Below are 114768 nucleotides of genomic sequence, written 5' to 3' on the forward strand. Positions count from 1 at the left end.
CGCTTGTCCGTCATGGCGCCGAGCCTGGCACGCCCGTGCTGCGTGCTGCAAGATCCCCAGAGCCGAGCGACATCACCAACCGTGCCCCCACAGGTCGATGGCACTCTTGCTGGGCGCTCCTTGGGTGCGCCAGAACCAGACGTTCTGGGCGGACGCCGTAACCCTTACTCAGGAGCGTGGTCGCCGCACCGATCGACGGTTCAGCGCGGCTTGGCAAGACGGCACACCACTACCGGGCGTCGGCGTAGGACGTCTCAAGACCGCTAGTGCCGCGGCAAGAAACGTTGGCGTTGTAATCGTGTCGGTCTGACGCGTTGAGGGTTGCCTTGGCAGGGTTGTTGTCGGAGGTGGGCTGATGGCACGTCAGGCTGAGGTGTTCGTGCGGCCGCTGGAGCCGGAGGAGGCCGAGCGGCTGGTACGGATCACGCGTCGGACCAGGGATCGGGTGCGGCTTCGCCGGGCCGGGATCGTGTTCGCGTCGTTTCAGGGCCGTTCGGCGACAGAGGCGGCGGCGATGTTCGCCGCCACGGCGCAGTATGCGCGGGAGGTGATCCACGCGTTCAACCAGCAGGGGTTTGCGGCACTGGACCCAAAATGGAGCGGGGGCCGGCCAGTGCGGATCGGCCCCGCGGCGCGTGAACAGATCTGCCGGGTGGCCAAGAGCCCGCCGCAGAAGTTGGGGCTGCCGTTTACGACGTGGAGCCTGACCAAACTGGTGGAGTATCTGGCCAGGCAGCACACCATCAAGGTCAGCACCGAGACGGTGCGGCAGGTCCTGCGCAACGCCGGTGTCAGGTGGCAGGCGACTAAGACTTGGAAGGCCTCCAGGGATCCCGACTTCGTGGCCAAGAAGGACAAGATCCTCGCTCTGTATGACTCGCCGCCTGCCGACGGCAGGGTGATCTGTGTGGATGAGTTCGGGCCGCTGAACCTGCAGCCCAGACCCGGCCGCGGCTGGTTCCCCATCAGCGATCCAGCCCGGCTGCGGGCGACCTACCACCGCCTGGACGGCGTGCGGCACATGTTCGCCGCCCTCGACCTGGCCACCGGCAAGATGTTCTACCGGTTCCGCGACCACAAACGCTGGCCCCAGTTCCTGGACTTCCTCAAACAACTGCGCCACCGATTCGCCGGGAAGCTCTACCTGATCTGCGACAACTACGGCTCCCACGGCAAGGCCGAGGTCAGGGCCTGGTGCAAGGGCAACGACATGGAGTTGGTGTTCACCCCGTCCAACGGATCCTGGCTGAACTGGATCGAATGCCACTTCACCGCCCTGCGCTACTTCACCCTCGACAGCAGCGACTACCCCAACCACGCCACCCAAGAACACGCCATCGCCGGCTACATCCGCTGGCACAACCGACACGCCCAGCCGAAAAGCCACTTCGCCATCGGCTCCAAGATCCGACGACCCGATTACCTACCCAACGTTGCTTGACGCGGCACTAGTAGGGGCTTCGCCACGGCCCGGGGCGTGGTTAACCCGCCAATTGCGTGGTTAACGTGGTCATTCGGGGATGGTGAAGGGGCCGTCAACCACTCGGTAGCCGCCGTCGACGACTTCGGTGAACGGTGCCGGGCCGAGGCAGCGTGGCGTGGGCAGCGGCGACACGCCCCAGCTGAAGCCGAGCCGGTCGCCGCGCCCGCCGAGGTCCTCGACCGTCACGCCGACGCGCTGGCCGCGGAAGTCGGGTACGTCGGCCTCGGTCACGACGCCCGTCACCGTGGCTACGTGGCCGCCGGTCACCAGGCAGTCGACGTCGGCTTTCGCCTTGTAGACAACACCGTCGACCTCGTGGGTGAAGCGGAACGTGCCGCGGGCGTCGATCGTGTTGCCGTGCGCGTCGAACGAGAAGCGGATGTCGTCGTCGGGTGAGTAGCGGTAGAAGATGCGGCCCGCGCCGGTGAGGCTCGGCTCCGGCGGCGGCTGGTCCCGTGTCGCGGCTGCGGCCGAGCCGGCCGAAACCCCGAGTGCGATCGCGAGTGCGGCTGTCGCCGCGAGGATCCGTCGTTTGGAAGGCATGTGATCAGCCTGGATTCCATGCCTTCGGACGGACTCCCTCGCGACGGCGAAGCCGATCCCTCGAAGGAGGGGGATCAGCGCGCGGGTGCGTCTCCGGTCACCAGGAAGATCACGCGCTTGGCCATCGAGACCGTGTGGTCGGCGATCCGCTCGTAGTAGCGGCCGAGCAGGGCGATGTCGATCGCCGCCTCGACGCCGTGCGACCAGTCCGGCGAGAGCGTCTTGTGGAACAGCGAGCGGCGCAGCCGGTCCATCTCGTCGTCCTCGGTGACCAGGGCCTCGGCACGTTCGATGTCGGAGAGCTCCACGGTCTCGCCGATCGTGGCGACCATCCGCTCGGCGACCGCGCCCATCGAGGCGATCGTCGGCTTCATCTCGTCGGGGATCGCCTCGCCGGGATAGCGCAGCCGGGCGATCTTGGCGACATGCTGGGCGAGGTCACCCATTCGTTCCAGGTCGGCTACCATGCGTAGTGCGGCGACCAGCACGCGCAAGTCGCCGGCCACTGGCTGTTGCCTGGCCAGCTGGTCGAGGGCCTGCAGCTCGACGTGCTCCTGGAGCCGGTCGACCTCCGCGTCGGCGGCGATCACCTGCTCGGCGAGCCGGGCATCGGCGTTGAGCAGCGCCTCGGTCCCGTCGTGGACCGCGGACCGGACCAGCTTGGACATTTCAACAAGCGTGGAATTCAGCTGCTGAAGCTGCTCATGGAAGGCGTCTCGCATGCCGAGCACAGTACTTCCGTCAGGTTGCCGCCCGGGTGCTGACGCTGAACAAACGGTGAACTCAAACGGACATCCCCGTGTCAGGAGCCCCAGATGACCTGCTCAGGTGGATAGCCGCCCGTACGATCGGGGTCGTGGACGCGACACTCGCAGCCACGCTCGGAGGTCTGGCCGGCCTGGCGGTCGGTGCGATCGCGGCATTCGCGTTCCGGTTCAGTGAACGGACCCAGCGGCAGGTGCCCGAACATCCCGAGCCGGTCGTACCCCCCGACGTGGCCAAGGTTCTGGGGGTGCTGCGCTCTACCGCCATCGTGGTCGGACCTCACGACGAAGTGCTGCAAGCATCGGCGCCCGCGCGGGCCTATGGGCTCGTCCGCGGCGCCCGCGTGGTCATTCCCGAACTGCTCGACATGGTGCGCTACGTCCGCCGCGACGGTGAGATCCGGCAGTGCGACCTGGAGATCGCGCGCGACCAGATCGGCCGCGAACAGCTCTCCGTCGCCGCCCGGGTCGCACCGATCAGCAGCCGGCTGATTCTCGTGCTGGTCGAGGACCGCACCAAGGAACGCCGGCTGGACGCGATCCGCCGCGACTTCGTGGCCAACGTCTCCCACGAGCTCAAGACGCCGATCGGCGCGATGATCCTGCTGGCCGAGGCCGTGCAGCACGCCGCCGACGAGCCCGAGGCCGTCCAGCGGTTCTCGATGCGGATGCAGATCGAGGGCGAGCGGCTGTCCCGGCTCGTCCAGCAGATCATCGAGCTGTCCCGCGTCCAGGCCGACGACCTGTCGGAGGAGGCCGCTCCGGTCTCGCTCGGCGATGTGGTCGAGGGCGCGCTCGACCGGTCCCGCGTCGACGCGCAGAACAAGCAGATCGAGCTCGTCCGCGCCGGCGACACCGACGTGACGATCAACGGCAGTGAGCAGCAGTTGCTGATCGCGCTCGGCAACCTCGTCGAGAACGCCGTGGCCTACAGCTCCGAACACACCCGGGTGGTCGTCGACCTGCGCCGCAGGTACGAGCAGTCCGACTCCGGCGAGGACGAGTACGTCGAGATCGCGGTGAGCGACCAGGGCGTCGGCATCCCCGAGCAGGAGCTGGAGCGCGTGTTCGAGCGCTTCTACCGCATCGACCAGGCCCGCAGCCGCGAAACCGGCGGCACCGGGCTGGGCCTGTCGATCGTCAAGCACGTCGCCGCGAGCCACGGCGGAACGGTGGAGGTCTGGAGCGTCGAAGGCGAAGGGTCCACGTTCACCCTGCGGCTCCCGATCCGTACCGAGCCGCTGACGTTCCTGGATGGCGTCTCAGATGTCCCCGTGGTCGAGCAAGCGACCGCGGCGGTGCTACCCCGGCAAAAGGAGGCAACCCGGTGACCCGTGTTCTCGTTGTCGAGGACGAAGAGAGCTACAGCGACGCGCTCTCCTACGTCCTGCGTAAGGAGGGCTTCGAGGTCGCGCTGGCCGCCACGGGCCCGGCGGCACTTGACGAGTTCGACCGCGGCGGTGCCGACATCGTGCTGCTCGACCTGATGCTGCCGGGCCTGCCCGGCACCGAGGTCTGCCGCGAGCTCCGCCGTCGTTCGAACGTCCCCGTCATCATGGTGACCGCGAAGGACGGAGAGATCGACAAGGTGGTCGGGCTCGAGCTCGGCGCCGACGATTACGTCACGAAGCCGTTCAGCCCGCGCGAGCTGGTTGCCCGCATCCGCGCCGTCATGCGTCGCGGTCACGAGGTGGTCGAAGTGGCCGAAGCCGTCCTCGAAGGCGGCCCGGTCCGCATGGACGTCGAACGCCACGTGGTCTCCGTCGGCGGTGGCGATGTCCGGCTGCCGCTGAAGGAGTTCGAGCTGCTCGAGATGTTCCTGCGAAACGCGGGCCGGGTCCTGACCCGCGGCCAGCTGATCGACCGGGTCTGGGGCGCCGACTACGTGGGGGACACCAAGACGTTGGACGTCCACGTCAAGCGCCTGCGCGCGAAGATCGAGCCCGATCCGTCCAACCCGCGGCACCTGGTGACGGTGCGCGGCCTCGGCTACAAGTTCGAGGGCTGAGCTGCGTACGTGACGAAGTCCAGTGCAGCCGGAGTCGCGCCGGTGGAGCCCCCGTGGGCCGGCTGCGGCTACGACTGGCGGCCTGGCTGTGGCGGCAACAGGGTCGGAGCCGGGACCGTGGAGTAGGCGCCGTCCCTGGCGACGACGAAGACGGTGACGGGGACGGCGGCGGCCTTCTGGAACGTGAAGGTCAGGCGCACGGTCTTGCCGGCGCTCACCTGCTTGCCCTCGACGGTGACCGGGAGTGCCTTGCCGACCGTGGAGTCGGCGCCGAGGACGACCGAGCCGGTGTGGGCCGGCAGCGAGATCGGTGCCGAGCCGAGCGAGGCCCGGCCGCCGCCGCTGACCTGGATGCCGGTCAGGGCATCGGCGGAGCCGCCCTGGTTGAAGACCGTGCCGACCAGCGTGCCACGTCCCGCGGTGTCGGAGACGATGACGAGGTTACGGAGCTTGATCCCGCCGGTGTTGGCGTAAACGCCATCGGCGGCGGTGTACGGCACCTGTGTCTCGGCACCGTAGGTGGCCGCGCAGCCCGTGACCGCCGCGAGCGCCAGCGCGGCGGCGCAAACCGTGGCCCCAACCCGAATCTTGCCTGACGACGACCCCAGCACGACCTATCCTTCCTGCGGGCCGGCTCGCATGGGTCCGCGAAACCGCCCGTTGACCTGGCTTTGGGACTGGCCCGTGAGTGACCTGACCACCACCGTACGGCGCGGCCCTCCGCGTGCGGCCTACAGCGTATCGGCCCTGCTCGCAGGCCCTTTTGAGTGGTACGGATCGAGCCGCCCGAATGGCGGCATGCACAGCGAACCCGATCTTGTCAAGTCCAGATTCCCGGCCTGACCTGCGCAAACGCGATCCGGCTCCTTGGTGACACGTGTTATCCTTGTCACCAAGGAAGGGGTACCTGACATATGACTTTCAAGGTCGGCGAGACAGTGGTGTACCCCCATCATGGGGCGGCCGTCATCGAGGACATCGAGGTCCGCAAGATCAAGGGCGAGGACAAGACCTATCTGGTCCTGCGTATCGTCGCCCAGACCGATCTTGTGGTCCGGGTCCCTGCAGACAATGTAGACCTCGTTGGCGTCCGTGACGTGGTGGGTCAGGAGGGCCTGGAAAAGGTCTTCGAAGTTCTACGCGCGCCGCACACGGAGGAGCCGACCAACTGGTCGCGGCGCTACAAGGCAAACCTCGAGAAGCTCGCTTCCGGTGACGTGATCAAGGTCGCTGAAGTCGTACGCGACCTGTGGCGCCGCGAGCGCGACCGCGGTCTGTCCGCCGGCGAGAAGCGCATGCTGGCCAAGGCGCGGCAGATACTCGTTTCCGAGCTCGCGCTTGCCGAGAACACCAACGAAGACAAGGCGGAGGCGCTCCTCGACGAGGTGCTCGCTTCCTGACGTAACAGACACGAACCGGCCCGGATCCGACGGGTGGAGTGTCCTCGCGGAGAGCGCGAGCCACTCCGATCCGTCTGTCATACCGGGGGGCGACCCTCGGACCCCCGCGGCAATGGATTCCGGGGCCGGGTTCGTGTCTTTGTGTGCCTGGCCCTTCTGCCCCTCTCCACGCATCGGTCACTTTCTGCTGCCATGACAACTGCTGCGATCGTTCCCGCCGCCGGCCGCGGCGAGCGCCTGGGACGTGGCATCCCCAAGGCGTTGCGCCCGCTTGGTGGCGCACCCATGCTGGTTCACGCGATCCGGGCGCTCGCCTGGTCCCGTTCGGTCGACCACGTGGTCGTCGCCTTACCGGCCGACCAGACGGCGGAGGTCGAACGCCAGCTGGCCGACTACGAGTGGAGCATCGACGTCCGCGTCGTCGCCGGCGGCGACGATCGGCGGACCTCGGTCGCGGCTGCGCTGGCCGCGCTGCCGGCCGCCGCCGACGTCGTGATCGTCCACGATGCCGCCCGGCCGCTGGCGCCGCCGGAGCTGATCGACGCCGTGGCGTCCCGCATCCGGAACGGCGCGGTGGCCTGCATACCGGTGATCCCGCTGGCCGACACGGTCAAGCAGGTCACGACCGACACCGTGGTCCGGACGATCGACCGTACGGAGCTGCGGGCCGTGCAGACGCCGCAGGGCTTCCGCCGGTCGGCGCTGGAGCAGGCGCACGCGTGGGCCGACACCGCGCCGGCGCTGGAGCTCGCGGCGGTGACCGACGACGCCGGGCTGATCGAACGGCTCGGGCTGCCGGTGTGCGTCGTGCCGGGCGTGGAGGAAGCTTTCAAGGTGACCCGGCCACTCGATCTCGTCCTCGCCGAGGCTGTCCTCGCCCGCAGGCGGGCCGATGGCGCCCGCTGAGCAGGCCGGGCAGTCCACCGGGCTGCCGCGGGTCGGCATCGGCGTCGACGTGCATCCGTACGCCGAGGACCGGCCGATGTGGCTCGCCGGCCTGCACTGGCCGGACGAACCGGCCGGCCTCGCCGGCCACTCCGACGGCGACGCGGCCGCCCACGCCTGCTGCGACGCGCTGCTGTCGGCAGCTGGAATGGGCGACCTGGGCAGCCAGATCGGTACGGACGACCCGGCCTGGGCCGGCGCGGCAGGCCTGGACCTGCTGGCCGAGATGACCCGCCGGGTGACGGCCGAGGGCTGGCGGATCGGCAACGTCGCGGTGCAGGTGGTGGGCGCACGACCGAAGCTCGGCCCACGTCGTTCGGAGGCCGAGGCCGCGTTGAGTGCGGCCTGTGGCGCACCGGTCAGCGTCTCAGCCACGACGACCGACGGCCTGGGCTTCACCGGCCGCCGCGAGGGAGTCGCGGCGATCGCGACCGCCCTGCTCGTCCGCCGCTAGACGTAATTTCCCACCCTTCGACGACAACCCCGGCACGTGTGCACACGTCAGGGAGGTAGCTGTTCATCGATCAGGGAGGGGTGCTCTGTGCGAGCACGACAAGGGAGGGCAGGCCGGCTGACCGCAGCCGTCCTGGCCGCCGCCACGGGGGTTGCGATGGCCACCACGGCATCGGCCGCCGTACCACCGGAGAACGCCGCGAGAACCGCGGCTCCGGTATCGCCGGCGATCCGTCCGGCCGCGGAGACGATCACGCTGGTCACGGGCGACCGCGTGGAGCTCTCCGGCGGCGCGGCCAAGATCACGCCGGGCAGTGGGCGCCACGGCATCGCGTTCGCTGAGAGCCAGACCGGGAACGGGCACTACCAGGTGGTCCCGTCCGACGCGATGCCGTTGCTCGCGAAAGGCAAGCTGGATCCGCGGCTGTTCGACGTCACCGCGATGCTGAAGTCCGGCTACGGCGACGCCAAGCGCAAGGACCTGCCGCTGATCGTCACGGCGTCCAAGACAGCGGTCTCCGGCGCCCGCACCGTCCGCAAGCTTCCGAGCCTCGGCGCCCAGGCAGTGCGCACCACCAAGGCCACCGCCGCCACCGCGTTCTGGCCCCAGGTCAAGGCCGGCAAAGCCGGCAAGGTCTGGCTGGACGGCCGCGTCCGCGCGAGCCTCGACCAGAGCGTTCCGCAGATCGGCGCGCCGACCGCCTGGCAAGCGGGCTTCACCGGCAAGGGCGTCAAGGTCGCCGTCCTCGACACCGGCATCGACGCCACCCATCCCGACCTCGACGATGCGGTGCTCGAGGCCAAGGACTTCACCGAGACCAGCGGCCCCACCGACTTCGCCGGCCACGGCACACACGTCGCCTCGATCATCACCGGCAGCGGTGACCCCTACAAAGGCGTTGCCCCGGACGCGGGACTGCTCGTCGGGAAGGTGCTCGACGACGGCGGTTTCGGCTCCGACTCGCAGATCATCGCCGGCATGGAGTGGGCCGCCGCCGAGGGCTCCAAGGTCGTCAACCTCAGCCTCGGCGGCTGCGCGACCGACGGCACCGACCCGCTCTCGCAAGCGGTGAACGAGATCAGCGAGCAGAGCGGAACGCTGTTCGTCGTCGCGGCCGGCAACCACCCGAACAATCCGTACTGCTTCGACGACGAACGCGTCTCGGCGCCCGCGGCGGCCGACAGCGCGCTCGCCGTCGGCGCGGTCACCAAACAGGACGCGCTCACCGACTTCTCCAACGTCGGCCCGCGGCTCGGCGACGAGGCGATCAAGCCCGAGATCACCGCGCCAGGACAGGACATCGTCGCCGCCAAGGCCGCGGAAGGCTACATGGGCGACCCTGTGAGCGACGGGTACGTCAGGATGTCCGGCACGTCGATGGCCGCACCGCACGTCGCGGGCGCGGTCGCCATCCTCGCCCAGCAGCACCCGGACTGGAAGGCACCGCAGCTCCGCGAGGCCTTGATGGCCAGTGCCAAGGCCAACCCCGAGCTCGGTGTGTTCCAGCAGGGCGCCGGCCGGGTCGACGTCGCCAAGGCGATCCAGCAGCAGGTGCTCCCGCAGCCGGCGAGCCTCAGCTTCGGGCTCGCCGAGTGGCCGCACACCGACGACCAGGCGATCGCCAAGGTGCTGACCTACCGCAACACCGGTACAGCCCCGGTCACGCTCGACCTCGCCGTCACCGGCAACCCGGCAGCCGGGCTGTTCACGGTCCAGCCGGGCCGGCTCACGGTACCGGCCGGAGGCACCGCGCAGGCTACGGTCACGGCCGACACCAGGGTCAACGCACCCGACGGCCTGCAGAGCGCCTGGATCACCGCGACGAGCAACGGCCAGTCCGTCGCCAGCACACCGGCAGGCGTCGACAAGGAGGTCGAGTCGTACGACCTGACGGTCGACGCGATCGACCGCGCCGGCCAGCCCGCCGCGACGGAGATGTACCTCACCGTCCCCGGCACCCGTTCCGTACGCACCGCGCAGCTCACCGGCGAGCCCTTCCACGTCCGCCTTCCGAAGGGCCGCTACGACCTGACCAGCCCGATCTTCACCGAGGAACCGGACGAGCCCATCACCACGGCTCTGACACTCGCCGTCCGCCCGGATCTCGTCCTCGACAAGGACACGACCGTCACGCTGGACGCCAGGAAGGGCAAGCCGGTCCAGGCGAGCGTCGACAGCAAGGACGTCACGCCGGTTGGCCAGCAGGCCGCCTGGATCGACAACGGTTCGCTGCGGGCACGGATCCGTGGCGGAGACGACGGCAACGTGAGCGGTCGCCTGTTCGCCACACCGACCAGGCAGGTCACGGCCTACCCGTACACCTTCGGCTTCACCGCGGCTCTCGCCGGCGACAGCAGGGGCTACATCCTCCACGAGACGAAGGCCGGCCAGGTCCCCGATCCGCCGGTGTTCCGGGTCCGCGACAGCGACCTCGCGGAGGTCCGCACCTCGCTGCACGGCCAGGGCGTCGCGGCCCCACGGGTGGCGACGTTCCGCACGTCGACGATCGACGAGAGCAGCATCTTCGGGGTACCGCTCGGCTTCGACGTCTCGATGCCGAGCCAGCGCACCGACTTCTACTCCGCCGGTGTGCCGTGGGGCTCGGAGCTCGCGAGCGACCAGGGCTACGAGATCGACTACGACGGCGACCGCTTCGTCACCTACAAGCCCGGCCGGCAGTACGCCAAGCACTGGGGCGGCGCGGCGATCGGCCCGTTCGCCCGGCCGGTCTACGCCTACAACCGGCTGTGGGCCACTGTCGGGGAGTTCTCGTCGTCGGCGCCGCAGTCGTTCTTCACCAGCGAGGCCGACCCCGGCATCTCGGCGACCAACACGTTGCGGAAGAACGGCGTGGTGGTCGGCAGCAACGACGAGCCCGGCGGCGGAACGTTCGACGCCGTCCAGCCGGACGAGGCCGCGACGTACACGCTGACCACCCACGCGACCCGGGACGTCGACTGGTCGAGGCTCGCGACGGTGGTCGACGGCAGGTGGACGTTCAAGGGCCCGTTCACGGAGTTCGACCGCGCGTCGGTGCTCGGCCTGCGGATCGGCGGCGGCTTCGACCTGCTGAACCGCGCACCAGGCGGGCTGCCGTTCCCGCTGCGGGTCGACGTCGAGAACGCCAACGGCTCGAAGCCCGTGGTCACGGCGGTGAACGTCGCCGCGTCGTTCGACGACGGCCGGACCTGGAAGCGGCTGCAGGTCGAGTCGCGGGACGGTGGCGGCTACCGCGTCTTCGTGCCCAAGGCCCCGGCGGGCGCGCGGTACGTGTCGTTGCGCGCCGGCGCCACGGACGCGACCGGCGCCAAGGTCGAGCAGACCGTGGTCCGCGCGTACCAGCTGAAGTAGGCGACAAACACGAGAACAAACAGCCGTGGGGCAGGCGCGAACCAGCGCCTGCCCCACGGACACGTAAGGGATATGGACGGTCTGACGGATCGCGACCTGTGGGAACGAGCTGGCGCGGGGGAGTACGACGCGTTCGGTCAGTTGTTCGACCGGCACGCGCGCACGGTCTACAACTTCCTGTTCCGGCGCACTGCGTCGTGGAGCGATGCGGAGGACCTCACCTCGGCGGTCTTCTTGCACGCATGGCGACGACGGAGCGAGATCATCCTCGACCGTGACTCCGCGCTGCCGTGGCTGTTGAAAGTCGCCGACTACTGCGCCCGCAACCAGCGCCGGGCCCTACGGCGTTACCTGCATGCGCTGGAACGCCTGCAGATCTCGCGCGACGAGCACCCGGACCACGCCGACGCCGTTGCCGCCCGAATCGACGACGAACGCGCGATGGTGCACGTTCGTGCCGCGCTGAGACGCCTGCCCAAGCCCGAACGCGAGGTCGTCGAGCTGTGTGTCTGGGCCGGGCTCGACCAGCAAGCCCCTGCCGCGGCTCTGGGCATACCGATCGGCACCGTCAAGTCACGGATGACACGAGCGCGGCGGCGACTGCGCGGCGAGCTCGTCCCAACCCCTAGCGTGTGAAGGAGAGTCAGCCATGCCCACGTCGATCTCACCGCCCCCGGAACGCGAGCTGCCGCCCGGCCACCACGTGCGGCGGCGTCACCAACTGGTGACCTTCGCGCAATTCGACGGCAGGCCGTCGAGGCGACTGTTCTGGGTACCGATGGTCGCAGCCGCATCGGTGGTCGCCCTGGTCGCGACCGGCGCGGTCGCCTTGCAGGCATTGCGCCCGGACGGCGCGCCCAGGGCCTCCGGCAACAGCCATGCGACCACGAGGCCCACCACAGCGCCGAAGTCGAGCACTCGTGCCAAGTCCGAAAGGCCGAGGATCGCCCAACCAGCCATGCACTGGATCACGGGCCGAGCACTGCAGGACTTCTACGATGAATGCGTCCGGGTGAGCAATCAGCAGGCGAGCGAAGTCGTACCGTCTGTGTTCCCCCGCTTCGAACGGCCGTTGTTCGCGTTCAGCTGGGACTTTCCCGAGAGCTCCCAGCCCCCGGCCGTTGATGCGACGGCCTGGCTCGTCGCGGCAGATGGTGACGGAACCACCGACGACAAACGGGGGCTCTGCTGGCGCGACCGCTGGGGCCACACCGTTGCCGGAGGCCAGGTAGGTGGCACTGACGAGCCCAAGGGCGATCCGTACCTCTACCAGATCGTCGACGGCAGGCATCTCTTCATATCGCCGGTCGCGACCGTTACGTACCAGCCCAAAACCCCGGGCGGCGTCGAGACCTATGCCGTCGTGCGGGACGGCATGTGGTTCTATCCGGAGTACACCCCAACGTTCGCCAACGACGAGGATTTGCTGGCAGCCGGGCTGGACGGCGGGCTGATCCACCTACTCGGCGGCCGCTATCGCTATCGCGGCTACGACGCGAACGGCAAGCTCGTCTACGACTCCGAGAGGGATGGCCCGTTCGCCCGCGACTGCCACACCGATCCCACTGGCACCAAGGTCTTCCACACCGCGGGCAAGCCGGACGCTTCGCCGGAGACCTGCGAGCGTACTTACGAGTGGACGGCACCGTAGCCGGCACTCGACCCTGAGATCGGGTCATCCCTTCGACGACGCAGGATCAACCGGTTGACGGATACCGCGAACGGGTGGGTCGACCGTAGCTTCGACCGCATGAACGATCTGAGCAGACGCACGATGCTGACCGGGGCCGCGGTGCTTGGAAGCGCCGTCGGCCTCGGTACGGGTGGAACAGCAATGGCCGCACCGGCGGGAAGCTCCGCCGGTGCGGAGAGCGCGCCGATCGACCCGGTCAAGGTGACCCCCGACGACCCGAGGTACGCAGATCTCACACTTCGCGGGGGAAATCCGCAACTTCGCGGCAAGCCGGACTACTATCGGCTGGTCGGTACGACCGAACAGGTCGTGCAGGCGGTGCAAGAAGCCGTTCGTGCCAACCAGAAGATCGCGGTACGCAGCGGCGGCCACTGCTTCGAGGACTTCGTTGACAACGCCGCCGTCAAGGTGGTCATCGACATGTCCCAGTTGGCCGATATCTATTTCGACCGCGAGCGCAACGCTTTCGCGGTCGAGCCAGGTGCCCGGCTGATGGAGGTCTTCCAGAAGCTCTACCTCGGTTGGAATGTCACGATTCCGGGTGGCAACTGCGGTGGAGTCGGCGTCGGCGGGCACCTGTGCGGTGGTGGCTATGGCCCGCTGTCACGCCAGTACGGCTCGGTCGTCGACTATCTCGAAGCAGTCGAGGTCGTGGTCGTCGACAAGCGTGGCCGGGCCAGGGCCGTGGTCGCGACCCGGAACCCCAGCGACCCGCACCACGACTTGTGGTGGGCGCACACCGGCGGTGGCGGCGGCAACTTCGGCGTGGTGACGCGCTACTGGCTGCGCGCGCCCGGCGCCCGCGGATCCAACCCGTCGGCGCTGTTGCCGAAGCCACCGGCGAAAATCCTCAACGGGGTGGCGATCTGGTCGTGGAACGGCATGACCAAGGAATCGTTCAGCCGGCTGCTGCGCAACCATGGCAGCTGGTTCGAGCGCAACAGCGCGCCGGACTCGCCGTACGCCAAGTTGTGGAGCGTGCTCCTGCTGGGCAGCCCGCAGGTGGGCGCGGCTGACCCGGGTGGCTCTTTGCTGGTCACGGAGATCGACGCCACCGTGCCGAACGCCGCGAAGCTGCTCGCCGACTACCACGCAGCGATCGGCGAAGGGGTCGAGCCGAAGCCGACGATCGTTCCGTCGACCGAGCTGCCGTGGCTGCAGTCGGCGATTCAGCTGAACGGCGGGCAGGTGCCCGGCGAGTCTGAGACCGGCTCTTCCAAGGTCAAGGCGGCCTACCTGCGCAAGCGGTTCACCGACGAGCAGATCAGCCTGACCTACGACTACCTCGCCGGCGACAAGCGGGGTGACGCAGGCGGTGGCCTGTGGTTCGTCGCGTATGGCGGGAAGGTCAACACAGTTGCGCCGGACGCGACAGCCATGCCGCAGCGCGACTCCATCCTGAAGGCGATTTTCCTTACGGGCTGGGAGAATCCGGCCGATCAGCCGAAGCACATGAAGTGGATCCGGGAGTGGTACCGCGACACGTACGCCGAGACCGGCGGTGTGCCGGTGCCGGGCGACAACGTGGACGGCTCGTACATCAACTACCCCGACAAGGACCTCGCAGACCCGGAGTGGAACAAGTCCGGCGTACCGTGGAGCACCTTGTACTACAAGGACAACTATCCGCGGCTGCAGCGGGTGAAGGCGAAGTACGACCCCCGGGACGTGTTCAACCACGCGCTGTCGGTTCGCCCGGTGTAGGTCGGCTTACTCGACGGTGGAGGCGGGGGCTGCGTAGCTGTTGCAGGCTCCCGTCTCCGCTGCGTTGAAGCCGCGGGCGATCCATTCGCCTTGGGAACGGGAGGTCCCGTGTGTCCGTTCGGATCCCGAGGCGCCGTCGGAGTCGCCGAACGCACGGAAGGTGTAGAACTCGAACGCCGAGCGCTGGTTTCCGCTGACGGGGTAGCTGTCCTCGATCGAGCGGACGAAGACGCCGGCTCGGCGTCGTCCTCGCGGGCGGTGTCCTGATCGTGGGCGGCGACCTCGCGCCCGCCCGGACGATGAAGGGCAGCGCGCTGCTCGGCAAGCTGCACGCGTTCCGCCAGCGACTGGAGACCGGCGAGCTTCCCGGCGTCGTCGAAAACTTCGTCACCAGTCTGTCCGGAACGATATCCACAGCCCGCCGCCTGCGGATCTGACCGACGACCCTTCGCCTGTACTAAAGTGCCCGGCCGGGAGGTCGGAGACGTGTCTACTGGGCTGCGTGCGTTCATCGCCGTTGCGTTGCTCGCCGGATTTTACGTTCTGGCGTTGGGAAGTGTCGCCGCGTTATGTGCCGGCGGCATCGCCCTGGTGGTCGAGTTCGGCGGATTCGCCACGGTGAAGATCGCGATCGCGTTCATCGCGGTCGCGGGCGCCATCGTCGTCGGGTTGTTCAAGGCGCTGAAGCGCCCGAAGTTCGAGCCGTACGGCGTGCGGCTGAACGAGTCCGAACAGCCGCATCTCTGGGGCGTGGTCCGCGATCTCGCCAACCGTGTCGGCACCAAGCCGCCGGACGAGATCTGGCTGGTGCCGGAGGTCAACGCCGCCGTCGCCGAGGACACCCGCGTGCTGGGGCTGGTCGGCGGCCGCCGCTACATGCTGGTCGGCCTTCCGCTGCTGCTCGCGCTCACCACCGACCAGTTGCGTGCGGTGCTCGGCCACGAGCTCGGTCACTACTCGCACTCGCACACCAGGCTCGGCGCGATCAACTACCGCGGCCGGATGACGATCATCGCGACGATGGCTCAGCTCAGGCGCACCAACCCCGTGCGCTGGCTGTTCGCCGGCTACGCCCGGATCTACTTCCTCGTCGAGAGCGCGGTGAGCCGCCGGCAGGAGCTCGAGGCCGACCAGGCCGCCGGCGCGATCGCCGGCCGCCGCGCCGCCCAGACGGCGTTGCACGAGGTCGAGGTGCTGGCCGCGGCCTGGGGTTTCTACCTCAACAACTACGTGGGGCAAGGGCTCGACCACGACCTCGCACCGCGCCAGGTGTTCCCGGGTTTCTCGAAGTTCCTGTCCGGCCGGCAGCAGGAGCTGTCCGAGCTGCGCAAGCAGGAGCTTCCGGGCGAGAGCTCGCGCTGGGACAGCCACCCCGCGACACCGGAACGGATCGCGAAGCTGGCGTCCGCACCCGAGCACGGCGTCTACAACGACAACCGCCCGTCGTGGCAGGTGCTCGTTGACATCCAGGGCCTGGTGGCGTTCCTGGAACGCGAGTCGCTCGACTTCGGCGACCGGCAGGCGCTGGACTGGCCGGAGTACACCATGCGTTCGGTGCTGGCGTCGGAACAGGAGCTGGCCGACGCCATGTTCCGCGCGCTGTCGCGGATCACCGGCCGTACCCCTGAGAGCTTCGAAACCGTCCTGTCGGCCGGCGAGAACGGCCAGCTCGGCCGGCTCTGGGACGACCTCAACCGGGCGAACGCACCCGAAGGCGGGTTCGCCGCGATCGTCACCGTGGCCGCGATCCGCAGCGGCGTCGTCCGGGTCGAGCACCGCTGGGACGGCCCGGCCAGCTTGCTGACCAGGGACGGCGCGGAGTTCGACCCGTCCCAGATCCTCCAGCCTCTGACCGACGGCACCCCGGCCGGCGCCGCGAAGGTACGCGGCATCCTCCGCGACCACGGCATCGACCTGCGGCAGGCCACGCCGCAGCAGCTGCGCCAGGACGGCCGGCGTGCCGACGCGGTCGCGGCGATGGCCAACCTGAAGGTCAACGGCAACGACATGGACCTGATCCTCACCGACCAGGGCCTGGTGCTCGTACCCGCGCCGAAACGCTCGTCCGACCAGGGCGAGCAGCGCCTCGCCAACCTGCTCCAGCAGCGGACACCTGCGGAGCTGGCCTCCACACCAGGTAGCCTCTGGATCCCGTTCGAGGAGATCGTCTCCGCCGAGGTACGCAAGGAGGTGCCCGTGCAGGCGGTCCTGAACGTGCACGGCGGGCACACCTTCGAGCTGAAGGAAACCTGGTCCGGAGAACAGATCGGCAAGTCCCGCGACACCTTGCTCGAGGTGCTCGCCAAGTTCACCGATCGCGGCTGACCGTGACACTTGGAGCGAGGATCGGAGCCCGGGCGGCGATCTCCGTCACGCTGATCGCGGGTTTCTACGTTCTGATCGGCACGGTTCTCCTCGGGCTGGCTGTCTGCCTCGGCCTGTTGGTGGGGCTCGGTGGCTGGGCGATGCTCGGAGCGTTCGTGCTGTACGTCCTGCTGATCGGCGTGGCCGCCGGCCTGGGCAGGGGGCTGCAGGCACCGAAGTTCGAGCCGCACGGCACCCGGCTGCTCGAGGCCGACCAGCCCGAGCTCTGGGCGCTGGTCCGCGACCTGGCCGAGCGGGTCGACACCCGGCCGCCGGACGAGATCTGGCTGCTGCCCGAGGTCAACGCCGCGGTGTGGGAGCAGACCACCTGGCTCGGCCTGCGCGGTGGCCGGCGCCTGCTGCTGCTCGGCGTCCCGGTGTTGCTGGCGATGAGCGCCGAGCAGCTCTGCGCGGTGGTCGCGCACGAGCTCGGCCACTACTCGCATTCCCACACCCGGCTCGCCGCGATCAACCAGCGCGGCCGCGTCGCTGTGGCGGGCGCGTACGTGAAGCTGAAGCGGCTCAACCCGTTGCGCTGGCTGTTCGTCGCGTACGCCCGGCTCTACTTCCTCGTGGAGGCAGCGGTCAGCCGGCAGCAGGAGCTGGAGGCCGACCAGGCCGCGGCCCGGATCGCGGGCCGGGCGGCCGCCCAGTCGGCGCTGGTCGAGGTGGGCGTGCTCTCCAGTGCCTGGGAGCTCTACGTCGGCCGGTACGTGACCGCGGCCCTGCCGTTCGGGTTGGCGCCCGCCAGGGTCTTCCGTGGCTTCCCGGAGTTCCTGGACGCGTGCCGGAACGATCTGGCGGAGCTGCGAGAGCACGTCGGACACGCGGCCGGATCCCGCTGGGACAGCCATCCTCCCACCCGGGAACGCGTCGCGGCGCTGGCCGGCGCGCCGGAGATCGGCGTCCACAGCGACCCGCGGCCGGCCTGGCAGCTGCTGTCGGATCCGGACGCCCTTGTGGAGCAGGCCGAACGTGAGGCGTTCGACTTCGGCGACCGGCGGCTGCTGGACTGGCCGGAGTACGTCGCGGAAGGCGTCCGGGTCGAGGCCGAGCAGCGTGCGGACACGATGTACCGGGCGCTGTCCCGCGTGACCGGCCGCAAGCCGGAGCAGCTCGACACCGTGCTGGCGGCTTGCGAGCAAGGCGAGTTCGACGAGCTGTGGCAGCGCATGCAGGAGGCGCATGCGCCCGACGGCGGAGTGAGCGCGGCCGTCGTCACGGCCGCGCTCCGTAGTGGCGCGGCACGGATCGAGCACCGCTTCGACGGCGACCCGCGGCTGCTGCTCACCACCGACGGCACGGAACTCGACGTCGACGCCCTGCTCAAGCCGTTGCTGGACGGCGGTGGGCCTGCCGTCGCCGGTGTTCGCGCGGCGTTGCGGGCCGCCGGCGTCGACCTCGCGCAGGCGAAGACCCGCCAGTTGCGCGACGACGGTGCGTTCGCCGAGAACCTCGGCGCTCTGCCCGACGTGAAGCTGGACGGCGAGTGGAAGGACCTGGTCGTCACCACGGACGGGCTGGTGTTCCGGCCCGGGCCCGAGAACCGCAGCCAGGATGTGGGAAAGCGGCGGTTGACGCAGCTCCTGGCGGAGACCACCGCCCAGCAGCTGATCGCCGACCCGCGCAACCTCTGGATCCCGTACGACGAGATGGCGTCGGCGACCGTACGCCGGGAGATTCCCGTCCACGCCGAGATCCAGCTCTACGACGGTGCGGCCTACGAGATCAGGGAAGCCATCTACGGCAGCCCGGTGGGCAACGCCCGCGAGATCCTCATCCGGTTCCTGTCCGCGCTCGCCACGACCGGGAGCGGGTGAGCGGCGAGCGGGACGGGAAGCGGCGTTCAGCGGTCGTTCAGCGCAGCTGGTAGGACCGGATCACGGTCTGGTCCAGCCGGTTGTTCTCGGTGTCGAGGATGGTCAGGCGGAGCGAGACGAAGCCGGTTCCGGCGCCCAGCGCGGGATGCCGAGCGATGGCTCGCCAGGTGCTGCCGTCGTGGGTGACCGGCAACGCCTGCCAGGAATGCCCGTCGTCGTAGGACGCGGCCATCGTGATCGTCTTGATCTGTGGCGGAGTCACGTCGTCGCTGACGTTCCACCGCACCTGGCCTCGCAGCGGGAAGGTGCGCGCGGCCGGCGCGCGGTTGAGGTCGTCGAAGTCGCCGGTGATCCGGGCGGCCATCGTGGTGAACCATTCGCTGGGTCCGCCCAGCGGGCCGGCCTCGCTTTCCGGTGCGGGTCCCTGGCCCTGGAACGTCCAGGAGGTGTCGGTGTGGGTGCCGAGCTTGGACCACGCCACCGAACGATCGACGAGCTGCCGCAGTGTGTAGGTCGCCGGTCCGGACGGCATGACGAACTCCGGCTGGAAAATCTCCTCGGTGCTGCCGATCACCGTGCCGTCGCGGGTCAGCGTCACCTGACCGGTGTAGCCCGCGCGGTTGAACGTGCCGGAGAACGAGCTGCTGGCCGGTGCGATCGGCTCCGGCAGGAAGCCCATGGTGGCTCCGTCCCGGTTGGAGTAGAGCATCTGCGGCCCGAAGGCGGCCTTGCCGGCGTCGAGCCGGTAGGCCTGCCCGGCCCGGTAGGCCCCGTCCGCGGGCAGGTCAGGATCCTCGAAGTTCACGCCTGTGCCGTCGGTGTCAGCGAGGTTGACCTGCAGGCCCCAAACCAGGTCCGGCATCGCGGTGTAGTACTCCGTCCGCCGTTCCGGTACCCGCGGCTCCTGGATCACCTCGATCAGCGGGGCGCTGAGGTCACCTCGAGCCAGCCACGGCGTGTCCCAGCGAAACGCATCGGCCGGTACGCCCTGCGCGTGCAGGTGGGTGTCGACGACCGCCAGGTCCTTCGGGTCGGCGCGGAACGCCAGCTCGTCCGGGATCCGGCCCTGCTGGCGGAACACCAGGTGGTACGTCGCCGGCGGGCGGGCACCTTCGGCCGTTGCCGTTGCTGCTGCCGTGGCCGGCTCGGCGAGTGTCGCGTGGTAGCCGAACTCGTACGGCCGCGACGTCACCGGCTTGGTCGGCGTGGCGTACAGCGGGACCTGCTGGCCGGGCCCGTACTGGCCGGACCAGCCCTGGGTCAGCACCTGCTCTCCGAACGTCTCGACCAGGGCCACCCCGTCACCGGCAGGCACTGCCTTGGGCGCGCCGGCGCTCGCGGTCATCCGCTTGGCGGTCCGGGCGTCCAGCGTCAGCGCGAGAGCACCCTCGACGACCAGATCGGGGGTCGTCATCACGGTGGCGCTCTCCACCACGCCGTCGGCGCCGGCGGTCTCGACGACGGTGAGCAACTCGTACGTGCCCTTCGGCACGCGCATGACCAGCTCTCCGCCGGTCAGGTGGGCGGTGGTGAACTCGAACGTGTCGAGGTTGAGCAGCTGGACCGGCAGTGTGTTCTCGCTGATGTCCTTGCCGGTGCGGTCGAGGACCTTCACCGTGACGTCGTAGGACTCGGCCTCGGTGTGGACGGCGAGTGCCGTACGCGCGACCGCCGATCCGCCGGCGAGGGTGGCGGTCAGCGCTCCCGTCGTGTCACCGACGTCAGTCGCCGTCGCGTCGACTCGCAGCGTCGCGGCGGCCGTTCCGTTCGCCGGAACGGTGAGCTCGGCCGGCTCGACCGTCGCGCCCTCCAGTGAGGTGGTCAGGTTCAGCGTCACCGGAGCCGTGCCGTCGTTGTGGTACGACACCGTCCGGCTGAGTTCTCCGGTCTGTGGCCAGCGGTTGAACAGCGAGACGCTGCCCTGGTCCGGGTACACCGTGGTGCTGATCGCCCGGGTCAGGTCGACCCGGCCGGCGCCCTGCTCGAACGGCGAGAGCTCGGCGTTCGGCTTCGCGGAGCTCATCAGCGCCGGCTTCAGCCGCGCCGCGTTCCAGTCCGGATGCTGCTGCAACAGGATGGCGGCCGCGCCGGCGACGTGCGGTGTGGCCATCGACGTTCCGTCCAGCCGCGTGTAGTGATCGTCCACCGGATCGCCCAGGCTCGTACCACCGGCACGGGCCGCGGCGATGCCGACGCCGGGAGCGGTGAGGTCCGGCTTGATCGCGAAGTCCCCGGGCCGTGGGCCGGTGGAGGAGAAGCCGGCGAACTGGTCGGACTTGTCCACGGCACCGACGGCCAGCGCGGCGTCGGCGGTGCTGGGTGTGCCGAGGCGCTGCGGCCCCTCGTTGCCGGCGGCGATCACGAACAGTGCGCCGGTCTGCTCGGTGAGCCGGTCGACCGCCTGCTCGAGCGGATCGGTGCCGGGGGAGTCGGGGGCGCCGAGGCTGAGGTTGACGACCTTCGCGCCGGCGGCGGTCGCCCACTCCATGCCGGCGATGATGTCGGAGTCCGAGCCGTAGCCGTCGTCGCTCAGCACCTTGCCGGAAAGCAGCTTCGCGTCAGGCGCGACGCCCTTGTACCTGCCGCCGGAGGCCGTGCCGTCGCCGGTGACGATGGAGGCGACGTGCGTTCCGTGGCCTACCTTGTCGGCGGTGCCGGACGGGCTTCCGGTGAAGTCCTTCGCGTCGACGATCGCGTCGGCCAGGTCGGGGTGCGTCGCGTCGACGCCGGTGTCGAGGACCGCGACGGTGACGCCCTTGCCGGTGAACCCGGCCTGCCAGGCGTCCGGTGCGCCGATCTGCGGGACGCTCTGGTCGAGGCTCGCCCGGACCCGGCCGTCCAGCCAGACCTTGGAGACGCCGCCGGTCCGTACGGTCGTCCAGAACGTGCCGGCCACCGCCTTGCGGGCGCGGACCGCCTGGGCGCCGACGCTCGGCAGCCGGCGAACGACGCTGAGGCCCCCCGTCTGTTCGAGGCGCTTGCCGGCCGTGACGATCAGCGGCAGGTCCGCGCGGCGCGCGTCGTCGTACCCCTGCCGGATCAGGCCGGTGACGTCGAACAACCGCTCGTCGAGCCGGCCGCTCGCGATCAGCGGTCCGGCGTCGGAGGGGACGACCCGTACCGACGTGCTGGTCCGGCGCTCCTGGAACCCGATCCGGTCGCGGCCGGCTCCGGGCCGGACCTGGATGGCCGGCAGCCGGCCGGGCGTGGTCGTCACCGTCACGCGGTCGCCCGTGATCAACGTGACCGTGTGACGTTCGGCCTGCGTGGCTGCCCGTGCGGTCGGGCCGGGTCCACCCTGGTCAGCGGGCGGTGGTGCCGCCCCTGCCGTACTGGCGGCGGCGAGCAGGGCCGCGGCCGCGACGAGCACCCCGATCGGGCGTCGTCCTCGTGGTTTCCACACCGTTCGTCCTCCTCTGAGTGGTTGGATCTGCCGGGGAGGACGGAGCCGGCGACCGGTGCGCTGCAGGAATTTCGCGACGAGGATTCCTCGGCGCCATCGCGCGGTCGTTCTCGGTACGCTTAGTGAATGGTCCTGCGTCTGTACGACACGCACGCGCGTGCACTCCGTGACTTCGAGCCGCTCGAGCCCGGCAAGGTCACGATGTACGTCTGTGGTGCGACCGTGCAGAGCGCTCCCCACGTCGGACACGTCAGGTACGCCGTCGCGTTCGACGTGCTGAGCCGCTGGCTCACCCACCAGGGCTTCGAGGTCTCCTACGCCCGCAACGTCACCGACATCGACGACAAGGTGCTGGCCAAGTCGGCGGAGGCGGGTGTCTCGTGGTGGGCACACGCCTACCGCAACGAGCTCGCGTTCTCCGAGGCCTACGACCTGCTCGGCTGCGTCAAGCCGTCGATCGAGCCGCGGGCGACCGGCCACATGCCGGAGATCATCGCGATCATCCAGCGGTTGGTCGACGCCGGGCACGCCTACGCCAGCGGCGGCGACGTGCTGTTCGACGTGCGCTCGTTCCCCGACTACGGCGCGCTGTCCGGGCAGCGGATCGACGAGCTGGAGCCGGCGGGCGACACCGAGAACGTCTCGGCCAAGCGCGACCCGCGCGACTTCGCGCTGTGGAAGGGCGCGAAGCCCGGCGAGCCGACCTGGGAGTCGCCGTGGGGGCCTGGCCGTCCGGGCTGGCACATCGAGTGCTCGGCGATGTCGACGAAATACCTCGGCCGCACCTTCGACATCCACGGTGGCGGCATCGACCTGGTGTTCCCGCACCACGAGAACGAGCGGGCGCAGTCCCAGGCGGCGGGCGACGGGTTCGCGCGCTACTGGCTGCACAACGCCTGGGTCACCACGGCCGGTGAGAAGATGAGCAAGTCGCTCGGCAACGACCTGCGGGTGGCCGAGGTCGTCCGGCGCGGTGTGCGGCCGGTCGAGCTGCGCTACTACCTCGCCTCGCCCCACTACCGTTCGATGATCGAATACTCCGACGACTCGCTGCGCGAGGCTGCGGCCGCCTACCACCGGCTCGAGAGCTTTGCCGAGCGGGCGGTGGAGTTGCTGGGTGAAGAGGTCGCCGCGCCCCTGGCCGAGCGGCCGGCGGTGCCCGCGGAGTTCGCCGCGGCGATGGACGACGACCTCGGCACGCCGCAGGCGCTGGCCGTGGTGTTCTCCGCAGTCCGCGACGGCAACACCGCGTTGGCGGCGGACGACAAGGACACCGTACGCTCGCGGTTGGCGGAGGTCCGGGCGATGCTGTCGGTCCTCGGCCTCGACCCGCTCGACCCGGCCTGGCGGCGCAAGGCATCGTCCGACGACGCAGCGCTACGCGGTGTGGTCGACCAGTTGGTGCAGGCGATGCTCGCGCAGCGCGAGGAAGCCCGGGCCGGCAAGGACTGGGCGGCCGCCGACGCCGTACGCGACCGGCTGCGCGCGGCCGGGATCGAACTGACCGACACCGCCAGCGGTCCACGCTGGTCGCTGAAGAGCTAGCTCTTTGACTCGTCTTTTGGAGTTTCACTGTGCCCGGTAACAGCAACAGGCGCGGAGCCGTGCGTAAGCGCGCGGCCGGCAACCCGACGGCCGGATCCGGCGGCCGCGTCCGCCAGGGCCTGGAGGGAAAGGGCCCGACGCCGCGCGCCGAGGACCGGCCCAACCACAAGAAGTACAAGTTCGCCAAGAAGGCGGCGGCCGCCAAGGCGCGCCGGCCGCGCTCGTCCGGTGGTGGCGGGCAGGGCGGCCGCGACGGTGACAAGCCGGAGTGGATCGTCGGCCGTAACCCCGTGGTGGAGGCGATGCGCGCCGGCGTTCCGATGATGTCGGTCCACATGGCCGAACGCACCGAGCGCGACGACCGGCTGCGCGAGGTGATCCGGCGGGCCGGCGAGCTCAACATTCCGCTGCTGGAGGTCTCGCGCGGCGAGCTCGACCGCATCACGAGCGAGGCCGTGCACCAGGGGCTGGCGATCCAGGTGCCGGCGTACGGCTATGCCGACCCCGCTGACCTGCTCGATCGGGCGGCCAAGCTCGACCAGCCGCCGCTGCTGATGGCGCTCGACGGCGTGACCGACCCGCGCAACCTGGGGGCAGTCATTCGTTCGGCGGCCGCGTTCGGCGCACACGGCGTGGTCGTCCCCGAGCGCCGGTCGGCGTCGATGACGGCGGCGGCGTGGAAGGTCTCGGCCGGGGCAGCGCTCCGGGTGCCGGTGGCGCGCGCGACGAACCTCACGCGGACGCTCAAGACGTACCAGAAGGCGGGCCTGACGGTCGTCGGGCTGGCGGCCGATGGCGCGGGCGAGATCGCTGACCTGGGGCCGGACGTGCTGTCCGAGCCGCTGGTGCTGGTGCTGGGTTCGGAGGGCAAGGGCCTGGGCCGGCTGGTCGGCGAGACCTGTGACCACCTGGCCCGGATCCCGATGACCTCGGGGATCGAGTCGCTGAACGCCGGTGTGGCGGCGGGCATCGCGCTGTACGAGGCGGCTCGCCACCGCTGAACGCGTTGAACGCGCTGAACGCCTCGGTGACGCGCGGATGTCGGGTGGTTTGAGACGGCGCGACATCCGCGTGAAAAGTACTGCCGTATTCATCGGCTGCCGCATAATCGATGGCACGTACGGCAGAAGGGGCGCGAATGTCCATCCAACGGCTGCTTCCGAGCGACGACGCCTATGACCTGCTCGACCTGGTGCGGCAGATCGCCGGCGAGGAGCTGGCGCCCCGCGCGGCCGAGGGCGAGGCGGCGGGACAGTTTCCACGTGAGACGTTCCGGCTGCTCGGCAAGGCGGGCCTGCTGTCGCTGCCCTACTCCGAGGACTACGGCGGTGGTGGCCAGCCGTTCGAGGTCTACCTGCAGATGCTGGAGGAGCTCGCGTCCGCCTGGCTTGCCGTCGGGCTGGGGGTGTCGGTGCACGTGCTGACCTGCAACCCCGTTGCCTACTTCGGCACCGAGACACAGAAGGCGGAGCTGTTGCCGCGGCTGCTGGGCGGAGAGCTGCTCGGCGCCTACTGCCTGTCGGAGCCGCAGGCCGGCTCGGACGTCGCGGCGATGACGACGCGTGCGGTCTCCGCCGCTGGGGGCGACGGCGGCTATGTCGTCTCGGGTACGAAGGCCTGGGCCTCGCACGCCGGTCAGGCCGACTACTACACGCTGTTCGCGCGTACGTCCGACGACCGTACGCACGGCGTCAGCTGCTTCGTGGTCGACGCGGGCACCGCCGGCATCACGGTCGCGCCGCCGGAACACAAGATGGGGTTGACCGCCTCGCCGACCGCGATGGTCCACTGGGACGAGGCGCGGGTGCCCGCCGAGCGGCGGATCGGCGCCGAGGGCGACGGCATGCGGATCGCCTTGTCGGCTTTGGATTCCGGCCGGCTCGGCATCTCGGCGTGCGCGGTCGGCGTTGCGCAGGCGGCGCTTGACTACGCCGTGTCGTACGCCCGGGAGCGGAGGCAGTTCGGCCGGCGCATCCTTGATTTCCAGGGGCTTTCGTTCATGCTGGCCGACATGGCAGCGGCGGTGCAGTCGGCGCGCGCGACCTACCTCGACGCGGCCAGACGCCGTGATCGCGGCCTGCCGTTCTCGACGGAGGCCTCGATCGCCAAGCTGGTCTGCACCGACGCGGCGATGAAGGTCACGACCGACGCGGTGCAGGTGCTGGGCGGTTACGGCTACGTCCGCGACTACCCCGTGGAGCGCTACATGCGGGAGGCCAAGGTGCTGCAGATCTTCGAGGGCACCAACCAGATCCAGCGCGTGGTCATCGGCCGCGCCCTCGACCGCGAGAGCTGACGGGCGCCCCCTAGGCCGCCGCGTACCGCGCGTAGGTGATGCCGGACTGGAAGATCTGCCCCTCGACCAGCCGCAGCCGCGGCTGCTCGAAGCCGTCGGGAAACAGGCGGCGGCCGCGGCCGCGGCCTTGGACGACTGGGTAGACGAACAGCCGGTACTCCTCGACCAGTCCGGCGGCGATCAGCGTGTGGCACAGCGAGATGCTGCCCGTCACCACGATGTCGTGCCCGGGCTTCTCCTTCAGCGCGCGCACCTCGCTCACCGGGTCTCCGGACAGCACGGTGGAGTGCTGCCACGACGGATCGGTCATCGTCTGCGAGACGACGTACTTCTGCACCTGGTTGAGGTAGTCAGTGACGCCGGTCTGTCACATCCGTGCGGTCGCAGGTGTCACCGATGTGGAACAGAACCGAATCGGTGAGGAGCACCGCTGATGTCTATCGCGTACGTTGTCGTCACCCTGTTCGCCGCTGCCTTCGTGGGGTTCTCGGCGGTGTCCGTCTTCGCCCGCGCCACGTGGGTCGTGCAGCCGATCACGGAGTACGGCGTGCCGGAGTCGTGGTGGAACTGGCTGGGCGCGGCCAAGGCAGCCGGTGCCGCAGGGCTCGTGGTGGGCCTGTTCGTCCCGGCGATCGGCTTGCTGGCGGGCGGCTGCCTGGTGTTGTACTTCATCGGCGCCGTCGCCACGGTCGTACGCGCGCGGCGGCTGTCGCACGTCGGGTATCCGCTGCTGTACATGGCGCCAGTGGTCGCGGCGCTCGCGCTGGGCCTGAGCGGCTGAAGCGGCTGAAGCGCCGGCAGGCGCGGCGTGTCCCTCACCGGCGCCTCAGCCACCCCTATTCACGGGAGCCCGGTGTCAGCGGTTCACACGTCCTCGTACGCGTTCGCGTCCGGTGGTGGCAGCGTGACCTTCTCGTCCGGCCGGGTGCGCAGAACGTTGTCGATATAGGACTGCGTGGCCTCGAGCAACGGCACCTCGTGGCCTGCCGCCTCGGAACTGAACCAGCGGTGCTCGAGTACTTCGTGGAAGATCTCAGCCGGCTCGAGCTTGCCTCGCAGCTCCTCCGGCACCATCCGGACCACCGGCTCGAACGCGTTGGCCAGCCACTGGTGCGCGACGATCTCCTCGTCCTCGTTCTGCTGGTCGGTGGCGGCGCGGTAGGCGTCGAGGTCGTTGAGCAGGCGGCGAGCTTGGTTCTCCTCCACGTCGAGGCCGGTGAGCCGTAGCAGCCTTCGCGTGTGGTGTCCGGCGTCGACGACCTTCGGCTGGATGCGGATCTTCATACCGTCGAGATCTGTGGAGATGTCGAGCTCGGCGACGTCGAACCCGAGCTCGTTGAGCCGCCGGATCCGGGCCTCGATGCGGTACATCTCGCCGGTGTCGAACTCCTCCGCCTCGGTGAGCTCGACCCACAGGCGTTCGTACCGGTCGACGGTCATGTCGGCGAGCTCCATCAGCTCGGTGTCGTCCGGCATCATGCCGCCGGCCTGCAGGTCGAGCAGGCCGCCGAAGATGTTGGTGTGGGCCAGCTCGAGGTCGTAGGCCCGCTGGCCGTCGGACAGCTCGTTGTGCAGCTCACCCGTCTCGGCGTCGACGAGGTAGGCCGCGAACGCGCCGGCGTCCCGCCGAAACAGGGTGTTGGACAGCGAGCAGTCGCCCCAGAAGAAGCCCTCGAGGTGCAGCCGCACAAGCAGCACGGCGAGCGCGTCGACCAGCCGGACGACCGTCTCGGGGCGCAGGGTGTGGGAGAAGACCGCGCGGTAGGGCAGCGAGAACTGCAGGTGCGCGGTGATCAGGATCGGGTCGAGTGGCTCGTTCCCGGCGTCCCGCCGATCGAGGACCACACCAACCGGCTCGACACAGGGGATGTCGAGCCGGTTCAGGTCGCGGAGCAGGCCATGCTCACGCAGGACGTAGTGCTGGGGTGCCTCCTTGAGCGCGTAGACGCGGTCCTGAACCCGGACGAAACGGACGACGTGCCGTGAGATCCCGCGTGGCAGCGCGACGAACAGGTCCTCCGGCCAGTCCTCGAGCGGCAGCTGCCAGGGCAGCGCGAGGAGGCCGGGAACGGGAGGTACTGACACGAACCGAGGCACATGTGCAACCTATCCGGCCGAGCGCAAACATTTCGCAACCGGAAGGCATCCGGGTGAGCCGAGCCTGCCGACGTACAGCTCACCTCATCCAAGGAGCACGAACCATGCCTCCGTACTTCCGAACCGTTCGCCGCGCCACCGCGGCGGTCCTCGCGGTCGCGGCCGTCGCCGCGGCCGGCCAGGTGCTCACCGCCGGCGCGGCGCACGCCGTACCGCCGTCGCAGGTGACGATCGAGGGCGCCGGCACGATCATCCGGTTCATCGCCGAGCCCGCGACCACCAACAACGTCACGATCGCCGTCGATCCGGTCGACCCCACGGCGTACCGCCTCACCGACCCGGCCCACACCGTCTCCGCGCTGTTCCCGTGCACGGGCGTGACCGCGAACTCCGTCTCGTGCCCGGGTGCCGGCATCACCTATCTGCAGGTCTACCTCGGTGACCTCAACGACTCCGCCCGGAACACGACCAAGCTGCCCGCGACGCTGTCCGGCGAGGCCGGGAACGACCAGCTCTTCGGTGGCGTGGCCGACGAGAGCCTGAGCGGCGGCGCGGACAACGACCTGCTCGAGGGCGGCACCGGCGACGACGTCCTCAACGGCGGCACCGGCACCGACTGGGTCTACTACTCCACCCGGGCCACGACGGTCATGGTCACGCTGAACAACGTGCCCGGCGACGGCGAGGTCGCGATCGGCGAGAACGACAACGTGAGCTCGACGGTCGAGAACATCTACGGCGGCTCCGGCAACGATCACCTGGTCGGCAGCACCGCGGCGAACGTCATCAACGGCAACAGTGGCAGCGACCACATCTACGGCGGTGCGGGTGCCGACACGCTGAACGGTGCGGCCGGGGCCCGTGACATCGTCTACGGCGAGGCCGGCGCCGACACCATCGACGGCGGCGCCGATGCCGGTGACTCGGGCGACGGCGACTGGAACCAGGACGGCGTCGACGACGACGTGGCGATGGACAACTGCAGCGCGGCGACCGAGGTTCAGTACTCCTGCTGATCCAGGGCGCGAAGGACCCCTTGGATGTGCTCCTCGCCCATCCGGTGTCCGGTCTCCCGATGAATCGAAAGCGCCTGCCGGGCGTGCTCGACGCCGGCTTGCCTGTGGCCGGCGTCGAGCTCCGTCTCGGCATAGACGGTCAGCGCGAGCCCTTCCAGCAAACGGAAACCGACCTCGCGGGTGAGCTCGAGGGCTGCTTGAGCATGTGCGTACGCGTCGTCCAGCCGGCCCAGCAGGCGCGCGTCCTGGGCCAGGCCGATCAGCGAACTCGCTTGCTGGTAACGGTTTCCGACCTCGCGGGCCAGCCGCAGGGCGTACTCGCGATGGCGGATCGCGGTTGCGGGCCGGCCGCGTTGGTGCTCGACAATCGCGAGGACGTTGAGCAGGGTCGCCTCGATCCAGCGGCTGGGATAGCCCTCGAGGATGCCGAGACCTGTGCGTACGTCCGCCAAGGCCTGCTCTTGATGGCCGGAAGCGCAACGTACCTTGGCCAGACTGCCCAGCGCGGCGGCCTCGTTGACGTGCTCGCCGACGTCGCGGTAGAGCGCGATGGCCTGCTCGACCAGCGTTCGCGCCCGGCCGAACTGGCCGAGCTCGTAGAGCGTATCGGCCAGGAAACAAAGGGTTCTCGCCTCGCCGGCGCGGTAGTTCGCCGCGCGACGCAACGCCAGCGCTTGCTCGAAGTAGTGCACGGCCTGCGTGAGCCGGCCCGACTCGGCGAGCAGGGCGGCGAGGTTGCTGAGCGCGAAGCCCTGGCCCGCGACGCGGCCGGCCCGCTGCTCCAGGCCGAGCGCCTCGAGGTAGCAGGCGACCGCCTCGTCCAGCCGGCCGGCGGCGCGGTAGCCGTTGCCGAGGTTACCGAGCGCGGTCGCCTCGCCGGCGTGCCAGCCTGCCTGGTGCGCGAGGGCGCGGGCGCGGAGGTTGTGTTCGATCGCGACGGGCAGGTTGCCGAGGCCGCGGTGGTGCGCCTGCGCCAGGCTGAGATGCGCGGCGGCCTGCCCCATCGGATCGTTCCCGGCCTCGGCAGCGGCCAGGCCCCAGCCGGCCACGGCGAGCCAGTCGACCGTACGGCGGTTCAGCACGAAGTACGACCGGAGCGCGTCAGCCAACGTCCAGGCCGCGTCGTACGGTCCGTGCGCGGCAGCCGCCTCGACGGCCGCGAGCAGATTCGCGCGTTCTGCGTCCAGCCATCGCATGGCGTCGGGTGCCGCGGCGAGCTCGGCCGGCTCAGTTCCGCCGGTCTTCGTGGGGGCGGGCAGCCGGACCAGTTCGGGGTTGAGCAGCAGGCTGGCCGCGCGTGCCGAGGCGACGTACCAGTCGAACAGCCGCCGGAGCGCCCCTGCTCGCTCGGTGGCGGTGAGGTCGCCGTCGGCGCGTTCCCGGGCGTAGTGGCGGAGCAGGTCGTGGCTTGCGAAGCGGTCCGGCCCGCGCGGTTCGGCGAGGTGGGCCGTGACCAGCCGGTCCGCCAGGCGGTGTACGGCGGGGAGATCGAGCCCGGCCAGCGCGGCCGCGGTCTCCATGGTCCAGTCCGGTCCGGGCAGCAGGCCGAGCTGGCAGAAGAGCCGGCGCGCACCGAGTGGGAGCTTCTCGTACGACAGGTCTATCGCGACCCGGACGGCCGCCTCCTCGTCGCCCTCGACGGCGAGTTCGGCGAGCCGGCTCTCGGCGGCGAGCCGGGCCACGTAGCCCGCGATCCTTTGCCTCGGCGCGTCCAGGATGTTGGCGGCGGCGATCCGCAGCGCCAGCGGAAGGTACGCACACCGCTCCGCCAGCTCCTTCGCCGCGGCGGCCTCGCCCGTGACGCGGGCCGGTCCGAGGACGTCGGCCAGCAGCGCGAGGGCCTCGTCGGGTGCGAACACGTCGACGTTGACCCGCCGGGCGCCGTCCCTCGCGACCAGGCCGGAGAGGCGGTTCCGGCTCGTGACCACGACCAGGCAGCAGGCGCTACCCGGCAGCAGCGGCCGCACCTGGTCCGCGGCCTCGGCGTTGTCGAGCACGACCAGGATGCGGCGGTCGGACAGCCGCGACCGGTACAGCGCGGTCGCCTGCTCCAGGCCGACGGGGACATCCTCGACCGGAACGCCCAGCCCGGGCAGCAGTTGCGCGAGCGCCTCGATCGGCCGGAGCGCGGGCGTCGGGGCGTGTCCACGGAGGTTGACGTACAGCTGGCCGTCCGGGAAGTTCGGCCGCATCCGGTGTCCCCAGTGCACGGCGAGCGCGGTCTTTCCGATGCCCGCGCATCCCGTGATCAGCGCGATCGGCACGCCGCCGTCCGATTGCAGGAGCTCGCCGAGCTGCTTCAGCTGCCCGGCCCGGCCGGTGAAGCCGGCGATGTCGGCCGGCAGCTGAGCCGGCGCCGCGGCCACCGCGCCTGGCCCGGCGGTGAGGTCGAGCGCCGGATCGTTGCGGAGGATCGCCTCCTGCAGCCTGCGCAGCTCCGGACCAGGCTCGATGCCGAGATCGCCCACCAGCCGTGTACGCAAGCTCTGGAACGCTTCCAGCGCCTCGGCCTGCAGCCCGGACCGGTAACGCGCCAGCATCAGCAGCTCGACGGGCCGTTCCCGGAGTGGGTGCTGCTCGACCAGAGCGGTCAGTTCTCCCAGCAGCGCGCGGTGCCGTCCGCACCGGAGGTCGGCGTCCAGCCGCTCCTCGGTCGCCAGCAGCCGCAGGTCGGTCAGCTGCCGGCACAGCCGGTCGCGGACCGCGCTGCCGACGACATCGGCCAGCGCGTCCGAACGCCAGAGCGCGAGCGCGGACCGCAACAGCTCCGCGCGTTCGGCCGCGTCGGCCGTGGCACGCGCGCGTTCTACCAGGCGCTGGAACCGGTGCGCGTCGACGCGATCGGGGTCGGCGCGCAGGACGTAGCCGGGCGCCGCGGTCTCCAGGCCGACGTCGTACCGCCCGGCTCCCGCGGCCGTGAGCAGCCGGCGAAGCCTCGAGATGTGCGCGAAAACGACCCGCCGCGCAGCCGGTGGCGGTTCGTCGTCCCACAACAGCTCGACCAGCCGATCGACCGGAACCACCCGGCCCAGGTCGAGCAGCAGGACGGCGAGCAGCAAGCGGCGCTTGGGAGGTCCGATCTCGATCGACCGGCCGTCGACCCAGACAGCCACCGAACCGAGCAGCCCGAACCTCATCCGGCGTCTCCGACTCGCGCGCAACCAGAACGCAAACGGAGTCGACCAGTCTTCGACCACGACCTGGAGGGGGAGCCCATGCCCACATTCTTCGCGGCCGCGGCGGCTGGAGCTGCTGTTGTCGCAAGCCTGTTTCCACGCGCGTCCGTCGCGCCTGCCGGCACAGAGCCGTCGACGGTGTGGATCGAGGCGCACACGCTGTACTTCAACGCCGCCGAGCACACCGTCAACGACGTCTCGGTCGAGGCGTATCCCGGCCTGGCCGGATACGTCCTGATCAGGGACGACTCGGGTACACCGATCCGCTCGGCCGACCCGTGCGTCCTGCTGGCCCTCAACCTGGTGCGCTGCCCGTGGAACGGCGTCGACTTCATGACGACCGTCCTACGGGGCGAGGACGACCAGTTCAAGGGTGGCATCGGCAACGACAAGGTCTATGCGGGCCCCGGTGACGACAAGCTGCGCGGCGGCCTGGGCAACGACCTGCTCTACGGCCAAGCTGGCGACGACCTCGTGGACGGCGGCCTCGGCATCGACTGGGGCGACGGCGGCGACGATCTCGACACCTGCGTGGCCGAAGGCACGGCGAACTGCGAGTAGAGCTGGAGCCGGTGGCGGGACTCGAACCCGCGACCTACCGCTTACAAGGCGGTTGCGCTACCGATTGCGCCACACCGGCCGGAACACGAAAAGCCTAGCCGCCCCCACCCCCGTGCCCGAAACGAGTATCCGGGCCTGGGCTGCGCTCTTCCGCGCCCTTCCACCTCACACGCGCGCGGAGCCCGTGGAGTTGCGGACGACGAGCTCGGGCCGGAAGAGGTACTCCGTGTGCGGCGCCCCATGCCCGTGGATCTCGTCGATCAGGGCGCGGACGGCGGCCAGGCCCATCGCGTGCACGGGTTGGCGCACGGTCGTCAACGGTGGGTCGGTGAAGGCGATCAGCGGCGAGTCGTCGTACCCCACGACCGACACGTCGCCTGGCACCGAGAGTGACCGCTGGCGTACTGCCCGGATCGCGCCCAGGGCCATCAGGTCGGAGCCGCACAGGATGCCGGTCGCGCCCTGGTCCAGCAGGCGGGAGGTCGCCGCGTGGCCGCCTTCGACCGAGAACAGCGACTGCTCGACCAGCCCTGCGATGCCCGCGCCCGTGAGGTCACGCCGCGCCAGCACGCTCTCGAACGACGCGAGCTTGCGGCGTACCGGCGTGTAGCGGTCCGGTCCGCACGCGAACCCGATCCGCCGGTGCCCAAGGCTCACCAGATGCCGCACGGCCAGCTCGACGGCCACGGCGTCGTCCGACGAGACGAACGGCGCGTCCACGCTGTCGAGGAAGCCGTTCACGAACACGATCGGCAGCCGGCGGCCGGTCAGCTTCTGGTAGCGCGCCGGATCGTTGGTCAGGTCGGAGTGCAGCCCCGACACGAACACGATCCCCGACACGCCGCGATCGAGCAGCATCTCGACGTACTCGTCCTCGCCGACGCCGCCCGGCGTCTGGGTGCACAGCACCGGCGTGTAGCCGTGCTGGGCGCACGCCGTCTCGATGACCTGCGCGAACGCAGGAAAGATCGGGTTGTCGAGCTCGGGTACGACCAGACCGACCAGGCCCGCGCTGCGCTGGCGCAGCCGCACCGGCCGCTCGTACCCGAGCACGTCCAGCGCTGTCAGCACCGCCTGTACGGTCGCCTGGCTCACGCCCGGCCGGCCGTTGAGCACGCGCGACACAGTCGCCTCACTGACACCCGCCTGAGCGGCGATGTCGGCAAGCCGCGCCCTTTTCATCGTTCGTCCTCCGCCACGCGGTGTAGCCGCACGTCAAACACAGCGCAGCGTAGCCGCACCCTCGACCCTGCAGGCAAACTTTGCCAGTCTGCGGAAGGATTGTCTCCTGGGCTCGGCATTCGACGTCCGATCGGGGCCAACGAACGGCGATTACCGTGACACGGACCCGGTGGCATGCCACGATTGCGGTGCTCGAATGGTGGGCCCGAAGATCGGGCCCGGTCGCCCTGAACAGGGGCGAAGACCCTTTGCTCGGATCGTCCGGCACGTTCCTGCCGGTTGAGGGAGAAACTCGCATGGCAACAGTCAGCTACGACAAGGCAACCCGGACCTACCCCGGTTCGGACACCCCAGCCGTCGACAAGCTCGAACTCGAGATCTCGGACGGCGAGTTCATGGTCCTGGTCGGTCCTTCCGGTTGTGGTAAGTCCACCTCGCTCCGCATGCTCGCGGGCCTGGAAGAGATCAACGAAGGTGCCGTACGCATCGGCGACCGCGACGTCACGCACCTGCCGCCCAAGGACCGGGACATCGCGATGGTGTTCCAGAACTACGCGCTGTACCCCCACATGAGCGTCGCGGAGAACATGGGCTTCGCGCTGAAGATGCAGGGTGTGTCCAAGGACGAGCGACTGAAGAAGGTCAGGGAGGCCGCGGAGCTGCTCGGCCTGCAGGACTTCCTCGACCGCAAGCCGAAGGCGCTGTCCGGTGGTCAGCGTCAGCGTGTCGCGATGGGCCGCGCGATCGTCCGGGAGCCGAAGGTCTTCCTCATGGACGAGCCGCTGTCCAACCTCGACGCCAAGCTGCGGGTTTCGACCCGTACCCAAATCGCCGCTCTGCAGCGCCGGCTCGGCATCACCACGGTCTACGTCACGCACGACCAGACCGAGGCCATGACGATGGGCGACCGCGTGGCGGTGCTCAAGGACGGCCTGCTGCAGCAGACCGACACCCCGCTCAACCTCTACGACAAGCCCAACAACGTCTTCGTCGCCGGCTTCATCGGTTCCCCGGCGATGAACCTGCTCGAGGGTACTGTCACCGAAGGCGGCGCCGACGTGGGTGGCTACACCATCCCGCTCGAGGCTTCCATCCGTTCGAAGATCGGCGACGACAGGACCGTGACGGTCGGCATCCGCCCGGAGGCCTTCCGGATCGTCGGCAACGACGAGAACGGCCTGCCCGTCGAGGTCGCCGTGGTCGAGGAGCTCGGTGCTGACGCGTTCCTCTACGGCCTGCTCAACGGCGGCTCCGAGGCACAGACCGAGATCATCGCCCGCATCGACGCGCGCAAGCCGCCGGAGAAGGGCGTCAAGGTGAAGCTGGCCGCTGACGCCGAGCGCATCCACCTGTTCTCGACCTCCAACGGTGCGCGGCTGACCAAGTAGACACTGCGGCGCCGTTACACACGTGGCGGGCAACGACCGGGAGTCCTCGGTCGTTGCCCGCTTCGCAGGTGCGGGCCGAACCGCCGAGCTCATCAGCACGATCGACCCGGAGTTCCCGTGGTGGTTCCGGCTCCGTCTCGACGACACGCGACACGGTGCTGGTGGCGGGTGGGTGGAGCCGCTGCCGCCGCACCTTCGGCTGGCCGGCCCGCTGACCTGGGCGCCGGACGGCAGCGCGCTGGCCGTGCCCGCGTTCCGCGGCATCCGGCGCGGCATCATCCTGGTGGATCCGCAGACCTGTGGATGGCGCTGGGCCACCCCGGACGACGAGGCGTCCTACGTCGATCCGGTCCTGCAGCCGGGCAGCACCGAGGTCGCGGCGATCCGCCTCGGCCTGGACGGTACGCGGGCCCAGGTGCGGCTCTCACCCCAAGCCCCGGCGGTCCGCCGCGAAGGGGCCGCCTCCGGTAGTGCGGCGGAGTTCCGGCTGCTGAGCTGGCGCGTACCCGAAGGTGTACTGGAGGGCGTGCTCGCGTTGCCGCACGGCACCAGGTCCGAGCGGTTGCCGCTGGTCGTACTGCTGCATGGCGGTCCGGTCGGCGCGTTCCAGGCCGGTGACGCCGACCAGCTCGCGCAGTGGACCGTACGCGGATACGCGGCCTTTCAGCCGGAGTTCCGCGCCAGCGGCATCCTCGGTCCGGAGCCGATGCTGTGCACGTTCCAGGGCGTGGGCCTTCCAGGCGACGACCCCGAAGTGCACGATGTGCTCGCGGGTGTCGCCGCGGCGATGGCGACCGATCGAGTCGATCCGGGCCGGGTGTTCGCGATCGGGTACAGCTATGGCGGCTACCTGCTCAACCGCCTGCTGACCGGCCGCGCCGGCCACCCGTTCCGTGCGGCGGTCTGCTGGGAAGGCCTGGCGGACCTCCGGTTGCTGGACGGCGACTCGCTCCGGCTACAGAGCCGCTGGCGCGGCGGGCCGCCCGCCGAACGGCCGGAGGCGTGGGCCGCTGCTTCCCCGATCGAGCGGGCCGGCCGGGTCGGGGTGCCGCTGCTGCTCGCGTACGGCGAGCAGGGCAACGCCACGCCGCACGGTGAGGCATGGCACGCAGCCCTGCGAGCGCAGCAGGTGGAGTGCTCGCTCGTCGTCCATCCCGGCGAGGGCCACGTGTTCGGCGCGGACGCCGAACACGCTCTCGCCGACCGGGCGGTGGCGTGGTTCGCGGCTGCGGCATCCACAGCCGGTCGCTAGGTGTGCATAACCCTGTGCACGCACCCTGGGGTTGTGCGCAAGCCTGTGCACAACCCGTGGATGACCGCAGGCACGATTGCGCTGACCTGCTGACTCAGGTTCCACACGCTGTGGACAACCGCTGTCGACAGGGTGTGTACCGGTGGGTCAGCCGGCCCGGAGGATGTCGTCGCGGGCTTCGAACCAGCGCAGGGTGTCGCGGATGCCGTCTTCCAGTGAGTGCTCCGGCCGCCACGACAGGACGCTCTCGGCCTTTCCCGTCCGCGTGTAGGCACCCACCGCATCGCCCGGGCGTGGTGGCGCCTCCCGCGCCGGCAACGGCGCGCCGGTCACCGACTCGAACGCGGCCAGCAGCTCGCGGACGGTCGTGCCGGTGCCCGTGCCGAGGTTGAGGACGTCGTACGACCGCGCCCCCAGCACGTCGTCGAACCGCCGCAGGACTTCGATGTGGGCCTGCGCGAGGTCCCACACGTGGATGTAGTCGCGGATGCCGGACCCGTCGCGGGTCGGCCAGTCGACGCCGGTGATGGTGAACTCCTGGCCGGCTCGCAAGGCCTCGATCAGCTTGCCCAGCGCGTGGCTCGGCTGCCGCACCTGCAGTCCGGTACGCAGCTTCGGGTCGGCGCCGATCGGGTTGAAGTAGCGCAACGAGATCACCCGCGGCCCGCCGGCGGAGGTGAAGTCGCGCAGGGCGGACTCGTACATCGCCTTCGTGCGGGCGTACGGACTCAGCGGCGCGATCGGCGACTCCTCGTCGACGGAGAAGTCCTTGCCCGGGGAGTAGATCGACGCCGACGAACTGAAGATCAACCGCTCGCATCCGTTGCGTACCAGGTGCTCGTAGAACTCGACTCCCTTCGCGACGTTCTCGCGGTAGTAACGAACGGGATCGGCCACGGAGTCGGGTACGACGATCAGCGCGGCGCAGTGGATGACCGCGGCGATGTCGGGGTGCTCGCCGAAGATGGTGTCGATCAGCCGCCGGTCGGAGATGTCACCCGGATAGAACGTCCGCCCGACCGTGAACTCCGCTCGCCCGGTGACGAGGTTGTCGAGCAGGACGGGCGTGATGCCCGCATCGATGCATGCCGATGCGATCGTGCTTCCGATAAATCCGGCGCCGCCCGCGATCAGTACCTTCAACCGTCTTACCCCTTTGGCCCGCCGTGTCCAGATGCGAACGGCCAGGGTACAACCGCCGTTACCTGACGATCGTTAGGTAGCGCGCTACACTACCTGACCGATGTCAGGTAACCAGCAAAACCCTCCCCGACGTCGCCGGATGCGATCCGGCGACCGCCGCGCGGCGATCCTCGACGCGGCCGCGAAGGTGTTCGCGCGGAGCGGCTACGACCAGGCGTCGATGCGCGAGGTCGCCAGGGAAGCGGGCATCACGACGCCGGTGCTGTACGACCACTTCGCGTCGAAGGCCCAGCTCTACGCCACGCTCGTCGACGCCTACGCCGACGACCTGATCGCGAGCTGGTCGGCAGGCGTGCACAGCGACGATCCGGCCGAGCTGTTCGCCCGGAGCATCGACACGATCTTCGCCTGGATCGAACGCAACGAGGCCGGCTGGCGGCTGCTCTTCCTCGACTCGCCGGGCGACCCGGACGTCGCCGCCGCGCTGCGCCGCAAGCAGGAGCTCGCCACCGCGCAGTTGGCCGGCCTGTTCCAGCGCGTGCCGCACCTCACGCTGTCGGCCGACCTCGACCGCGACCGGGCCGGGCAGCTGTTCGCCGAGGCCGCCAAGTGGGCCGTCAACGCGATCGCCGCCTGGTGGTGGAGCCACCGCGACCTGACCCGCGACCAGATCGTCGCGCTCACCACCGACTTGCTGTGGCGCGGCATTCAGGGCATCACAACAGAGCAAGGAGGGGCACGATGACCAACGCTGCCGTCCGTACGTTCCAGACCGCCTGCCAGACCGCCGATGTCGAGCTGCTGCTGACCGTTCTCGCCTCCGACGTCGTGTTCCGTTCGCCGCTGACCACGCGGACGGTCTTCGCCGGGCACCAGCAGGTGGCCGACCTGATGAGCGCGGCGCTGACCACCCTGCAGGGCATCGACTACCACACCGAGCTCGGTGACGAGCGAACGCGAGCCCTCGTCTCGACGGCCCGCGTCGACGGCGAGGAGATCGAGGAGGTCGCGCTGCTCCGGTTCGACGACGCCGGCAAGATCGCGGAGATCACGTTGTGGGTCCGCCCGCTTCCCGGCGCCACCGCGCTGATGAACGGCATCGGCCCGCGCCTGCTGCGCCGGCTCGGCCGCACCCGCCTCGCACGCGTTCTTCCCGTTATGAGCAAACCGCTCGGATTCCTGGTGAGGTTCGCCGATCGGCAGGCTGTGGGAATGCTCCAGCGCAAGTAGAGCCGTTCGAACCACGCGGCGCCGCCTTACGTGATAAGCATGAAAGCAGCCGACCGAATGAGGACGGTGGCCATGTTCCGGCGTTTGCTCGTAGTCGCCATCTCGGCGTTGCTCGGCTTGGCCGCGACCAGCACACCGGCGCTCGCCGCGCACGACAGCTTCCCGGCCAGGATCGAGCTCCCGAACGGGTTCCAGCCCGAGGGCATCGCGATCGGCCCGGGCCCGTTCGGCTACGTCGGCTCGCTCGCCGACGGCGACATCTACCGCGCCGACCTGCGTACGGGCGAAGGCCGCGTGATCAGCCAAGGGCCCGGCACCCAGTCGGTCGGCATGAAGACAGACGCGCGCGGCCGCCTGTTCGTCGCGGGCGGAGCGGCCGGCAACGCACGCGTGGTCGACACGCGTACGGGTGAGGTGCTCGCGAGCTACCAGCTCGCCGCCACCACGACGACGTTCGTCAACGACGTCGTGCTGACCAGCGACGCCGCCTGGTTCACCGACTCCTTCGGCCCGTTCCTCTACAAACTTCCACTGCGGCACGGAAAGCTGCCGAGTCAGGCCGACGTCTCGACGCTGACGCTCGGCGGCGACTACGTCCAGGTCGAGGGATTCAACGCCAACGGCCTCACGGCGACGCCGGACAGGCGTGCGCTGCTCGTCGTCCAGTCCGCGACCGGGAAGCTGTTCCGCGTCGATCCACGCAGCGGGGCGAGCACGGAGGTCGATCTCGGCGGCCAGGCCCTGCCCGGCGACGGCATGCTCCTGCGCGGCAGGACGCTCTATGTCGTGCTCGGCTCCGGCCAGGTGAGCGTGCTCAGGCTCGACGCCGCGGGAACCACGGCGAGGCTGGTGAGAACCCTCACCGACGACGGCTTCGACGTGCCGACGACGGTCGCGGCGTTCGGCAACCGGCTCTACCTCCCGAACGCCCGCTTCAACACGACGCCCGAGCCCACCACTCCCTACTGGGTCACCGCCGTCAGCCTCTGCTGAGCGCGTCTTTCACACGTCCGCGGGGAGTTCTCGTCCATCAACCCTTGGAGGACTGATGCCTCGCCCCCAGCGTGGCTACGCCACGCCCCACCGCCCCCCTGCCATGTTCCGACGCGGCATCCTGACCGTCGCCGCTGTGGCGTTGCTCGGTCTCGTGACCAGTGGCGCGCCCGCGCTCGCTGCCCACGACCGGCCGGCGTTTCCCACCAGGATCGAGCTGCCCAACGGATTCCAGCCCGAAGGCATTGCAATCGGGCCAGGACCCTTTGCCTACTTCGGTTCCCGGCTCGACGGCGACATCTTCCGAGCCGATCTGCGTACGGGCGAGGGCGGCGTGATCAGCCAGGGACCGGGAACGCCGTCGGTCGGCGTCAAGACCGACGACGCCGGGCGGCTGTTCGTCTCCGGTGGGGCCGCGGGCGACGGCCGGATCGTCGACACCCGGACCGGTGACGTGCTGGCCAGCTACCAGTTCGCCGACCCGGCGGCCGGGCCGACGTTCGTCAACGACGTCGTGCTGACGCAGGGCGCGGCCTGGTTCACCGACTCGCTGCAGCCGTTCCTGTACAAGGTTCCGCTCCGGCACGGCCGCCTGCCTGCCGCCGCGGACGTGGTGAAGCTGCCGCTGACCGGGGAGATGGTGTTCGCGGAAGGCAACAACGCCAACGGGATCGCGCCGACGCCGGACGGCCGGGCGCTGCTCGTCGTGCAGTCGAACAAGGGCCTGCTGTTCCGGGTCGACCCGCGGACCGGTGTGACCGATCAGGTCGAACTCGGCGAAACGTCGCTGGCCAACGGCGACGGGCTGTTGCTGCGCGGCCGCACGTTGTACGCCGTGCAGAACCGGCTCAACCAGGTCGCCGCGCTGCGTCTCGACCGGGCCGGCGGCAGCGGGCAGCTGGTCAAGCTGCTGACCGATCCCGGCTTCGACGTACCGACGACGGTGGCGGCGTTCGACGACCGGCTCTACCTCCCGAACGCCCGTTTCACCACGACTCCCGAGCCGACGACGCCGTACTGGGTGACCGCGATCGAGCCCTGCTGACCGTCCCGCGAGAAGGGAGGCAGGACGTGGCCAGCGGCGTCCGGTATGGGGGTGGAGTACGCAAGAATGGCCCGCATGGTGCAGGTCGCGGAGGGTGCACGCAGGATCAACGTACGTGAGGTCGGCCGTTGGCGCCTGCTTCGCCGGAGCGTCGCGATCGCGGCGGTGTTACTCCTCGTCCAGCTTCCGCTGATCCTGGCCGTGCGGGCCGGCGACCCGGTGGGGCGCCTCGGCCTTTCGGGCACCTGCGAGATCCCGGGCCGGCTGTCGATCCTCGTCGACCTGCTGTTCATCTACACCTACCTCCCCGCTGCCTGGCGCGGCCGCTGGTTCATCATGGAGAAGCAGCCGGCCGAGACCGTGCTGGGTGCCGTCAGCCTGCTCGGAACGACACTGGTCACGCTCGCCGCGCTGCTGGACCTGGTCGAGAACCTCGTTCTGTGGCGGCGATTCGCCTCCGCGGTGCTCCCCAGTGGAGCCTGCGCCTCACTCGAGGTCGCGACGCTCACGCCGCTGGTGCGCACGCTCTGGGTCGCCGGTGTCGTCCTGCTGTTCTTCGCGTTCCTCGCCTGCCTCAACCCCGTACACCGCCGGCTGCCCTGGCTGGCCCGGCTGAGCCGGCCGCTCGACCGTGCCCGCGAACGGATGCGCCGGGCCGTCGTCGTCGAGCCGCAGGGCGAGCGCAGCTCGATCGCGCTTCCGGCAAGCGTGGAAGGCGGCACGGTGATCTGCTGCTCCGGCGGCGGCATCCGTTCGGCCGCGTTCTCGCTCGGCGCTTTGCAGCTGTTCTCGGAGAAAGGCCTTTACCAGAAGGCGTCCGCGGTGATCGGCGTCAGTGGTGGCGGCTATCTCGCCGCGGCGTTCCACGTCGTACGCAAGTCGCTGCGGCTGGAGGATCCACCGCCGTTCGCGCCCGGATCGCCCGAGCTGGCCCGGCTGCGCAGGCGCACGCGTTACCTCCTGCCGTCCGTCGCGGTCAGCGCGCGCGGCATCATGTCGCTGGTCTACGGCGTCGTGGTCAACCTCGTGCTCGCGGCCGTCCTGTTGCGTGGCATCTCGTGGCTGCTGGGCTGGGCGATCCACGAGGCCGGCATCCTCGGGCCGGACGATCGTTCGGCGCAATACCGCGACCTGCCGTTGTGGTACTGGATCGCCGCGCTCGGCCCGCTGGCCCTGGCCGTCGGCATCTTCCTGGTCGAGGCGACCGTCGACCGGTTCCACGTACCCCCTCGGCTGCTGCGGACGGAGGCGCGTGACTTCGCGCAGTGGTTGACGATTCCCGCGCTCATCACACCCGTGCTGTTCCTCGGCGTGCCATGGGTGATCGCCCGCTTCATCGCCTGGCGGGAGCCGGTGGCGGCCGGTGCGCCGGCCGTCGCCGCGACCGGTGTCGAGGTGTTGCTGAACACCGAGCTCGGCGTCGCGGTGGTCGGCGGGCTCGGAGCGGCGTTGCTCGCGCTGGCCCGGTCGGCGTGGAAGGGCTTCACCGAGGCCGGCACGGTCGCGCTGACAGACGGAATGGTCGCGCAGGTCGCCGGCTGGCTGCGGGTCCGGCTGGTGCCGTGGCTCGGCACCGTGCTGATCGCGGTCGTCGGCCTGGTGGTCCTGCTGGGCTGGACGACGAACTACGCGCGGAGCACCTCCACCTGGCGCGACGACTGGGACGTCGCCGCGACGTGTGCCGCGCTGGTGCTGGTGATCCGCGTGTTCACCGACGCGACCCGCATGTCGCTGCATCCCTACTACCGCGAGCGGCTGGCCAACGCCTACCTCGTGCGCCGGACCGACGGCGAGGCGTTGCCGTACGAATACACCCTTCCGATGCCCTACTCCGACTGGGCGCGGACGGGCGGCACCGCCGACGGTGGGCCGGAGCTGGTGGTGGTCGCGGCGGCCAGCGCGTTCGACCGCGACTTCGTGCCGGCCGACCGCAACTGCGTGCCGTTCGTCTTCGATCCGCACCGCACGGGCGTCGTCGGCGACGTCAGCCTGCCGCCGCAGGGCATGGTGCGTACTGACGCGTACGAACGACGGGCCGACTATCGCCGTCGCGACGTCACGGTGCCCGGCGCGATCGCGATCAGCGGCGCGGCGTTCTCGCCGCTGACCGGGCGCGACTACTTCCGTACCCGCCCGATGCGACTGCTGTTCGCGATGGTCAACGCGCGGCTCGGTGTGTGGCTGCCGAATCCCTACTGGGGAACGAGTTCCAGCTCGGCCAGCTTCGCCGATCGCTGCCGGGCTGCGGCCGACGCCGGCAAGCTAGGACCGTTCGGCGGGCTGGTGGCGTTCGGCGCGTCCGGCTGGGCGCACATCGTGAGCCTGGTCGACAAGCCGGGGCCGTACCGCCTGTTCAAGGAGGCGTTCGGGGCGACCTCGCTCTACGACCGGCGGCTCTACGTCACCGACGGCGGGCACTACGACCAGCTGGGCCTGGTCGAGGCGCTGCGCCGGCGGCCGGACCGCATCATCGTGGTCGACGCGAGCAACGACACCGAGGACGTGTTCACCTCGGTGGGCCTGGCGATCGCGACGGCGCGGATGGACCTCGGCGTGGAGATCGAGCTCGACCTGCGGCCGATGCGCCGCGGCGACGACGGTGTGCGGGCCGAGCGGGCGTGGGCGCATGGGACGGCGACCTGCCCGGATGGCAAGACGATCGAGCTGTACGTACTGAAGGCGCTGCTGACGCCTGACTTGCCGTGGGACGTAGAGGCGTATGCCGCGCGGCACCCGGAGTTCCCGCGCCGGACGACGGGTGACCAGCTGTACGGCGAGTTCGACTTCGAGGCCTACCGCGAGCTGGGGCATCATCTGGCCGGCTGCATGGCGACGCGGCTGGCCGAGCAGGACCGGCCGCAGCCGGACTTCAGGTGAGCGCGGCGAACTTCTCGACGAGCTTGGTCGGTCCGGACACGATCAGGACGTCGCCGCCGCGTACGACGGTCTCCGGCCGCGCGTAGGTGAAGTCGGTGCCCGGCCGCTTGATGCCGACCACGGTCACGCCGTACTTCGAGCGCAGCGCGCACTGGGCCAGCGTCTTGTCGGCGGCCTCGCGGGGTGCGCGGGTCTTGACGATCGCGAATCCGTCGTCGAACTCGATGAAGTCGATCATCTTGCCGGTGACCAGGTGGGCGACCCGCTCGCCCATCGCCGACTCCGGGTAGACCACGTGGTGGGCACCGGTGCGCTGCAGGATGCGGCCGTGCTTGTCGCTGTCGGCCTTCGCCCAGATCTCGCCGATGCCGAGCTCGTCGAGCGCGAGGACGGTGAGCACGCTGGCCTCGATGTCGGTGCCGATCCCGACGACGGCGCACGGGAACTCCTGCGTGCCGAGCTGCCGCAGCACGTCCTGGTCGGTCGCGTCGGCCTGTACGACGTGGGTGAGGCGGTCGGCCAGCCCGCGTACGATGTCGGCGTTCTCGTCGATCGCGAGCACCTCGTGGCCGAGCCGCATCAACGACTCGGCGACGGTGGCGCCGAACCTCCCGAGCCCGATCACCACGAAGCTGTCGAGCTCGGCCCGCCTGCTTCCGAGCAATTGTTTACCCAACAATCGGACGCTCCTTCGGTAGGCGGTAGAGCACCGGCCGGTTACGCAACGCCAGCGCCGTCGCCACGGAGATGGTGCCGACCCTGCCGACGTACATCAGGATGACAAGCACGACCTGCGCGGGCGCCGAGAGGGTCGAGGTCACGCCCGCCGACATCCCGGCGCTGCCGAACGCGGAGAGGCATTCGAAGAGGATCACGTCGAGCGAGTGGTCGGTGAGCATCAGCAGCGCCATGGTGGCCATTGCGACCAGGCCCACACCCAGCAGGGCGACGGTCAGTGCCTGCCGGATGGTCTGCGATCCGACCCGGCGGTGGAACACCGTGACGTCGGGCTCGCCCCGGATCTCGGCCCAGATCACGAAGCCCAGCAGGAAGAACGTCGTCAGCTTGATGCCGCCGCCGGTGCCGGCGCTGCCGGCGCCGATGAACATCAGGCCGTCGGTGACCGCGAGCGTCTCGTGGGTCGCGGCGGCGTAGTCGATGGAGTTGAAGCCCGCCGTACGCGGAGTGACCGAGGCGAAGAAGGCCGCCACGAGCTTCCCAGCGACGCTGAGCGGGCCGAACGTGCCGCGGTTGGTCCACTCGAACGCGAGCACGAGCAGCATCCCACCGGCGGTGAGGATGGCGGTGCCGAGCACCGTGAGCTTGGTGTGGATCGTCCAGCCGGTGGGCCGCCGCCACTCGCGCCACAGCTCGATCACGACCGGAAACCCGAGGCCGCCGATCAGCGACGCGACGGCCACCGTGATCGAGATCCACGGGTCGGCGACGAACCCCATCAGGTTGTCGCTGAACAAGGCGTAGCCGGCGTTGCAGAACGCCGAGACCGCGTGGAACACCCCGAACCAGAGGGCCTTCAGCAGGCCGAAGTCGTACGCCAGCGCCAGCCGGCCCGCGATGATGACCGCGGCGACCCCCTCGACACTCGCCGTGGTGATCGCGATGCCCCGCAACACCGTCCGAACGTCGCCGAGGCTGAGCGTGTTCGTCTCCGACTGCGCGGCGATCCGGGTCCGCAGGCCCAGGCGTCTGGAGACCAGCAGGCCGAGCAGCGTGGCGAGCGTCATGATGCCGAGCCCACCGACCTGCATCAGCAGCAGGACGACAACCTTGCCGAACGCCGACCAGTACGTCGCCGTGTCGACGACGGCCAGCGCTCCGCACGACGCACCAGCCGCCGTGAACAACGCCGTCACAACCGGCGCCGCGCCCCCACCCGCCCGGGCCACAGGCAACATGAGAACGACCGTGCCCACCGCGATGAGCAGGAGGAACGCCAGCGGGACCGCCCGCGCTGGATGCTGGATACCCCGTCGCACAACAGAGCATCATTCCATGTCAGGAGCTGTGCCCCTCACGCCAGCGGGTTCGGGATGGTGCCGTGGACGGCGGCGTGGGGGCGTTCGGGGCGGTCGCGGTAGCCGTCGAGGAGGAGGCGGTTGCGGTTGAGGCACAGCCGCTCGATCCGCGGCGTGAGCAGGTCGAACACCGCGAAGCGTTCGCTCAGGCGGTCGGCGAAGCGCCTCTGGTAGGCGTCGATCTCGGCGCGGACCATCGCCCAGAACTCCGTCACCGGGACGTCGAGGTCGGTGCGGGCCAGCTCCGCGAGGTAGCGGAAGTGACCCACGAACAGGCCCGAGTGGATGAACTGGCACAGGAAGTCCGGCTGTTCGCGCAGCAGCACCTCGTCGACCTCCGGCGGAAGCGAGGAGAGCTCCGGCAGCGCCTTCCCGCTGATGTTCACGTCGTCGACGAAGTCCTTGATGACCAGCCGCGTCGGAACGTCGGAGGAGGAGTACGCGACGATCGTGTTCTCGCCGTGGGGTGAGAAGACCAGGCCGTACTGGTAGAGGAAGTGCAGCAGCGGCGGCAGCAGCGCGTGGAACAGCGCCGCCAGCCAGTCCCGGCCCGGCAGGCCCGAACGCGCGACCAGCTCGGCCAGCAGGCTGCGCCCCGCCGGATCGACGTACAGCAACGCGGCCAGCGTACGCGCCCGCTCGCCATCGTCCAGCCGCGGCGCCAGCGGCTCGCGCCAGATCGCGCCGAGCAGCTCGCGGTACTGGTACGGCACGTCCGGGATCGACTCGAGCGCCTTGTGCTGGACGGTCACCGACGCCACTTCGCCGAGCAGCACAGGGCGCGTTTCCGAAGCCAGGAACGGATCCGCGTCGTACAACCCCAGCACCCACGACGTCACGGCCGGAGCCGCCAGCGTGCGCTCGGTCGGCAGGCCCCGCCACACCAGCGTGTTCAGCACCGACAACGGCAGCTTGACGTGGTGTCGCGAAGGCGTCGTCACGTTGGTGAACGTACGCACCGACTGCTGCACCAGATAGTCGTCGGGCCCTTCGCCCAGCGCGACGATCCGCCCGGCCGCGATCTGCGGCGCGAACAACGGCACCACGATCTCGTCCCACTGCCAGGGGTGCACGGGCAGCCAGTGATACCACGCCGGATCAAGACCGCGGTCCCGCAGCACGGCCGTGAAGCGCGAGCGCGTCGCGGCGTCGAGCTCGCCCTCGTACAGCGACGAAACCGGCAGCCCCGGCACCCCGCGGTACGACGCCAGGCTGTGCTCGACCGCGATCCACGGCAGCCGGGTGGGCCGGCGCGCTTCCGGCGGGAACAGGAACGCGTCGCTGGCCGAGAAGCCCATCCGCCCCTTGCTCGGCACGATCCACGGGTGCCCGGTCTGGTAGCCCTCCAGCTCCGCGTACGGCAGTTCCGCCAGCTCGGCGGCGGGCAGCGCCGACGCGGCCAGCCGGACGTCGGCGCTCAGCGTCGCGGTCAGCTCCCGCACCAGGTGCCCGGCCGTGTCGCCGGTCAGGCCCAAAGCCTGCTTGGCGTCCAGCACGAACTGCAGGACGTCGCAGGCCGGTTCCTCCAAGCCCGCTTCGCAACGCACGATCGACTCCGGGTCCACGAACCAGGACTCGTACGAGCCACGCCGGCCGGCGAACGTGTACGCCAGCCCGTCGCCCAGCTCGACCCGGTAACGGCCGCCCTCGGCGACCGGGGTCAGCAGCTCCTCGTACGAGAACTCCGCCAGCGCCTTCGCCAGCAGCCGGCGGCCGGCCTCCTTCCAGTTCGAAGCCGTGAGCTCAGCGGGGACGGGCAGCGACATGGAGGTCCTCCTCGGGTGGTACGCCGAATGTGGTGAACGCGGTCCGCGCCGGCAGCCGGTAGACCGTCCGATCGCAGACGGAGTTGAGGATCACGGCCGCGCGGTACGCCCCGAGCCCGAGGTCCGGCGCGCCGACGCCGTGCGTGTGGGTCTCGGCGTTCTGCACGTAGAGTCCGCCTCCAGGCAGCGCGGCGGACACCCGATAGTCCGCGCCGACCTGGAACCGGCCCCGATCGTCCCAGCGCACAAGGGGTTTCAGCGGATCGAGGACGGCCGGGTGCCGCTGCCGGTAGCCGGTGGCGAGCACCACCGCGTCCGTACGCAGGCCGAACGACCGCTCCTGCTCGACGTGCCGGCACCCCAGCTCAACGCCCTCGAGATCGGCATCAGCGCCAACCGCGGCCGACACCACCTCCACGTTCGGCATCAGCTGGACGTCCGGCCAGCCGCCGCCGACCGTGCTGTCGTAGAGCAGGTCGTGGATCTCCGAGATCGTCTCGTCGCTGATCGCCTTGTACAGCTGCCATTGCCGCGGAAACAGCGCGTCGCGCGTCGCGGCCGGCAGCCCGTGGAAGTAACGCGTGTACTCCGGCGTGAAGTGCTCCAGCCCGAGCTTGGAGTACTCCATCGGCGCGAACGCCGGCGACCGGGTGAGCCAGCGCAACCGCTGCCCGGCTGATCCGGCTGCCACCGCCGAACGCAGCAGGTCGAGGAACACCTCGGCGCCCGTCTGTCCGGACCCGATCACCGTGACGTCGCCCAGCGATCGCAGCGAGTCCCGGCGGAACAGATAGTCCGCCGCCGGCAGCACGCGCTCGCCCAGCACAGGAGCGAAGCAGGAGGGCACCACCGGCTCGGTCCCCAGTCCGAGCACGACGTTGCGCGCTCGCACGGTCTCGTTCGAGGAGCGCACCACGAACAGGCCGGAGTCCCACTCGACCGACTCCACCGCCGATCCGAACACGCACGCCGGCAGCTGCCGGCTCACCCACCCGCAGTAGTGGTCGTACTCCCGCCGCGGTGCGTGGAACCGTTCGCTGAAATAGAACGGGAACAGCCGGTCGTGCTCGCGCAGGTACGAAAGGAACGACCAGCGGCTGGTCGGATCCACCAGCGTCACCAGGTCGGCGAGGAACGGCACCTGCAGCTTGGCCTCGTCGAACAGCAGCCCCGGGTGCCAGCTCCACTCGGGCTTCGCGTCGTAGAAGCGCGCCCGCAGCCCGTCCACTCCGGAGGCCAGCGCGGCGAGCGAGAGGTTGAACGGCCCGATGCCGACACCTACCAGGTCGTACGGCTCAGTCACGAGCGCGCTCCTTCACCATCAACGCGGCCTGCTTGATCGGCAGCTCCAGCTCGGCGACCCGCACGAAGCCCGCCCGCTCGAAGCAACGCACCGACCGCTCGTTGCGTACGTCCGGCTCGGCCACGATCCGCCGCATCCGCTGCTCCTCGGCGAACATCCGCCGGGCGACCTCCTGCAGCAACTGCGCCCCGAGCCCCTTGCCGCGAAACCGCGACGGTCCGAGCAGCAGGTGAATCCCGCCGTCGTACGACTCGGCGGCATAGTGCGTAGCCAGCGCGTCCTGATCGGCGCGATACAGCTCCCAGTAGCTCATCGGCTCGCCGTCCAGCCGTCCGAGATACGAGACCGAGTGACCGTCTGCCGACACGTGCGCGACGTGCGCCCGGGTGAGAGCCTCCGGCCCGGCCAGCAGCCAGAACTCCGCGACCTCGGGATCGTTCATCCACTCGGTCAGCAGGGGATAGTCGGCGTCGGTGAGCCGCCGCAGCTCGAACGTGTTCACCCGGCGGCCTCCACCAGCGGGTTGGCGATGGTGACGTAGACCGACTGCGTCGACACCGGGCCGACCAGCTCGTCCATCTCGTGCAGCCGGGTGAGGAGATTCGCCTTGCAGCGCAGGGTTTTCGACGTGAGCAACGTCGTGAGCGTCGCCGGGCGTTCGCCGAGCTCCTGGTGCACGGCCGAGAGTTGCGCGTGCGCGACGCGCAGCAGGTCGCTCTCGTCGGCGAGGCCCTGCGACCCGAACGCGCCGATCAGGCCCAGCAGGTTGTTGACGCCGAGGTAGTAGCCGAGCCGCTCGTCGGCCACCTCGTCCGGCACCGTTGTGTCGGACTCGACGCCGAGCTTCGGCAGCATCTCCTGCAGAGCTCCGACCCTGGACGAGGCGAAGTAGTAGCCCTGGTTGTCGCGGTACCGCCCGCCCACCGGCCAGCCGGAGGAGTCCAGCAGCACAAGCGTGTTCTGCTGGTGCGCCTCGAGTGCGATCCCGTGCGTCGCGTACAGCCACAGCACCGGCCGGATCACCACGTCCAGGTAGCGTCGCAGCCACTCGGCCGAGGTCGCGGCGAGCGAGTCGCCGGTACGAGCGGCCAGCTCACGCACCACGTTGCCGAGCGCGGACGGCCCGATCCCCGGTTGCTCGGCGACCAGCCCGGCGATGCACGACACGCGGTCGGTCAGCCGGAACGGGTTGGCCCGCACGATCACGTCGAGTCCGGAGGAGTGGGGTGGGCCCGTGCGGCCGTAGGCCGCGGGGGCCGGGTAAGTACAGTCGGGCGGATCGCCTGGCAGGTCGACCGCGAGCCAGGCGGGATCGCGCACGATGTCGAACGTCGGATGCTCCGCGTGCAGCAGCCGGCCCAGGCCGGCCTCCAGCAGGCGGTGCACCTCGACGCCACGGAGCAGCTCCTTGCGGAGGTTTTCCCTGCGGGAGTTGGTGATCCGCACGCCGAGCGACAGCTTGAGCATCGCCGGCGCGTCCGGCCGGTAGACCGTACGCAGCGACGACGTGGGGTACCACGGCGGGCCGCACGGTCCGAGGTCGCGCAGCAGGTCCTTCTCCAGCAGCCCGGTGATGCCGGGCCGCCGGACCAGATCCCTTGCCTGCCAGGGATGTGCGGGGATCGCGACCGTACCGGCCGGTACGTCCAGGCAGCGGTACGACAGCGCCGCGAGGATGCCGGCCGCGCTGTCCGGCAAGGCGGAGTCCTGCGAGACGATCGACTCGTCGGCCGCGAACCAGTGCAGCGGGAACGACCCGCGCAGCTCCGGCGAGCATTCGGCGGCCTCGGAGTCGGTCAGCGACTCGCGGCTCTTCGGCGTCGGGTGCAGCGGATGACCGAGCAGTAGGGCCTGCTCGGCGTTCAGGAACAAGGAGTTCTGAGCGGGCGGCTCGACGGCCGCCTGGCGTGCGGCGACGTGCGTGGCGACCCGGCGCGCGGAGTCGAGGACGCGTTCCACCAGCGAGGCGCCGCTGTAGGCCGGGACCTGCTGCCGGGCCGCGGCCTCCCTGGCAAGCAGCGCCGAGACCGTCGCCGCGTCGACGACCGGAACGCCGTTGAGCCGGACCTCGCCGAACCGGTGCCAGCCGGACGCCGACCAGTGCGACACGTCGGCCGACAGCCGCGTCCCCGAGGCCGTCAGCTCGAGCTCGAGGACGCCGCCCGCAGGCCGGGTCACCCCGGTCTCGCGAACCCAGCAGCGCAGGAGGTTCTCGGCTGCCGCCTGGTGCGCGACGGCGTGCGCGTCAGTACTCATGGTGACTCCTCTTCGCCCGCTGCGACCACGATGTCCAGCAGGTCGTCGATGTCGGCGTGGGAAGCCCAGGGGTTGAGCAGCGTGAGTTTCAGCCAGGTCCGCCCGTCGAGGTCGGCCCGCCCCAGGACGGCCCGGCCTTGGTTCAGCAGCCGTCGGCGTAGGGCTGCGTTGACGGTGAAGCTATGTGAGAAGAGGACCGTCGTCAGGACGGGCTTGCTGTGCAGCTCCAGCGCGGGCCGGGCGGCGATCTGGCCGGCAGCGTATTCGGCGAGCTCGTGGCAGCGATCGACCAGCTCGCCGAGCCCTTCGCGGCCGAGCGCGCGGAACGTGACGGCGAGCTTCAGCACGTCCGCCCGTCGCGTCGTACGCAGGGATCGGCCCAGCAGGCTCGGGAAGCCGGCCTGCTCGTCGTCGACGGGGTTGAGGTAGGGCACGCTGCGCGCGAGCGGATCGAACGCGGACCGGTCGCGGGCCAGGAAGACGCCCGCCGGAACCGGCTGCCAGCCGAGCTTGTGCAGGTCGAGCGAGACCGAGTCTGCCAGCCGGAGCCCGGTGAGCAGCGGCGCGAGCCGGTCGGAGAACAACGCGCCGCCGCCGTACGCCGCGTCGACGTGCAGCCAGCTGTCGTAGGCCCGGGCGAGCGCGGCGACGTCGGCCAGCGGGTCGATGCTCCCGAGGTCGGTGGTGCCGGCCGTGGCGACGATCGCGTTGCCGGCCGGCCGATCGGCCAGCGACCGGGCGAGTGCGGCCACGTCCAGCCGCCCGTGCGCGTCGACCGCGATCGGGACGACGGCGCTCTCACCGAGTCCGAGCAAGGCGGCGCTGCGAGCGATCGAGAAGTGCGCGAGCTCCGAGCACAGAATCCGCAGCGGATGGTCGCCGGCGCGGTTGTCGCGGGCAAGCAGCAGGCCCATCAGGTTCGACTCGGTGCCGCCGGAGGTGATCGTCCCGTCGGCCAGCGCCGGATCGAACCCGGCCAGCGCGGCGAGGTCGGCGATCACCTGCCGTTCGATCTCGGTGGCGGCGGGCGCCTGGTCCCACGAGTCGAGCGACTGATTGAGAGCGGCGATCAGCACCTCCGCCGCAACCGCGACCGGCAGCGGCGGGCAGTGCAGATGAGCAGCACACATCGGATGCGTGGGATCGGCGGCACCGAGTGCTGCCAGCCGCCCCAGCTCGCGAAGCGCCGCCTCGTCCCCGGCACCCTTGGCCGGCAGCGAGGTCGGCCCAAGCACGTCGCCGACGAGCTGCCGAACGAGCTCGGGCCCACCGACGAGCGGCCCGCTGCGCGCCGCCCGCCCCTGCGCGAGCGCCTCGGCCGCGGTGCCCAGCAACGATGCGATCACGCGCCACTCACCCGCCCCCCGGCACAGCAGGCTCGCAGAGACCTCCGCTGTCGTGCGAATGACCACGTTAACCACGCAATTAGCTGGTTAACCACGCCCCGGGTCGTGGCGAAGCACCTGCTGGCGTGGTTAACGTGGTCATCCGCCCACAGGCAGCTAGCCGTCCGCACCACGAAACGGCAGGCAGCGAAACAGCCGGCACAGCTCGGATCCAGGACACTGGTCATGCGACGCTCGCCCAGGCCTCGGCGAGTCGGCCGAGCACCGAGTCGGCCTCGGCGTCGGTCATCGTGAGCGGGGGCAGCAGGCGTACGACCGAGTCTGACCGGCCGCCGAGCTCGACGATCAGACCTCTGTCCAGGCAGGCCTGCCGGATCCGCTGCGCCAGCTCCGGCGCCGCCGGCCGAGCGCCGACCGCGTCCGCCGGAGCGTCGGGCCGGACCACCTCGACGCCCAGCATCAGGCCGCGGCCACGGACGTCACCGATGCTCGGGAGGTCCGAGGCCAGGCCCCGCAGCGAGCTCAGCAGCCGGGTGCCGAGCTCGTCGGCCCGCTTGGCCAGCCCGTTCTCCGCGATGTACGCCAGCGTCGCCGCACCCGCGGCCATCGCCAGCTGGTTGCCGCGGAACGTGCCGGTGTGCGCGCCGGGCTTCCACCCGTCCAGCGAGTCGGAGTAGACCAGCACCGCCAGCGGTAGCCCGCCACCGATCGCCTTCGAGAGCACGAGGATGTCGGGCGGCGTCACGTCGCTGTGCTCGATCGCCCACATCGCACCGGTACGACCCGCGCCCGTCTGCACCTCGTCGACGATCAGCGGGATTCCGTGCTGCCGGGTGGTCGAGCGCATCGAACGCATCCAGTCGTCCGGCGCCGGGATCACGCCGCCCTCGCCCTGAACGGGCTCGAGGATCATCGCGGCCGGCGGGCGGACGCCGCTCGACGGGTCGGCCAGCAGGTTCGAGACGTACGCGGCCGACAGCTCACCGGTCCGCGCCCCACCCACCCCGAACGGGCAGCGGTAGGCGTACGGAAACGGCAGCCGCCCGACCTCGGTCAGCGGCGGCGCGAGAGGCGCCCGGACCGCGAGGTTGCCGGTCGCGGCCAGCGCGCCGGCGGTCATGCCGTGGTACGCCCCGGTGAACGCCAGCACCCCCGACCGCCCGGTCGCCGTCTGCGCCAGTTTGAACGCCGCCTCCACCGCGTCGGCACCGGTCGGCCCGCAGAAGTGGATGCGCGCCCGGCTGGCGAACGCGGGCGGCAGCAGGTCGTACAGCGTCTCGACGAACGCGTCCTTCACCGGCGTCGCCAGGTCGAGTGTGTGCAGCGGCGCGCCCGAGTCCAGCACCCGCCGGAGCGCCTGGACGACCACCGGGTGGTTGTGACCGAGCGCCAGCGAGCCCGCACCCGACAGGCAGTCGAGGTAGTCCCGCCCATCGGCGCCGGTCAGCGTCATGCCCGCGGCCCGGACCGGAACGATGGGGAACGAGCGGGCATACGTCCGCGCCGAGGACTCGCGCGCGGACTGCCGCGAGAGGACGACGTCGGACAGCACCTCAGGGTCAGCGGGGCCGGCGGGACCAGCAGGGCCAGCGGCTCGATCTGTCACGGATGGCACGTCGTCGCCCACCTTAGGTCACTTTAGGTTAGCCTCACCAAACTAGGCCCAGACCATAGCGCGCTGATCCTAGGCACACATCGCTGGGGGTGGGCCGCTGCTTCCGGGCGGGGGAGGCGGTGTGAGCTCAGCCGGCGTAGTTCTCGAAAATCGAGATATAGCGCCCGGCGAGCAACGTGTGTGAGTATTCCTGTGCGCGCTCAATTCCCGCTGTCGACAAACGCCGGCGCAGCACCTGATCCGACACGATGCGGCCCAGATGAGCGGCCAGTCCTCCGGCGTCTTCGCGCTCGACCAGCAGGCCGTCACGTTCGTGGTCGATGTATTCGACGAACGGACCGAACCGGTTCGCGATAACCGGAGTGCCGCAGGCCCGGGCCTCGAGTGCGGGCAACCCGATCCCTTCCTCGATCGAACACATCACGACCACATCGCTCGCGGTGTAAACGGCCGGCATGGCTTCCGGTGAGAACGACGTGAAAATGACCCGATCGTCGAGCCCGGCGTCCTTGACCATCCGGCGGTAGTCGTCGGCCACGGCATGGCTGTCGCAGCACAGCAGATACGCCTCGCCCGCGTTTTCCTTGTAGAACGAAGAAAAAGCGCAAAGGAGTTGGTCGAAACCTCCTTTGCGCAACGTCGGGCACGTGATCAACGACGCTTCGCCGAGATCCAGCCGCGCTCTGAGTTTCTGCGCGCCGCCGTCGTCGCGTCTGAACATCGACACGTCGACCGCCGGTGGCAGCACCCGGATCCGGTCCGGTGTGACTCCCATCTCGACGTATTTGTCGTGGACGTGCCGGCTGTGCACGATGTAGAGGTCGACGGCCGTCGTCTCGAGCGTCCGCCGGACGTTCTCCTGCGTGACGAACGGCGCTTTGGTCCGCAGCCGCTTCGACTCCTTCCGCAGGTAGCTCGCCGAACGGTACGACGAGTGGCCCACGTGGACGTGTGGCACGCCGAGCAGCTTGGCGACCTCCGAGCCGACCCGCAGGTCGGAGAAGACGTGGGAGTTGACCATCGTGACGTTCCAGTCGGCGAAGAACGGCGCGACGGTTCGGGCGAGATCGCCGATCAAACGGTCCCAGCCCGAACGTTCGAACGGGTCGTCGTCGCCGAACTTCCCGCACCGGATCTGCCGCCGCAACTCAAACGCGCGGGAGTATTCCGGCGAACGCAGCACGGGATAGTCGCGGTTGATCTCGGTGTGCACCTGGCCGCCGGCAACGACCACCGGCCGCACACCGAATTCCGGATAAGCGTCGACGGTGTAGCTGTGTAGACGAGGAATTCCGCCGATATCCGGCGGAAAGAAATGGCTCAGTATTCCGAGATTGAAAGTTGGGTCGTTAATTGTTTCTACGGAATGCCTGCCCATTCCTTTGTGGTCCCCTCTGTAGGCCCTGCCCGGCGTCCGCGGTCCGAAGCGTTGTGTCTGGACGCCTTGACAAGTGTAAAAGCCCGATCCGTCCGCTGTCTAGGAATCAGCCGGCCAGGTGTACGCACCGTGAGCGATCTCGAGACGACGCGTTCGATAGGCGCTGGAGGAGTCCGGGAGGAGATGCTCAACCGGTTGATCACCGCGCAGCACGGCAGGATCAAGTTGATCAATAACCTGCGGGCGAACGCGCAATCTTCGATTCGGTCCGGGCTGCGGCGCTTTCCGCATCGCGCGCCGCGCGAGCGTGATCCCGCGCTGCCCCAATGCGCGCATCGCGAATTCCCGTGCGGTTACGTCGATCGTGCGCAGGGTCCGGCCGAACGTACGCTCGTGCGCGCGAAACTCGCCGGACAGCTGGGAAAGCAGCGCCGCGACCGTCGACGAGCCGTCGGGCGCCGGCAGCTCCTCACACCGCGCGCGAAGGTCGGCGCGCACGCTGCCGTCCAGCAGCCGGCGGACCGCATCGGCAACGGCAGAAGGGTTTTCGCCGGCCTGCAGCGCGAGACCGTCAGCCGCGAGCTGCCTGGCCCGGCCCACCTGGTCGTCGGTCGGCGTGGCGGCGTTCGGCACGAAGACCGTCGGCACCGCGGCCGGCACCAGCTCGTGCACGGAGTTGTAGCCGGAGGCACTGACCGCCGCGTCGAACGCCGAGAGGTACTGCGCCAGCGGATAGACGTCGACCAGCTCGTGGACCCGCTTGACGTCCTCCTCCGGCAGCCCGGCCTGGGCGAGTGGCGCGCGGGTGACCGCGACCTGCCACTCGGGATCGGACAGGAACGTCTGGATCGCTGCCATCGAAGGCGTCTGCGTGTCGTTGATGGTGCCGGCTCCGAGCGTCACCAGCGCGGTCGGCCGGTCCGGGTCGAGGCCCAGCGCGGCGGCCGCCTCGGCGCGCGGCAGCAGCGGCGCGTGCTCCAGCTGCGAGATCGGCGGCACTCGTACGGCGTCGGCGAGCTTCGCGGGCGCGCCGCGGTCGGCCGCCGAGGCCAGGTCGCCCGGCTCCACCACGAGGTCGAAGAACGAACGCAGGTCGAGCAACCTGGCGTTGGCAGTGGGCCGCCACATGCCTCGCCGGCACCAGACGAACGCCACGTCGCGATGCCGGCCGCGCGCCTTCAGCAGCCCGAGATAGGGCGCCACACCGTCGAACGCGAACACCTTCGCGCCGGTCTCGTCGAGCAATGCGCTCACCCGGTCGGCGAGGTATCGATGCCAGATCGGCTGCGGCATCCAGCCGCGGTGATGACTCGGGCAGTACTCCGCCCGCAACCCCTGCCGCGCGACCACGTGCACGGCAGTCGAGAGCGAGAACAGCGTCACACGCGACGGATCCTTGAACGCCAGGGCGACGGCGGACTGCCGGGCCAGGTGGCCCATGCCGGTGCCGTTGCTGGTGGCGAGCAGGAAGCTGGTCGTGCCAGTGGTGTTCACAGCGGTGTGTCGAGCCACTCGCGTACGGCGGCCGCGAACGCTCCACCGACCCGCGCCGGCGAGACGCGTTCAGCCGTGCCCGCGGCACAGGTCCGCGCGTCCGGCGTGCACAGCCGGTCGGCCTCCGACATCGCGCGCAGCAGGCCGTCGGGCTCCTCGCCGTCGTAGACGATGCTGTACGACGGCGACAGTCGAGAGCTCTCACCGGAGCTCTGCCGCACGATCGCCGGAAGCCCGAACGTCAGCGTCAGCGCCAGCGCACCGGAGTTCAGCGAACGGCGGTACGGGAACACCGCGATGTCGGCGGCCCGCAGGTAGACCTGCATCTCGTCGTCAGGGATCTTGCGCAGCGCGGCGAGCGCGGACGGATGGGTGAGCAGGCGCTGCCGGAACTCCCGGGTCTCGTCCTCCTTGTTGGGCGGACCGGCCACCAGCAGGACGTTGCGGCCGGGCTCGGCCTCGCACAGCTCGTCGAACGCGTCGAGCAGCTCGGTCAGTCCCTTGTACGGCTGCACCCGGCCGATCAGCAGGAAGACCCTTGCGTCGGGGGCGATCCCGAGCTCCAGCCGGGCCTGCTCGCGTGACATCCACGCGGGGTAGACGTTGTGGTAGCTCGGGTGCGGGACCTGCAGCAGCTTCTCCTGCGGGATGTCGAACCACGGCGCCACCAGCTCGCGGGTGTTCGGGCTCATCACGTGGACGCGTTCGGCGAGCGCGACGACTTCCTTGCGCAGCTCGGCTTCCAGGTCGGAGAAACGCGCCTCGTGCGGCAGGATGTTGTGAACGGTCCACATCAGCCGGGCGCCGCTGTCGGCGAGCGCGTGCAGCTGCTCGAGATAGCCCTTCATCATGTCGCGGGCTTCGGTCTCGTCCTCGGCCTTGGCCATCACGACGTTGAGCCAATGGATGTGCGCTACGAAGTCGAGCCCGCTACCGGCGACGGCATCGGCCAGCTCCAGCGTCGTCTGCGCGTCGTAGGTCGGCACCGGCGTGAGCCCGGCCGACCTCAGGCCGCTGTAGAGCAAGGCCTGGAACGGGTTTCCGCGAACGACGGGGAAGTAGCAGAACAACCCGCCACGCTCGGTCGTCCAGTCGTGCTGGGCCAGCATGCGCATACCGTCCTGCGCTGCCAGCTTCGGCTCGAAGCCGATTCGGCGGGTGATCAGCATGCGACAGTCTCCGAGGTCTCCGGTGTCTCGAGGGTCTTCAGGGTTTTCGACGTCTCCAGCAACGTGTCGTAGGCCGCGCCGAACGCCGCCGCGACCGCGGCCCAGGTGCGTTCCCTGGCGACCCACTCGGCCGCCGCGTCGACCATCCGGGCCTGTTCGTCCGGACTGTCGAGCAACGCGGCCGCGACCTTCGCCAGCGCCGTCGGATCGCCCGTCGCGAACACCTTGCCGCGCGGTTGCTCGCCCTCTGAGCCCTCGGCGCCCACGATCTCGGCCAGAGCCGGCAGATCCGCGACGACCAGCGGCACCCGCATCGCCATCGCCTCGAACGGCTTCATCGGCGACACCATCCGCGCCGCCCGGTCGTCGACCCGCGGCACCACGAACAGGTCGATCTGCGCGTAGTACTGCGCCACGTCGTCGAACGGAACGTTGCCGGTGAACACCACCCAGCGTGCCACGCCGAGCTTCTTCGCCAGCGCTTCCAGCTCCTTCCTCCGCCCACCGTCACCGACCAGCAGGCCGGTCACCTCGCGGTCCTTGGACCGCAGCTCGGCGACCGCGCGGATCAGCACCTCCTGGCCCTCGCGCGGGTGGGACAGGTTGCTGACGTAGCCGAGCGTCGAGGTGCCCTCCAGGCCCAGCCGCGAGCGCAGCGCGGAATCCCTTTCCTGCGGTGCGAACCGGTCGAGGTCGACGGCGTTCGGGATCACGTGTACGCGGTCGGCCGGCACACCGTGCCGCTCGACGATCTCGTCGCGCATCGGGCCCGACAGCGTGACGACCAGGTCGGCCGCCCGCATCATCCGGCCCTCGGTGGCGAACCTGCGCTCGTAGTATTCGCCGCGCTCGGTGTAGCGCGTGTCGGCGGTCCACGTCGTCTCGAAGAAGCTGCGAACTTCGTACAGCCAGGGGATTCCGGCCCAGCGGGCGACCGCGTTGGCGGCCAGCGCGGACTCGAACCCGCGGTGCCCGGACGCCGCGTGCAGCAAGGCGGGCCGCTCGCGCACGACCGCGCCCGCCAGCGCGCGGGTCGTGAGCTCGACGTACTCGTCCAGCGCGAGCGCCTTCAGCGCATGCCCGGCGGCGGGCATCAGGTGTTTGTAGCGCACGTCCTCGACCAGACTCTCGGTCGGCGGGTCGTCGATCCCGAGCACGCCTGGGAATCCGGGCATCGTCACGCCGACGACATCGCGGCCGGCCTTCGCCAGCGACTCGAGCGTCTCGTGCGAGCGGGTGCAGAAACCGTTGTGCAGGAAGGGCCGTGACTCCTTGGCGAGATAGAGCGCGCAGCCCGGCATGGGCTCCTGCGAGGGCGGCGGAGCCGAGAGGTTCGGCTGCCAGCGCGGGTCGGTCTCACGGGTGCGCCCGACGATCTTTCGGGCGTACGACCAGTGCCCGGGGTTCTTGGTGAGCTCCATCCGCCACACGGCGTGCTTGCCCGACCTGGTGAACTCGCCTTGTTTCAAAGCGATCTGGGACGCGAGCTCGAGTGCCTTCGGGTCGTTGGGGTTCTTGCGCAGCACGCCCTCGATGTGGCTGGTCGCCTCGTCGTACTCGCCGGCGCCGTAGGCGACCCGGGCAGCGGTCATGCCCGGTTTGCTCACGACGGCCGTCTTGCGGCCGAGCAGCTTGTGGATCGCCTTCTTCAGGCGCTGTTGAGTCTCGGGCGACAGATGGTCTCGGGCGAAAGCCTTCGCGCGCTTGACGGTCTTCCTGCGTAGCGATGTGCTCATATCGAGGGGTCCCCGGCCAGAATGGTCGTCGGCAGACCCTCGTAGAGGATCTCACCGCTGTTCAGCATCTCGGCAGCATCGGCTTGCCACGTGTGTCCCGCGTGGCGCCGAGTGTAGACATAGCCGAGCCCGTGTGTGCGATAGGTCAGGCCGCCGGTGGCGTTGACCCGCGTGAGCAGGTCGGCGTCGACGTGTCGCGGCGACAGGCTCCACCCGCCCGCGGCCGAGAGCACGCCGCGGGACAGCAGCATGGTGCCGCCGGCCGGCGTGACGGCGAACGCCTCGGGTGCGGCCCAGGTCCGGTCGATCGTCTTGCCCTCGTCGGCCAGGTGGACGAACCGCGCCGACTTGGCCACCAGGTCCGCGCCGGACGTACGGTGCGCCAGGAACAGGTCGGTCAGATGGTCGGGACCGTAACGGTCGTCGTCGTCGACCTTCGAGATCAGCTCGCCGTCGGCCTTGCGGGACAGCTCTCCGAGGATCCGGCCCAGGGTGTGGTCGGCCGGCATCTCGACGAAGCGCAGCGGCGCAGGCAGCTTGGCGGTCAGCTCCGCCCGCACGTCGTCGGCGAGCGTGTAGCCGTGGGTGCCGACCAGCACCTCGAACGCGGGATAGTTCTGCGCCGCCAGGTCGCCGAGGCAGGTCGCGATGTCGTCGGGCCGCTTGGTGGCGATCACCACCGAGATCGCCGGCAACGGCAGGTCGCCGCCGGCCAACGGCGTATGCCTGATCGCGGGATCCAGCCGGATCGCGGCATGCCGGGAAGCGGCGACGCTGAGGAGGTAGCCGTCGAGGTCGTCGACCTCGGCCGGATGGGAGGTGGTGACCAGCCCGAGCTCGCGCAGCTGGGCCCGGCTGTCGTCGGTGCCGCCGGCGAACACCATCCCGCAGGCGCCGAGCGCGCGCACCACGGCGTAGACGAACGGTTCGGCCGGAAGCTCCTCGTCGACGACGATCACGCCGTACTTGTCGAGCCGTCCCGTGAGCAATGTCTGCTCGACCGAGCGCGCCGGCCGGAACATGAACGCGACCACGCCGTCCTCGGTACGCAAGCCGATCTGGAGGCTCTGGTCACCGGCCCGGCCGACCTCGAGGGTGTACTTCGCGGCTGCGCCGAGCAGCTTGCGCCCGTGCGGGTTGGCGACCGCGGTCACCAGCTGGGACGGCTCTCCTGGCTTTCCGGCTGTGCTTTCCTGGGGACGACCCCAGACCCCGACGGAGTTGGCCGCGTCGGGATCAGGAGCGCCGAACGGGCCCTTGCGGTCGGTCACGCCGAGCACCGACTGTGGCCAGCTCGACGTACCGCGCAGCCAGTCGGCACGGTCGGTGGCGTAGACGGGTCCGCCTGTCTGGTCCCAGCGCCGCGGCCGGAGCAGGCCGGCGGAGAGCTCGGCGAGAGCACGTGCGACGGGGTGCCGGTTGCGCCAGGCGAGCCGCAGGTCGAGGCCGGCGCCGCTGGCCCGCCACGAGACCCGGGTGGAGTCGCGGGCCGTCCTCGGCAACCGCAGGCCTCCGCGCAGCCAGTCCGGGACGGTTTCGACCCGCAGCCGCAGCCGGCGGACGCCGCCGGCCAGCACGCCGGATCCGGCCAGCCGCTCGAGCGCGGCGGGGTCCGGGACGTCGACGGCGAGTGCGGACGCGCGCAGCGTGCGGGTGGCCTTCGGGTCGGTCAGGCAGTAGGTCCGCTTGCGCAGGCCGAACCCGATCGAGACCTCGATGGTGTCCCAGGAAACGAAGCGGACATGGGTGGTCTGAGCTGCGGCGGTGGCTGCCCGCTGCTTCAGCCGGCCGGCCTGCCGGCGCAGCGCGCGGCTCGGCGCCGACGGTCGGGCGGCGGTGGCGTTGTCGGTAGGGTCCACAGGCGTAGTGTCAGACATGGACGCAGTTGGGACGTGACCGCCTTGCCTCACAGTCGCAGAGTGCCCGGTTTGTTCAACGTCGGTGCTCGGCATCGCGTGGATATGTCCCTATGCTGCTTGTCTCGTGATGGTTGACGAACCCACACCTCAGGAGCAGGTCACCGATGTATCAGTCGGCATGCGAAGCGTAGTTCTCCTCACGGACGACCGGTGGCCGACCCACCCAGGTGTGTGCTGTTGGCGAGCAAGTGTTCACTCTGCCTTCACCGGGCACGGCCTCGATGTTCACGAAGTCGCGTGGAGCCCGCTTCCGCCACCCGTGGACGGCGGTGACGCGTCCGCGCCCGCCGCGCGTACCCCCTCGATCCCCGGTGTCGTGCTGCGCTGGATCTGGCGGGCGATCCGCGCGATCGGCTACGGCGTCTTCCGGCTGATCCGCCGGCTGGTCCGGCCGTTCGTCCGGCGGTTGCGCTCGCTGGCCAAGAAGGTGCTGGTGCGGTCCGGCCTGCGCCGGGCCACGGGTCCGGTCTCGCGGGCGCCGGTCAGCCGCACCACCCTCGAGGTCAAGCCCGACCCCCGGCTGACCGGGCTGGCAGATGCCCGGCTGGTGATCGCCGAGTCTCCCGACGCCGCGATCGCCGCGGTGCACTCCGGTGTTCCGAAGGCCGCGGTCTGGCTGCTGGCGGTTCCCGTCGAACGCGCGGCGGCCGGCGAGCCGGTGCCGTGGGCCGCTGACCTGCGGCAGGCGACACCGCTGATCGGCGGGCTGCTGGCCGACAGCCTCGACGCCGCGGGCATCCTCGAGCGGGTCGTCGCCGGTCAGGTGCGCACTGTCGTCTTTCCGCCGTTGGCCCGCGACCGGCAGTGCGAGACCTGCACAGGTGTCGAGCCGGAAGCGCGGGTCAGCCGGCCGGCGCAGCCCTCGGAGTCCAGTGCGCGCGGTGAGCCCGGCGAGTCGTCCGGTTCCTTCGAGTTCCCGGAGACCGTGCCCGACCACCTGGCGCTGTGGCGGACGCTGCTCGCCGAACAGGCCGCCGGCCAGGGCACGCGCCGGAAATACTCCTATGCCGCCGCCCGGCTGCTCGGCGAGGCCGGGCCGTGGGACGAGCCGGTCCGCGAGCGGTGGGGCTCGGGAGCGACGGCGCTCGGCTGGGACGAGCCCGCCCCCGACTGGTCGGCGGACGCGCAGCACGCGGGCGTGCAGACGTTGCTCGGGCTGGTTCCGTCCGGCGAGCCACTGTCCGCGTCGCCGATCCGCGCCCGGGTCTTCGGCTTCGACATGCGGTTCATGAACGACCTGGCCGGACTGCTCGACGACCAGCCCGACCTGGACGTCATGATCGACGAGTGGCGCAGTGCCGGGGCCAGGAACGACGGCATCACCGAAAACCTCGCCCGCTCCGCGCAGGTCCTGGTCGCCGACTGGGTCCGGCCCAACGCGATCTGGCTGTCGGAGACCAAACGGCCCGACCAGCGCCTGATCATCCGCCTGCACCGGTTCGAGATCGACACCGACTATCCGCGGCGGGTCCAGCTGGACGCCGTCGACGCCGTGGTCTACATCGCTCCGCACATGGGCCTGCGAATCCAGAACGAGCTCGGCTGGCCTGCCTCGAAGCTGATCTACATCCCGAACTACGTCGCGGCGCAGCGCCTGGACCGGCCCAAGCACGCCGGCGCGCGGTTCACGCTCGGCATGGTCGGGATCATTCCGGGCCTGAAGCGGTTCGACCTCGCACTCGACCTGCTGGCCGCCGTCCGTAAAGAGGATCCGCGGTTCAGCCTGCTCATCCGCAGCCAGATGGGCTGGGCGCACAAGCCGTCCTGGGAGAAGCCGGAGGAGCGGCACGAGCTGCAGCGGGCGATGGAGCGGATCGAGAAGGACCCTCTGCTACGCGGCGCTGTGATCTTCGACGGGTTCAGCCGCGATATGGGCGCGTGGTACCGCAAGGCCGGCCACATCCTCTCGCTGTCGGACGTCGAGGGCTCGCACACTTCGGTCAGCGAGGGCATGCTTTCCGGTGCGGTACCCGTCGTACGCGGCTGGGAGGGCGCTGCCGAGGCCTACGGCCGGCAGCGGCTCTGCGACTCGCTCGACGATGCCGTCAAGCTGGTCCTGCAGGACGCCGATGCCGACACCTGGCAGCGGCGTTCGGCCGAGGCCAAGCAGGACGCCTACGCGCGCTTCGACCCCGACGGCGTCGTGAGCGCCTGGAGCGACCTGCTGCACGGCGACTACGACCAGGCCCGCGGGCGGTTCGCCCGCTACGAGCTCTGATCCACTCGACCCGGGACAGCCGCGACACGCGTACCTTGCGCATGCGCGCGATGGCTTTGGGTTACGGTTGGGTGTCGCTAGGTTGCTGATTAGCTAACTCTGACCGAACTCTGCTGCGGATGCTCTGCTCCGAAGTGCTGGGGGAGGCTGATCCGACCTACAGTCTCGGGGTGTCCGAAAGCTTGACGTCCAAGACCCAAGCGGCACTAGGAGTCTCCGAGGAGTCATCGGTGCTGGATCTGGCTGTGGTGGGGCTCGGCTATGTGGGCTTGCCGTTGGTCAGGGAAGCCTGCAAGGCGGGCCTGCGGGTGCTGGGGTTCGATGTTTCGCCCCCGGTGGTCGAGCGGCTGCGCGCCGGCCAGTCCCACATCGACGACATCACCAACGCCGACGTCGCCGACATGCTGGCGGCCGGCCTCACGGTAACGACAGATGAACGGCAGTTGGCGAACGCCGACGTGATCGTGATCTGTGTGCCCACCCCGCTCGACTCCGACGGGGGGCCTGACCTGACCGCGGTCAAGGTCGCGGCCCGGACCGTCGGCGGGCAGCTGCGGCCGGGGATGCTGGTCGTGCTCGAGTCGACCACCTACCCCGGCACGACCGACGAGGTGGTCCGGCCGATTCTCGAGGAGGGCTCCGGTCTCGCGGCGGGGGAGGGGTTCGCGTTGGCGTTCTCCCCGGAGCGGATCGACCCCGGCAACCCGACGTACGGCCTGCGCAACACCCCCAAGGTCGTCGGCGGTCACACGCCGACCTGCACGCAGCGAGCCGAGGGTTTCTACGGCAAGATCTGCGACACAGTGGTGCGCGCGGCCGGCACCCGCGAGGCCGAGATGGCCAAGCTGCTGGAGAACACCTACCGCCACGTCAACATCGCCCTGGTCAACGAGATGGCGGTGTTCTGCAACGAGCTCGGCATCGATCTCTGGGATGCGATCTCGTGCGCGTCGACCAAGCCGTTCGGCTTCCAGGCGTTCTATCCGGGGCCGGGCGTCGGCGGGCACTGCATCCCGATCGACCCCAACTACCTCTCCTACAGCGTGCGGAGGCTGGGCTTCCCGTTCCGGTTCGTCGAGCTGGCGCAGGAGATCAACCAGCGGATGCCGGTCTACGTCGCGCAGCGCGCGCAGGACCTGCTCAACCGCAACCGCAAGGCGGTCAACGGCGCCAGCGTCCTGCTGCTGGGCGTCACCTACAAGGCGGACATCTCCGATCAGCGCGAGTCGCCGTCGTCAGCGGTGGCCCGGCGCCTACGGAGGCTGGGCGCCGAGGTGCTGTTCCATGATCCGTACGTTCCCGAGTGGACGGTCGACGGCGTGCCGGTGAGGCGTGTTGCCGACCTGGAGCACGCGCTCGCGACAGCGGACCTTACGATTCTGCTCCAGGCGCACTCGGCATACGACAACATGATGTTGACCGATGCGCAACTTCTGCTCGACACCCGTGGTCGGTTGCGCGGCAGGGGTGGGGTGGGCTCTGGGCTGCGTGGCAGCCGGGGGCCGGACAAATACTGCGCCAACATAGAGGTGCTCTGACGGCTCATGAAGCTGCGCGTTCTGGTCTGCACAGTCGTACACAACCCGCAGGACACCCGGATCCTGCACCGGCAGATCCGAGCTCTCCTGGACGCCGGGCACGCGGTCACGTACGCCGCACCGTTCACGGCGTACGACACCGAGGTGTGGCCGGAGATCGAGACGATCGACCTGCCGCGCTCGTCCGGCCGGCGGCGGCTGGGGGCGCTCCGCGCGGCGCGCAAGCTGCTGAGGCAGCGCGGCCCGGCGGCCGACGTGGTGATCCTGCACGACCCGGAGCTGCTGATGGCGGCCTACGGCAGCGGGCTCGAGGGCGCGGTCGTGTGGGACGTCCACGAGGACACCGCGGCCTCGATGGTCGCCAAGCCGTGGTTGCCGGGGCCGGTCCGCCCAGTGGGCACGGCGTTCGCGCGCCGGCTGGAGCAGTTCGCGGAGAAGCACTTCCGGCTGATGCTCGCGGAGCCGGGCTACCGCAGCCGTTTCGTGGGCGTGCACCCGGTGGTGCTCAACACGACCTACGTTCCGGACACAGTCGTTCCGGCCGGCGCCGATCGAGCCTTCTACGTCGGACATCTGACGGCCGCCCGCGGCGTCGACACGCTGGTGTCGACCGCCCGGCTGCTGGCCGGGTCCGGTGTGTCTGTCGACATCATCGGTGCGGCCGACGGGTACGCCCGGCCGCTGCTTTCGGACGCGCAGGCCGAGGGCGTACTGAAGTGGCACGGGTTCGTGCCCTACAACAAGGCGATGGCGCTGCTCGACGGCGCGCTGTGCGGCCTGTCGTTGCTGCGGGACATGCCGAACTACCGGCATTCGACGCCGACGAAGGTCGTGGAGTACATGGCGCACGGCGTTCCGGTGGTGACGACGCCGCTGCCGCCGGCGGAGTCGCTGGTTCAGGTGCACAAGTGCGGGGTCGTGGTCCCGTTCGACGATCCGGCGGCGACGGCTGAGGCGGTCCTGCAGCTGCGGAACGACCCGGACCTGCGGGTGGAGATGGGTGAGCGCGGTCATCAGGCGGCCCGGATGAACTACCACTGGCCCGACGCGGCGCACGACTTCGTGGATCGGCTGGAGCGGTGGGCGCGGGCGGCCAAGCCGCACAGCTGCATCACGCTCGGCACCGGCTGAGCGGCCTGCGTGCCGCCTCCGGCAGAGGCACCGATGAGTTTCCAGCCGGCTCCCGGTCTACCCGGCATGCGAAAGATCATCAACTCCACGTACATCACTCTCGACGGCGTTGTCGAGAACGTTCACACCTGGCCCGCGCTCGGCAGCAGCGAGGGCGCCGGCGAGAAGGTCCAGACCGACCTCCTGCTCGCCTGCGACGCGGTGCTGATGGGCAGGCGCACGTACGAGTCGTTCGCGCCGGTGTGGCAGTCGCGATCGGGTGATCCGCTGAGCGACCGGATGAACACCATGCCGAAGTACGTCGTCTCGACGACGCTGCAGGACCCTGACTGGGCCAACACGAGCGTGATCTCGGAGAACGTCGTCGAGGAGATCGGGCGGCTGAAGGAGCAGCCCGGGCAGGACATCGTGCAGTACGGCGTGGGCGCCGTGACGCAGCTGATGCTCGAGGCCGGCCTGCTGGACGAGCTGCGGCTGTGGGTGCACCCGTTTCTTGTGCGCAACGGCGGCCCGCAGGACCTGCTGTTCCAGCCGGGCTCGGCAGCCGTGACGTTCGACTTCGTGGACGCGAAGGCGCTGCCGTCGGGTGTGGTGATCCTGACGTACCGCGTGGCCTGACGTCGCCGCCATCGACGCCGCCATCCGCCCGAGCAGGCAAGTGGCCGAGCGCTAGGCGATCTGTTCCAAGGGGTTGCCGGTCAAGCGCGCGGCGGATGGCGCCGCGCTGGGAAGGCGGAGGAGGAGCCAGGAGGGGCCTCCGGCGATCGACGACAACGCAGCCGGCGTGGATGCCAGGCGTCGCGCGTCAGGCGACCCCTTGGAATAGATCGTCTAGGCGACGGCTTTCCGATATCCGCCGGGGGCCACGCCGAACTCGCGCTTGAACGCCCGCGCGAACGCGAACTCCGAGGCGTATCCCGCCCGTTGAGCCACCGCGGCCAGCGGCGCATCGCTCTCGCGCAGCAGGCGAGCGGCCAGCACCATCCGCCACCACGTCACATACGTCAACGGTGGCTGGCCGACCAACGCCGTGAAGCGCTTGGAGAACGCCGCCCGCGACAATCCGCCCTGCGCGCCGAGTGCCTCCACCGTCCACAGCCGCGCGGGGTTCTGGTGGATCGCCTGCAGCGCGCCCGCGATCGCCGGGTCGTCGAGCGCCGCGGCCCAGCCGGCCGTGGGATGCGCCTCGAGCCAGGTCCGGACGATCGAGACAAGTAGCAGGTCGAGCAGCGCCGAGAGAACGGCACCGCCGCCCGGCCGCGGTAGTTCGTGTTCCCGCCAGAGCAGCTCGACCGCCGCGTGTAGGGACGGATCGGAACGTTCGCTCGCGGGCAGGTGAATCACGTCGGGCAGCCCGGCGAGCAACGGATGCGGACGCGTCCGGTCCAGGAGGTACGCGCCGCACACCAGGACTGCCCGCCCCTCGCCGCTGAGCCCGTGCCCGCGTTCTCGCGTCATGAACACGATGTCACCCGCGCTGAGCTCAACCGGCTCGGCGGCAGGTGGCAGGAACCGGGCGGAACCCTCTACCACGATATGAAACCCGGCGGAGTCTCCGTCGGGGAAGCGCGAATCCCAGGGCGCCGAGTGTCGCGTCAGCGTCGAATGCGCGCGGCCAGCACGCATCGCGGTGATCGCGTCGCTCAGCACGTCCATTCCGCGAATCTATCGCCGCGGCGCAACCGGCAAGACGATCGGCGATGGGAGCAAGCGGTTCGGACATGGGAAGTCTTCCGGCCCAGACCTACGGTTGCCCGCATGACGAAGATCGCTGTTTACGGTGCGAACGGTTACACGGCCAAGCTGGTCGTCACCGAGTTGGCCGGCCGGGGATTCGAACCCGTGCTGATCGGACGGAACGCCGACCGTCTGCGTGCAGTGGCCGCGGGCGTGGCAGGCGCTGAGATCCGTGTCGCCCGCCTGTCCGATCACGTCGCCCTCACCGACGTGTTTCAGGACTGTTCGGCCGTGGTCAACGCCGTCGCGCCCTATGTGTCGTACGGCCTTCCCGTGGTGCGAGCCGCGATCGCCGCCGGCTGTCACTATGTCGACTTCGCCGGCGAACAGTCCTATGTCCAAACGGTTTTCGACACGTTCGCCGACGACGCCGAACGGGCCGGCGTGGCCGTCGTTCCGATGGTGAACGACGGCGGGTTCCTCGCCGACCTGATCGCGAGCCTCGCGGCCCACCGGCTGGCCGGCGTCGACGAGTTGACGATCGCGCACCGGATCCGGGAGGCAGGTGGCCTGACCCGCGGCTCTGCTCGCACCGCGCTGGCCAACCGGGACCTGTTCACCTCCGTCGAGCCCGCCAAGCTGACGATGACGTTTCCCGGCGGCGAGACGGCCGTCATGGTGAGCTTCGCCCTGCCCGAGCTCGTCACCCTGCCCCGCCATCTCGACGCGAGTCGCATCCTGACGCTCGCGGACGAGGAGATCGCGACCCTGTTCAGCTCTCTCACGCCGGAACTGGCCGAACGACTGCCGGCCGACGGCCCACCGGAGCAGGACCGCCGCGCTGCGCGGTTCGTCATCGTCGCCGACGCGATGGACACAGCGGGGAGACGTGTCAGAGGCATCGTCGAAGGCCAGGACACCTACGGCACAACGGCTTTCAACGCCGCCGAGGCCGTGCAACGCCTCGCGAACGGCACCGCCGAGCCAGGCGTACGAGCGCCGGCGCAGGCGTTCGATCCGGCGGACTTCCTGGATTCACTTGCGGTGCAAGGCATCCGATGGCGGATCGAACCGTAGTCTGGATGGCATGAGCCAGCCGCTGAGCGAGCCACCGAAACAGCTCGGAGACCAGACCCAGCTGTTCCTCGACTACCTCGACTACTACCGCGAGGTCGTCGCGCGCAAGGTCGACGGTCTCTCCGAGGACGACCTGCGCACGAGCCGCCTGCCCTCGGGGTGGACGCCGCTGGAGTTGCTCAAACACCTTGTCTACATGGAACGTCGCTGGCTGCGCTGGGGGTTCACGGCCGAGCCGGTCGACGCGCCGTGGGGCGACAACGCCGACGACGACCCGGAGGCCGGCTGGCAGGTCGGACCTGACGAGACAATGGGCCTGCTGGTCGCCTCGCTGCACGCGGGCGGGCGGCGCACTCGCGAGATCGTCACCGAGGCCGCCGGTCTCGACCAGCCGGCCGCGCTCGGCGGCCGGTTCGCCGAGGGAACGGCCGAGCCACCGCCGACGCTGGCCTGGATCCTGTTCCATGTGCTGCAGGAGTACGCCCGGCACGCCGGCCATCTCGACATCGTGCGCGAGCTCGCCGACGGCGAGACCGGCGAGCTCAACGAAGCCGACGCCATCTGACATCCCCTAGACGATCTATTCCAAGGGGTCGCCTGACGCGCGACGCCTGGCATCCACGCTGGCTGCGTTGTCGTCGATCGCCGGAGGCCCCTCCTGGCTCCTCCTCCGCCTTGCCAGCGCGGCGCCATGCGCCGCGCGCTTGACCGGCGACCCCTTGGAACAGATCGTCTAGCCGGCGAACGTCACTCGCGCCTCCGTCGCCGAGCGGACCTCGGCGACTCGGGCGGCTTCGGCTTCGACGGCCTTGCGCACCTTCGGTGGCAGTTTCCCGAACGGCTCGACCGTGATGTCAAGCGCTCCCTTGCGGCCGGCCTTCGCCCGCCACGTGCCCACCACCTCGCCACCGGCCAGCACCGCTCCGGGGTTGCCGAGAATCCGCCAGATCGCCTTCTGGCGTTCACGATCCGGCTCCAGCAGGTCGCGGTCGCGCATCTGCAGGAACGGGTCGTACGCAGGCAGCAGCCGTACGACGTCTCGCACCGAACGCGGCCGGCGCAGCAGGTCGGCCCGATCCGGCGTGATCCAGGTCCGCTTGCCGTCGACGCCTACCTCCACCAGATCGTCCGGCCACCACGGCCGGATCGCGGTGGCCGTCGTGCCGAGATAGCCGGCCGCCTCGGCGGCGGTCGCCGGCCCGTGTAGCCGAAGGTAGGCGAGGATCGGCTCGGCCGGTCCGGCCGACTCCGTCGGGATCGGAGGCCGTTTCCGCAACGGTGCGAGGGTTGTCTTGTCGGCCGTCGCGACGATCTCGATGCCCGCGGGCAGCCCGGCCAGCTGGAACAGCCCGCCGTAGACGTGCGTCGACTGGCAGCCGCGGCACTCGTAGGCGTACGAGTCGGGCAGCAGCCGCGTCACGCCGGCGCTCACCTCGCCCTTCGGCAGCGCGTGGGTCACCACCTTGCGCAGCGCCTTCGCCGTCGCCGTGAACGCGTCCAGCCCCTGCACGCCGGCCTGCTTGAACGGTTTGCGCTCGGCCGCGAGCCGCGACATCGCGTCGGCCTCGCTCACAGGCCACAGCGAGCCCGCCAGCTCCGCGAGGTCGGCCCGCCGCAGCAGATGCGGTGCCCCGCGGAACGACCACAGCACGGAGAACCGTTCGTCGGTGAGCACGTCGGTCGCGTCGACGTCCGGCAGCCGCGCGGCCAGCGCCGTACGCAAGGTGCCGGCGTTGGACCACTGCACGCCGAGGTCGAGCACCGCGAGCTCCAGCGGGCCTGCCGGTTCGCGGTGCAGGCCCTGGGTGGCCACGCGGTAGGCGAGCACCTGTGCGCGGTCGAGTTTCATGCCGTTCACTCCTCCAGATCTGCTTCGCGGGGGGGCCCGAACAGCGTGAACACGTCCAGCCGCGGCTCGCCGTCCCAGTCCAGCGCACGCAGTTGCCGCTCGCTGCGCCGGCCCATCGCGCGCAGCAGCTCGAACGCGGTCAGCCGTACGGTCGAGGTGGCCTCGCCGTCGCCGAGCACCTGCTCGTCGCCGTCGACGATCACGCTGACCGCCTGGCCGCCGGCCTCGCGTAGGCGCTTGTCGATCTCCTGCAGCGGCCGCTCGGTGGCGGCGCGTACCGCCGGATCGTCGCGCGCGCCCGGCTCGCCGAGCGCCTGCCGCAGGTCGTGTTCGTGCGAGATGATCTCGGCGACCAGCACACCACCGACCGGCGACGCGAGCGTCTCGTCCGCGTGCGAGCGGTTGCGCTCCCACTCGGCGAGGAGCTCGTCCAGTGACTTACCGCGGCGCTCGGCGACGGTCCGCTCGCCGTGGTTGGCATGGCCGCCACTGTCGAAGTCGCGCACGATGAAATGTCCCAGTCCGCCGGCCAGGTGCGCCACGAGATCCCGCGCGGTCCAGCCGGGACAGGCGGCGACCGGCGCCGTGAGGTCCACGCCGGGCCGGCTCACCAGCTCGACGATCCGCGCCCGGCCGGCGTCGTAGTACTCCGCACTGATGCTGCTCATGGTTCCCAGCATGCCCCCGATACCTGTCAGTTCCTGTCAGGAATCTGAGGGAAGATGTCTGTCATGCGTGCGAGCCGCCTCCTCTCGCTCCTGATGCTGCTGCAGACCAGGGGCAAGCTGACGGCCGAGCAGCTCGCGGAGGAGCTCGAGGTCTCCGTCCGCACGGTCTACCGCGACATCGAGTCGCTGTCGGCGGCCGGCGTGCCGGTCTACTCCGACCGCGGCCCGGCCGGCGGCTACCAGCTGCTCGGCGGCTACCGCACGCGCCTCACCGGGCTGACCGCCGACGAGGCGGAGTCGCTGTTCCTCGCCGGCACACCGGGCGCGGCCGCCGAGCTCGGGCTCGGCAGCGTGCTCACTGCGGCGCAGCTGAAGCTGATGGCCGCACTCCCGCCCGAGCTGCGCGACCGGGCTGGAAGAGTGCGCCAGCGCTTCCACCTGGACGCGCCCGGCTGGTTCAAGGACATCGAGAGCCCTCGCTACCTCGAGCCAGTCGCCGACGCGGTGTGGAACCAGCGGGTGATCTCCGTACGGTACGAGCGCTGGGGCCGGCAGGTCGTCACCCGGCGGCTGGAGCCGTACGGCCTGGTGCTGAAGGCCGGCACGTGGTACCTCGTGGCGGCCTCGGAGGGCTCGCCGCGCACGTACCGGATGGCCCGGGTCCAGGCGATCGACGTGCTCGCCGAGTCGTTCACGAGACCGGACGACTTCGACCTCGCGGCTTACTGGTCGAACTGGAACGAGGAGTACGGCGAGCGCCTCTACCGCGAGCGCGCGGTCGTGCGGTTGTCGCCGTTCGCGTACGACCTGCTCGCCTTCTACCAGGGCGGCTTCGTCGCGCGGGCCGCCCGGGAGTCCGCCTCCGAGCCGGACGAGGAGGGCTGGGTCACCGCGGCGCTGCCGATCGAGAGCATCCGCCACGCCACGCACGAGTTCCTCAGGCTGGGGACCCAGGTCGAGGTGCTCGAGCCGGTGGAACTGCGCACGCGGATCGCCGAGGAAGCGGCCGCGGTCGTCGAGCGCTATGCCGGAACCGGCCAGCCGCGCGTACAAAAGGGCCAGACGTGACACTTCGGTGGCATTCGGCATTGGATACTTGGTCCGTGCGGGCACTGGAGGGAGAAGAAGAGCGGGCCGGGCCCTACATCTTGCTGGCCGAGCTCGGTGCGGGTGGCATGGGACGGGTCTACCTCGCCAGCGGTCCGGACGGAAGCCTGGTCGCGGTCAAGCGGATCGAGCCGCGCTACGTCGACGACGAGGGGTTCCGTGCCCGGTTCGCGCGGGAGGTCGACGCGTGCCGCCGGGTGTCGGGCGCCTACACCGCCGCCGTGGTGGCCGCCGATCCGGAGGCGACCAGGCCGTGGCTGGCCTCGGTGTTCGTACCAGGCCCGTCGCTCGCCGAGACGCTGGAGGCGTTCGGTCCGCTGCCGGAGCAGGCGGTGCTGCACCTGGCCGCCCGGCTGGCGACCGCGCTTGGCGACATCCACCGCGCCGGGCTGGTGCACCGCGACCTGAAGCCCTCCAACGTGCTCCTGGCCGAGGACGGCCTGCGGGTGATCGACTTCGGCATCGTGCGGGCCGTCCAGTCCAGCGGCGAGCAGACGCTGACGACGCTGCCGCTCGGGTCGCCCGCGTACATGTCGCCGGAGCAGGCGCAGGCCCAGCCGGTCACGACGGCGAGCGACCTGTTCAGCCTCGGCACCCTGCTGACGGTCGCGAGCACGGGACGGAACCCGTTCCACGTAGCCGGCAACCTGGAGGCGTCGCTGCGCAACATCGTGCGGGCTCAGCCGGACCTGACCGGCGTACCGGCGCGGCTCCGGCCGATCGTCGAGCGGTGCCTGGCCAAGGATCCGGCGGCGCGGCCGACGCCTGCGCAGATGCTGTCGTTACTGGGGAAGATCCCGCCGACCAGCCGCCCGTGGCCGGGTGCCATCTACGACCGGATCGCCCAGCGCCGGACGGAGGTCGACCGGCTGCTGGACGGCTCGCCGGAGCCCACGCAGGCCATGCCCGCCGGCCCGCCGAGCGCGAGTCCAGGCCCGGGTCAGGGCCCGTCGTTCGAGCCGGTGACCAAGGCCGATCCGGCCCAGGGACGTGCGCAGCCGCAGGGGCAACCGAGCGGGCGTCCGCCTGCGAAACGCTCGCCCTGGCTCGCGATGGGTGCCGTTGCTCTCGTGCTGGCGGTCGTCGTCCTGATCGGCGTTGCCTGGCGGCTGATGTCCGACGCGACCGACCCCAGCGACGGCGACACGACGACCCAGGAGACGCCGAACGACTCGGCTTCCGAGTCGTCCACCGAGACCGAGCCGGACGACTCGAACGACCTGGACACGCCACCTCCACCCATTCCGGTCACTGGCACCATCGTCGGTGCCGAGGACATGTGCCTGGATGCGGACCAGGCGTCCTCCGACAACGGCACGGCGGCGATCATCCACACCTGCAACGGCGGCGCCAACCAGCAGTGGACGCTCGCGCAAGACGGTTCGATCCGCACTCTCGGCAAGTGCCTGGATGTCATCGACGCCAACCCCGCCAACGGCACGCGCGTCCAACTCTGGGACTGTCACGCTGGCCCGAACCAGCAGTGGACCGCCCAGGACGGGCACTTGGTGGACAAGAACTCCGGCCGATGCCTCGACATCCCCATCAAGGACATCGTCGACGGCACGCAGGTACAGATCTGGGACTGCGGTACTGGCGACAACCAGCAGTGGCAGCTGCCGGACTGAGCATCTAAGCCGGGCGCAGCCCTTGCAGCCGGTCGAGCGCGGCCGTCAGCACCTCGTCGCGCTTGCAGAAAGCCCAGCGCACCAAGGGCTTACCGATCTCCTTGTGGTCGTAGAACACCTCGTGCGGAATCGCCACGACACCACACCGCTCGGGCAGCATGCGGCAGAACTCCACGCCGTCGTGGTAGCCGAGCGAGCGCACGTCGGTCGTGACGAAGTAGGTGCCCTGGGGTGTGAACACATCCAGCCCGAGGTCGGCCAGGCCCTTGCACAGCAGGTCGCGCTTGCCCTGCAGGCTCGCGCGAAAGCCCGCGTAGTAGTCGTCGCCGAGCGTCAGCGCGGCGGCCACCGCCGGCTGGAACGGCCCGCCCGACACGTAGGTCAGGAACTGCTTGGCCGTCTGCACGGCCTTGGTCAGCTCGGGCGGGGCGCACACCCAGCCGATCTTCCAGCCGGTGACCGAGAACGTCTTGCCTGCCGAGGAGATCGTGATCGTGCGGTCGCGCATGCCCGGCAGCGTCGCCAGCGGAACGTGCGGCGCGCCGTCGAACGCCAGGTGCTCGTAGACCTCGTCGGTCACCACGAGCAGGTCGCGCTCGCAGGCCAGCTCGGCGATCCCGCGCAGCTCCTCCGGTGTGAGGACGGTGCCAGTCGGGTTGTGCGGCGAGTTGATCAGCAGCAGCTTGGTCCGCGGCGTGACGGCCGCCCGCAACTCGTCGAGGTCGAGCCGGAAGTCGGGCGCTCGCAGCGTCACCGGCACCCGCCGCCCGCCGGCGAACGCGATGCCCGCGGCGTACGAGTCGTAGTAGGGCTCGAGCGCGACGACCTCTTCGCCCGGCTCGACCAGCGCCAGCAACGTCGCCGCGACCGCCTCGGTGGCACCGGCGGTGACCAGCACCTCCGTGTCGGGGTCGAACGACAGCCCGTAGAACCGCTTCTGGTGCTCGGCGACCGCCTGCCGCAGGGCGGGGATGCCGATTCCGGGTGGGTACTGGTTGTAGTTGCCCGACCAGATGGCCGCGACGCACTCCTCGAGCATCGACGGTGGCCCGTCGGTGTCGGGGAAGCCCTGACCGAGGTTGATCGAGTCGGTCCGCAGCGCCAGTGCGGACATCTCAGCGAAGATCGTCGTGCCCAGCCCGTCCAAGCGGGTCGCCGTCCGGTCCATGACATGCGAGCATACGGGCGGGCCGGCAGCCGTAAGGTATGCCCAAGGCCCGGGACGGGCTGAGCACGGTGCCGCCAGCGTGGATGCGGGTTGTCGCGAGTCAGGCGATAGTTGTGGGACACGGCCCAGGCAGGGAGAGGACGAAGATGAGCGGTCAGCTGTCGTGGCCGGAAGACCCGAAGGATGCCCTGGCGGTCTCCGACCGTCCCAAGCACGTCTCGGTCGCCGCCATCCTGATGTACGTCGGCGCGGTGCTGGCGTTGCCCGCGGTCATCAAGCTGATGGTCACGCCCCGCGGCGAGCTCGAGCAGCAGGCCCGGGAGTCACTGAAGCGCACCAAGCAGGCCGTGACACCCGCGAACGTCGACGGGTGGATCTCCAACCTCACGATGCTGGCCGTGATCACGACCATCCTGTCGATCCTGCTGTGGATCGGGATGGGTCTGCTCACCTCGCGTGGCAAGGGCTGGGCGCGCTCGATCGCCACGGTCCTCGCGGCGGCCAACGTCATGCTGACCGTGCTCAACATCATGAGTGGCGCCGCGCCCTCGGTCGTCGAATGGCTGAGCGTGCTGGTGGGCATCACGGCCGCCGGACTGCTGTGGGCACCGCAGTCCAGGCGGTGGTTCGCTTCGAAGAACCAGCGCGTATAGAGTCCAGTCGGCACCACTGCGTACCTGCGTCGTTACGCGTTACGTCCTGCATTCCCTTTCGTCCCTGATGGGTGAAGCTGTCATGCCGACCGCATTGATCACCGGGCCCACGTCCGGTCTTGGCCGTGCGTTCGCCGAAGCGCTGGCCTACCGCGGACACGATCTGGTGCTCGTCGCCCGCGACGGCGACCGGCTCGCGAAGGTCGCCGACGAGCTGTCCGACCGGCACGGTGTCTCGTGCGAGACGCTGCCCGCCGATCTCACCGACCCGCCCGCGTTCCGGCACGTCGAGGAGCGGCTCGCCGGTGCCTCGGCGGGCGTCGACATCCTTGTCAACAACGCCGGTTTCGGGCTCGGCCGCGGGTTCCTCAAGACCTCGATCGAGGACGAGCAGCGCCTGCTCGACGTCCACGTCCGCGCCGTCATGCGGCTCACCCGGGCGGCCGTGCCCGGCATGGTCGAACGCGGATCAGGCACGGTGATCAACGTGTCGAGCGTGGCCGGGTTCGTTCCCTTCGGCACCTACGGTGCGGCCAAGGCCTGGGTCACCAGCTTCACCGAGGGCCTGGCGGCCGAGCTGACCGGCACCGGCGTGCAGGCCGTGGTGGTGTGTCCCGGCTTCACACGAACGGAGTTCCACTCCCGCTCCGGCGTCACGCCGAAGGGCATCCCGCGCTTCATGTGGCTGTCGGCCGACGACGTGATCGACCAGACGCTGCGCCACGTCGAGTCCGGCAAGCGTTCGCCGGTGATCGTTCCGAGCCGGCGTTACAAGCTGATCGTGTTCGCGGCCCGGCACGTTCCGCGCAAGGTGATCCGCAGGGCGTCGGCCAACGTGCGGGCGCGCAGGAACCGACCCAGCGTGGCCTCCTGACTGCCCACCGGGAACTCCGCGGCTCACGCCCGAGTTGACCTACTCGATGAGCAAGCGGATGTGGATCGTCGGGGGACTGGTGCTCGGGCTGGTCGCCGTTGTCGGTGTGGGCGCCTACGCGGTCCGGGCATCTGGTGCGGCCGGCCTGTTCGGCCAGACCTGGCTGACCGGCGGCCCGGACGATCCGGGTCCGCGCCCCGGCTTCCAGCTGCCGTTCGCCTGCGGTGAGCGCTGGCGGATGACGACGTACGCCGGTCACAACCCCGAGCACAAGAAGATCGACATGTACCGCAGGGGTGGCACCACCCGCGGCTCGATCGTGCGCGCGTCGGCGCCGGGTGACGTGATCTTCCTGCCCAACCCGGGCGGCGTGAAGATCGACCACGGCGGCCGGTGGAACACCCTCTACCTCCACATGGACCACATCTCGGTCTCGGTGGGCGATCACGTCGAGCTGGGGCAGGAGATCGGCCGCGTGGGGTCGGTCGGCACCAGCGTCGCGCACCTGCACTACGAGCAGCTCTTCGACGACGACGGCGACGGCTGGGCGCGTACGTCCGAGATGGTCTACCCCGTGATCCAGGGCAAGGAGTACCGCCTCGACGCCGACGACACGTTCCCGGTCGTGACGAGCACCAACGCGTGTCGCTAATCTCGGGGGCTGTGTCCAGCGAACAATCCAGTGATCGAGCTGTGCTCCTCGCACACATCAAGTCCAAGGCGATCGTCCACGAGCAGGTCGTGCTGTCGTCCGGCGCCACCGCCGACTACTACATCGACCTCCGCCGGGTGACACTGTCCGGCGCGGCCGCGCCGCTCGTCGGACGGCTGATGCTCGAGCTGACCTCGGACCTGTCCTACGACGCCGTCGGCGGTCCCGCGCTCGCCGCGGTCCCGCTGGCCGACGCGATCCTGCACGCGGGTGCGGCAGCCGGGCGCGAGCTCGACTCGTTCATCGTTCGGGGCGAGGCCAAGAAGCACGGCCTGCAGCGCCTGATCGAAGGGCCGGACGTCAAGGGCCGTCGCGTGCTCGCCGTCGAGGACACCTCGACCACGGGCGGATCGGTCCTCCAGGCCGTCGACGCCCTCCGCGAGGCCGGTGCCGAGGTCGTAGCCGTCGCGGCGATCGCGGACCGGAACACCAACGCCCGTGCGAACATCGAGGCTGCCGGTCTGGAGTACCGCTATCTCTACGGCCTGAGCGACCTCGGGCTCGACTGAGGCGAGGCGGGAGCAAGGGGGAACACCAGTGGACTCAGGCGTCGTCATAGCGTTCGTCCTCTTCGCCGCGGTCGGCGGAGTGATCTGGTACTTCTCCTGGCTGGCCGGCAAGAAGCGGCAGGAGGCGTTCAACGCCCTCGCGACCCGGCAGGGCTGGCGCTGGCTGGACGAGGACGAGACTTACGTCGACCGCTGGGACGGCGACCCGTTCGGCACCGGAAACCATCGCCGGGCGAAGAACATCCTGGTCGGCTCGTACGCGGATCGGGAGATCCTCTACTTCGACTACTCGTACCAAACCGAGTCGGGCAGCGGCGACAACCGGCGTACGACGACCCACAACTACGCCGTCTGGGTCGTCCGGCTGCCGAACTCCCTCCCACCGATCACGGTCGGGCCGGAAGGCATCTTCGGCGGCCGGATCGCCGGCGCTCTCGGCTTCGGTGACCTGCAGACCGAGAGTGAGGACTTCAACCGCAGTTTCAAGGTCCGCTGCGACGACCAGCGCTACGGCATGGCGCTGATCCATCCGCGGATGATGGAGTACCTCATGAACGTGCACGGCCTCCAGTTCCGGATCGACGGCGACTCCCTGATCTGCTGGGAGGAGGACCACCCCGACGTCGACGCCATCACGCCTCGGCTCGACAGCCTGTTCCAGATCGTCGACCTGGTCCCGTCGTTCGTCTGGAAGGATTACGGGCTGCGCTGAGTGGCCAACGGGAGGAGCGTACGTGGAGGTCCTGGTCGTCCTCATCGCGTTCGGAATCATCTTCGGGATCCCGATCGCGCTGGTGATCCTGGTCGTGGTGCTGCGCGGGCAGGCGGTGAAGAAGCGGCAGCAGGCGATGTCCGCGCTCGCGGCCGGCAACGGCTGGACGTGGGTGCCGCAGGACTCGTCCTGGGCCCACCGCTGGACCGGCGAGCCGTTCGAGGTCGGCGACGGGCGTACGGCCACGAACATCCTGCTGGGCCGCCACCAGGGGTGGGACTTCGCGGCGTTCGACTACCACTACACGATCAGCAACGGCAAGACGAGCACGCAGGTGACCTGCGCGGTCTGGGCGTTGAAGCTGCCGTCGATGCTGCCCTGGCTGACCGTCGAGCGGCAGGGCGTGTTCGGCAAGAACGACGTGCAGACGGAAAGCGAGCAGTTCAACCAGGCGTACAAGATCCACGGCCACGACGACCGCTACGCCATGGCCGTGCTGCATCCGCGGATGATGGAGCTGCTGATGTCGGCGCCGGAGACGTACTGGCGCATCGACCGCGACTCCCTGGTCTACTGGGAGCCCGGCCCGATCGAGCCACAGCGTTACGTGCAGCGCCTCAATCTCCTGGTGACGATCGCCGGCCTGATCCCGTCGTACGTCTGGAAGGACTACGGCAGGTGATGGAACTGGTCGCCCTGTTCACGCTGGGCGTGCCGTTCGGTGTCCTCACCGCCATCGTGGTGGTCCAGCGGCTGACCCGCATCCGGCGGCGCCGCGCGATGCGGCAGTACGCCGACGCCCAGGACTGGCAGTGGGTGGGTGAGCGGGACCAGGCGTACGCGCACCGCTGGAACGGCGAGCCGTTCGCCGGTGGCAAGGACCGGATCGTCCGCAATGTCATGCTGGGCCGGCCCGGCGACTACGAGGTCAACGCGTTCGACTACCAGCACCGTACGGGCACCGGCGGTAAGGGCCGGGTCTTCGTCGCGACCGTGCTGACGCTGCGGCTGCCGGCCGCGCTGCCGGAGCTCGCGGTGGGGCCGGAGGGCGCGTTCGGCGGGCGGGCCGCCGCCGCGGTCGGCCGCGCTGACCTGCAGACCGAGAGCGAGGCGTTCAACCGGGCGTACCGCGTCGGCGGCGACGACGCTCGGTACGCCATGGCGGTGCTGCACCCGCGGATGATGGAGCTGTTGCTGTCGGCGCCGCGTACGAGCTGGCGGATCGAGCGCGACTGGCTGGTGCACTGGGAGCCCGGCCGGACCGCGCCGGATCGGATCGGCGAACGGCTCGGCCTGCTCGCCGCGATCGCCGGCCTCATCCCTTCCTACGTCTGGACGGACTACGGCAGCTGAGCCCTGCGTTCGCCTCCGAGGATCAGGCGAACCGCCGGTAGCCGCGGGGTGGCTGGGTGAGCGGCGGCGACGCCAGGGCCTCTATGATCCCCAGGACCGGACAACAACCAGCGGAGGGGTTCCGCGTGAGCGCCATCATCATCCTCGCCGTCGTGATCGGTGTCATCGCCGTTCTGATCGTGCTGGGCGTCATCGTGTCGTACAACCGCTTCATCAGCCAGCGCAACCTCGTGCAGGAGTCCTGGCGGCAGATCGACGTCGAGCTGCACCGAAGGTACGACCTGATCCCCAACCTGGTCGAGACCGCGAAGGCGTACGCCCAGCACGAGCGCGCGGTCTTCGAGGAGGTCACCCGGCAACGCGCCGCGGCGACGTCCGGCGACAGCGCGAACCTCGCCCAGCGGGCCCAGCAGGAGTCAGCGCTGTCCGGTGCGCTGCGACAGCTGTTCGCCGTCTCGGAGAACTACCCCCAGCTGCAGTCGAACCAGAACTTCCTGGCGCTGCAGCAGCAGCTGGCCGAGACCGAGGACCGGATCGCGGCTGGGCGCCGGTTCTACAACGCCAACGTGCGGGCCTACAACACGCGGGTCGAGGCGTTCCCGTCGAACCTCATCGCCGGTCAGTTCAAGTTCGCCAAGGCGGAGTACTTCGAGGTCGAGGAGGCGCAGGTGCGCGCGGCGCCCGCGGTCGACTTCAGCGGGCTGAGCGGTGGTGCCCAGGCTCCTCAGCCTCAGCAGCCTGGTCAGCTCGGTCAGGGCCAGTACCAGCAGCCGTACCCTCCGCAGACCCAGGCGCAGGGTCAGCCGCAGCCGAAGCAGCAGTATCCGCCCCAGTAGCCGGCCCCGCAGCCGAAGCGGCGGAACCACGCCGGCGCTGCCGCAGCCAGCCACGCAGGCCTTCGAACGCGATCGGGAGCACCGACACCAGCGCGATCGCGATCGCCATCGCCTCGAGGTTGTTCTTGATGAACTCGACCTGCCCGAGGTAGTAGCCCGCGATCGTGACGCCGGAGCCCCACAGCACGCCACCGATCGTGGTGTAGAAGGCGTACCGCCGAAAGTCCATCCGGCCGACGCCCGCGATCACGGTGATGAACGTACGAACGATCGGCACGAACCTCGCCAGCACGATCGCGCCCGGGCCGTACTTCTCGAAGAACCCGTGGGTCTTGTCGACGTACTCCCGCTTGAAGATCTTGGAGTTGGGCTTGTTGAAGATCGCCGGGCCGGAGCGATAGCCGATCCAGTAGCCGACCAGGTTGCCGATGCAGGCGACCACCGTCAGCAGGATGCACGCCAGCCACAGCGGCACGTCGATGAACCCGTGGGCGATGAACAGCCCGGCCGTGAACAGCAGCGAGTCGCCGGGCATGAAGAAACCGATCAGCAGCCCGCATTCGGCGAACACGATGACCAGCACGATCACAAAGGCGTACGGGCCGAAAGCATGGAGGATCTTCTCGGCGTCGAGCCAGTCGGGCAGCAGGGCCAGGTTCGTCGTGTGCGGCACGTCGGGGAGCCTATCGGTCGTAGTTGAGCGTGGGCTGTACGAGGATTGTGTAGTGGCTGAGCCTGATGAGAACGACTCCGACCCAGCGTTGGAGCCAGCGCTGGACCCGGCGCTGGATATGGCTGGCGTGGGCCCGTGGCAGGGTTCCTGGCCGGACGACCCACGATACGACCCGGAGCTGCTGCGGCACGGCGACCGGCGCAACGTGACCGATCGATATCGCTACTGGACGCTCGAGGCCGTCGTCGCCGACCTCGACCGGCGCAGGCACGAGTTCCACGTCGCGATCGAGAACTGGCAACACGACTTCAACATCGGCTCGGTCGTACGGACCGCGAACGCGTTCCTGGCCAAGGAGGTCCACATCGTCGGCCGCCGCCGCTGGAACCGCCGCGGCGCGATGGTGACCGATCGTTATCAGCACGTCCGGCATCACGCCGACGTGGCAGAGCTCGCGGGCTGGGCGCACGGGGAGGGGCTACCCGTGCTGGGCGTCGACAACCTGCCGGGGGCGGTGCCGCTGGAAACCTACGACCTGCCGCGCGCGTGCGTGCTGTTGTTCGGCCAGGAGGGCCCGGGCCTGTCGGAGGAGGCGCGCAAGCACTGTGATGCCGTGCTGTCGATCGCGCAGTTCGGCTCGACGCGTTCGATCAACGCGGGCGCGGCCGCCGCGATCGCGATGCACGCCTGGATCCGCCAGCACGCGGGCCCGGCTGATGCGGAATAAGCCGGGGGTGAAGCCGGAAAGAAAACCGGCGGAGGTGTCGATTTCGCGGGCCGCTGCTCGTCTTACTGCGACCGGTCCGGTCATGAGGCCATGAGAGGAGACGAGGAGACGACGATGAAATACATCATGCTGGTCTATCAAGGGGCCGCACTCGACAGCCAGGCTGAGCTCTCCGAGCAGGAGCAGAAGCAGGTCTACGCCGACTACCAGGGGATCAGCCAGACGCCGGGTGTCACCACCGGACCGCCGATGGGCCACCCCCAGAACGCCACCACCGTACGGGTCGAAGGTGGCAGGACGATCACGACCGACGGCCCGTTCGTCGGCATGAAGGAAGCCGTCGGCAGCTATTTCGTCCTGGAGGCCGACGACCTCGACGCGGCCATCGAGCTGGCCGCGCGCGTCCCGGCGGCCCGGCACGGTGGTGCCGTCGAGATCCGCCCTTCGGAGGTGTATTGGTAGCCACCCTCGACGAGGTCTTCCGCGAGGAGTGGGGCCGTGTCCTCGCCACGCTGATCGGGTTCCTCGGCGACTTCGACCTCGCCGAGGAAGCCGCTCAGGAGGCGTTCGCCATCGCTGCCGACCGCTGGCCGCGCGACGGCGTACCGGACAACCCGCGCGCCTGGCTGATGCGGACGGCCCGCAACCGCGCCACCGACCGGATCCGCCGCGAGCGGGCGCTCGCCGGCAAGTTCGGCCTGCTCGTCGCTCCCGACAGCGCGGAGATGCCGATGGACTCCACCACGTTTCCCGACGAGCGCCTCGAGCTCGTCTTCACCTGCTGCCACCCGGCGCTGGCGATCGAGGCGCAAGTCGCGCTCACCCTGCGTACCCTCGGCGGGCTGACCACCGACGAGATCGCCCGCGCCTTCCTCGTACCCGAGCGCACGATGGCGCAGCGGCTGGTGCGGGCCAAACGCAAGATCAGGGCGGCGAGGATCCCGTTCCGGGTGCCGCCGGACCACCTGCTCCGCGAGCGTCTCGACGCTGTTCTCGCCGTCGTCTACCTGATCTTCAACGAGGGCTACGGCGGCCGCGACGAGCTCGCGGCCGAGGCTATCTGGCTGGGGCACGCGCTGACCGAGCTGCTCCCGGACGACCCGGAAGCCCGCGGGCTGCTCGCGATGATGCTCCTGCACGACTCCCGCCGCGAGGCCCGGTTCAGCGGCGGCGAGCTGGTGCTGCTCGCCGATCAGGATCGGTCGCGGTGGGACGTTGCGCAGGTCGCGGCTGGTCGGGCAGAGCTGGATCGGGCGATCGCGCTTGGTGGGCGGGGGCCGTACGTTCTGCAGGCGGCGATCGCTTCGCTGCATGCCGAGGTGCCGTGTGACTGGTCGCAGGTCGCGATGCTGTACGAGGAGCTGTTCCGGCTGACGGGCTCGCCGGTGGTGGAGCTGAACCGGGCGATCGCGGTGGCTGAGGTCGACGGGCCGGAGGCGGGGCTGCGGATCGTCGACGGGCTCGGGCTGGAGGATTTCCGTTACCTGCACTCGACCCGGGCGGAGCTGTTGCGGCGCCTGGGCCGCACTGAGCAGGCCCGTGTCGCGTATCGGCGGGCGCGGGATCTCACCGACGATGGTGCCGAGCGTCGTTTCCTCGAACGCCGGCTGACCGAACTCGCGACCGGCGAAGGGCCAGGAGATGCGCCCTAGATCTCGTCGATCAGATCCGCTACGGAGTCGACGACGCGCGACGGCTGGTACGGGAAGCGCGCGACCTCGTGGCTCCGGGTGACGCCGGACAGGACGAGATAGGTGTAGAGGCCGGCCTCGATCCCCGAGATGACGTCGGTGTCCATCCGGTCGCCGATCATGGCGGTGCTCTCGGAGTGGGCTTCCAGACGGTTCAGGCCGCTACGCATCATCAGCGGATTCGGCTTGCCGACGAAGTACGGCTCGACGCCGGTCGCCTTCGTGATCAGCGCGGCCACCGCGCCGCAGGCCGGCAGCGGTCCCTCGGGCGACGGTCCGACCGAGTCGGGGTTGGTGGCGATGAAGCGGGCGCCCGCGTCGACCAGACGGATCGCGGTCGTGATCGCGCTGAAGCTGTAGGTGCGAGTCTCGCCGAGCACGACGTAGTCGGGCTTGCGGTCGGTCAGGACGTACCCGATGCTGTGCAGCGCCGTGGTGAGCCCGGCCTCGCCGATGACGAACGCGGACCCGTGCGGCGCCTGATCCTCGAGGAACTTCGCGGTCGCGAGCGCCGACGTCCAGATCGACTCCTCCGGGACGTCGAGCCCGGTCGCGAGCAGCCGGGCGCGCAGGTCGCGTGCGGTGTAGATCGAGTTGTTGGTGAGGACGAGGAAGCTCTTGCCCGACTCACGCAGGCGTTTGACGAACTCCGGCGCTCCGGGCACGGGGTTGCCCTCGCTGACGAGCACGCCGTCCATGTCGGCCAGCCAGCTCTCGATCGGTTTGCGTTCGGACACCTCGCCCACCTCCTGCCGCGTCAACCTACCCGCAGCAGAAGGACAGCACGCAAACGGAGGGCGTCAGCCGGCGTGCGAAGGGCCTCCTCGAGCCGACGTGGGGGCAGGGCGACCAAACCCGAGGAGACCCAGTCCGGTGGACACCGCGACGGGAGTAGCACTCCCGACTCGGCAGGCGAGAGCCGGGACAGGCGGTCACCCCCCTCCTGTGACCGCCAATCCCGCCACGGTAGAGCTGCTTCATCAAGGAACGACGACAAAAGTCGCGAAACTCGTCGAAGTCATCGAGAGGCGCCGGTCAGCGCCGTCGCGCGACTCGACAAGCCACCATTGAAAAAACAACCAACTCCCCGGACGCACACCTGGCACTTCATGACATGAGGCCAAGGTCTGGGGCTCCACAGGGGCGCACAACTTACGCACGCACCGTCCCGTGATCTTAGTAGCTGCGACGCGTCAAGGGAAGCCGTCTGCCCAAATAACACAGGACGCGAAGATCGTGCCAAGATAGAACCTTGCCGTAGGCACTCGACGCAGCAGGATTTCCGACCCGGCTCGACACTTCTCAGCGTGTTGAGTGTGGTGGCCGGTATCCAGGGCAGTGCGAATTCGTTGGGGCTTCCAAGAGGCTTCGGTGGGGGAAACTGAGGAGCGGGCATGTCTCGTGAGCAGGGCCTGGCTCAGGCATTCGTCGAACTGGCGGATGCGCGAAATGCCGGGTTCGACGACATCTACTTCATGAATGTCCTGGCCCGGCATTGTGTCGACCTGGTCGGCTGGCCGGCGGTCGCCGTCCTGCTGGCCGACGAGCACCACGTTCTCCACGTGGCGGCGACCTGGCCGGGAGACTTGCTGGCGACCGCGCTGGAGCATCCGAACGAGGACGGCCCGTGCGGCGACTCCTACCGCGGCGGCACACCGGTCCGGCTCGACCTCGCGGGATCCGGCCAGCCGTCCCGGTTCGCGCGGGAGGCGGGCGACGCCGGCTTCACCACCGTCTACGCGTTTCCACTGCAGTGGCGGGACGACAGCATCGGCTCGTACGCCCTGTTCACCGAGCAGTCCGAACCTCCCGAGCCGGAGAACTTCGACCTGGTCCAGGCGCTCGCGGAGGCGGCGACGATCACGATCCTGCGCCGGCGCGAGCTCGACCGGGCCGAGATGCTCGCGCAGCAGTTGCAGGGCGCGCTCAACAGCCGCGTCGTGATCGAGCAGGCCAAGGGGATCCTCGCCGAACGCGGGCACCTCGACATGGAGGGCGCGTTCGACGTCCTGCGGTCGTACGCCCGCAAGAACCGGACCCGGCTCGCCGTCGTCGCCGAGGAGATCGTGGAGGGGCGGATCCGGCCCGAGCAGCTGCTCGCCGGCTGAGCCGGATCGCCAACGGCTACGTCTCCTTGACGAGCTCGGCCCACTCATCCACGGCGAGCATCGGCCCCCGCCCGCGATAAGCCGACGTGAGGAGCCTTCGCAGGCTGCGCTGACGGTGTGGGCTGGACAGGCCCGGCCGCGTCCGGATCCGGAGCTGCGCGCAGTCGACGGCAGGTTCCGGCTTGAACAATCGGGCGGGTATGCGCCGGACCAGCCGGAACTCGTAACGGCTGGCCCACCAGGCGACCTCGAGGTCGCGTGGCACGGCGGCGGTCATGCGTTTGGCGAATCCCCATTCGAGGATCAGATCCGCCGCGTAGATACTGCTGCGTTCGGAGTCGAACAGCCGGCGGAACAGGTGCGTCGAGAGATCGAACGGAAGGCTGGCGACCACCTGGTAGGGGCGGCGTGGGAGCGGTACGTCGCGCAGGTCCGCCTCGATGATGCGGACGTTCGGCCGGTCGCCGAAGCGGCTTCGCAGCCGGCGGACGAATCCCGGGTCGCGTTCGATGGCCAGCACCCGCGCGCCGGAGTCGGCGAGCGCGCCGGTCAGCGTGCCAGGGCCGGCGCCCAGGTCCAGCACGAGCGTGCCCGGACCCGTGCCGGCCTCCTCGACGATGCCGCGGACCAGGCGAGGTGCCCTGAGCAGATGGATTCCGGAATGGTTGGGACGGGAGGTGCGTTGCGGGCGTCCCGGCGAACGCTTGGGCGCGTCGCGGTACGGCGGGCGCTGGGGATGTTGCGGGCGTGACTGTTTGCGAGCAGACATGCTGCGACCTCGAAGACATGGGAGGTGAACGGGGGCAGTCGAACTGGCCCCGCCGAGGTCGCAAGTGGGGGTTCCAGGGATCGTTCCCTGGGGAAGCACAACGAAGGTCAGAGGCGAAAAACGCTGCGTGAGCAGGGCTTGGCTATGACCTTCGCGAAGCGGTGGCTCGCGCGGGACCTAGATGGCCGCGCGGATCCGGGGGCGCTTCACCTGAAACTGCGAACAGCAGCGGGCCAGAATGCCCGCGCTGTCTATGTTTGCTGCTCCCATGGGCGCCAGCGTACCTGCTGACGCCCGGGAGTGTCATGCCGGTTTTGCGTGGTTACTGCTGGTCGGTCTGGGTGATCTTGGACAGCCCGCGCGGCGCGTCCGGGTCGAGGCCGAGCCGGCGGGCGAGCTCCTCGACCATCAGCTGTCCCGGCACCACCGTGGCCAGGGGCGCGACGGCCTCCGTCAGGTCCGGCCCGGGCACCGACAGCGTGCACGCGGCCGCGAAGTCGGCGTCTCCGCCGATGCCGATCGTGAGCGCGCCCCGCTGGCGCAGCTCGCCCGCGACCTCGGTCAGGCCTCCGCGTACCGGCCCGTCCTTGGGTGCGACGACCACCGCCGCGATCTCGGAGTCGACGACGGCGATCGGGCCGTGCTTGAGGTCGGCGTAGGAGAGCCCGCGTACCGGCCGCAGGCAGGTCTCCTCGAGCTTCAGCGCGACCTCCAGCGCGGTGCCGAACAGCAGCCCGCGCCCGGAGACCAGCGTCTCCGGCCGGTCGACCAGCGCGGCCGCGGCCTTCTCGATCCCGGACCGCTCCGCGACCAGCCGCGCCATCTCGCCCGGCACCCGGGCCAGCTCCTCGTCCAGGTGGCCGAGCTCCGGGCTCAGCGCGGTCGCCAGCATCACCATCGCGGCCAGCTGCGTGGTGTAGGTCTTGGTGGCCGGCACAGCCAGCTCCTGCCCGGCGTACGTCACCAGCGGCAGGTCAGCCGCCCGCGCCAGCGAGCTCCCGCCGTCGTTGGTCACCGCGACGGTCCGCGCGCCGTGCGAGGTCGCCCACTCCATCGTCTCGACGATCTCGCGGGTCTCGCCCGATTGGGAGACGCAGACGACCAGCGCGTCCGACAGGTCGAGCTTGGCGTGGTAGAGCGTCGCGATCGACGGCGCGGCCAGGGCACCCAGCCGGCCGGCGTGCGTCTCGACGAGGTAGCGCCCGTAGACGCAGGCGTTGTCCGACGATCCACGCGCGACGAACAGGACCTGCCTGCTGCGCTCGGCGAGTTTGGTGAGCTCGGGACGCAGCGGTCGCATCGCGTCGAGCGTGCGCGCGACGGCTTCGGGCTGTTCGGCGATCTCGGACGCCATCTGGGTGGTCATGCGGGTGCCTCCGCAGGTCGCTCGTAGGTCTCTGGTGAGTCTGTCCCGAACACCGTCCGACGCTTGCACCCTTGCGCGGCGTCGGCCGCCGTGCTGGCTCGGTGTAGTTTCCGGGGGGAAGGTACCCGTATCGTTCGGACCGTGTCGAGACCTACGCAGCGGCGACTGGTCGTGACAGACGGTCCGGTTCCCAAGCATGTCCAGCTTCGCCAGATCTTGGAGTCGCTGGTCACCGAGGATCTGACGCCTGACGCACCGATCCCGTCCGAGCGTGAGCTGATGGCAGAGTACGGCGTGTCCCGCATGACGGTACGCCAGGCGATCGGCCAGCTCGTGCTGGAGGGTCGGCTGCACCGGGTCCGCGGCAAGGGCACGTTCGTCGCGCCTCCGAAGGTCGACTCCATGCTCGAGCTGACCTCGTTCACCGAAGACATGCGCCGGCGTGGCCACGAGCCGGCCACGGTCATCCTGCGTTCGGTCGAGCTGGAACCGCCGCCGGAGGTACGCCGGGCGCTCAACCTCACGCCCGCCCAGACGGCCTACCGCATCGAGCGGCTGCGGTTGGCCGACGGCATCCCGATGGCGCTGGAGAACGGCTGGTACGTCGCCGAGCCGATGCCCGGCCTGCTCGACCGTGACCTGGCCGGCTCGCTCTACACCCTGTTCGCGCGGACCTACGGCGTGGTGATCGACGCGGCGAAGCAGACGCTGCGCTCGGAGATCGCCGACGCCCAGACCGCGCGGATCCTCGGCGTCGCGATGGGTGCGCCGCTGCTCGTGCTGGAGCGCACGTCGACGGCCGGTGGGCGGCCCGTGGAGCACATCACGTCGTGGTACCGCGGCGACCGCTACCAGGTGCATATCGACCTCGCCCGCGCCAGCGACGCGGGGCGCGTGCCGTGGCAGCAGCGCTAACGGCGATACTTGGTTCTCGACACTTGGGTTTCACACAGGGGGTATCAGGGCGACGACGCCCCCGGCCCTCGGACCAGATATCGCTTTCACACTGCAGGAGCGCCCATGCCTATTGCGACGCCAGAGGTCTACGGCGAGATGCTCGACCGCGCCAAGGCGGGCAAGTTCGCGTACCCCGCCATCAACGTGACCTCCTCCCAGACTCTGAACGCGGCGCTCAAGGGCTTCGCCGACGCCGAGAGTGACGGGATCGTGCAGGTCTCGACCGGCGGCGCGGAGTACCTCTCCGGCGCGTCGGTCAAGAGCATGGTCTCCGGCTCGCTGGCGTTCGCGGCATACGCTCGTGAGGTCGCGAAGAACTACCCCGTCAACATCGCCTTGCACACCGACCACTGCCCGAAGGACAAGCTCGACGGCTTCGTTCGCCCGCTGCTGGCCGCGTCGGCCGAGCGGGTGAAGGCCGGCGACGACCCGCTGTTCCAGTCGCACATGTGGGACGGCTCGGCCGTTCCGCTGGAGGAGAACCTCGAGATCGCCAAGGAGCTGCTGGCGCTGACCGCGGCCGCTCGCGTCGTCCTCGAGGTCGAGATCGGCGTCGTCGGCGGTGAGGAAGACGGCATCGTCGGCGCGATCGACGACAAGCTCTACACCACCGTCGGCGACGGCATGCGCACCGCCGAGGTCCTCGGGCTGGGCGAGCACGGCCGCTACATCACCGCGCTGACGTTCGGCAACGTGCACGGCGTCTACAAGCCGGGCAACGTCAAGCTGCGTCCGGAGATCCTGAAGGAGATCCAGGACGAGGTGGGGGCGAAGTACGGCAAGGAGAAGCCGTTCGACCTGGTGTTCCACGGCGGGTCCGGCTCGCTGCTGTCGGAGATCCAGTCGGCGGTCGACTACGGCGTGGTCAAGATGAACATCGACACCGACACCCAGTACGCCTTCACGCGCGCGGTCGCCGGGCACATGTTCAGCAACTACGACGGCGTGCTGAAGATCGACGGCGAGGTCGGCAGCAAGAAGGCCTACGACCCGCGGGCGTTCGGCAAGGCAGGCGAGGCGTCGATGGCGGCGCGCGTCGTCGAGGCGTGCGAGAACCTGCGCTCGGTGGGCACGTCGCTGTCCAAGTGACCTTCTTTCGTTCGGTTCCTGGTCGTGGGCGCGCCCTTTCCCGGGGTGCCCCCACGATTTGGTTGCGGAGCGTGTGGACGCGGTCTGTATTGGCAAGCGCTTGCCGGTTGCGAAGGGTGGTTGTCCGGATTCGGCCAACCGGCTTGGGAAATCGCTATCCTGCGCTCTTGCGCACGTTTCAACGTTTCCGCGAAACTGAACACACAGCAGCGGTGCTCCGGTAAATCGCGCAGGCGGTTTCGAGGAGGGGCACCGCTGCAGCCATTTCGGGGTCGGCCAAGATTGCCGTTATGACTTCGCAGAATCTGCTGGGCGGACCGCCTGAGACGTTGCTTCCCGAGGACGACGAGGCTCGGGCTCTGCTCGATGGTGGGGCGGACGCCGGGGATGTCGCCCGGGCGCATCCGACGTATTCGCTGGCGTGGGCGTTGCTGGCTGAGCGGGCGCTCGAGGCGGGGGAGGATCTGCCGGCGTACGCGTACGCGCGGGTGGGATATCACCGCGGGCTCGACGCTCTGCGCCGGAACGGGTGGCGGGGGCACGGGCCGGTGCCGTGGGAGCACGTGCCGAACCGCGGGTTCCTGCGGGCGCTCGGTGCCTTGTCGAAGGCCGCGACTCTCATCAGCGAGATCGAAGAGGCCGAGCGGTGCGCGACGTTCCTGGCCGACTCCAGTCCGGCTGCCGCCAAGGAGCTCGGGCTCGCCTGAGGCTTCAGCAGTGAGCTGACCCGCCGCCTTGCCGCTGGTGCGGTGCCGGATCGTGCCGATAGGTCTCGACTCGAGGTGGCTCGACCAGCAACCCGTGCCAGCGCCGCAGGTAGTCCTTCATCTCAGGATCGTTCTCGACCCGGGCCTGGTCGAGATCGTGGCTGTGCTGGTCGGCGTACTCGACCACCTCGACGAAGCGATCGGGGTCCGCGACATCCCACATCAGCCGGACCCGGATCCCGCCCGGCTGCTCGTAGAAGGGGATCGCCTCCCGCAGGAAGGCGACCAGATCGTCGCGCCGTCTCGGGGCCACACGCCCGCGCAGATGCAGTTCGATCATGCGGCCACGCTAGCCACCGATCGGCCCGGGTGACCCTCGGCTGGGCTTCCCGGTCGCTCAGGCGGGGACGATCATGCGGAGCCGGTGCGGTGCCACCGTCCAGGTGCAGCGTTGTTCGTAGCCGCCGGTCTTGCCGTCGGCGTTGAGCCAGAAGCGCTGGCCGGCAACTCGGACCTTCGACGCGCGGATGGTCACGGTGTCGGGACCGTCGATGCGGGCGAGGTGGTGGCGGCGCAGGGTGCGGGCGAAGCGGGTCAGGCGGCCCACCGCGAACTTCACGACGAGATCCATCTGGCCGTCGCACGGGTCGGCGCCGGGGGCTCTTGCCGTGCGGCCGGAGCCGGCGCGTGACGGGGTGTTGCTCACGTCGACCCAGAGCACTGGCTGGTCGAAGTCGGCGATCACTTCGCCGTCGGCCTCGATGAGGACGCGGAGGGGCTTGCTGCGCCGGTTGGCCGGGCGGCGGTCGCTGGTCGAGGACTCCGGAGCCCAGAGCCCGTGCAGCGCGTGGTCGGCGAGGTAGCTGAACCCGCCGTGTCCGCGTCCGCCCGCGGAGACGGTGACGCCCGCGCTGTTCGAGACGCCGGCCACCAGCTGGCCCAGCCATTCCTGGCCGGGAAGGCGGCCGGTACGCGCGCCCACGTGCACGGAGTTGACCAGGACGTCGCCACGGCAGTCCTGGATCAGGTCGAAGCGCCGCTCGGCGCCCCCGAGCACCACCCGGGCCGCCTCTTCGAGGTCGGTCGGGATGCCCGCGGCGGCGGCGAAGTCGTTGCGTCCCACCGGGAGCATGCCGAGGACGGCGTTGTCGAGCTCCATCCTGCGATGCAGTGCCGACACAGCCATGTGCAGCGACGCATCACCGCCCACGACCACCAGGCTGCGGGTGCCGCGGCGGTGCAACGCACCGTCGAGGTCGCCGGGCAGCGAGATCGGGACGAGCTGGACATCAGCCTTGGCGCGCAGGACATCGACGGCAGCGCGTACGCGATGGTCGTCCATGCCCCCGGCGTCGGCTCCTGTCACAACGAGCAGGGACTCCACGCCGGGCACATTACCCCCTTCGCTGTTCGACTAACAGCCTTTACGGACCCTGAACCATCCCCCAGGCGTGGTACGCGCCGATCCTGTCCGTTATCCGAATACGCCACGCTGTAGCGCTCTCAGGCCCCCTGACCAGCGTTCCAACGTCCGGCGACTACCCTGTGTTGGCGCGAAACTTGGCGCACAAAGGCTGGAAGCAGCGTCTGCAGGGAAGCCGAGGCATGCTTTGTAGCCCGGCAGCGGAGCCGTCCGATCGGCCCCGCCGCACCGGCGGAGAGGACATTCATGCCCGCGATCGTGCTCGTCGGCGCCCAGTGGGGCGACGAAGGCAAAGGCAAGGTCACCGACCTCTTAGGCAGCTCAGTCGACTACTGCGTTCGCTACCAGGGCGGCAACAACGCAGGCCACACGGTGGTCGTGGGCGACGAGTCCTACGCGCTGCACCTGCTCCCGTCCGGCATCATCACGCCCGACTGCGTGCCTGTGATCGGCAATGGCGTGGTCGTCGACCCGGCCGTGCTGTTCGAGGAGGTCTACGCGCTCGAGCAGCGTGGCGTGTCGTGTGAGCGCCTGCTGATCTCCGCGAACGCCCACCTGATCTCGCCCTACCACGTCACGCTCGACAAGGTCAGCGAGCGCTTTCTCGGCAAGAACCGCATCGGTACGACCGGCCGCGGCATCGGCCCGACGTACGCCGACAAGGTCAACCGCGTCGGCCTGCGGGTGCAGGACCTGTTCGACGCCGGCATCCTGAAGGCGAAGGTCGAGGGTGCGCTGGAGCAGAAGAACCAGCTGCTGGTCAAGGTCTACAACCGCCGTGGCGCCCAGGTCGACGAGGTCGTCGAGGAGCTGCTGTCGTACGCCGACCGGCTGCGCCCGCACGTCGCCGACACTTCGCTGGTGCTCAACCGCGCGCTCGCCGACGGCAAGGTCGTACTGCTGGAAGGCAGCCAGGGCACGCTGCTCGACGTCGACCACGGCACCTATCCGTTCGTGACGTCGTCGAACCCGACCGCCGGTGGCGCCGCGACCGGCTCGGGCATCGGGCCGACCCGGATCGACCGCGTGGTCGGCATCCTCAAGGCCTACACCACCCGCGTCGGCTCCGGGCCGTTCCCGACCGAACTGTTCGACGCCGACGGCGAGCACCTGCGCAAGGTCGGCGACGAGTACGGCGTGACCACAGGCCGGGCCCGCCGCTGCGGCTGGTTCGACGCGGTGATCGCGCGATACGCCAGCCGGGTCAACGGCTTCACCGACTACTTCCTCACCAAGCTCGACGTGCTGACCGGGTTCACCCGGGTGCCGGTGTGTGTGGCCTACGACGTCGACGGCGAACGGCACGACGAGATCCCGATGACGCAGACCGACTTCCACCACGCCCGGCCGGTCTACGAATACCTCGACGGCTGGTGGGAGGACATCTCCGAGTGCCGCGGCTTCGACGAGCTGCCGAAGAACGCGCAGCGCTACGTCAAGACGCTGGAGGAGATGATCGGCGTACCGATTTCGGGTGTTGGTGTCGGTCCGGATCGGGATGCGACGATTTCGCTGCGTTCTCTTCTTTAGGCTCATCGGGCCAGGTAAGGTCGCCGCAACGAGACCGTAACCCCGTGCCGGGGGCCTCGTTACTCCCAGTACCAAAAATGCTTTGCCAAGGGGAGGGGTCTTCGCCATGGGCGCGAAGAGGATTTTGGCGTTGGCCGGCGCCGCCGCGTTCACCGGTCTCGTCGGCCTGTCCACACCGAGCCTCGCAGCTGCGCCGGTCAGCCAGGCCACGGCGAGCGCACTGACCGTGAGCCTCGCCGGCCGATCCGCCGGGTCGGGCGAGTTCAAGGCCGTCTACAACGGCTCCGAGCTGGTCACCGAGGGCGAGAACGTCCCGAAGGTGCCCGCGCTGGAGAACCAGACCGCCGTCGTCGGCGGCGCGCTCGGCCAGGACGCCATCGCCTCGAGCGACGGCACCTCCGCGGCCTGCGCCGGCCTGGTCGCGCGCAACGGCACCGTAGAGCTCGGCCCGCACGGCAGCTGCCTGCCTGGCGGCCACGGCAAGGTCGAGCTCTCGCTCGGCACGCTCAGCGAGCTCGGCCTCGACGACCTGATCCGCGGCCTGCCCGAGACCCCCGACCTCCCGCTGCCCGACCTGCCAGGCATGGAGCTGCGGATCGTCGGCGACGCGATCTTCGCGCGCTGCTCGGCCGAGCCCGGCACGGCCGCCGGCTCGTCGTCGGTGGTCGACGCCGAGGTGGTCGCGATCGTCGACGGCCAGCGCATCCCGATCGCCGACATCCCGCCCGGTGGCCTGAGCCTCGGGCTCGACGACGTACTCGACAAGCTGCCGGAGATCCCGGGCCTGTCCGACCTGCTGAAGCAGCTCCCCACCGACCAGATTCCGGCCAACCTGCTGTCGATCTCGACCGGCGAGAAGTCCACGGGCAAGGGCAAGATCACCGTGACCGCACTGCGCGTCGCCGTCGTGCCCGAGACTTTGCTCGACGTCTCGGTCGGCAAGGTCACCTGCGGGCCGAACCGGAAGGTCGCCGGTGGCGGCACGCCGCCGAAGCCGACGCAAGCGCCGTCGCCGGGGCCTGCCTCGGTGCCGACATCCGTGCCGGCCGGGCTCGAGTCGCTGCCGGCCGGCGAGGCTCAGGCCGACAAGCCGCAGAGCTTCACGATCGCCGGCGTCGGCATCGGAGGCGCGGCGACGATCGCACTGTGCGGCCTGCTGCTCGGCGGTTACTTCCACCGGTTGCGTAAGCCCTCCCGGCAACCAGACGCATGAGCAACAGCCTGCTGCGCCGCCTCGGGGTGGCGCTGGGGGCCGGGCTGTTCGCGCTGCTGATCTGGTGGGGACCGCTCGCCGGAGGCAACGGCATCCACGCGAGGGCGAAGCCATCGGCGGCACCCACGTCACCCGCGCCGACGCACACCGTTCCTACGCTGCCCGCCGCCGCGCCAGCGCGGCTTCGGGTTCCCGCGCTGAAGATCGAGACCCGCGTCGTACCCGTGTCGCTCGGTGCGAGCCGCACCCTGCGCCCACCGCGCAGTGCGACGCTGGTCGGCTGGTGGTCGGGTGGCGCCAAGCCCGGCTCGCCGCGCGGCACCGTGCTGATCGCCGGCCACACCGTCCACACCGGCGGTGGCGTCCTCGACGACCTGCCGAAGCTGCGGAAGGGCGCGCTGATCGAGGTGCGCACGAGCAGCGGCCTGATGACCTACCGCACGACCTCGGTCGTGCGGTACGGCAAGGGCGAGCTGGCCAAGCACGCCGAGCAGGTGTTCAGCCAGCGCGTGCCGGCGCGGATCGCGGTCATCACCTGTGACGACTGGGACGGCCGGGAGTACCGCGCGAACGTCGTCGCGTACGGCGAGCCGGTGGCGGCCAAGCCCGCGGCGGCGGGAGGCTGAGCGTGACCGAGCCCGAGCTGCCTCCCGTGCTGCCGTTCCTGCTGGTCGTCGACGCGGCGAACGTCGTCGGCTCGGTTCCGGACGGATGGTGGCGGGACCGGGCGGGCGCGGCCGCCCGGCTGCGCGACGCGCTGACGCCGCTGGCCGGAACCGGGCTGCCCGAAGCCGAGGCGGCCGGGCCGATCGACGTCGTCCTGGTCGTCGAGGGGCAGGCGCGCGAGGTGCCGGGCACGCCTGCCGTCCCGGTGATCCCGGCCGAAAGCAACGGCGACGACACGATCGTCGAGCTGGTCAGCGCCGAGGCTCCCGAACGCGACCGGATCGTCGTGGTGACGGCCGACCGCGAGCTACGCCGCCGGGTCGAAGCCGTGGGCGCGGAGACGCTCGGCCCGCGCACGCTGCTCGACGCGCTCGAGCGTCAGGACCGTTGACTGGAGCGGATCTCCGCCCGAAGGTCGGCGTACTTCCGCGTCTCGTACGTCACCAGCACCGCCAGCACCACGGCCAGCGCGGCAACGGCGGCCAGCGCCGGCACCAGACCCGCGACCGGGATCAGTACGAGCAGGACGGCACCGGTGATCAGCCGCTGCACCTTCACCACGCCGAACATCCGCAGGCCGAACGCCGCATGCGCCAGCAGGTAGATCGCGGCGCCGCCGTACAGCGCGACCAGCCCGACGCCGTGCAGCGCCTCGGTCAGCGTGTGGTCGTCCGCGCCCGAGACGTACGACAGCACCTTCTTCAGCCCGAACGCCAGCAGCAGGATGCCCGCGACCAGAGGGAAGTGGAGGTATGTGTAGCCGTAGGTCGCCAGCACCGAGCGGTGGTCGCCGCGGGAGTGGGCCAGGACGTGCTCGGCCTGCAGTGCGGTTGTGTCGAAGTAGACCCACCACAGGCACGCGGCCACCGCGATCCCGCAGGCGGCCGCGGCGATGATCGGCCAGGAGATCGGCTCCTCGATCACGCCCACGCCGATCGACACGATCGACTCGCCCAGCGCGAGGATGATCACCAGGCCGTGGCGTTCGGCCCAGTGTGCCGCGGAGTTGACCCGCCAGCCGGCCGCGCCGTTGCGAGCGGTCCAGCCCCAGTCCAGCAGCAGGACGAGCGCCCACAGCCCGATCTGCACCCAGCCGTGAACGAACGCGGCGACGAACAACGGGATCGTCGCGACCGACATGACCAGCAGAGAGTTCTTGACCTGGCGCCGCAACGGCACGTCGCCCTCGGCCGCGAACCAGTAGACCAGCAGGTGCAGCAACCGGACCAGCAGGTAGCAGAACGCGAACACCAGCGGGCCGGGCAGCCCGCCGTCGATGTCGGCGAATGCCTCCGGCACGGTCAACGAGATGACGAACATCGTCGCCATCACCGTGAACAGCGCGAACCGCGGCACACCCTCGTCGATGTGCACGGTGTTGCCCAGCCAGGCGAACGCGCACCAGCACCACCACAGCAGGCCGAGCACGAGCAGGCCACGGACCAGCCCTTGGACGTCCTCGGTCTTGGTTATCAGTCCGACGACCTGCGTCACGGCGTAGACGAAGACCAGATCGAAGAACAACTCCAGCGGGGTGACGCGGGAGCCTTCTCGGCGTACCAGCATGCGGGGAGCGTGCACAGAGACCACGGGCGCATCATAGGGTCGCGGGCATGGACGTACTGGTTGTCGGTAACGGTGGGCGCGAGCACGCCCTCGTAGCGGCCCTCCGCCGCGACCCGGAAGTGGGCGCGCTGCATGCGGCGCCCGGCAACCCGGGCATGGCTGCTTCGGCCGAGCTGCACGAGCTCGATCTGACGGACATGACCGCGATCGCCGACCTCGCCGAGAAGCTCGCGGTCGACCTGGTCGTGGTCGGGCCGGAGGCGCCGCTGGTCGCCGGCGCCGCGGACGCCGTCCGCGGGCGAGGGATCGCGTGCTTCGGGCCGTCGGGCGCCTCGGCGCAGATCGAGGGCTCGAAGGCGTACGCGAAGAAGGTGATGGCCGCCGCCGGCGTGCCGACCGCGCGGTCGTATGTCTGCCGCACGCCGGCCGAGGCCGAGGAAGCGCTGGACGCGTTCGGCCCGCCGTACGTCGTGAAGGACGACGGCCTGGCCGCCGGCAAGGGCGTCGTCGTGACACCGGACCGCGCGGCGGCTCTCGAGCACGCTGCCGGCTGCGAGCAGGTCGTGATCGAGGAGTTCCTCGACGGGCCGGAGATCTCGCTGTTCGCGATCACCGACGGCACCACCGTGCTGCCCATGCTGCCCGCGCAGGACTTCAAGCGCGTGGGCGACAACGACGAGGGCCCGAACACCGGCGGGATGGGCGCGTACACGCCGCTGCCGTGGGCGCCCGCGTCCCTGGTGCCGGACGTGCTCGAACGCGTCGTCCAGCCGACGATCGACGAGCTGCGCAAGCAGGGTGCGCCGTTCAGCGGACTGCTGTACGTCGGGCTGGCGGTGACTTCCCGTGGCCTGCGGGTGGTGGAGTTCAACGCGCGCTTCGGCGACCCGGAGACGCAGGCGTTGCTGGCCTTGCTGCGTTCGCCGCTGGGCGTGGTGCTGTCGGCCGCCGCGAACGGGACGCTGGCCGAGGTGGGGCCGTTGCGCTGGCATTCCGGCTCGGCGGTGACCGTCGTCGTGGCGTCGTCCGGCTATCCGGAGTCTCCCCGCACGGGCGATGTGATCACTGGGCTGGACGCCGCGGGCGCGCGGGAAGGCGTGGAGGTGCTGCACGCCAGCACGGCCTTCGACGCCGCGGGCAACGTGGTGACGGCGGGCGGCCGCGTGCTCGCGGTGACCGCCGTGGGTGCGGACCTCGCCGAGGCCCGTGCCCGCGCCTACGAAGCAGTGGGTGACATCCACATCGACGGCGGCCACTTCCGCGGCGACATCGCGCTCAAGGCGGTCGAGGGCTCGGTCAGCTCGGCGTAGCCACCCGCTCTTCCGGGCGCTCGGCGGCTGGGTGGCGGTCGCCTTCGTTGATGGCCGCCGGCGGGCGGCGCCACCGGAGGATGCTCCTGCGGGACATCCTGACCTATGCGCATACCCGGCCTGACATGATTACCGTCGGACGGTGGTGCGCATGCCCGCATGGGACCAGTGGCGGCCGCGTGATCTCTCCGAGGTCGACGAGACCGAGAGACCGAAGCGGCGGCGCCGGTATGCCCAGTCCTCCCGCAGCCTGATCGACGTCGTACGCGCCGGCGAGGCGCTGGACGATGCCGACACCACCGACGTCCCGTTCGGCAACGGTCACCCGAACGGCGGTCCCGTCGACGCCGGCACCGGCACCTCCACCGACCGGACCACCTGGCCGGAGGGTGTCCGCCGCATCCTCGAGCTCGACACCGAGCTGGAGCCGGGCGTGACGGTCCGCGAGGTGCTCACCGGCTTCACGCCCGCGCGCCTCGGCCTGCCGGACATCCCGCTGACGGACGTGCCCACCTACCTCGCCGACCACGTGCCGTACCGGCCGTGGTTGCGGATGGCCGAGGGCCAGGACCCGCTGGTGCAGCGGGTCTACGCCGTCCTCGACAGCGGGCACGGGCACCTGCTGCAGCGGCACGAGGGCTACGGCGGCGACGGCGCGCAGTTCGAACGGGCGGCGTACCTCCGCGACCCCGCCCAGCGCGGTGATCTCGCGCACTTACGCAGCGTGGACGGCTTCAAGCGCCGCGACCGCCAGCACGGCTGCGGGATCTACGCCACGCGCATCCACGACCCCGTGGCGTTCGCGACGGCCGTGGCGCGGATCCAGGAGCATCCCGCGGTCCGCGAGGCGCTCGACACGCCGTTCACCGAAGGCAAGCGTCCCGAGACGATCGAGTCGGTCACGCTGGCCGAGGTCCTCGGGCAGGACGGGTATCAGGCGTGCAGCGGGTTCTACCTGACCGGCGCCGACCACGACACGGCACGTTCGGACCGGCAGAAGTGGGTGGACGCGATCAGGTCGGCGGTGCCGAGGCACTCGGCCGAACCGGTTGCGGTGCTGGCGGAACGGGCAAGGGAGAAGGCGCTCGCGGCCGGGTTGACCGAGCCGGTCGCGGCGCCGATCGAGAGTTTCGAGGGCGGGCGACTGCGGATCGCGTTCAAGCCGAACCGGGCCAAGGACGGGTACGAGCTGCTGACCATGTTCGCGTCGCCTTCTGCGAGTCCGGAAGGATCCGAGGAACGGTTGTGAGCGAGACCAACGAGAATCGATGGGTCGCCGGGTCCGACCGCCGGTTCGCGACGCTGCTCAGCTACGCGCGGACCTATCTCCACCCCGAGGTCTACAACGACGCGATCGACGACCTGCGCTACCTCCTACGGCTTCCGGAGGAACGTCAGGATCCTGACACGCGCCGCTTCAAGGCGGAGCTCCGCATGGTGATTCTCGGGCAGACCGAAGGGCTGCCGCCGGGAGCGCTGTCGGAGGCAGCCGAATACGACGACGGCGACCAGGACGCGTTCGTCCGCCGGTTGTGGCGGGAGCTGTTTCCGAACGAGCCGTTGCCGGACCGGACGCCGGCGCCCTAGTTCAGCTGGCGATTCAGCCGGCCGAGGTCCACGCCCTTGCGGTCGATGGCGGCTTCGTGGAGCAGCTCCGGGAAGTGCGTACGGATCTCGGTGGCGTCGCCGATGTCGGGCGTGTAGCTCGTGACTGGGGCCGCCTGCGTACCGATGTCGACCGACATCGGCTGGGAGATGGCACTCTTCCCCTGGTCGTTGCTCCGGCACAGCACCCAGACGTAGACGCGGGTCCGGCCGGGCGCGTCGAGTACCGGCTCCTCGCCGAGTTCCTGGACCGCGCAGTTCAGCTGGTCACCGCTGTTGGTGCCCCAGGCCTTCCTCTGCTCCTTGGTGACGTGGGCGGCGACCGTACGCTCGTGCTCGGCGCGGACGGCAGGCGCGAGGTCGGCGGCGAGCTTCAGCTGGCTTTCGGGCCGGTGAACCAGCAGCATGACAGTCGGCGGGATGGCCAGCACGACGACGGCGATCACGATCGCGATCAGCGTCCGGTTCCGTCGTGTCGTGCCAGCTGCGTTGCTCATCGGACCCGATTCTGCACCAGGTTCCTCAGCGCTGCTCCAGCTCCTGGGTGAGCCGCTCGAGGTCGATGCCTTCCTGCTTCAGGACGGTGTCGTGCAGCCGTTGCGGGAAGTGCTGGCGGATGCTCGGTGCGTACCCGGCGCCCTCCTCCGGCAGGAAGCTCACCACCGGCCCGTCCGGGCCACCGAGGTCGACCGACAGCGGCATGGACGTCGCGGACGGGTCGGCGCTCGTGGTCCGGCACACGATCCAGGCGTAGACGCGCGTCTGGCCCTGGACGTTGGGCACCGGTCCCTCGGCGAGCTCCTGAGCGGCGCACTGCAGCTGGCCGCCGGACGAGCCCTGGAGCGCGTTCTGCGCGCGCTCGACGTGCGTGGCGACCGTACGCTCGCGCTCGGTGCGTTCGGCCTGGGGAAGGTCGCCGGCCAGCCGCAGGCCGTTGTCCGCCCCGCGGCTCGTGATCAGCCCGACGACCGGCGCGGCCAGCAGAGCGAGCAGGACGATCGCGATCACGATCAGGGCGGCCTTGCGCCGCCCGGACCACTGGGCCGTTGCTCGTCCGCTCATCGCTCGATTGTTCACCAATCGGGGCCGGCAGGCACAATGGAGGCGTGCCGAAGCCTGTGATCCCTGACGTCCTCGCCGCTCGTTACGCCTCCGCTCCGCTCGTGGAGCTGTGGGCGCCGGAGCGCAAGATCGTTCTCGAGCGTCAGCTGTGGATCGCGGTGCTGCGAGCGCAACGCGAGCTTGGCGTCTCGGTGCCCTACGACGTGATCGCCGCGTACGAGGCGGTCGTCGACCAGGTGTCGCTGGAGTCGATTGCCGAGCGCGAGCGGCTCAACCGGCACGACGTGAAGGCGCGGATCGAGGAGTTCAGCGCGCTCGCGGGGCACGAGCACATCCACAAGGGGATGACCAGCCGGGACCTCACCGAGAACGTCGAGCAACTGCAGATCCGGGCGTCGCTGGAGCTGCTGCGTTCGCGTGCGGTCGCCGCTCTCGTACGGCTGGGGGCGCGGGCGGGCGAATACTCCGGGCTGGTGCTGGCCGGGCGCTCCCACAACGTGGCCGCGCAGGCCACGACGCTCGGCAAGCGGTTCGCGTCGGCTGCCGACGAGCTGCTGGTGGCGTTCGAGCGGCTGGAGGACCTGATCGCGCGCTACCCCCTGCGCGGCATCAAGGGCCCGGTCGGCACCGCCCAGGACCAGCTCGACCTGCTCGACGGCGACACGTCGAAGCTGGCGGAGCTCGAGCAGAGGGTCGCGGCGCACCTGGGCTTCGCACGGGTGCTGACGAGCGTGGGCCAGGTCTATCCGCGCTCGCTGGACTACGACGTGCTGACCTGTCTTTCGCAGCTTGCCGCGGCACCGTCCTCGTTCGCGACGACGATCCGGCTGATGGCGGGGAACGAGCTGGTGACGGAGGGCTTCAAGGCGGGCCAGGTCGGCTCGTCGGCGATGCCGCACAAGATGAACACCCGCTCGGCGGAACGGATCAACGGGCTCGCGGTGATCCTGCGCGGCTATGTCGCCATGACCGGCGAGCTGGCCGGCGACCAGTGGAACGAAGGCGACGTGTCGTGCTCGGTGGTGCGGCGGGTGGCGCTGCCCGACGCCTTCTTCGCCGCCGACGGGTTGTTCGAGACGTTCCTCACCGTCCTCGACGAGTTCGGCGCGTTCCCGGCGGTGGTGCAGCGCGAGCTCGACCGCTACCTCCCGTTCCTCGCGACGACCAAGATCCTGATGGCCGCAGTGCGTCGTGGAGTGGGCCGAGAGGCCGCGCACGAGGTGATCAAGGAACACGCGGTGGCGGTCGCCCTGGAGATGCGCGAGAAGGGCACGGCCGACAACGACCTGTTCGACCGGTTGGCGGCCGACGGTCGCCTCGGCCTCACCCGCGACGACCTCGCCACGTTGGTCAGCGACCCGCTGTCGTTCACCGGTGCCGCGACGGCCCAGGTGGCCACCGTGATCGAGCGCATCGAGGAGATCGCCGCGAAATACCCCGAGGCCGCCGCCTACGATCCGGCTCCCATCCTCTGAGCGCCACAGCTGCCGCCGGCCGGATCGCTGCCGGGGTCACTGCCGGTGCCGCTTCCCGCGCTGCTGCCCGTGCCGTCGCCGCCGAGCTCGATCTCCAGGCCGGGTTTGCCGGACAGCACCGAAAGGTCGAGGTTGCCTGGGCAGTCGACGATCCGCAGCCGGCGCAGCCGCGGCAGGTCGCGTACTGCTCGTAGGTCCGGCGCACGGTGCAGGCGGACGAGCTCCAGCTCCTCCAGGCCCTCCAGCGACGCGAGGAACCCCAGCCGGATCGGCACGTGCCAGTACGCGAGCGTCAACCGCCGAAGCGCTGTCAGGTCGGCCAGCGGACCGAGATCGGGGGTCCAGAGGTCTGCCAGGACGAGCTCCTCCAGGCAGTCCCACCAGTGCGTGAGGTAGGAGACGTCGAGCAGATAGGGCCAGTTGCGCAGCTCGAGCCGGGTCGGGCGAGCGAGGAAACCGAGCGCGTGGAGGTCGTTGCGGCCCTTGACGTTGGCCAGGCCGAGCTCGAGCATCGGCACGCGTACGTTCGACAGCGCGAGGTTGGTGAGTCCGGAGAGGCGAGGCAGCTCCGAGAGTCTGGTGCCGTACGCGTTCAGCGAGAGCGAGGTCAGCTCCGGAAGGTCTTCGAGACAGGACCAGTTGCTCGACGGCACGGTCACGGTCAGGCCGGTCAGCTTGCGAAGCGCCGGTACGAAAGCGAGATCGCACTCGCCCCGGCGGAACGTGCAGCGCAGGTCGCGCAGGTTCGTCAGGTGCCGCAGGCCGGGTACGAGCTCGGGGTCGGACAGGTCGAGCCGGCCGTCGTGCAGCGGTGCCTCGGCGAGCACGACCTTCGCATACGACTCGACGTCGAACCGCTTCCACGCCGACAGCAGTGCGTCGACGACCTGCTCGCGGCTGTCGGCCTGGAAGCTGGACAGGAACTGCAGCGCCTCCTCGCCGCCGATGCGGGCAGCGGTGTAGATCAGCCAGCTCGCATCCTCGGCGGATGCCGTCGATGCCGACTGGGCGAGCAGATCGAGCACGAAGTCGCCGGCCACGGCCAGCGCGTCCGCGGCCTTCTTCGTACGCGGCGGGATCAGCCGCCTGGCCCGGCTGCGTACCTCGGCCTGGAGCTCCGGCGCGATGTCCGGCGAGTTCTCCAGGAACGCGACGGCCAGCGGATCGTAGTAGTCGCGCCGGTGCCGCTGGCGCAGTCCGGGGTAGAGCAGGCCGCGCAGCAGCCGGTCGGCATCGCCTCGCGTGACGTGCAGGCCCGCCATCACGACGACCTCCCGCCACAGGTCCAGCTCGGCGTTCTGGATCAGCAGGCCGATCTCGTCGTACTCGACGGCGGCCTTGGCGGCGAGGTACTCCTGGAACGTCCGGTGGATGAAGTCGACCCGGTCCGCGATCGGCTGCCGGAGCAGGCCGGGTCGTTCGAGCAGGTACCGCAACACCTCGTCGGTGCTCGCCTCGACCCGCGTGAGCGACTGCAGCCGGGCGTCGATCCGGGCGCGTACGCGGGCCGTGTCGGCGTCGGTCTCACCGTTCTTCAGCAGCCAGTACGCCAGGTCCTGCAGCAGGATGACCTGCTCCGTGTGCGCCAGGTCCACGGCCGGCTCGACGCCGCGAGCCTCGTCCCAGCGTCCAAGCAGCATCTCCAGCGCGGTCTTGTAGAGCGTCTGCCGGTCGCTCGGCAGCGAGCGGTTCTCGCGCTGCAGGGCGCAGAGCAGTGCGCACAGCAACGGGGTCTCCGCGATTCGCCGCAGGTTGCGCCGGCTGGCGATCGCGTGCAGCAGTTGGCGTTCGTAGCCGTCGAGCTCCTCCCACTCCTCGCGCTCGACGCACTGGGCGCGCATCGCGTCGTACCAGCGGTGGACGAACGTGCGTACGTCCAGGGGCGTCATCGGCTGCAGCTCGGCGGCCGTGAAACCGAGGCCGTCGAGCCACTCCGGTCCGACGGCGGCGGGCCGGGACGTCACGACGTAGCGGGCGCGGGGCCAGGCGGTGGTGAGCTCGGTGAGCCACTCGCGTACCCCTTCGCGCTGGTGCGCGGGCAGCTCGTCCACGCCGTCGATGAGGACGACGGCCCGGCCGGACTCCAGCAGCTTCCGTGTCCAGCCGGGCGGCGCCTCGTCGGCGATGTGCCGGCCGACGTGGCCGAGGAACTGGCCGACGCTCGGCAGCTCGCGCTTGGCGTACCGGCGAAGCGGGATGAACAGCGGAACGGTGTCGTTCCACGCCGGCCGCTCGCCGGACTCGGCGCCGGCCTCCACCGGCAGGTCGCGGCTCGCGCAGCGGACGGCGATCCACTGCAGCAAGGTGGACTTGCCCGCGCCCGCGTTGCCGTGGATCAGCAGCCGGGACTGGTCGGCGAGGATGTCGTCGACCCGGACGTTCTGCGCGCCGTGGGCCGAGACGTTGAGGCTGAGATACGCGACGGAGAGCGGGTACCGCCGGCTCGGCTCGGACAGCCGGACGCCGAAGATGCGCATCCGGTCCAGCGTCGCGACGACCTGCTGGCGGTAGTCGGCCTCGAAGTCGGACGCCGAGTGGCGTTCCGGCATCCGGTCGAGCACGGTCCGAACCAGCTCGAGCGTCTCGGTCTCGCGACGTAGCAGCTCGGTCAGGACGCCGGTCTGGAACCCGGGCAGTGTCGTCGTGATCTGGACGAGCGAGCCCGCGCACTCTCTCAGCAGGCGGTCGTAGAACGCGGTGCCGGTCTCGGACAGGCCGCGCTGTCGTGGCACGTCGGGCACGGCCGAACGCAGGTAGCGGTCGAGGTAGCCGGCATCCAGGTCGAAGTCGAACAGGTCGTCGTCGGTGAGCGCTGCCCGGTCGAACGTGTGGCGTACGGCGTCGGTGGCCGCCTCCTTCTCGTTGTCTTCCAGCGTGGAGAACTCCCTTTCCAGCAGGGGTTTCAGGCGCAGGACGACGGCTTCCTCTAGGTGTTGGACGAGCCGGTTGAACCTGCGGCGATCGAGCGCGCCGGGGATGCGGGCACTGAGGACATCGACGACGCTGAGCGCCGCATCGGCGGCGACCGGCTTGTCCCGCAGCCACAGCTTCATGGCGACCTTGATCACGGCCGTCCCCAGCCCGATGGCCGCGGTCTCGATTCCGGTCACGTGGCCTGCTTCCACTCGACAACGATGCCGCGTCTCTCGAACTCGGCGAGGACGTCTCTCAGGTCCAGGCGCGCGCGATCCGCGTCACTGGCTTCGTACACGAGTCTTCTGAGGTTCCGGAGATGGCGGAGTCCGGCGACCTTGTTGGGATCGCGGATGGTGAGGCTCTCGAGGTCCAGCACCGAGCCGCGGAGCACGACCCTGGCGTACTCCTCCGGATCGAACCGGTCCCAGGTGTCCCACAGTGCTTGTTTGGCGGCGTGTGACGGATCGTTGGCGAAGCGCGCGACGAACCGCATGGCGGCGTCGCCGCCGATGTATGCCGCCGCCCGGATCGTGGCCGCGACCTCCGCCGGCCCGGTCGGCGTCGACTTGGCCAGCAGGTCCAAGACGAACTCGCCGCCCCGGGCGAGAATCCGGGCGGTGCCATCGTCCCTGGGTGGGAGCAGTCCGGACGTACGTCGCTGGATCTCCTCGCGCAACGCCGGGTCGAGGTCCGGCGAGGTCTCCAGGCAGGCGACCGCCAGCAGGTCGAGCCGGTCGCGGAACTGCCGCTTGCCGATTCGCTTGCGCAGCAAGCCTTTCAGCAGCTCATCGCGCTGCTTGCGGGAGGCGTGACCGGCCGCCATCACCACGACTTCGTGCCACGGTTCGAGATGCGAGTGGTCGATCAGCACGCCGATGTCGTCGGCCTCGACGGCGGCCTTGGCCGCGAGGTAGTCCTGGAAGCTCCTGTGCACGAAGTCCATCCGGCCGACGACCGCCTCCCGGAGCAGGCCCGTCCGCTCCAGAAGCCGGCGATACATCGCCTCGGGAGCCTCGCCGCTGTGCGCCGTCGACTCGAGCGTCTTCGCCAGGCGTTCGACGACACGTTCGCGTGCGGCATCGACCAGGCCGTTGCGCACCATCCAGTAGGCGAGATCGGACAGCAGCACGATCTGCTCGGTGCGCGTCAGCGTGGCCAGCCCGCGTTCCTTCTCGCGGCTCTCCAGCAGAACCGTGAGCGTCGTCTCGTACAGCTCCATCCGGCTTTCGGGGATCTCGCCGCGTTGCTCGCGATGCATCGCACACAACAACGCGCACAGCAAGGGGTTCTCGGACAACCGGCGGAGTGCGCGGCGATCGGCGATCGTGTCGATGAGACGGGCTTCGAGCTCGGTCAGCTCGTCGATCTCGTCCTGCTCGACGCACTGGGAACGCATTGCCTCGTGCCAGCGGTGCACGAACGACCGGACGTCGGCAGCCGTCATCGGCTGCAACTCGGCCACCGCGAAGCCGTAGTCCTCGAGCCAGTCAACCTCGACCGCGGCTGGCCGGGACGTCACGAAGTAGGTCGCCTTGGGGAAGGTCTCGATGAGCTCACCGAGCCAGGCGTGTACGTGCGGTCGCCGGTCCTCGGGCAGCTCGTCCACGCCGTCGACGAGCACGATCCCACGTCCCGTTCGGAGCGTCTCCTGAACCCAGCCGGGCGGCATCTCGTCGGCGATGTGCCGGCCTATGTCGTCCAGGAACCGTTCCGGCGTAGGCAGCGGGTCGGTCGCGAACCGGCGCAGACGCAGGAAGAACGGCATGCGCCAGCCCTTGCCCCTGCGCCGGACCGCGACCCACTGCAGCAGCGTGGTCTTTCCGGAGCCTGCCTCCCCGCGGATCAGGAGCCGGGACTTCACCTGGATCACGTCGTCGGCGGGCAGGCTGCCGGTCTGATCGGTCTGATTGGACAACCGCAGGCTGAGGTAGGCGACCGAGAGCGGATACCGGCGGGTCGGCTTGGAAACGCGGGCGCCGAACAGGTACATCCGATCCAGCGTGGTGAGCACCTGCTGGCGGTAGTCGGCCTCGAAGTCGCTGGCTCCTCGTCGGTGCGGCAACCGGAGCAGCACCTGAGTAACCGCATCGAGCGTCTCGGACTCGCGGCGCAGGAGCTCCGTCAGGACGCCGGCTTGGAACGTCGGCAGCGTCTTGGTGATCTGCACCAGGTAGATGCAGCACTCCATCAGCAGCCGGTCGTAGAACGCGTTCCCGTCCGTGGAGAGCAGATACCGTTCGGCGACGCCGGGCACAGTCTGGCGGATATACCGGTTCAGGTAGGCAGGATCCAGGTCGGAGGCGAAGAGATCCTCATCAGTCAGGGCGGCCTGTTCCAGCGTCTCCCGGACGGCAGCGATGACCGCCTCGCGTTCGTCGAGGCGCTCGAGCTCTGCCTTCAGCGCGCGTTCCAGGCGTACGGCGACGACCTCCTCGAGCTGGTCGAACAGCCGCTGGGTCTTGCGTTTGGACAAGGCGTCAGACGCTCGGCCGATCAGCAGGTCGACGGCGCTGGCGCTCGCGTCGGCGGCGATCGGGCGGTCTCCGAGCCAGAGCTTGACCGCGCTCTTCACCACGGCGCCGCCGAGCGCCAGCGTTACCCCCTCCATGCCCCCTCCATAGGCACAAGCCTGACCGTCGCGGCAGCTAGCTGCAACCGGTTCGCCACCCGTTGACGCGGATTCGGGCCGCTTCTAACGTTGAAAACATGCGCGTGAGCCGATTCCTCCTCGCGATCTGCCTGATCGGACTGTTCGCCGCGACGCTGCCCGGAACGGCGTCCGCGGCAACTGGCACCAAGCTGATGAACGACGTGTCGTTCTATCCGCGTTCGATCCGGCTGCAGCACAGCGGCGCCGCGAACGGGCGGATCGTCGCCAACGTCGCCAGCGACACGGCGCGTGGTGCGGACGGCGTGATCTTCGAGAGTACGAACAACGGCGCCTCCTTCCAGCAGGTCGGCCGCGTCGAGGATCCCTGGGGTGCCGCGGGACGTGGCGGCTGCTGCGAGAGCCTCTTCGAGCTGCCGCAGCAGATCGGCTCGATGCCCGCCGGCACGTTGCTGTGGGCCGGCTCGATGGGCCGGCAGGCAAACCAGTCGCAGCTGCGGATCTGGAAGAGCAACGACATCGGCCGTACGTGGTCGTACGTTTCGTCCTGCTACGCCACTCCCAACGGCCTCGGCCTCTGGGAGCCGGAGCTGTCGGTCGACGCTGCCGGCCGGTTGGTCTGTCACTTCGCCGACGAGACCGAACAGCCGGCGCGCAGCCAGATCCTCTCCCGCACGGTCTCGACGGACGGCGTCAACTGGAGCGCGAAGTCGCAGACCGTCGCGAGCACGACCAGCGGGCACCGGCCGGGCATGCCGGTCGTGGAGAAGCTGCCGAACGGCACGTACTACATGGTGTACGAGATCTGCGGGCTCGCCGGGCAGTACCACTGCGAGCTGCGCTTCCGTACGTCCGCCGACGGCTGGAACTGGGGCAGCGTCACCAACCTGGGCGCGCGGCTGACCACGCTGGACGGCAAGTACTTCACGCACACGCCGAACCTCGCCTGGGTGCCCAACGGCACGCCGAACGGTCGCCTGCTGCTGATCGGGCAGGTGCTGACGAACGCCAACGGGTCGGTCGCCGCCGGCAACGGCGCGACGATGTTCGTCAACACCGAGAACGGCAACGGCAACTGGTTCGAGGCATCGTCGCCGGTGTCGGTGCCAGGCGCGCGCGACAACGTGTGCCCCAACTACAGCTCCAGCCTGCTCCCGTCGACCGACGGCAACTCCGTACTCGAGATCGCCACCGACTACGACCCGGCCGACAATCGCTGCAAGGCGTACTTCGCGACCGGGCCGGCGGAGGGCAGCGGGGACGCGGCGGGCGTGAGCGACGGTACGTACCGCCTGCGCAACACGATGAGCGGCCACTGCCTCGACGTCGCCGGCGGGTCGTCGCAGCCTGGCGGGAACGTCCAGCAGTGGACGTGCAACGACCTGTGGCCGCAGAACTTCGTGTTCACCTCGCGTGGTGGCGGGGTGTACCAGCTGAAGAACGCCGGCAACGGCCTCTGCGTCGGTGTGGCGGGCGGGTCGACCGCGCCGGGTGCGAACGTACAGCAGGAGACGTGCACCGGGGCGGCCTCGCAGGACTGGGTGCCGGAGAACGCCGGCCGCGGCTACTACTACCTGAAGAACCGGAACAGTGGGCTCTACCTGGACAACGCGGGCGGATCGCTCAACCCGGGTACGAACGTGGCGCAGTGGACGCGGAACGAGCTCGCGCCGGAGATCTGGAAGCTGGAGCGCCGTTAGCGGTAGCGGCGCCGGTTGCGGTCGCGGCCGTCGCCGCCGAGACCGTGGGCGAGGTTGATCGCGGCCATGATGCCGAGCGGGAACGCAGGCCAGTAGAAGGCGAAGTGCTGGCTGCTGATGACAGTGAACAGCCAGATCACGTTGAGCAGCACCGCGATGCCGATCCAGCCGCGCCAGCGGTCGAGCATCGCCTTCCGGGCGGCATCACGGCGGCGTTCCTCCGCGGCCCGCTGCTCCTGCTCGACCTGCGCCTTCGACAGCGGCAGGTCGTCGACGATGCGTTCGAGCTCGCCGAGCGTCTTGGCGCCCATCGCCTGCGCGAGCCGGGCGTCGTATTCACCCATGTCGAGCCGGCCTTCTGCGAGCGCGTCGCCCAGCCGCTCAGCGATCTGGTCGCGGTCTGAGTCGGCTGCCCGCATCTCGGGCCTGCGTTCGGGTCTGTTGTCGTTCATCGCTCCGGTCCGTAGCCCTTCCTCTCACGAGTCTGACACGGCTTTCCAAAGGCCCGCCAGGCACCGGCCAGGCGGTGGAACCGAACCGTGACGTGCGGTGTACCGGCACCATGAGGAAGCGTTATGTTCAAACGATCGGGGCGCTCGTGGGGTGCCTGGTTCTGCTTCTGTTGGCGAGCGGGCCTGCTTTCGCCGGTGGGCCGACGAGTGTCCTGCTGGTCTCACCGGGTAACGGCCGGACGGCGTCGCTCTACACCTCCGAGCCGGCGTACGGCCAGCTGCTCTCGGCCCTGGGGGAGAACCCCGTCGCTGAGCGGGGCGGCCCGTCGTGGCACTCCAACCCGGGCACGTCGCAGATCAACGTAACCTGGCTGGTCCACGACGTGTCGGTGTGGCGAGTGGACCGCATCGTCCTCGACTACAACGGCACGACGTGGATCGAGACCCAGGGCTCCCTGACGGAAACCGTCGACTGGGACAAGCCGGGCATCTGGCACAAGGCTCAGGATCCGGCGGTTGTGCGCGCCCTGGTGACCGAGCTGGGCCTGGTCGGCAAAGCTGTGGCAAAGCCCCAGCCGACAGCGTCGGTCGAGCCATCGGCGGCGCCGGTAGCCGCCCAGTCCCCGGCCAATGTGGGCAGCGGTGGTCTGTCCGGCTGGTGGCTCCTCCCCGCGGCGATCGTCGGCCTGGCCCTCGGCCTCGCTGCCCGCCCGGCCCTGACCCACCTCCGCGCCCGCGAACCCCACCAACAGTTGATCGACGTCCAACCCTGAGCACACGGCTTGGCTTCGCAGATCACGCAGATCCTCGATCCGATTGAGCTCCTCACGAGCTTCGAGGCCGAGCGAACGGACCCTCCATACGCACAGCGTGGCCACAACCGGACCGCACTCGCCACTCCGGGCAGGATGGACAGATGGCTCGACGTCCGAATGTCCTGTTCATCCTGTCCGACGATCACGGGTACGCCGACCGGAGTGCTCTCGGGATCGACCCCGCCGTCAGTACGCCCAGTCTCGACCGGCTTGCCGCCGAAGGCGTCTCCTGCACCAACGGCTATGTCACGGCGCCGATCTGCAGTCCGTCGCGCGCCGGGATCATCTCTGGGCAGTATCAGGCGAGGTGGGGTGCCAAGTGGTTCGACAGCTCCAGCTTTCCGCCGCCGCACACGCCCACGATCGCGGAGCGGTTCGAGCAGCTGGGCTACAAAACCGGCTATTTCGGCAAGGTGCACTACGGCAAGGAGGACATCGGCGATCGGGCTTGTCCGCCGCACCACGGGTTCGGCGAGACGTACTACGGGCTGGCCGGCAAGCAGATGGGGCGGCTCAACTATCTGCGGCACTCCAAGCAGGCGGTGGAGGAGTACGGCGAAGAGGCGCAGTGGAAGATGGCCGTCCAGCCGATGCTCGAAGGCGACAACGAGGTCGACCTCGAAGGCTTCCTCACCGACGAGCTCGGCCGGCGTGCACGCGAGTTCGTCGCGAGCCACGAAGAAGAGCCGTTCTTCCTGATGGTCGCGTTCAACGCGGTGCACAACTTCTGCTTCCAGCTCCCCGACGAGGAGCTCGACAAGCGCGGGCTGGAGAAGTACGGCGACTGGGATCCGAAGACGTCGGAGTACGTCGACTGGTACGACGGCGCGATCTCGCCGAACCTCCCAGACGGACGCGCGTACTACCTCGCGCAGCTGGAGCTGATGGACGCCCAGATCGGCAAGCTGCTCGACGAGCTCGACCGGCGCGGCCTCGCCGACGACACCATCGTCGTCTACAGCACCGACAACGGCGGCTCCACCTGCAACTTCGGTGTCAACACGCCGTTGGCAGGTACGAAGTACACCCTGTTCGAGGGCGGCATCCGCGTCCCCTACCTCATCCGGTGGCCGAACGGGAGCATCAGCGGCGGCCGGACCTACGACGGTGTCATCAGCACGCTCGACCTCTATCCCACGCTGCTCTCAGCCGCCGGCGCCGACCAGGAACAGTGGGCGCACTCCGACGGCATCGACCACACCCGCGCGCTCAGCGGCGACGAGCACGCACCCATCCGCCAGACGATGCACTGGGACTGCGGCTTCCAGTGGGCCGTACGCGACGGCGACTGGAAGCTCCGCTACGCCGAAGCCGGCCCCAACGCCGACGCGCTGAGAAGGACCGAGCACACCGACATCGGCGTCGGGTTCACGCTCACCAACCTCCGAGACGACATCGGCGAAACGAACGACCTGTCGACCGTCCATCCTGAGATAGTGGAGCGGCTCAAAGCCAGTCATGAAGCGTGGCAGAAAGAAGTGAGCCGATGACGATCGCCGTACTCTCCGACATCCACGCGGTGCTCCCGGCGCTGGAGGCCGTGCTCGCCGAGCCCGACGTGCGGACGGCCGAGCGCATCGTGCTGACCGGCGACCTCGCCGCCGGGCCGATGCCGGTCGAGACGCTGGATCTGCTGGCAGGATTGGGGGATCGGGCGATCTGGGTACGCGGTAACGCCGACCGCGAGCTGGTCGAGATCAGCCGGGGCGGCGAGCCGTCGATCCCGGACGCGATCGCGAGCTGGGCGGCCACGCAGCTGCGTCAGGACCAGCTCGAACGCCTCGACAGCCTGCCGCTGACGCTCACGCTCGACGTGGACGGAGTCGGAAAAGTGCTGTTCTGCCACGCGATTCCCACCGACGACGAGGAGGTCGTCCTCGTCGACTCCCGGCTCGAGCGCTGGGAGGAAGTCTTCGCCGGCCTCGATCCGGCCGTACGAACGGTCGTGTGCGGCCACACGCACATGCCGTTCATCCGGCTCGCGTACGGCCGGCTGGTGGTGAATCCGGGCAGCGTCGGCATGCCGTACGGACGAGCGGGTGCCCACTGGGCCCTGCTGGGAAAGGGAATCGAGCTTCGGGTGACGGAGTTCGACTACGACGCGGCCTGCGCCCGGATCGCCGCCGAAAGTGGATACGCCGACCCGGACAGCGACCTGCCGGACGCCGCCGCGTGGGCCGACTATTTCGTACGGGCGAAGGCAACTGACGCCGATGCCCTGAACGCGTTCGGCCCACGCGACGGCCGGGCCACGCCGGGCTGACGCAGACGACGCCCGGCGCGACCGGAGGAGGGACCTACCAGTAGTTGTAGGGCCCGAAGGTCCACATCGGCCCGAAGAGGAAGGAGTTCTCCTGGCCGAGGCCGTCCTCCATCCGCCAGCTCTGAGTGGTCCAGGCCGGCTGCATGCCCGGTCCCGCGCCGTACTTTTCATGCGGGTCGCCCGGCCCTCGAGGCCCATGCGGCCCGTGCGGGTCGTCCGTCGGCGTCGCCGTATCCGGCGGGGTGGCCGTTTCGGTCGGCGTCGCCGTGTCGGTTGGCGTGGCGGTGTCGGTCGGAGTCGCGGTTTCGGTGGGAGTCGCGGTGTCCGTCGGCGTCGCCGTCTCGGTCGGAGTCGGGTCAGGCGTGTCGGTCGGCGTCTGCGTGGGGGTCTTCGTCGGATCGTCGGTCGGGGTCACTGTTGACGTGGGCGTCTCCGTTGGTGTCTGCGTTGGCGTCTCGGTGGGCGTCTCTGTCGGGGTGTCCGTCGGCGTCGGCGTGGGGGTCGGCGTCGGCGTTTCGGTCGGATCCGGGTCGGGCGGTCCGGGGTCGTCCGGGCCAGGGCCAGGATTGCCGGGGCCAGGATTGCCCGGGTCGGTCGAGTCGTCCGGGCCCGGCAT

101 protein-coding genes, 1 tRNA gene and 1 pseudogene (2 of these 103 only partly in view) are annotated in these 114768 nt (G+C 69.8%); 61 read left to right on the forward strand and 42 right to left on the reverse strand.

Annotated elements, in window-relative coordinates; all coding sequences use genetic code 11:
- Nucleotides 1-14 carry the beginning of a DinB family protein gene (locus ACYVF6_RS08880; RefSeq protein ID WP_460518385.1) on the reverse strand. The gene continues 601 nt to the left of window position 1, outside the view, so the window shows 14 of its 615 coding nt (coding positions 1-14); the start codon lies at nt 12-14; its stop codon lies off the left edge, out of view.
- A gap of 431 nt (nt 15-445) precedes the next feature.
- On the opposite strand from ACYVF6_RS08880, the gene ACYVF6_RS08885 reads away from it, so the two are divergent.
- Entirely contained in the window at nt 446-1441 is a 996-nt protein-coding gene (locus tag ACYVF6_RS08885) for an IS630 family transposase (protein ID WP_460515333.1), read from the forward strand.
- A gap of 69 nt (nt 1442-1510) precedes the next feature.
- Here the strand turns inward: ACYVF6_RS08885 and ACYVF6_RS08890 are convergent, their stop codons facing one another.
- Complete coding sequence (locus ACYVF6_RS08890; protein ID WP_460518387.1) at nt 1511-2026, reverse strand: hypothetical protein; 516 nt, start codon at nt 2024-2026, stop codon at nt 1511-1513.
- Between the two features lie 74 nt (nt 2027-2100).
- Complete coding sequence (gene phoU / locus ACYVF6_RS08895) at nt 2101-2748, reverse strand: phosphate signaling complex protein PhoU (RefSeq protein ID WP_460518390.1); 648 nt, start codon at nt 2746-2748, stop codon at nt 2101-2103.
- 134 nt (nt 2749-2882) lie between these two features.
- Between phoU and ACYVF6_RS08900 the strand changes: the two genes are divergently transcribed.
- Nucleotides 2883-4121 carry a sensor histidine kinase gene (locus ACYVF6_RS08900; RefSeq protein ID WP_460518393.1) on the forward strand — a complete coding sequence of 413 codons (1239 nt, stop codon included), beginning with the start codon at nt 2883-2885 and terminating at the stop codon, nt 4119-4121.
- Nucleotides 4118-4798 (forward strand): response regulator, encoded by a 681-nt coding sequence (locus tag ACYVF6_RS08905; RefSeq protein WP_460518396.1) that lies wholly within the window; start codon nt 4118-4120, stop codon nt 4796-4798. The genes ACYVF6_RS08900 and ACYVF6_RS08905 overlap by 4 nt, the downstream gene beginning before the upstream one ends.
- Before the next feature lie 68 nt (nt 4799-4866).
- On the opposite strand, the gene ACYVF6_RS08910 is transcribed toward ACYVF6_RS08905, so the two are convergent.
- Nucleotides 4867-5409, reverse strand: coding sequence for a copper chaperone PCu(A)C (locus ACYVF6_RS08910; protein ID WP_460518400.1), 543 nt, complete (start codon nt 5407-5409; stop codon nt 4867-4869).
- Between the two features lie 303 nt (nt 5410-5712).
- Between ACYVF6_RS08910 and ACYVF6_RS08915 the strand changes: the two genes are divergently transcribed.
- The 5 genes from ACYVF6_RS08915 to ACYVF6_RS08935 all read left to right on the forward strand — a co-directional run bounded on the left by ACYVF6_RS08915 (nt 5713) and on the right by ACYVF6_RS08935 (nt 11584).
- A complete protein-coding gene (locus ACYVF6_RS08915) occupies nt 5713-6198 on the forward strand; it encodes a CarD family transcriptional regulator (protein WP_460518403.1) in 486 nt (161 codons plus the stop codon).
- A gap of 192 nt (nt 6199-6390) precedes the next feature.
- Entirely contained in the window at nt 6391-7104 is a 714-nt protein-coding gene (gene ispD, locus ACYVF6_RS08920; RefSeq protein ID WP_460518406.1) for an IspD/TarI family cytidylyltransferase, read from the forward strand.
- Nucleotides 7091-7597, forward strand: coding sequence for a 2-C-methyl-D-erythritol 2,4-cyclodiphosphate synthase (gene ispF, locus ACYVF6_RS08925; protein ID WP_460518409.1), 507 nt, complete (start codon nt 7091-7093; stop codon nt 7595-7597). The genes ispD and ispF overlap by 14 nt, the downstream gene beginning before the upstream one ends.
- Before the next feature lie 87 nt (nt 7598-7684).
- Nucleotides 7685-10948 (forward strand): S8 family serine peptidase, encoded by a 3264-nt coding sequence (locus ACYVF6_RS08930; protein ID WP_460518413.1) that lies wholly within the window; start codon nt 7685-7687, stop codon nt 10946-10948.
- Nucleotides 10949-11020: 72 nt separating this feature from the next.
- Entirely contained in the window at nt 11021-11584 is a 564-nt protein-coding gene (locus tag ACYVF6_RS08935; protein ID WP_460518416.1) for an RNA polymerase sigma factor, read from the forward strand.
- A 78-nt stretch (nt 11585-11662) separates the two neighbouring features.
- Here the strand turns inward: ACYVF6_RS08935 and ACYVF6_RS08940 are convergent, their stop codons facing one another.
- Nucleotides 11663-11908, reverse strand: a complete 246-nt coding sequence (locus tag ACYVF6_RS08940) for a hypothetical protein (protein ID WP_460518419.1) — start codon at nt 11906-11908, stop codon at nt 11663-11665.
- Here ACYVF6_RS08940 and ACYVF6_RS08945 point away from each other — a divergent pair.
- The 5 genes from ACYVF6_RS08945 (at nt 11907) to ACYVF6_RS08965 (ending at nt 18529) form a co-directional block, all read left to right on the forward strand.
- Nucleotides 11907-12599, forward strand: coding sequence for a hypothetical protein (locus ACYVF6_RS08945; RefSeq protein ID WP_460518421.1), 693 nt, complete (start codon nt 11907-11909; stop codon nt 12597-12599). The two genes, ACYVF6_RS08940 and ACYVF6_RS08945, sit on opposite strands and share 2 nt — an antisense overlap.
- Before the next feature lie 99 nt (nt 12600-12698).
- Nucleotides 12699-14345, forward strand: coding sequence for an FAD-binding oxidoreductase (locus ACYVF6_RS08950; RefSeq protein WP_460518424.1), 1647 nt, complete (start codon nt 12699-12701; stop codon nt 14343-14345).
- A 269-nt stretch (nt 14346-14614) separates the two neighbouring features.
- The gene (locus ACYVF6_RS08955; RefSeq protein ID WP_460518427.1) at nt 14615-14782 is read left to right on the forward strand and encodes a hypothetical protein; all 168 of its coding nucleotides are present in this window, start codon (nt 14615-14617) and stop codon (nt 14780-14782) included.
- 49 nt (nt 14783-14831) lie between these two features.
- A complete protein-coding gene (locus ACYVF6_RS08960; RefSeq protein ID WP_460518429.1) occupies nt 14832-16670 on the forward strand; it encodes a M48 family metallopeptidase in 1839 nt (612 codons plus the stop codon).
- Nucleotides 16671-16672: 2 nt separating this feature from the next.
- Nucleotides 16673-18529: a M48 family metallopeptidase gene (locus ACYVF6_RS08965; protein ID WP_460518432.1), complete on the forward strand. Its 1857-nt coding sequence runs from the start codon at nt 16673-16675 to the stop codon at nt 18527-18529.
- Between the two features lie 37 nt (nt 18530-18566).
- On the opposite strand, the gene ACYVF6_RS08970 is transcribed toward ACYVF6_RS08965, so the two are convergent.
- Nucleotides 18567-21932: a S8 family peptidase gene (locus tag ACYVF6_RS08970; RefSeq protein ID WP_460518435.1), complete on the reverse strand. Its 3366-nt coding sequence runs from the start codon at nt 21930-21932 to the stop codon at nt 18567-18569.
- Nucleotides 21933-22058: 126 nt separating this feature from the next.
- Between ACYVF6_RS08970 and cysS the strand changes: the two genes are divergently transcribed.
- The 3 genes from cysS to ACYVF6_RS08985 all read left to right on the forward strand — a co-directional run bounded on the left by cysS (nt 22059) and on the right by ACYVF6_RS08985 (nt 25773).
- Nucleotides 22059-23477 carry a cysteine--tRNA ligase gene (gene cysS / locus ACYVF6_RS08975; protein WP_460518438.1) on the forward strand — a complete coding sequence of 473 codons (1419 nt, stop codon included), beginning with the start codon at nt 22059-22061 and terminating at the stop codon, nt 23475-23477.
- 29 nt (nt 23478-23506) lie between these two features.
- Nucleotides 23507-24478 carry a TrmH family RNA methyltransferase gene (gene rlmB, locus ACYVF6_RS08980; protein ID WP_460518441.1) on the forward strand — a complete coding sequence of 324 codons (972 nt, stop codon included), beginning with the start codon at nt 23507-23509 and terminating at the stop codon, nt 24476-24478.
- Nucleotides 24479-24615: 137 nt separating this feature from the next.
- Nucleotides 24616-25773: an acyl-CoA dehydrogenase family protein gene (locus tag ACYVF6_RS08985; protein WP_460518444.1), complete on the forward strand. Its 1158-nt coding sequence runs from the start codon at nt 24616-24618 to the stop codon at nt 25771-25773.
- A gap of 10 nt (nt 25774-25783) precedes the next feature.
- Here the strand turns inward: ACYVF6_RS08985 and ACYVF6_RS08990 are convergent, their stop codons facing one another.
- On the reverse strand, nt 25784-26110 hold the full coding sequence (locus ACYVF6_RS08990) for a dihydrofolate reductase family protein (protein ID WP_460518446.1): 327 nt from the start codon (nt 26108-26110) through the stop codon (nt 25784-25786).
- A gap of 96 nt (nt 26111-26206) precedes the next feature.
- Here ACYVF6_RS08990 and ACYVF6_RS08995 point away from each other — a divergent pair, with 96 nt between their 5' ends.
- Nucleotides 26207-26554 carry a DoxX family protein gene (locus ACYVF6_RS08995; protein ID WP_460518449.1) on the forward strand — a complete coding sequence of 116 codons (348 nt, stop codon included), beginning with the start codon at nt 26207-26209 and terminating at the stop codon, nt 26552-26554.
- A gap of 83 nt (nt 26555-26637) precedes the next feature.
- Here the strand turns inward: ACYVF6_RS08995 and ACYVF6_RS09000 are convergent, their stop codons facing one another.
- Nucleotides 26638-27858 carry a DUF4032 domain-containing protein gene (locus ACYVF6_RS09000; RefSeq protein ID WP_460518452.1) on the reverse strand — a complete coding sequence of 407 codons (1221 nt, stop codon included), beginning with the start codon at nt 27856-27858 and terminating at the stop codon, nt 26638-26640.
- Nucleotides 27859-27974: 116 nt separating this feature from the next.
- Here ACYVF6_RS09000 and ACYVF6_RS09005 point away from each other — a divergent pair, with 116 nt between their 5' ends.
- The gene (locus tag ACYVF6_RS09005; RefSeq protein ID WP_460518454.1) at nt 27975-28886 is read left to right on the forward strand and encodes a calcium-binding protein; all 912 of its coding nucleotides are present in this window, start codon (nt 27975-27977) and stop codon (nt 28884-28886) included.
- Here ACYVF6_RS09005 and ACYVF6_RS09010 read toward each other — a convergent pair.
- The gene (locus ACYVF6_RS09010) at nt 28871-32023 is read right to left on the reverse strand and encodes an AfsR/SARP family transcriptional regulator (protein ID WP_460518457.1); all 3153 of its coding nucleotides are present in this window, start codon (nt 32021-32023) and stop codon (nt 28871-28873) included. The genes ACYVF6_RS09005 and ACYVF6_RS09010 overlap by 16 nt on opposite strands.
- A gap of 78 nt (nt 32024-32101) precedes the next feature.
- Between ACYVF6_RS09010 and ACYVF6_RS09015 the strand changes: the two genes are divergently transcribed.
- Entirely contained in the window at nt 32102-32623 is a 522-nt protein-coding gene (locus tag ACYVF6_RS09015) for a hypothetical protein (RefSeq protein ID WP_460518460.1), read from the forward strand.
- 3 nt (nt 32624-32626) lie between these two features.
- Here ACYVF6_RS09015 and ACYVF6_RS09020 read toward each other — a convergent pair.
- Both ACYVF6_RS09020 and ACYVF6_RS09025 read right to left on the reverse strand, forming a co-directional pair.
- Nucleotides 32627-32702: transfer RNA gene (locus tag ACYVF6_RS09020), tRNA-Thr, on the reverse strand.
- Between the two features lie 86 nt (nt 32703-32788).
- Entirely contained in the window at nt 32789-33805 is a 1017-nt protein-coding gene (locus tag ACYVF6_RS09025) for a LacI family DNA-binding transcriptional regulator (RefSeq protein ID WP_460518463.1), read from the reverse strand.
- Between the two features lie 296 nt (nt 33806-34101).
- Here ACYVF6_RS09025 and ACYVF6_RS09030 point away from each other — a divergent pair, with 296 nt between their 5' ends.
- Nucleotides 34102-35193, forward strand: a complete 1092-nt coding sequence (locus ACYVF6_RS09030) for an ABC transporter ATP-binding protein (protein ID WP_460518466.1) — start codon at nt 34102-34104, stop codon at nt 35191-35193.
- A gap of 22 nt (nt 35194-35215) precedes the next feature.
- Entirely contained in the window at nt 35216-36445 is a 1230-nt protein-coding gene (locus ACYVF6_RS09035; protein ID WP_460518469.1) for an alpha/beta hydrolase family protein, read from the forward strand.
- Nucleotides 36446-36592: 147 nt separating this feature from the next.
- Here the strand turns inward: ACYVF6_RS09035 and galE are convergent, their stop codons facing one another.
- Complete coding sequence (galE, locus tag ACYVF6_RS09040) at nt 36593-37588, reverse strand: NAD-dependent epimerase/dehydratase family protein (RefSeq protein WP_460518472.1); 996 nt, start codon at nt 37586-37588, stop codon at nt 36593-36595.
- A 139-nt stretch (nt 37589-37727) separates the two neighbouring features.
- Between galE and ACYVF6_RS09045 the strand changes: the two genes are divergently transcribed.
- The 5 genes from ACYVF6_RS09045 to ACYVF6_RS09065 all read left to right on the forward strand — a co-directional run bounded on the left by ACYVF6_RS09045 (nt 37728) and on the right by ACYVF6_RS09065 (nt 43733).
- On the forward strand, nt 37728-38333 hold the full coding sequence (locus ACYVF6_RS09045; protein ID WP_460518475.1) for a TetR/AcrR family transcriptional regulator: 606 nt from the start codon (nt 37728-37730) through the stop codon (nt 38331-38333).
- Nucleotides 38330-38818 carry a nuclear transport factor 2 family protein gene (locus tag ACYVF6_RS09050; protein ID WP_460518478.1) on the forward strand — a complete coding sequence of 163 codons (489 nt, stop codon included), beginning with the start codon at nt 38330-38332 and terminating at the stop codon, nt 38816-38818. Before ACYVF6_RS09045 ends, ACYVF6_RS09050 begins: the two co-directional genes overlap by 4 nt.
- Nucleotides 38819-38875: 57 nt before the next feature.
- Complete coding sequence (locus ACYVF6_RS09055) at nt 38876-39811, forward strand: SMP-30/gluconolactonase/LRE family protein (RefSeq protein ID WP_460518481.1); 936 nt, start codon at nt 38876-38878, stop codon at nt 39809-39811.
- A gap of 55 nt (nt 39812-39866) precedes the next feature.
- Complete coding sequence (locus tag ACYVF6_RS09060) at nt 39867-40856, forward strand: SMP-30/gluconolactonase/LRE family protein (RefSeq protein WP_460518484.1); 990 nt, start codon at nt 39867-39869, stop codon at nt 40854-40856.
- 75 nt (nt 40857-40931) lie between these two features.
- The gene (locus ACYVF6_RS09065) at nt 40932-43733 is read left to right on the forward strand and encodes a hypothetical protein (protein ID WP_460518487.1); all 2802 of its coding nucleotides are present in this window, start codon (nt 40932-40934) and stop codon (nt 43731-43733) included.
- On the opposite strand, the gene ACYVF6_RS09070 is transcribed toward ACYVF6_RS09065, so the two are convergent.
- The 13 genes from ACYVF6_RS09070 to ACYVF6_RS09130 all read right to left on the reverse strand — a co-directional run bounded on the left by ACYVF6_RS09070 (nt 43726) and on the right by ACYVF6_RS09130 (nt 61691).
- On the reverse strand, nt 43726-44409 hold the full coding sequence (locus ACYVF6_RS09070; protein ID WP_460518490.1) for a potassium channel family protein: 684 nt from the start codon (nt 44407-44409) through the stop codon (nt 43726-43728). The genes ACYVF6_RS09065 and ACYVF6_RS09070 overlap by 8 nt on opposite strands.
- Entirely contained in the window at nt 44402-45730 is a 1329-nt protein-coding gene (locus ACYVF6_RS09075; RefSeq protein ID WP_460518493.1) for a TrkH family potassium uptake protein, read from the reverse strand. The genes ACYVF6_RS09070 and ACYVF6_RS09075 overlap by 8 nt, the downstream gene beginning before the upstream one ends.
- 35 nt (nt 45731-45765) lie before the next feature.
- Complete coding sequence (locus ACYVF6_RS09080; RefSeq protein ID WP_460518496.1) at nt 45766-47535, reverse strand: IucA/IucC family protein; 1770 nt, start codon at nt 47533-47535, stop codon at nt 45766-45768.
- Nucleotides 47513-48838: a lysine N(6)-hydroxylase/L-ornithine N(5)-oxygenase family protein gene (locus tag ACYVF6_RS09085; RefSeq protein ID WP_460518499.1), complete on the reverse strand. Its 1326-nt coding sequence runs from the start codon at nt 48836-48838 to the stop codon at nt 47513-47515. Before ACYVF6_RS09085 ends, ACYVF6_RS09080 begins: the two co-directional genes overlap by 23 nt.
- Nucleotides 48831-49340, reverse strand: a complete 510-nt coding sequence (locus ACYVF6_RS09090) for a GNAT family N-acetyltransferase (RefSeq protein WP_460518502.1) — start codon at nt 49338-49340, stop codon at nt 48831-48833. Before ACYVF6_RS09090 ends, ACYVF6_RS09085 begins: the two co-directional genes overlap by 8 nt.
- Nucleotides 49337-51094, reverse strand: a complete 1758-nt coding sequence (locus tag ACYVF6_RS09095; RefSeq protein WP_460518505.1) for an IucA/IucC family protein — start codon at nt 51092-51094, stop codon at nt 49337-49339. Before ACYVF6_RS09095 ends, ACYVF6_RS09090 begins: the two co-directional genes overlap by 4 nt.
- Nucleotides 51091-52440, reverse strand: coding sequence for a pyridoxal phosphate-dependent decarboxylase family protein (locus tag ACYVF6_RS09100; RefSeq protein WP_460518508.1), 1350 nt, complete (start codon nt 52438-52440; stop codon nt 51091-51093). The genes ACYVF6_RS09095 and ACYVF6_RS09100 overlap by 4 nt, the downstream gene beginning before the upstream one ends.
- Before the next feature lie 223 nt (nt 52441-52663).
- Nucleotides 52664-54046 (reverse strand): diaminobutyrate--2-oxoglutarate transaminase family protein, encoded by a 1383-nt coding sequence (locus ACYVF6_RS09105; RefSeq protein WP_460518511.1) that lies wholly within the window; start codon nt 54044-54046, stop codon nt 52664-52666.
- Between the two features lie 136 nt (nt 54047-54182).
- On the reverse strand, nt 54183-55289 hold the full coding sequence (locus tag ACYVF6_RS09110; RefSeq protein ID WP_460518514.1) for a glycosyltransferase family 4 protein: 1107 nt from the start codon (nt 55287-55289) through the stop codon (nt 54183-54185).
- A gap of 243 nt (nt 55290-55532) precedes the next feature.
- Nucleotides 55533-56927 carry a glycosyltransferase family 28 protein gene (locus ACYVF6_RS09115; protein WP_460518517.1) on the reverse strand — a complete coding sequence of 465 codons (1395 nt, stop codon included), beginning with the start codon at nt 56925-56927 and terminating at the stop codon, nt 55533-55535.
- On the reverse strand, nt 56924-58096 hold the full coding sequence (locus ACYVF6_RS09120; protein ID WP_460518520.1) for a glycosyltransferase family protein: 1173 nt from the start codon (nt 58094-58096) through the stop codon (nt 56924-56926). Before ACYVF6_RS09120 ends, ACYVF6_RS09115 begins: the two co-directional genes overlap by 4 nt.
- Nucleotides 58090-59832 (reverse strand): glycosyltransferase, encoded by a 1743-nt coding sequence (locus ACYVF6_RS09125; RefSeq protein ID WP_460518523.1) that lies wholly within the window; start codon nt 59830-59832, stop codon nt 58090-58092. The genes ACYVF6_RS09120 and ACYVF6_RS09125 overlap by 7 nt, the downstream gene beginning before the upstream one ends.
- Nucleotides 59829-61691 carry a glycosyltransferase family 2 protein gene (locus ACYVF6_RS09130; RefSeq protein ID WP_460518526.1) on the reverse strand — a complete coding sequence of 621 codons (1863 nt, stop codon included), beginning with the start codon at nt 61689-61691 and terminating at the stop codon, nt 59829-59831. Before ACYVF6_RS09130 ends, ACYVF6_RS09125 begins: the two co-directional genes overlap by 4 nt.
- A gap of 319 nt (nt 61692-62010) precedes the next feature.
- Between ACYVF6_RS09130 and ACYVF6_RS09135 the strand changes: the two genes are divergently transcribed.
- The 4 genes from ACYVF6_RS09135 to ACYVF6_RS09150 all read left to right on the forward strand — a co-directional run bounded on the left by ACYVF6_RS09135 (nt 62011) and on the right by ACYVF6_RS09150 (nt 67256).
- A complete protein-coding gene (locus tag ACYVF6_RS09135) occupies nt 62011-63969 on the forward strand; it encodes a hypothetical protein (protein ID WP_460518529.1) in 1959 nt (652 codons plus the stop codon).
- A 170-nt stretch (nt 63970-64139) separates the two neighbouring features.
- A complete protein-coding gene (locus ACYVF6_RS09140; protein WP_460518532.1) occupies nt 64140-65507 on the forward strand; it encodes a nucleotide sugar dehydrogenase in 1368 nt (455 codons plus the stop codon).
- A 6-nt stretch (nt 65508-65513) separates the two neighbouring features.
- A complete protein-coding gene (locus tag ACYVF6_RS09145; RefSeq protein ID WP_460518535.1) occupies nt 65514-66638 on the forward strand; it encodes a glycosyltransferase family protein in 1125 nt (374 codons plus the stop codon).
- A 66-nt stretch (nt 66639-66704) separates the two neighbouring features.
- Complete coding sequence (locus ACYVF6_RS09150) at nt 66705-67256, forward strand: dihydrofolate reductase family protein (protein WP_460518538.1); 552 nt, start codon at nt 66705-66707, stop codon at nt 67254-67256.
- A 213-nt stretch (nt 67257-67469) separates the two neighbouring features.
- Here ACYVF6_RS09150 and ACYVF6_RS09155 read toward each other — a convergent pair whose 3' ends face one another.
- Nucleotides 67470-68294, reverse strand: a complete 825-nt coding sequence (locus tag ACYVF6_RS09155; protein WP_460518541.1) for an AraC family transcriptional regulator — start codon at nt 68292-68294, stop codon at nt 67470-67472.
- Between the two features lie 102 nt (nt 68295-68396).
- On the opposite strand from ACYVF6_RS09155, the gene ACYVF6_RS09160 reads away from it, so the two are divergent.
- Entirely contained in the window at nt 68397-69392 is a 996-nt protein-coding gene (locus ACYVF6_RS09160; protein ID WP_460518544.1) for a saccharopine dehydrogenase family protein, read from the forward strand.
- A gap of 10 nt (nt 69393-69402) precedes the next feature.
- Complete coding sequence (locus tag ACYVF6_RS09165) at nt 69403-69957, forward strand: DinB family protein (protein WP_460518547.1); 555 nt, start codon at nt 69403-69405, stop codon at nt 69955-69957.
- A 168-nt stretch (nt 69958-70125) separates the two neighbouring features.
- Here the strand turns inward: ACYVF6_RS09165 and ACYVF6_RS09170 are convergent, their stop codons facing one another.
- Together ACYVF6_RS09170 and ACYVF6_RS09175 are read right to left on the reverse strand one after the other, a co-directional pair.
- Nucleotides 70126-71241, reverse strand: a complete 1116-nt coding sequence (locus ACYVF6_RS09170; RefSeq protein WP_460518550.1) for a winged helix DNA-binding domain-containing protein — start codon at nt 71239-71241, stop codon at nt 70126-70128.
- 5 nt (nt 71242-71246) lie between these two features.
- Nucleotides 71247-71909: a maleylpyruvate isomerase family mycothiol-dependent enzyme gene (locus ACYVF6_RS09175; protein ID WP_460518553.1), complete on the reverse strand. Its 663-nt coding sequence runs from the start codon at nt 71907-71909 to the stop codon at nt 71247-71249.
- Nucleotides 71910-71972: 63 nt separating this feature from the next.
- Here ACYVF6_RS09175 and ACYVF6_RS09180 point away from each other — a divergent pair, with 63 nt between their 5' ends.
- Both ACYVF6_RS09180 and ACYVF6_RS09185 read left to right on the forward strand, forming a co-directional pair.
- On the forward strand, nt 71973-72977 hold the full coding sequence (locus ACYVF6_RS09180) for a helix-turn-helix transcriptional regulator (protein WP_460518556.1): 1005 nt from the start codon (nt 71973-71975) through the stop codon (nt 72975-72977).
- 35 nt (nt 72978-73012) lie between these two features.
- Entirely contained in the window at nt 73013-74644 is a 1632-nt protein-coding gene (locus ACYVF6_RS09185) for a lectin (RefSeq protein WP_460518559.1), read from the forward strand.
- Nucleotides 74645-74648: 4 nt separating this feature from the next.
- Here ACYVF6_RS09185 and ACYVF6_RS09190 read toward each other — a convergent pair whose 3' ends face one another.
- Nucleotides 74649-75812: a pyridoxal phosphate-dependent aminotransferase gene (locus ACYVF6_RS09190; protein ID WP_460518562.1), complete on the reverse strand. Its 1164-nt coding sequence runs from the start codon at nt 75810-75812 to the stop codon at nt 74649-74651.
- Nucleotides 75813-75958: 146 nt separating this feature from the next.
- Between ACYVF6_RS09190 and ACYVF6_RS09195 the strand changes: the two genes are divergently transcribed.
- From ACYVF6_RS09195 to ACYVF6_RS09230, 8 genes are all read left to right on the forward strand, one after another.
- Nucleotides 75959-76465 carry a hypothetical protein gene (locus ACYVF6_RS09195; RefSeq protein ID WP_460518565.1) on the forward strand — a complete coding sequence of 169 codons (507 nt, stop codon included), beginning with the start codon at nt 75959-75961 and terminating at the stop codon, nt 76463-76465.
- Between the two features lie 82 nt (nt 76466-76547).
- Nucleotides 76548-77339, forward strand: coding sequence for an SDR family NAD(P)-dependent oxidoreductase (locus ACYVF6_RS09200; RefSeq protein WP_460518568.1), 792 nt, complete (start codon nt 76548-76550; stop codon nt 77337-77339).
- 46 nt (nt 77340-77385) lie between these two features.
- Nucleotides 77386-77991, forward strand: a complete 606-nt coding sequence (locus tag ACYVF6_RS09205; protein WP_460518571.1) for a M23 family metallopeptidase — start codon at nt 77386-77388, stop codon at nt 77989-77991.
- A gap of 41 nt (nt 77992-78032) precedes the next feature.
- Nucleotides 78033-78560 carry an orotate phosphoribosyltransferase gene (gene pyrE / locus ACYVF6_RS09210; protein ID WP_460518574.1) on the forward strand — a complete coding sequence of 176 codons (528 nt, stop codon included), beginning with the start codon at nt 78033-78035 and terminating at the stop codon, nt 78558-78560.
- 28 nt (nt 78561-78588) lie between these two features.
- Nucleotides 78589-79272: a DUF3137 domain-containing protein gene (locus ACYVF6_RS09215; RefSeq protein ID WP_460518577.1), complete on the forward strand. Its 684-nt coding sequence runs from the start codon at nt 78589-78591 to the stop codon at nt 79270-79272.
- A 22-nt stretch (nt 79273-79294) separates the two neighbouring features.
- The gene (locus tag ACYVF6_RS09220; RefSeq protein ID WP_460518580.1) at nt 79295-79954 is read left to right on the forward strand and encodes a DUF3137 domain-containing protein; all 660 of its coding nucleotides are present in this window, start codon (nt 79295-79297) and stop codon (nt 79952-79954) included.
- Nucleotides 79954-80625, forward strand: coding sequence for a hypothetical protein (locus tag ACYVF6_RS09225; RefSeq protein WP_460518582.1), 672 nt, complete (start codon nt 79954-79956; stop codon nt 80623-80625). Before ACYVF6_RS09220 ends, ACYVF6_RS09225 begins: the two co-directional genes overlap by 1 nt.
- Before the next feature lie 125 nt (nt 80626-80750).
- On the forward strand, nt 80751-81461 hold the full coding sequence (locus ACYVF6_RS09230; RefSeq protein ID WP_460518585.1) for a LemA family protein: 711 nt from the start codon (nt 80751-80753) through the stop codon (nt 81459-81461).
- 163 nt (nt 81462-81624) lie between these two features.
- Here ACYVF6_RS09230 and ACYVF6_RS09235 read toward each other — a convergent pair.
- Nucleotides 81625-81996: pseudogene (locus ACYVF6_RS09235) on the reverse strand (DedA family protein); the annotation flags it as partial.
- 256 nt (nt 81997-82252) lie between these two features.
- Here ACYVF6_RS09235 and ACYVF6_RS09240 point away from each other — a divergent pair.
- The 3 genes from ACYVF6_RS09240 to ACYVF6_RS09250 all read left to right on the forward strand — a co-directional run bounded on the left by ACYVF6_RS09240 (nt 82253) and on the right by ACYVF6_RS09250 (nt 84513).
- Entirely contained in the window at nt 82253-82861 is a 609-nt protein-coding gene (locus ACYVF6_RS09240) for a TrmH family RNA methyltransferase (protein WP_460519419.1), read from the forward strand.
- A 114-nt stretch (nt 82862-82975) separates the two neighbouring features.
- Nucleotides 82976-83323, forward strand: a complete 348-nt coding sequence (locus tag ACYVF6_RS09245; protein ID WP_460518587.1) for a YciI family protein — start codon at nt 82976-82978, stop codon at nt 83321-83323.
- Complete coding sequence (locus tag ACYVF6_RS09250) at nt 83317-84513, forward strand: RNA polymerase sigma factor (RefSeq protein ID WP_460518590.1); 1197 nt, start codon at nt 83317-83319, stop codon at nt 84511-84513. Before ACYVF6_RS09245 ends, ACYVF6_RS09250 begins: the two co-directional genes overlap by 7 nt.
- Here ACYVF6_RS09250 and ACYVF6_RS09255 read toward each other — a convergent pair.
- Complete coding sequence (locus ACYVF6_RS09255) at nt 84510-85289, reverse strand: HAD-IIA family hydrolase (RefSeq protein WP_460518593.1); 780 nt, start codon at nt 85287-85289, stop codon at nt 84510-84512. The genes ACYVF6_RS09250 and ACYVF6_RS09255 overlap by 4 nt on opposite strands.
- A 657-nt stretch (nt 85290-85946) precedes the next feature.
- Between ACYVF6_RS09255 and ACYVF6_RS09260 the strand changes: the two genes are divergently transcribed.
- A complete protein-coding gene (locus ACYVF6_RS09260) occupies nt 85947-86660 on the forward strand; it encodes an ANTAR domain-containing protein (protein ID WP_460518596.1) in 714 nt (237 codons plus the stop codon).
- Between the two features lie 16 nt (nt 86661-86676).
- Here ACYVF6_RS09260 and ACYVF6_RS09265 read toward each other — a convergent pair whose 3' ends face one another.
- The gene (locus ACYVF6_RS09265; RefSeq protein ID WP_460518599.1) at nt 86677-87429 is read right to left on the reverse strand and encodes an rRNA adenine N(6)-methyltransferase family protein; all 753 of its coding nucleotides are present in this window, start codon (nt 87427-87429) and stop codon (nt 86677-86679) included.
- 322 nt (nt 87430-87751) lie between these two features.
- Nucleotides 87752-88795: an SIS domain-containing protein gene (locus ACYVF6_RS09270; protein ID WP_460518602.1), complete on the reverse strand. Its 1044-nt coding sequence runs from the start codon at nt 88793-88795 to the stop codon at nt 87752-87754.
- 141 nt (nt 88796-88936) lie between these two features.
- Between ACYVF6_RS09270 and ACYVF6_RS09275 the strand changes: the two genes are divergently transcribed.
- From ACYVF6_RS09275 to ACYVF6_RS09285, 3 genes are all read left to right on the forward strand, one after another.
- Nucleotides 88937-89710 (forward strand): GntR family transcriptional regulator, encoded by a 774-nt coding sequence (locus tag ACYVF6_RS09275; protein WP_460518605.1) that lies wholly within the window; start codon nt 88937-88939, stop codon nt 89708-89710.
- A 105-nt stretch (nt 89711-89815) separates the two neighbouring features.
- Nucleotides 89816-90841 (forward strand): class II fructose-bisphosphate aldolase, encoded by a 1026-nt coding sequence (gene fbaA / locus ACYVF6_RS09280; protein WP_460518608.1) that lies wholly within the window; start codon nt 89816-89818, stop codon nt 90839-90841.
- Nucleotides 90842-91131: 290 nt separating this feature from the next.
- A complete protein-coding gene (locus tag ACYVF6_RS09285) occupies nt 91132-91548 on the forward strand; it encodes a DUF3151 domain-containing protein (RefSeq protein ID WP_460518611.1) in 417 nt (138 codons plus the stop codon).
- A gap of 4 nt (nt 91549-91552) precedes the next feature.
- On the opposite strand, the gene ACYVF6_RS09290 is transcribed toward ACYVF6_RS09285, so the two are convergent.
- On the reverse strand, nt 91553-91888 hold the full coding sequence (locus ACYVF6_RS09290) for a putative quinol monooxygenase (protein WP_460518614.1): 336 nt from the start codon (nt 91886-91888) through the stop codon (nt 91553-91555).
- A gap of 57 nt (nt 91889-91945) precedes the next feature.
- Nucleotides 91946-92932, reverse strand: a complete 987-nt coding sequence (locus ACYVF6_RS09295) for a diacylglycerol/lipid kinase family protein (RefSeq protein WP_460518618.1) — start codon at nt 92930-92932, stop codon at nt 91946-91948.
- Nucleotides 92933-93217: 285 nt separating this feature from the next.
- Here ACYVF6_RS09295 and ACYVF6_RS09300 point away from each other — a divergent pair, with 285 nt between their 5' ends.
- The 4 genes from ACYVF6_RS09300 to ACYVF6_RS09315 all read left to right on the forward strand — a co-directional run bounded on the left by ACYVF6_RS09300 (nt 93218) and on the right by ACYVF6_RS09315 (nt 96771).
- Entirely contained in the window at nt 93218-94501 is a 1284-nt protein-coding gene (locus tag ACYVF6_RS09300) for an adenylosuccinate synthetase (protein WP_460518621.1), read from the forward strand.
- Between the two features lie 106 nt (nt 94502-94607).
- The gene (locus ACYVF6_RS09305) at nt 94608-95714 is read left to right on the forward strand and encodes a hypothetical protein (RefSeq protein WP_460518623.1); all 1107 of its coding nucleotides are present in this window, start codon (nt 94608-94610) and stop codon (nt 95712-95714) included.
- Nucleotides 95711-96340, forward strand: a complete 630-nt coding sequence (locus tag ACYVF6_RS09310; RefSeq protein WP_460518626.1) for a class F sortase — start codon at nt 95711-95713, stop codon at nt 96338-96340. Before ACYVF6_RS09305 ends, ACYVF6_RS09310 begins: the two co-directional genes overlap by 4 nt.
- A 2-nt stretch (nt 96341-96342) precedes the next feature.
- Nucleotides 96343-96771, forward strand: coding sequence for a PIN domain-containing protein (locus ACYVF6_RS09315; protein ID WP_460518628.1), 429 nt, complete (start codon nt 96343-96345; stop codon nt 96769-96771).
- Here the strand turns inward: ACYVF6_RS09315 and ACYVF6_RS09320 are convergent.
- Nucleotides 96759-97946 carry a low temperature requirement protein A gene (locus tag ACYVF6_RS09320; RefSeq protein ID WP_460518631.1) on the reverse strand — a complete coding sequence of 396 codons (1188 nt, stop codon included), beginning with the start codon at nt 97944-97946 and terminating at the stop codon, nt 96759-96761. The two genes, ACYVF6_RS09315 and ACYVF6_RS09320, sit on opposite strands and share 13 nt — an antisense overlap.
- Before the next feature lie 47 nt (nt 97947-97993).
- On the opposite strand from ACYVF6_RS09320, the gene purD reads away from it, so the two are divergent.
- The 3 genes from purD (at nt 97994) to ACYVF6_RS09335 (ending at nt 100843) form a co-directional block, all read left to right on the forward strand.
- Nucleotides 97994-99256, forward strand: coding sequence for a phosphoribosylamine--glycine ligase (gene purD, locus ACYVF6_RS09325; protein WP_460518634.1), 1263 nt, complete (start codon nt 97994-97996; stop codon nt 99254-99256).
- Between the two features lie 151 nt (nt 99257-99407).
- On the forward strand, nt 99408-100505 hold the full coding sequence (locus ACYVF6_RS09330; RefSeq protein ID WP_460518636.1) for a hypothetical protein: 1098 nt from the start codon (nt 99408-99410) through the stop codon (nt 100503-100505).
- The gene (locus ACYVF6_RS09335) at nt 100502-100843 is read left to right on the forward strand and encodes a hypothetical protein (RefSeq protein WP_460518639.1); all 342 of its coding nucleotides are present in this window, start codon (nt 100502-100504) and stop codon (nt 100841-100843) included. The genes ACYVF6_RS09330 and ACYVF6_RS09335 overlap by 4 nt, the downstream gene beginning before the upstream one ends.
- On the opposite strand, the gene ACYVF6_RS09340 is transcribed toward ACYVF6_RS09335, so the two are convergent.
- Together ACYVF6_RS09340 and ACYVF6_RS09345 are read right to left on the reverse strand one after the other, a co-directional pair.
- Nucleotides 100840-101358 (reverse strand): hypothetical protein, encoded by a 519-nt coding sequence (locus tag ACYVF6_RS09340; protein WP_460518642.1) that lies wholly within the window; start codon nt 101356-101358, stop codon nt 100840-100842. The two genes, ACYVF6_RS09335 and ACYVF6_RS09340, sit on opposite strands and share 4 nt — an antisense overlap.
- Before the next feature lie 25 nt (nt 101359-101383).
- On the reverse strand, nt 101384-101923 hold the full coding sequence (locus tag ACYVF6_RS09345) for a hypothetical protein (protein ID WP_460518644.1): 540 nt from the start codon (nt 101921-101923) through the stop codon (nt 101384-101386).
- 44 nt (nt 101924-101967) lie between these two features.
- Between ACYVF6_RS09345 and purB the strand changes: the two genes are divergently transcribed.
- Complete coding sequence (gene purB / locus ACYVF6_RS09350) at nt 101968-103398, forward strand: adenylosuccinate lyase (RefSeq protein ID WP_460518646.1); 1431 nt, start codon at nt 101968-101970, stop codon at nt 103396-103398.
- Here the strand turns inward: purB and ACYVF6_RS09355 are convergent.
- Complete coding sequence (locus ACYVF6_RS09355; protein WP_460518649.1) at nt 103374-106508, reverse strand: NACHT domain-containing protein; 3135 nt, start codon at nt 106506-106508, stop codon at nt 103374-103376. The two genes, purB and ACYVF6_RS09355, sit on opposite strands and share 25 nt — an antisense overlap.
- Nucleotides 106505-108922, reverse strand: coding sequence for an NACHT domain-containing protein (locus tag ACYVF6_RS09360; RefSeq protein WP_460518652.1), 2418 nt, complete (start codon nt 108920-108922; stop codon nt 106505-106507). Before ACYVF6_RS09360 ends, ACYVF6_RS09355 begins: the two co-directional genes overlap by 4 nt.
- 98 nt (nt 108923-109020) lie before the next feature.
- Between ACYVF6_RS09360 and ACYVF6_RS09365 the strand changes: the two genes are divergently transcribed.
- Nucleotides 109021-110622 (forward strand): RICIN domain-containing protein, encoded by a 1602-nt coding sequence (locus ACYVF6_RS09365; RefSeq protein WP_460518655.1) that lies wholly within the window; start codon nt 109021-109023, stop codon nt 110620-110622.
- Here the strand turns inward: ACYVF6_RS09365 and ACYVF6_RS09370 are convergent.
- Nucleotides 110619-111074, reverse strand: coding sequence for a DUF1707 SHOCT-like domain-containing protein (locus ACYVF6_RS09370; RefSeq protein WP_460518658.1), 456 nt, complete (start codon nt 111072-111074; stop codon nt 110619-110621). The two genes, ACYVF6_RS09365 and ACYVF6_RS09370, sit on opposite strands and share 4 nt — an antisense overlap.
- A gap of 110 nt (nt 111075-111184) precedes the next feature.
- Here ACYVF6_RS09370 and ACYVF6_RS09375 point away from each other — a divergent pair, with 110 nt between their 5' ends.
- The 3 genes from ACYVF6_RS09375 (at nt 111185) to ACYVF6_RS09385 (ending at nt 114152) form a co-directional block, all read left to right on the forward strand.
- The gene (locus tag ACYVF6_RS09375; RefSeq protein ID WP_460518661.1) at nt 111185-111847 is read left to right on the forward strand and encodes a hypothetical protein; all 663 of its coding nucleotides are present in this window, start codon (nt 111185-111187) and stop codon (nt 111845-111847) included.
- 143 nt (nt 111848-111990) lie between these two features.
- The gene (locus ACYVF6_RS09380; RefSeq protein WP_460518664.1) at nt 111991-113379 is read left to right on the forward strand and encodes a sulfatase family protein; all 1389 of its coding nucleotides are present in this window, start codon (nt 111991-111993) and stop codon (nt 113377-113379) included.
- Nucleotides 113376-114152 carry a metallophosphoesterase family protein gene (locus tag ACYVF6_RS09385; protein WP_460518667.1) on the forward strand — a complete coding sequence of 259 codons (777 nt, stop codon included), beginning with the start codon at nt 113376-113378 and terminating at the stop codon, nt 114150-114152. Before ACYVF6_RS09380 ends, ACYVF6_RS09385 begins: the two co-directional genes overlap by 4 nt.
- Nucleotides 114153-114186: 34 nt before the next feature.
- Here the strand turns inward: ACYVF6_RS09385 and ACYVF6_RS09390 are convergent, their stop codons facing one another.
- Nucleotides 114187-114768 carry the 3' portion of an RNA polymerase sigma factor gene (locus ACYVF6_RS09390; RefSeq protein WP_460518670.1) on the reverse strand. Its footprint extends 1155 nt past the window's final position, so only the last 582 of its 1737 coding nucleotides appear in the window; its start codon lies off the right edge, out of view; its stop codon occupies nt 114187-114189.

Source organism: Flindersiella endophytica (assembly GCF_054779015.1).

Bases quoted from the DNA above. Each gene is read 5' to 3' on its own strand.
- ACYVF6_RS08890 (WP_460518387.1), bottom strand. From the start codon at position 2,026: ATGCCTTCCAAACGACGGATCCTCGCGGCGACAGCCGCACTCGCGATC.
- phoU (WP_460518390.1), bottom strand. From the start codon at position 2,748: ATGCGAGACGCCTTCCATGAGCAGCTTCAGCAGCTGAATTCCACGCTT.
- ACYVF6_RS08915 (WP_460518403.1), top strand. From the start codon at position 5,713: ATGACTTTCAAGGTCGGCGAGACAGTGGTGTACCCCCATCATGGGGCG.
- ispD (WP_460518406.1), top strand. From the start codon at position 6,391: ATGACAACTGCTGCGATCGTTCCCGCCGCCGGCCGCGGCGAGCGCCTG.
- ispF (WP_460518409.1), top strand. From the start codon at position 7,091: ATGGCGCCCGCTGAGCAGGCCGGGCAGTCCACCGGGCTGCCGCGGGTC.
- ACYVF6_RS08935 (WP_460518416.1), top strand. From the start codon at position 11,021: ATGGACGGTCTGACGGATCGCGACCTGTGGGAACGAGCTGGCGCGGGG.
- ACYVF6_RS08945 (WP_460518421.1), top strand. From the start codon at position 11,907: ATGCACTGGATCACGGGCCGAGCACTGCAGGACTTCTACGATGAATGC.
- ACYVF6_RS08940 (WP_460518419.1), bottom strand. From the start codon at position 11,908: ATGGCTGGTTGGGCGATCCTCGGCCTTTCGGACTTGGCACGAGTGCTC.
- ACYVF6_RS08950 (WP_460518424.1), top strand. From the start codon at position 12,699: ATGAACGATCTGAGCAGACGCACGATGCTGACCGGGGCCGCGGTGCTT.
- cysS (WP_460518438.1), top strand. From the start codon at position 22,059: ATGGTCCTGCGTCTGTACGACACGCACGCGCGTGCACTCCGTGACTTC.
- ACYVF6_RS08985 (WP_460518444.1), top strand. From the start codon at position 24,616: ATGTCCATCCAACGGCTGCTTCCGAGCGACGACGCCTATGACCTGCTC.
- ACYVF6_RS08995 (WP_460518449.1), top strand. From the start codon at position 26,207: ATGTCTATCGCGTACGTTGTCGTCACCCTGTTCGCCGCTGCCTTCGTG.
- ACYVF6_RS09005 (WP_460518454.1), top strand. From the start codon at position 27,975: ATGCCTCCGTACTTCCGAACCGTTCGCCGCGCCACCGCGGCGGTCCTC.
- ACYVF6_RS09010 (WP_460518457.1), bottom strand. From the start codon at position 32,023: ATGAGGTTCGGGCTGCTCGGTTCGGTGGCTGTCTGGGTCGACGGCCGG.
- ACYVF6_RS09015 (WP_460518460.1), top strand. From the start codon at position 32,102: ATGCCCACATTCTTCGCGGCCGCGGCGGCTGGAGCTGCTGTTGTCGCA.
- ACYVF6_RS09025 (WP_460518463.1), bottom strand. From the start codon at position 33,805: ATGAAAAGGGCGCGGCTTGCCGACATCGCCGCTCAGGCGGGTGTCAGT.
- ACYVF6_RS09030 (WP_460518466.1), top strand. From the start codon at position 34,102: ATGGCAACAGTCAGCTACGACAAGGCAACCCGGACCTACCCCGGTTCG.
- ACYVF6_RS09045 (WP_460518475.1), top strand. From the start codon at position 37,728: ATGCGATCCGGCGACCGCCGCGCGGCGATCCTCGACGCGGCCGCGAAG.
- ACYVF6_RS09050 (WP_460518478.1), top strand. From the start codon at position 38,330: ATGACCAACGCTGCCGTCCGTACGTTCCAGACCGCCTGCCAGACCGCC.
- ACYVF6_RS09055 (WP_460518481.1), top strand. From the start codon at position 38,876: ATGAGGACGGTGGCCATGTTCCGGCGTTTGCTCGTAGTCGCCATCTCG.
- ACYVF6_RS09060 (WP_460518484.1), top strand. From the start codon at position 39,867: ATGCCTCGCCCCCAGCGTGGCTACGCCACGCCCCACCGCCCCCCTGCC.
- ACYVF6_RS09065 (WP_460518487.1), top strand. From the start codon at position 40,932: ATGGTGCAGGTCGCGGAGGGTGCACGCAGGATCAACGTACGTGAGGTC.
- ACYVF6_RS09080 (WP_460518496.1), bottom strand. From the start codon at position 47,535: ATGTCGCTGCCCGTCCCCGCTGAGCTCACGGCTTCGAACTGGAAGGAG.
- ACYVF6_RS09095 (WP_460518505.1), bottom strand. From the start codon at position 51,094: ATGAGTACTGACGCGCACGCCGTCGCGCACCAGGCGGCAGCCGAGAAC.
- ACYVF6_RS09120 (WP_460518520.1), bottom strand. From the start codon at position 58,096: ATGCTGATCACCCGCCGAATCGGCTTCGAGCCGAAGCTGGCAGCGCAG.
- ACYVF6_RS09125 (WP_460518523.1), bottom strand. From the start codon at position 59,832: ATGAGCACATCGCTACGCAGGAAGACCGTCAAGCGCGCGAAGGCTTTC.
- ACYVF6_RS09145 (WP_460518535.1), top strand. From the start codon at position 65,514: ATGAAGCTGCGCGTTCTGGTCTGCACAGTCGTACACAACCCGCAGGAC.
- ACYVF6_RS09150 (WP_460518538.1), top strand. From the start codon at position 66,705: ATGCGAAAGATCATCAACTCCACGTACATCACTCTCGACGGCGTTGTC.
- ACYVF6_RS09155 (WP_460518541.1), bottom strand. From the start codon at position 68,294: ATGGACGTGCTGAGCGACGCGATCACCGCGATGCGTGCTGGCCGCGCG.
- ACYVF6_RS09160 (WP_460518544.1), top strand. From the start codon at position 68,397: ATGACGAAGATCGCTGTTTACGGTGCGAACGGTTACACGGCCAAGCTG.
- ACYVF6_RS09165 (WP_460518547.1), top strand. From the start codon at position 69,403: ATGAGCCAGCCGCTGAGCGAGCCACCGAAACAGCTCGGAGACCAGACC.
- ACYVF6_RS09170 (WP_460518550.1), bottom strand. From the start codon at position 71,241: ATGAAACTCGACCGCGCACAGGTGCTCGCCTACCGCGTGGCCACCCAG.
- ACYVF6_RS09175 (WP_460518553.1), bottom strand. From the start codon at position 71,909: ATGAGCAGCATCAGTGCGGAGTACTACGACGCCGGCCGGGCGCGGATC.
- ACYVF6_RS09180 (WP_460518556.1), top strand. From the start codon at position 71,973: ATGCGTGCGAGCCGCCTCCTCTCGCTCCTGATGCTGCTGCAGACCAGG.
- ACYVF6_RS09190 (WP_460518562.1), bottom strand. From the start codon at position 75,812: ATGGACCGGACGGCGACCCGCTTGGACGGGCTGGGCACGACGATCTTC.
- ACYVF6_RS09195 (WP_460518565.1), top strand. From the start codon at position 75,959: ATGAGCGGTCAGCTGTCGTGGCCGGAAGACCCGAAGGATGCCCTGGCG.
- ACYVF6_RS09200 (WP_460518568.1), top strand. From the start codon at position 76,548: ATGCCGACCGCATTGATCACCGGGCCCACGTCCGGTCTTGGCCGTGCG.
- ACYVF6_RS09205 (WP_460518571.1), top strand. From the start codon at position 77,386: ATGAGCAAGCGGATGTGGATCGTCGGGGGACTGGTGCTCGGGCTGGTC.
- ACYVF6_RS09225 (WP_460518582.1), top strand. From the start codon at position 79,954: ATGGAACTGGTCGCCCTGTTCACGCTGGGCGTGCCGTTCGGTGTCCTC.
- ACYVF6_RS09240 (WP_460519419.1), top strand. From the start codon at position 82,253: ATGGCTGGCGTGGGCCCGTGGCAGGGTTCCTGGCCGGACGACCCACGA.
- ACYVF6_RS09245 (WP_460518587.1), top strand. From the start codon at position 82,976: ATGAAATACATCATGCTGGTCTATCAAGGGGCCGCACTCGACAGCCAG.
- ACYVF6_RS09260 (WP_460518596.1), top strand. From the start codon at position 85,947: ATGTCTCGTGAGCAGGGCCTGGCTCAGGCATTCGTCGAACTGGCGGAT.
- ACYVF6_RS09265 (WP_460518599.1), bottom strand. From the start codon at position 87,429: ATGTCTGCTCGCAAACAGTCACGCCCGCAACATCCCCAGCGCCCGCCG.
- ACYVF6_RS09270 (WP_460518602.1), bottom strand. From the start codon at position 88,795: ATGACCACCCAGATGGCGTCCGAGATCGCCGAACAGCCCGAAGCCGTC.
- fbaA (WP_460518608.1), top strand. From the start codon at position 89,816: ATGCCTATTGCGACGCCAGAGGTCTACGGCGAGATGCTCGACCGCGCC.
- ACYVF6_RS09285 (WP_460518611.1), top strand. From the start codon at position 91,132: ATGACTTCGCAGAATCTGCTGGGCGGACCGCCTGAGACGTTGCTTCCC.
- ACYVF6_RS09290 (WP_460518614.1), bottom strand. From the start codon at position 91,888: ATGATCGAACTGCATCTGCGCGGGCGTGTGGCCCCGAGACGGCGCGAC.
- ACYVF6_RS09300 (WP_460518621.1), top strand. From the start codon at position 93,218: ATGCCCGCGATCGTGCTCGTCGGCGCCCAGTGGGGCGACGAAGGCAAA.
- ACYVF6_RS09305 (WP_460518623.1), top strand. From the start codon at position 94,608: ATGGGCGCGAAGAGGATTTTGGCGTTGGCCGGCGCCGCCGCGTTCACC.
- ACYVF6_RS09310 (WP_460518626.1), top strand. From the start codon at position 95,711: ATGAGCAACAGCCTGCTGCGCCGCCTCGGGGTGGCGCTGGGGGCCGGG.
- ACYVF6_RS09320 (WP_460518631.1), bottom strand. From the start codon at position 97,946: ATGCTGGTACGCCGAGAAGGCTCCCGCGTCACCCCGCTGGAGTTGTTC.
- purD (WP_460518634.1), top strand. From the start codon at position 97,994: ATGGACGTACTGGTTGTCGGTAACGGTGGGCGCGAGCACGCCCTCGTA.
- ACYVF6_RS09330 (WP_460518636.1), top strand. From the start codon at position 99,408: ATGCCCGCATGGGACCAGTGGCGGCCGCGTGATCTCTCCGAGGTCGAC.
- ACYVF6_RS09340 (WP_460518642.1), bottom strand. From the start codon at position 101,358: ATGAGCAACGCAGCTGGCACGACACGACGGAACCGGACGCTGATCGCG.
- ACYVF6_RS09345 (WP_460518644.1), bottom strand. From the start codon at position 101,923: ATGAGCGGACGAGCAACGGCCCAGTGGTCCGGGCGGCGCAAGGCCGCC.
- ACYVF6_RS09360 (WP_460518652.1), bottom strand. From the start codon at position 108,922: ATGGAGGGGGTAACGCTGGCGCTCGGCGGCGCCGTGGTGAAGAGCGCG.
- ACYVF6_RS09365 (WP_460518655.1), top strand. From the start codon at position 109,021: ATGCGCGTGAGCCGATTCCTCCTCGCGATCTGCCTGATCGGACTGTTC.
- ACYVF6_RS09370 (WP_460518658.1), bottom strand. From the start codon at position 111,074: ATGAACGACAACAGACCCGAACGCAGGCCCGAGATGCGGGCAGCCGAC.
- ACYVF6_RS09375 (WP_460518661.1), top strand. From the start codon at position 111,185: ATGAGGAAGCGTTATGTTCAAACGATCGGGGCGCTCGTGGGGTGCCTG.
- ACYVF6_RS09380 (WP_460518664.1), top strand. From the start codon at position 111,991: ATGGCTCGACGTCCGAATGTCCTGTTCATCCTGTCCGACGATCACGGG.
- ACYVF6_RS09385 (WP_460518667.1), top strand. From the start codon at position 113,376: ATGACGATCGCCGTACTCTCCGACATCCACGCGGTGCTCCCGGCGCTG.